Annotated in this window: 99 protein-coding genes, 2 pseudogenes and 1 riboswitch (1 of these 102 running past the window's edge); of the genes and pseudogenes, 45 read left to right on the top strand and 56 right to left on the bottom strand. The window is 59.3% G+C overall.

The window, feature by feature from the left end; all coding sequences use genetic code 11:
• Positions 1-136, bottom strand: the beginning of a protein-coding gene (locus J9788_RS18880) for a LacI family DNA-binding transcriptional regulator (RefSeq protein ID WP_046897747.1). Its footprint begins 935 nt before the window's first position; 136 of the gene's 1,071 nt are visible here — the first part of the coding sequence; the start codon lies at positions 134-136; its stop codon lies beyond the left edge, outside the window.
• A 359-nt stretch (positions 137-495) separates the two neighbouring features.
• On the opposite strand from J9788_RS18880, the gene J9788_RS18875 reads away from it, so the two are divergent.
• Positions 496-1,806 (top strand): MFS transporter, encoded by a 1,311-nt coding sequence (locus tag J9788_RS18875; protein ID WP_046897746.1) that lies wholly within the window; start codon positions 496-498, stop codon positions 1,804-1,806.
• 11 nt (positions 1,807-1,817) lie between these two features.
• Positions 1,818-4,184: a TIM-barrel domain-containing protein gene (locus tag J9788_RS18870; protein WP_046897745.1), complete on the top strand. Its 2,367-nt coding sequence runs from the start codon at positions 1,818-1,820 to the stop codon at positions 4,182-4,184.
• Between the two features lie 3 nt (positions 4,185-4,187).
• On the opposite strand, the gene xseA is transcribed toward J9788_RS18870, so the two are convergent.
• On the bottom strand, positions 4,188-5,564 hold the full coding sequence (xseA, locus tag J9788_RS18865; RefSeq protein ID WP_046897867.1) for an exodeoxyribonuclease VII large subunit: 1,377 nt from the start codon (positions 5,562-5,564) through the stop codon (positions 4,188-4,190).
• Positions 5,565-5,734: 170 nt separating this feature from the next.
• On the opposite strand from xseA, the gene guaB reads away from it, so the two are divergent.
• The 4 genes from guaB (at position 5,735) to J9788_RS18845 (ending at position 12,527) form a co-directional block, all read left to right on the top strand.
• Positions 5,735-7,198, top strand: a complete 1,464-nt coding sequence (gene guaB, locus J9788_RS18860) for an IMP dehydrogenase (protein ID WP_004941460.1) — start codon at positions 5,735-5,737, stop codon at positions 7,196-7,198.
• A gap of 103 nt (positions 7,199-7,301) precedes the next feature.
• Complete coding sequence (gene guaA, locus J9788_RS18855; protein WP_021504498.1) at positions 7,302-8,879, top strand: glutamine-hydrolyzing GMP synthase; 1,578 nt, start codon at positions 7,302-7,304, stop codon at positions 8,877-8,879.
• A 1,090-nt stretch (positions 8,880-9,969) separates the two neighbouring features.
• Positions 9,970-10,773 (top strand): helix-turn-helix domain-containing protein, encoded by an 804-nt coding sequence (locus J9788_RS18850; protein WP_033644341.1) that lies wholly within the window; start codon positions 9,970-9,972, stop codon positions 10,771-10,773.
• A 128-nt stretch (positions 10,774-10,901) separates the two neighbouring features.
• On the top strand, positions 10,902-12,527 hold the full coding sequence (locus tag J9788_RS18845) for a cholesterol oxidase substrate-binding domain-containing protein (protein WP_033644084.1): 1,626 nt from the start codon (positions 10,902-10,904) through the stop codon (positions 12,525-12,527).
• Between the two features lie 77 nt (positions 12,528-12,604).
• Here J9788_RS18845 and J9788_RS18840 read toward each other — a convergent pair whose 3' ends face one another.
• Positions 12,605-12,922, bottom strand: a complete 318-nt coding sequence (locus J9788_RS18840) for a hypothetical protein (RefSeq protein WP_079007635.1) — start codon at positions 12,920-12,922, stop codon at positions 12,605-12,607.
• Between the two features lie 320 nt (positions 12,923-13,242).
• Between J9788_RS18840 and J9788_RS18835 the strand changes: the two genes are divergently transcribed.
• The 5 genes from J9788_RS18835 to J9788_RS18815 all read left to right on the top strand — a co-directional run bounded on the left by J9788_RS18835 (position 13,243) and on the right by J9788_RS18815 (position 17,858).
• A complete protein-coding gene (locus J9788_RS18835) occupies positions 13,243-14,520 on the top strand; it encodes an HlyD family secretion protein (RefSeq protein WP_033644082.1) in 1,278 nt (425 codons plus the stop codon).
• A complete protein-coding gene (locus tag J9788_RS18830) occupies positions 14,513-16,627 on the top strand; it encodes a peptidase domain-containing ABC transporter (protein WP_342160202.1) in 2,115 nt (704 codons plus the stop codon). The genes J9788_RS18835 and J9788_RS18830 overlap by 8 nt, the downstream gene beginning before the upstream one ends.
• Positions 16,628-16,786: 159 nt before the next feature.
• Positions 16,787-16,981: a hypothetical protein gene (locus J9788_RS18825; protein WP_127897174.1), complete on the top strand. Its 195-nt coding sequence runs from the start codon at positions 16,787-16,789 to the stop codon at positions 16,979-16,981.
• Positions 16,982-17,266: 285 nt separating this feature from the next.
• On the top strand, positions 17,267-17,494 hold the full coding sequence (locus J9788_RS18820) for a type II toxin-antitoxin system Phd/YefM family antitoxin (protein ID WP_038872484.1): 228 nt from the start codon (positions 17,267-17,269) through the stop codon (positions 17,492-17,494).
• A 31-nt stretch (positions 17,495-17,525) separates the two neighbouring features.
• Complete coding sequence (locus tag J9788_RS18815; protein WP_182265528.1) at positions 17,526-17,858, top strand: type II toxin-antitoxin system RelE/ParE family toxin; 333 nt, start codon at positions 17,526-17,528, stop codon at positions 17,856-17,858.
• A gap of 16 nt (positions 17,859-17,874) precedes the next feature.
• Here J9788_RS18815 and J9788_RS18810 read toward each other — a convergent pair whose 3' ends face one another.
• Positions 17,875-19,656, bottom strand: a complete 1,782-nt coding sequence (locus J9788_RS18810; protein ID WP_046897741.1) for a hybrid sensor histidine kinase/response regulator — start codon at positions 19,654-19,656, stop codon at positions 17,875-17,877.
• Entirely contained in the window at positions 19,653-20,285 is a 633-nt protein-coding gene (locus J9788_RS18805) for a response regulator transcription factor (RefSeq protein ID WP_046897740.1), read from the bottom strand. The genes J9788_RS18810 and J9788_RS18805 overlap by 4 nt, the downstream gene beginning before the upstream one ends.
• Positions 20,286-20,460: 175 nt before the next feature.
• On the opposite strand from J9788_RS18805, the gene J9788_RS18800 reads away from it, so the two are divergent.
• Both J9788_RS18800 and J9788_RS18795 read left to right on the top strand, forming a co-directional pair.
• Complete coding sequence (locus J9788_RS18800) at positions 20,461-20,775, top strand: hypothetical protein (RefSeq protein WP_182265527.1); 315 nt, start codon at positions 20,461-20,463, stop codon at positions 20,773-20,775.
• Between the two features lie 195 nt (positions 20,776-20,970).
• Positions 20,971-24,003, top strand: coding sequence for an autotransporter domain-containing protein (locus tag J9788_RS18795; protein ID WP_182265526.1), 3,033 nt, complete (start codon positions 20,971-20,973; stop codon positions 24,001-24,003).
• A gap of 138 nt (positions 24,004-24,141) precedes the next feature.
• Here J9788_RS18795 and rluF read toward each other — a convergent pair whose 3' ends face one another.
• The 3 genes and pseudogenes from rluF to J9788_RS25280 all read right to left on the bottom strand — a co-directional run.
• On the bottom strand, positions 24,142-25,011 hold the full coding sequence (gene rluF / locus J9788_RS18790) for a 23S rRNA pseudouridine(2604) synthase RluF (protein ID WP_046897737.1): 870 nt from the start codon (positions 25,009-25,011) through the stop codon (positions 24,142-24,144).
• Between the two features lie 138 nt (positions 25,012-25,149).
• On the bottom strand, positions 25,150-25,995 hold the full coding sequence (locus J9788_RS18785) for an aminoglycoside adenylyltransferase family protein (protein WP_046897866.1): 846 nt from the start codon (positions 25,993-25,995) through the stop codon (positions 25,150-25,152).
• Positions 25,993-26,430: pseudogene (locus tag J9788_RS25280) on the bottom strand (winged helix-turn-helix transcriptional regulator); the annotation flags it as partial. The pseudogene J9788_RS25280 and the gene J9788_RS18785, both read right to left, overlap by 3 nt.
• Before the next feature lie 95 nt (positions 26,431-26,525).
• Between J9788_RS25280 and J9788_RS18780 the strand changes: the two are divergent.
• A complete protein-coding gene (locus tag J9788_RS18780; RefSeq protein WP_182265525.1) occupies positions 26,526-27,749 on the top strand; it encodes an MFS transporter in 1,224 nt (407 codons plus the stop codon).
• On the opposite strand, the gene J9788_RS18775 is transcribed toward J9788_RS18780, so the two are convergent.
• Complete coding sequence (locus J9788_RS18775; protein WP_182265524.1) at positions 27,746-28,171, bottom strand: GNAT family N-acetyltransferase; 426 nt, start codon at positions 28,169-28,171, stop codon at positions 27,746-27,748. The genes J9788_RS18780 and J9788_RS18775 overlap by 4 nt on opposite strands.
• Positions 28,172-28,313: 142 nt before the next feature.
• A riboswitch (TPP riboswitch) is annotated at positions 28,314-28,410 on the top strand.
• Between the two features lie 35 nt (positions 28,411-28,445).
• Between J9788_RS18775 and thiM the strand changes: the two genes are divergently transcribed.
• From thiM to J9788_RS18760, 3 genes are all read left to right on the top strand, one after another.
• Positions 28,446-29,237 carry a hydroxyethylthiazole kinase gene (gene thiM / locus J9788_RS18770; RefSeq protein WP_094141506.1) on the top strand — a complete coding sequence of 264 codons (792 nt, stop codon included), beginning with the start codon at positions 28,446-28,448 and terminating at the stop codon, positions 29,235-29,237.
• The gene (thiD, locus tag J9788_RS18765; protein WP_046897734.1) at positions 29,237-30,037 is read left to right on the top strand and encodes a bifunctional hydroxymethylpyrimidine kinase/phosphomethylpyrimidine kinase; all 801 of its coding nucleotides are present in this window, start codon (positions 29,237-29,239) and stop codon (positions 30,035-30,037) included. Before thiM ends, thiD begins: the two co-directional genes overlap by 1 nt.
• Positions 30,038-30,120: 83 nt before the next feature.
• Complete coding sequence (locus tag J9788_RS18760; protein ID WP_046897733.1) at positions 30,121-30,579, top strand: inhibitor of vertebrate lysozyme family protein; 459 nt, start codon at positions 30,121-30,123, stop codon at positions 30,577-30,579.
• A gap of 39 nt (positions 30,580-30,618) precedes the next feature.
• Here the strand turns inward: J9788_RS18760 and gutQ are convergent, their stop codons facing one another.
• The 3 genes from gutQ to yegS form a co-directional block, all read right to left on the bottom strand.
• Positions 30,619-31,590 carry an arabinose-5-phosphate isomerase GutQ gene (gene gutQ, locus J9788_RS18755; RefSeq protein WP_046897732.1) on the bottom strand — a complete coding sequence of 324 codons (972 nt, stop codon included), beginning with the start codon at positions 31,588-31,590 and terminating at the stop codon, positions 30,619-30,621.
• 180 nt (positions 31,591-31,770) lie between these two features.
• Positions 31,771-32,820 (bottom strand): class I fructose-bisphosphate aldolase, encoded by a 1,050-nt coding sequence (fbaB, locus tag J9788_RS18750; RefSeq protein WP_015378749.1) that lies wholly within the window; start codon positions 32,818-32,820, stop codon positions 31,771-31,773.
• A gap of 260 nt (positions 32,821-33,080) precedes the next feature.
• Positions 33,081-33,986 (bottom strand): lipid kinase YegS, encoded by a 906-nt coding sequence (yegS, locus tag J9788_RS18745; protein ID WP_046897731.1) that lies wholly within the window; start codon positions 33,984-33,986, stop codon positions 33,081-33,083.
• Positions 33,987-34,015: 29 nt separating this feature from the next.
• Here yegS and J9788_RS18740 point away from each other — a divergent pair, with 29 nt between their 5' ends.
• Entirely contained in the window at positions 34,016-34,237 is a 222-nt protein-coding gene (locus tag J9788_RS18740; protein WP_152665227.1) for a hypothetical protein, read from the top strand.
• Between the two features lie 216 nt (positions 34,238-34,453).
• Here J9788_RS18740 and yegQ read toward each other — a convergent pair whose 3' ends face one another.
• Together yegQ and J9788_RS18730 are read right to left on the bottom strand one after the other, a co-directional pair.
• The gene (gene yegQ, locus J9788_RS18735) at positions 34,454-35,806 is read right to left on the bottom strand and encodes a tRNA 5-hydroxyuridine modification protein YegQ (protein WP_046897730.1); all 1,353 of its coding nucleotides are present in this window, start codon (positions 35,804-35,806) and stop codon (positions 34,454-34,456) included.
• Between the two features lie 178 nt (positions 35,807-35,984).
• Complete coding sequence (locus J9788_RS18730) at positions 35,985-36,323, bottom strand: YegP family protein (protein WP_033644064.1); 339 nt, start codon at positions 36,321-36,323, stop codon at positions 35,985-35,987.
• A gap of 337 nt (positions 36,324-36,660) precedes the next feature.
• Here J9788_RS18730 and J9788_RS18725 point away from each other — a divergent pair, with 337 nt between their 5' ends.
• Together J9788_RS18725 and J9788_RS18720 are read left to right on the top strand one after the other, a co-directional pair.
• Positions 36,661-36,924, top strand: coding sequence for an antitoxin (locus J9788_RS18725; protein ID WP_019452401.1), 264 nt, complete (start codon positions 36,661-36,663; stop codon positions 36,922-36,924).
• A gap of 3 nt (positions 36,925-36,927) precedes the next feature.
• On the top strand, positions 36,928-37,317 hold the full coding sequence (locus J9788_RS18720; protein ID WP_046897729.1) for a type II toxin-antitoxin system VapC family toxin: 390 nt from the start codon (positions 36,928-36,930) through the stop codon (positions 37,315-37,317).
• A 7-nt stretch (positions 37,318-37,324) separates the two neighbouring features.
• Here J9788_RS18720 and baeR read toward each other — a convergent pair whose 3' ends face one another.
• Genes baeR through J9788_RS18690 form a run of 6 tightly spaced genes read right to left on the bottom strand, consistent with a single transcriptional unit; the run spans position 37,325 to position 48,309 of the window.
• Positions 37,325-38,041, bottom strand: coding sequence for a two-component system response regulator BaeR (baeR, locus tag J9788_RS18715; protein ID WP_046897728.1), 717 nt, complete (start codon positions 38,039-38,041; stop codon positions 37,325-37,327).
• The gene (gene baeS / locus J9788_RS18710) at positions 38,001-39,422 is read right to left on the bottom strand and encodes a two-component system sensor histidine kinase BaeS (protein WP_182265523.1); all 1,422 of its coding nucleotides are present in this window, start codon (positions 39,420-39,422) and stop codon (positions 38,001-38,003) included. Before baeS ends, baeR begins: the two co-directional genes overlap by 41 nt.
• On the bottom strand, positions 39,419-40,849 hold the full coding sequence (gene mdtD / locus J9788_RS18705; protein ID WP_182265522.1) for a multidrug transporter subunit MdtD: 1,431 nt from the start codon (positions 40,847-40,849) through the stop codon (positions 39,419-39,421). Before mdtD ends, baeS begins: the two co-directional genes overlap by 4 nt.
• Positions 40,850-40,859: 10 nt before the next feature.
• The gene (gene mdtC / locus J9788_RS18700; RefSeq protein ID WP_182265521.1) at positions 40,860-43,940 is read right to left on the bottom strand and encodes a multidrug efflux RND transporter permease subunit MdtC; all 3,081 of its coding nucleotides are present in this window, start codon (positions 43,938-43,940) and stop codon (positions 40,860-40,862) included.
• Positions 43,937-47,056 carry an MdtB/MuxB family multidrug efflux RND transporter permease subunit gene (locus J9788_RS18695; RefSeq protein WP_182265520.1) on the bottom strand — a complete coding sequence of 1,040 codons (3,120 nt, stop codon included), beginning with the start codon at positions 47,054-47,056 and terminating at the stop codon, positions 43,937-43,939. Before J9788_RS18695 ends, mdtC begins: the two co-directional genes overlap by 4 nt.
• Positions 47,056-48,309, bottom strand: coding sequence for an MdtA/MuxA family multidrug efflux RND transporter periplasmic adaptor subunit (locus J9788_RS18690; RefSeq protein WP_182265519.1), 1,254 nt, complete (start codon positions 48,307-48,309; stop codon positions 47,056-47,058). The genes J9788_RS18695 and J9788_RS18690 overlap by 1 nt, the downstream gene beginning before the upstream one ends.
• A 269-nt stretch (positions 48,310-48,578) precedes the next feature.
• Here J9788_RS18690 and J9788_RS18685 point away from each other — a divergent pair, with 269 nt between their 5' ends.
• Both J9788_RS18685 and J9788_RS18680 read left to right on the top strand, forming a co-directional pair.
• Complete coding sequence (locus tag J9788_RS18685; protein ID WP_182265518.1) at positions 48,579-49,532, top strand: aldo/keto reductase; 954 nt, start codon at positions 48,579-48,581, stop codon at positions 49,530-49,532.
• Positions 49,533-49,593: 61 nt separating this feature from the next.
• Positions 49,594-50,211 (top strand): pyridoxamine 5'-phosphate oxidase family protein, encoded by a 618-nt coding sequence (locus tag J9788_RS18680; protein ID WP_182265517.1) that lies wholly within the window; start codon positions 49,594-49,596, stop codon positions 50,209-50,211.
• Here the strand turns inward: J9788_RS18680 and J9788_RS18675 are convergent.
• Positions 50,208-50,774: a GNAT family N-acetyltransferase gene (locus J9788_RS18675; RefSeq protein WP_033651544.1), complete on the bottom strand. Its 567-nt coding sequence runs from the start codon at positions 50,772-50,774 to the stop codon at positions 50,208-50,210. The two genes, J9788_RS18680 and J9788_RS18675, sit on opposite strands and share 4 nt — an antisense overlap.
• Before the next feature lie 51 nt (positions 50,775-50,825).
• Entirely contained in the window at positions 50,826-52,178 is a 1,353-nt protein-coding gene (gene yegD, locus J9788_RS18670) for a molecular chaperone (RefSeq protein WP_182265516.1), read from the bottom strand.
• A gap of 164 nt (positions 52,179-52,342) precedes the next feature.
• Between yegD and alkA the strand changes: the two genes are divergently transcribed.
• Positions 52,343-53,833 carry a DNA-3-methyladenine glycosylase 2 gene (alkA, locus tag J9788_RS18665; protein ID WP_182265515.1) on the top strand — a complete coding sequence of 497 codons (1,491 nt, stop codon included), beginning with the start codon at positions 52,343-52,345 and terminating at the stop codon, positions 53,831-53,833.
• A gap of 11 nt (positions 53,834-53,844) precedes the next feature.
• On the opposite strand, the gene J9788_RS18660 is transcribed toward alkA, so the two are convergent.
• From J9788_RS18660 to ppk1, 6 genes are all read right to left on the bottom strand, one after another.
• Entirely contained in the window at positions 53,845-54,198 is a 354-nt protein-coding gene (locus tag J9788_RS18660) for a DNA-binding protein (protein ID WP_033644048.1), read from the bottom strand.
• A 194-nt stretch (positions 54,199-54,392) separates the two neighbouring features.
• A complete protein-coding gene (locus J9788_RS18655; RefSeq protein ID WP_046899193.1) occupies positions 54,393-57,722 on the bottom strand; it encodes a diguanylate cyclase in 3,330 nt (1,109 codons plus the stop codon).
• A gap of 185 nt (positions 57,723-57,907) precedes the next feature.
• Positions 57,908-59,341 carry a magnesium transporter gene (gene mgtE, locus J9788_RS18650; RefSeq protein ID WP_015378729.1) on the bottom strand — a complete coding sequence of 478 codons (1,434 nt, stop codon included), beginning with the start codon at positions 59,339-59,341 and terminating at the stop codon, positions 57,908-57,910.
• 103 nt (positions 59,342-59,444) lie between these two features.
• Positions 59,445-59,627 carry a YfgG family protein gene (locus tag J9788_RS18645; RefSeq protein ID WP_004941600.1) on the bottom strand — a complete coding sequence of 61 codons (183 nt, stop codon included), beginning with the start codon at positions 59,625-59,627 and terminating at the stop codon, positions 59,445-59,447.
• Between the two features lie 181 nt (positions 59,628-59,808).
• The gene (ppx, locus tag J9788_RS18640; protein WP_033632396.1) at positions 59,809-61,359 is read right to left on the bottom strand and encodes an exopolyphosphatase; all 1,551 of its coding nucleotides are present in this window, start codon (positions 61,357-61,359) and stop codon (positions 59,809-59,811) included.
• 10 nt (positions 61,360-61,369) lie between these two features.
• Positions 61,370-63,433: a polyphosphate kinase 1 gene (gene ppk1 / locus J9788_RS18635; RefSeq protein WP_033644044.1), complete on the bottom strand. Its 2,064-nt coding sequence runs from the start codon at positions 63,431-63,433 to the stop codon at positions 61,370-61,372.
• Between the two features lie 396 nt (positions 63,434-63,829).
• Between ppk1 and J9788_RS18630 the strand changes: the two genes are divergently transcribed.
• The 3 genes from J9788_RS18630 to pstB are packed head-to-tail and all read left to right on the top strand — an operon-like array spanning position 63,830 to position 68,488.
• Complete coding sequence (locus tag J9788_RS18630; RefSeq protein ID WP_182265514.1) at positions 63,830-66,001, top strand: ABC transporter permease subunit; 2,172 nt, start codon at positions 63,830-63,832, stop codon at positions 65,999-66,001.
• Positions 65,998-67,647 carry a phosphate ABC transporter permease PstA gene (pstA, locus tag J9788_RS18625; protein WP_182265513.1) on the top strand — a complete coding sequence of 550 codons (1,650 nt, stop codon included), beginning with the start codon at positions 65,998-66,000 and terminating at the stop codon, positions 67,645-67,647. The genes J9788_RS18630 and pstA overlap by 4 nt, the downstream gene beginning before the upstream one ends.
• A 28-nt stretch (positions 67,648-67,675) precedes the next feature.
• The gene (pstB, locus tag J9788_RS18620; protein ID WP_182265512.1) at positions 67,676-68,488 is read left to right on the top strand and encodes a phosphate ABC transporter ATP-binding protein PstB; all 813 of its coding nucleotides are present in this window, start codon (positions 67,676-67,678) and stop codon (positions 68,486-68,488) included.
• Between the two features lie 64 nt (positions 68,489-68,552).
• Here the strand turns inward: pstB and J9788_RS18615 are convergent, their stop codons facing one another.
• Both J9788_RS18615 and J9788_RS18610 read right to left on the bottom strand, forming a co-directional pair.
• Positions 68,553-69,044, bottom strand: a complete 492-nt coding sequence (locus tag J9788_RS18615; RefSeq protein WP_046899189.1) for a TIR domain-containing protein — start codon at positions 69,042-69,044, stop codon at positions 68,553-68,555.
• A complete protein-coding gene (locus tag J9788_RS18610; RefSeq protein ID WP_182265511.1) occupies positions 69,041-70,495 on the bottom strand; it encodes an SIR2 family protein in 1,455 nt (484 codons plus the stop codon). Before J9788_RS18610 ends, J9788_RS18615 begins: the two co-directional genes overlap by 4 nt.
• A gap of 369 nt (positions 70,496-70,864) precedes the next feature.
• Here J9788_RS18610 and J9788_RS18605 point away from each other — a divergent pair, with 369 nt between their 5' ends.
• The 3 genes from J9788_RS18605 (at position 70,865) to J9788_RS18595 (ending at position 78,883) form a co-directional block, all read left to right on the top strand.
• Entirely contained in the window at positions 70,865-72,532 is a 1,668-nt protein-coding gene (locus tag J9788_RS18605) for a ShlB/FhaC/HecB family hemolysin secretion/activation protein (RefSeq protein WP_046899187.1), read from the top strand.
• Between the two features lie 61 nt (positions 72,533-72,593).
• Positions 72,594-78,503 carry a DUF637 domain-containing protein gene (locus J9788_RS18600; protein WP_182265510.1) on the top strand — a complete coding sequence of 1,970 codons (5,910 nt, stop codon included), beginning with the start codon at positions 72,594-72,596 and terminating at the stop codon, positions 78,501-78,503.
• Complete coding sequence (locus tag J9788_RS18595; protein ID WP_049186689.1) at positions 78,500-78,883, top strand: hypothetical protein; 384 nt, start codon at positions 78,500-78,502, stop codon at positions 78,881-78,883. Before J9788_RS18600 ends, J9788_RS18595 begins: the two co-directional genes overlap by 4 nt.
• A gap of 57 nt (positions 78,884-78,940) precedes the next feature.
• Here J9788_RS18595 and J9788_RS18590 read toward each other — a convergent pair whose 3' ends face one another.
• The 4 genes from J9788_RS18590 to purM form a co-directional block, all read right to left on the bottom strand.
• A complete protein-coding gene (locus tag J9788_RS18590) occupies positions 78,941-79,156 on the bottom strand; it encodes a hypothetical protein (RefSeq protein ID WP_046897407.1) in 216 nt (71 codons plus the stop codon).
• Positions 79,157-79,351: 195 nt separating this feature from the next.
• Positions 79,352-79,903, bottom strand: coding sequence for a spermidine N1-acetyltransferase (speG, locus tag J9788_RS18585; RefSeq protein WP_004941631.1), 552 nt, complete (start codon positions 79,901-79,903; stop codon positions 79,352-79,354).
• A 114-nt stretch (positions 79,904-80,017) separates the two neighbouring features.
• Positions 80,018-80,656, bottom strand: a complete 639-nt coding sequence (purN, locus tag J9788_RS18580; protein WP_182265509.1) for a phosphoribosylglycinamide formyltransferase — start codon at positions 80,654-80,656, stop codon at positions 80,018-80,020.
• Positions 80,656-81,693, bottom strand: a complete 1,038-nt coding sequence (purM, locus tag J9788_RS18575; protein WP_033632401.1) for a phosphoribosylformylglycinamidine cyclo-ligase — start codon at positions 81,691-81,693, stop codon at positions 80,656-80,658. Before purM ends, purN begins: the two co-directional genes overlap by 1 nt.
• A gap of 255 nt (positions 81,694-81,948) precedes the next feature.
• Between purM and upp the strand changes: the two genes are divergently transcribed.
• Positions 81,949-82,575, top strand: coding sequence for a uracil phosphoribosyltransferase (gene upp, locus J9788_RS18570; RefSeq protein ID WP_004941642.1), 627 nt, complete (start codon positions 81,949-81,951; stop codon positions 82,573-82,575).
• 76 nt (positions 82,576-82,651) lie between these two features.
• Positions 82,652-83,941, top strand: a complete 1,290-nt coding sequence (uraA, locus tag J9788_RS18565) for a uracil permease (protein WP_033651534.1) — start codon at positions 82,652-82,654, stop codon at positions 83,939-83,941.
• A 47-nt stretch (positions 83,942-83,988) separates the two neighbouring features.
• Here the strand turns inward: uraA and J9788_RS18560 are convergent, their stop codons facing one another.
• Together J9788_RS18560 and J9788_RS18555 are read right to left on the bottom strand one after the other, a co-directional pair.
• Entirely contained in the window at positions 83,989-84,237 is a 249-nt protein-coding gene (locus J9788_RS18560; protein WP_016926728.1) for a GlsB/YeaQ/YmgE family stress response membrane protein, read from the bottom strand.
• Between the two features lie 33 nt (positions 84,238-84,270).
• Positions 84,271-84,786: a hypothetical protein gene (locus J9788_RS18555; RefSeq protein WP_016926729.1), complete on the bottom strand. Its 516-nt coding sequence runs from the start codon at positions 84,784-84,786 to the stop codon at positions 84,271-84,273.
• A gap of 272 nt (positions 84,787-85,058) precedes the next feature.
• On the opposite strand from J9788_RS18555, the gene hda reads away from it, so the two are divergent.
• Positions 85,059-85,760, top strand: coding sequence for a DnaA inactivator Hda (hda, locus tag J9788_RS18550; protein ID WP_025159568.1), 702 nt, complete (start codon positions 85,059-85,061; stop codon positions 85,758-85,760).
• Between the two features lie 13 nt (positions 85,761-85,773).
• Here the strand turns inward: hda and J9788_RS18545 are convergent, their stop codons facing one another.
• The 4 genes from J9788_RS18545 to J9788_RS18530 form a co-directional block, all read right to left on the bottom strand.
• Positions 85,774-86,313 (bottom strand): AlpA family transcriptional regulator, encoded by a 540-nt coding sequence (locus J9788_RS18545; protein ID WP_182265508.1) that lies wholly within the window; start codon positions 86,311-86,313, stop codon positions 85,774-85,776.
• Between the two features lie 13 nt (positions 86,314-86,326).
• Positions 86,327-86,557, bottom strand: a complete 231-nt coding sequence (locus J9788_RS18540; RefSeq protein WP_033644019.1) for a hypothetical protein — start codon at positions 86,555-86,557, stop codon at positions 86,327-86,329.
• 200 nt (positions 86,558-86,757) lie between these two features.
• Positions 86,758-87,111, bottom strand: a complete 354-nt coding sequence (gene arsC, locus J9788_RS18535; protein ID WP_033644018.1) for an arsenate reductase (glutaredoxin) — start codon at positions 87,109-87,111, stop codon at positions 86,758-86,760.
• Between the two features lie 20 nt (positions 87,112-87,131).
• A complete protein-coding gene (locus tag J9788_RS18530) occupies positions 87,132-88,601 on the bottom strand; it encodes a M48 family metallopeptidase (RefSeq protein WP_033651532.1) in 1,470 nt (489 codons plus the stop codon).
• A gap of 340 nt (positions 88,602-88,941) precedes the next feature.
• Here J9788_RS18530 and J9788_RS18525 point away from each other — a divergent pair, with 340 nt between their 5' ends.
• Both J9788_RS18525 and J9788_RS18520 read left to right on the top strand, forming a co-directional pair.
• Positions 88,942-89,481: an Rrf2 family transcriptional regulator gene (locus tag J9788_RS18525; protein ID WP_033644016.1), complete on the top strand. Its 540-nt coding sequence runs from the start codon at positions 88,942-88,944 to the stop codon at positions 89,479-89,481.
• A gap of 160 nt (positions 89,482-89,641) precedes the next feature.
• On the top strand, positions 89,642-90,850 hold the full coding sequence (locus J9788_RS18520) for an NAD(P)/FAD-dependent oxidoreductase (protein ID WP_182265507.1): 1,209 nt from the start codon (positions 89,642-89,644) through the stop codon (positions 90,848-90,850).
• A gap of 33 nt (positions 90,851-90,883) precedes the next feature.
• Here J9788_RS18520 and J9788_RS18515 read toward each other — a convergent pair whose 3' ends face one another.
• Positions 90,884-91,345 (bottom strand): Lrp/AsnC family transcriptional regulator, encoded by a 462-nt coding sequence (locus J9788_RS18515; RefSeq protein WP_004941672.1) that lies wholly within the window; start codon positions 91,343-91,345, stop codon positions 90,884-90,886.
• A gap of 194 nt (positions 91,346-91,539) precedes the next feature.
• On the opposite strand from J9788_RS18515, the gene J9788_RS18510 reads away from it, so the two are divergent.
• Positions 91,540-92,157 (top strand): LysE family translocator, encoded by a 618-nt coding sequence (locus J9788_RS18510; protein WP_033651530.1) that lies wholly within the window; start codon positions 91,540-91,542, stop codon positions 92,155-92,157.
• 2 nt (positions 92,158-92,159) lie between these two features.
• Here the strand turns inward: J9788_RS18510 and J9788_RS18505 are convergent, their stop codons facing one another.
• Positions 92,160-92,612 (bottom strand): GNAT family N-acetyltransferase, encoded by a 453-nt coding sequence (locus J9788_RS18505; protein ID WP_046897411.1) that lies wholly within the window; start codon positions 92,610-92,612, stop codon positions 92,160-92,162.
• Between the two features lie 30 nt (positions 92,613-92,642).
• Complete coding sequence (locus tag J9788_RS18500) at positions 92,643-92,855, bottom strand: hypothetical protein (protein WP_046897412.1); 213 nt, start codon at positions 92,853-92,855, stop codon at positions 92,643-92,645.
• Positions 92,856-93,712: 857 nt separating this feature from the next.
• Here J9788_RS18500 and J9788_RS18495 point away from each other — a divergent pair.
• Positions 93,713-94,789 carry an AI-2E family transporter gene (locus J9788_RS18495; protein ID WP_033644006.1) on the top strand — a complete coding sequence of 359 codons (1,077 nt, stop codon included), beginning with the start codon at positions 93,713-93,715 and terminating at the stop codon, positions 94,787-94,789.
• 43 nt (positions 94,790-94,832) lie between these two features.
• Here J9788_RS18495 and bcp read toward each other — a convergent pair whose 3' ends face one another.
• Both bcp and J9788_RS18485 read right to left on the bottom strand, forming a co-directional pair.
• Entirely contained in the window at positions 94,833-95,297 is a 465-nt protein-coding gene (bcp, locus tag J9788_RS18490) for a thioredoxin-dependent thiol peroxidase (RefSeq protein WP_033635500.1), read from the bottom strand.
• Positions 95,298-95,299: 2 nt separating this feature from the next.
• Positions 95,300-95,905, bottom strand: a complete 606-nt coding sequence (locus tag J9788_RS18485; RefSeq protein ID WP_369795937.1) for a glycine cleavage system transcriptional repressor — start codon at positions 95,903-95,905, stop codon at positions 95,300-95,302.
• Between the two features lie 110 nt (positions 95,906-96,015).
• Between J9788_RS18485 and dapA the strand changes: the two genes are divergently transcribed.
• The 6 genes from dapA to ypfH all read left to right on the top strand — a co-directional run bounded on the left by dapA (position 96,016) and on the right by ypfH (position 102,808).
• The gene (dapA, locus tag J9788_RS18480; protein WP_033644005.1) at positions 96,016-96,897 is read left to right on the top strand and encodes a 4-hydroxy-tetrahydrodipicolinate synthase; all 882 of its coding nucleotides are present in this window, start codon (positions 96,016-96,018) and stop codon (positions 96,895-96,897) included.
• A 16-nt stretch (positions 96,898-96,913) separates the two neighbouring features.
• Positions 96,914-97,966 (top strand): outer membrane protein assembly factor BamC, encoded by a 1,053-nt coding sequence (bamC, locus tag J9788_RS18475; RefSeq protein WP_094142295.1) that lies wholly within the window; start codon positions 96,914-96,916, stop codon positions 97,964-97,966.
• 170 nt (positions 97,967-98,136) lie between these two features.
• Positions 98,137-98,850, top strand: a complete 714-nt coding sequence (purC, locus tag J9788_RS18470; RefSeq protein ID WP_033644003.1) for a phosphoribosylaminoimidazolesuccinocarboxamide synthase — start codon at positions 98,137-98,139, stop codon at positions 98,848-98,850.
• A 209-nt stretch (positions 98,851-99,059) separates the two neighbouring features.
• Complete coding sequence (locus J9788_RS18465; protein WP_033644002.1) at positions 99,060-99,929, top strand: neutral zinc metallopeptidase; 870 nt, start codon at positions 99,060-99,062, stop codon at positions 99,927-99,929.
• Positions 99,930-99,985: 56 nt separating this feature from the next.
• Complete coding sequence (locus J9788_RS18460; RefSeq protein WP_182265506.1) at positions 99,986-101,998, top strand: tRNA(Met) cytidine acetyltransferase TmcA; 2,013 nt, start codon at positions 99,986-99,988, stop codon at positions 101,996-101,998.
• A 120-nt stretch (positions 101,999-102,118) separates the two neighbouring features.
• Positions 102,119-102,808: an esterase gene (ypfH, locus tag J9788_RS18455; RefSeq protein ID WP_042785172.1), complete on the top strand. Its 690-nt coding sequence runs from the start codon at positions 102,119-102,121 to the stop codon at positions 102,806-102,808.
• 30 nt (positions 102,809-102,838) lie between these two features.
• Here the strand turns inward: ypfH and J9788_RS18450 are convergent, their stop codons facing one another.
• From J9788_RS18450 to J9788_RS18420, 7 genes are all read right to left on the bottom strand, one after another.
• On the bottom strand, positions 102,839-103,024 hold the full coding sequence (locus J9788_RS18450) for a YpfN family protein (RefSeq protein WP_182265505.1): 186 nt from the start codon (positions 103,022-103,024) through the stop codon (positions 102,839-102,841).
• A gap of 2 nt (positions 103,025-103,026) precedes the next feature.
• Positions 103,027-103,701 (bottom strand): M15 family metallopeptidase, encoded by a 675-nt coding sequence (locus tag J9788_RS18445; RefSeq protein WP_046897416.1) that lies wholly within the window; start codon positions 103,699-103,701, stop codon positions 103,027-103,029.
• Positions 103,698-104,825, bottom strand: coding sequence for a succinyl-diaminopimelate desuccinylase (dapE, locus tag J9788_RS18440; protein ID WP_033651525.1), 1,128 nt, complete (start codon positions 104,823-104,825; stop codon positions 103,698-103,700). The genes J9788_RS18445 and dapE overlap by 4 nt, the downstream gene beginning before the upstream one ends.
• Entirely contained in the window at positions 104,822-105,208 is a 387-nt protein-coding gene (locus J9788_RS18435; RefSeq protein ID WP_033651524.1) for an ArsC family reductase, read from the bottom strand. Before J9788_RS18435 ends, dapE begins: the two co-directional genes overlap by 4 nt.
• Before the next feature lie 241 nt (positions 105,209-105,449).
• A complete protein-coding gene (locus tag J9788_RS18430; protein WP_046897417.1) occupies positions 105,450-106,001 on the bottom strand; it encodes a LuxR C-terminal-related transcriptional regulator in 552 nt (183 codons plus the stop codon).
• Between the two features lie 727 nt (positions 106,002-106,728).
• A complete protein-coding gene (locus tag J9788_RS18425; protein ID WP_147839004.1) occupies positions 106,729-107,160 on the bottom strand; it encodes a GNAT family N-acetyltransferase in 432 nt (143 codons plus the stop codon).
• 9 nt (positions 107,161-107,169) lie between these two features.
• Entirely contained in the window at positions 107,170-107,649 is a 480-nt protein-coding gene (locus tag J9788_RS18420; protein ID WP_046897419.1) for a tetratricopeptide repeat protein, read from the bottom strand.
• Positions 107,650-107,865: 216 nt separating this feature from the next.
• Here J9788_RS18420 and ypfM point away from each other — a divergent pair, with 216 nt between their 5' ends.
• Positions 107,866-107,925, top strand: a complete 60-nt coding sequence (gene ypfM, locus J9788_RS25185; protein ID WP_100396732.1) for a protein YpfM — start codon at positions 107,866-107,868, stop codon at positions 107,923-107,925.
• 124 nt (positions 107,926-108,049) lie between these two features.
• Here ypfM and acrD read toward each other — a convergent pair whose 3' ends face one another.
• Positions 108,050-111,184: a multidrug efflux RND transporter permease AcrD gene (gene acrD, locus J9788_RS18410; RefSeq protein WP_046687604.1), complete on the bottom strand. Its 3,135-nt coding sequence runs from the start codon at positions 111,182-111,184 to the stop codon at positions 108,050-108,052.
• Positions 111,185-111,476: 292 nt separating this feature from the next.
• Here acrD and J9788_RS18405 point away from each other — a divergent pair, with 292 nt between their 5' ends.
• Entirely contained in the window at positions 111,477-111,755 is a 279-nt protein-coding gene (locus J9788_RS18405; RefSeq protein ID WP_004941750.1) for a helix-turn-helix domain-containing protein, read from the top strand.
• A gap of 31 nt (positions 111,756-111,786) precedes the next feature.
• Here J9788_RS18405 and J9788_RS18400 read toward each other — a convergent pair whose 3' ends face one another.
• Together J9788_RS18400 and narQ are read right to left on the bottom strand one after the other, a co-directional pair.
• Positions 111,787-112,419 (bottom strand): response regulator, encoded by a 633-nt coding sequence (locus tag J9788_RS18400; RefSeq protein ID WP_182265504.1) that lies wholly within the window; start codon positions 112,417-112,419, stop codon positions 111,787-111,789.
• A 161-nt stretch (positions 112,420-112,580) separates the two neighbouring features.
• Positions 112,581-114,257 carry a nitrate/nitrite two-component system sensor histidine kinase NarQ gene (narQ, locus tag J9788_RS18395; RefSeq protein WP_046897421.1) on the bottom strand — a complete coding sequence of 559 codons (1,677 nt, stop codon included), beginning with the start codon at positions 114,255-114,257 and terminating at the stop codon, positions 112,581-112,583.
• A gap of 387 nt (positions 114,258-114,644) precedes the next feature.
• Between narQ and nudK the strand changes: the two genes are divergently transcribed.
• Positions 114,645-115,220, top strand: coding sequence for a GDP-mannose pyrophosphatase NudK (gene nudK, locus J9788_RS18390; RefSeq protein WP_033643990.1), 576 nt, complete (start codon positions 114,645-114,647; stop codon positions 115,218-115,220).
• Positions 115,221-115,270: 50 nt separating this feature from the next.
• Here nudK and J9788_RS25275 read toward each other — a convergent pair.
• A pseudogene (locus tag J9788_RS25275) lies at positions 115,271-115,343 on the bottom strand (transketolase); the annotation flags it as partial.

Here is a 115,343-nt window from a genome sequence, read left to right as displayed (position 1 = left end):
TTTGCTGCGCGCATTCCAGCACCTTGCGGCGCGCCTCGGCGCTGGTGTTGGCCTTGCCCGCCAGCACGCGGGAAACGGTGCTGATCGACAGCCCGGTTTGGCGGGCGATCTCCTGGATTTTCAGCTTTCCGTTCATTTTGTGATCTCCTTCAAATTCGTCCATGAGAAAATTTTCACTGCGGCTTTTCAGCGCTTTGACTGGATCCTGCGGCCATTATGACTATTTTTTCATCCACCCGTGAAAATCTTTGCAAAAAACCCCGTTTCGCTGTGCGTGATCGCTGAGTAGTCTGCATTGGTACACCAATTTTAACGACTTGTCAGTCCAATTTTAACGGTGTGCAAAGAAGAAAACAAAAAATAAATCATGGGGTTGTGATGGACTGCCGGTCTGTTATGCGAGCGTTGGCCCGTGTTCACCGTCCCCTTTTGATAGCGCAACGTACCTTACCAATGCGCGCGTCGCTGTCACAGGCGGCCGCGGGGAGATAACCGATGAGTGTGGAGATCAATCAGACGGTCGCGCAGAGCGGCCGGCGCAAGTTCAAATCGCTACGCTGGTGGATGCTGGCGCTGTTCTTGTTGGGCGTCACGGTCAACTACATTACCCGCAACTCGCTGGGCATTCTGGCGCCGGAACTGAAAACCAGCCTGAACATGAGCACCGAGCAATATGCCTGGGTGGTGGCGTCGTTCCAGTTGGCCTATACGGTATTTCAGCCGATCTGCGGCTGGCTGATCGACGTCATCGGCCTGAAGATGGGCTTTCTGATCTGCGCGGGCATTTGGGCGGTGGTGTGCATGCTGCACGCCGGCGCCGGCAGCTGGCTGCAACTGGCCATTTTGCGCTTCTTCATGGGGGGCGCGGAGGCGGCGGCCACCCCGGCCAACGCCAAGGCGATCTCCGACTGGTTCCCGAAGAAGGAGCGTCCGATCGCCGCCGGCTGGGCGGGCGTCGGTTTCTCCATCGGCGCCATGCTGGCGCCGCCGATCATCGTCATCGCCCACGTTTCCTTCGGCTGGCAGGGCGCATTCCTGTTCTCCGGCGGGCTGGCGCTGATCTGGGTCGTGCTGTGGTGGCTGTTCTACCACTCGCCCCAGCAGCACCCGAACCTCAGCCAGCAAGAGCTGGACCTGATCCGCGAAGACAACGAGCCGGTGCTGCCGAAGCTGCCGTTCTTCGCTTCGCTGGCCAGCCTGTGCAAGAACAAGAAATTCTATGGCATCGCCATCCCGGCTTTTCTCGCCGAGCCGGCCTGGGCGGTCTTCAGTTTCTGGGTGCCGCTGTACCTGGCCACCGAACGCGGCATGGATCTGAAGCAGATCGCGATGTTCGCCTGGCTGCCGTTCCTGGCGGCGGATATCGGCAGCGTCGCCAGCGGCTATCTCACCACTCTGTACCGCAAATGGTTCGGCTGCAGCCGCGTCAACTCGGTGGTCGCCAGCTCGGTGACCGGCGCTTTCCTGATGGTGTCGCTGGCGTTCGTGGCGATCACCAAAGATCCCTATGTGGCGATCGCGCTGATCTCGATCGGCGGGTTCGGCCATCAGGTGATCTCCTGCATGCTCAGCGCCCTGGTGGTGGAATCGTTCGATAAAAACCAAATGGCGACGGTCAACGGCATGCGCGGCTCCAGCGCCTGGATCGCCAGCTTCCTGTTCACGCTCCTGATCGGCGCGGTATCCGACACCATCGGCTTTAACCCGCTGTTCATCGCGATGGGCTTCTTCGATTTGATCGGCGCCCTGTTCCTGATCGCCCTGATTGCCGAGCGCGGCGGTAAGAAAACCCCTTCACACAGCTAAGTGGAATATGTATGAAAACGTTGAAAAATTGGACGCTGGCGGCGCAGCATGCCGACCACGTCGAGCTGCTGGTCGATGAACGTCACCGTTTCTGCCTGTACGTGCTGGAAGACGGTCTGTTCCGCGTGTTGATCAAACGTGAGGGCGAGCTGGCGCTGGATCGCACCTGGAGCATCGCGCCGCAGAACGATGTGCCTTGGGAGGGGCGCGATCGGCTCAGCGTCGCCGGTTTCAGCCTGCCGGGCTATCAGCTGCGCCGGGAGGGCGATCGGCTGGTGGTCAGCACGCCGCTGCTGCGCGTGACGGTGCATCAGCCGCTGTGGCTGGCGTGGGAGCATTGCACCGCCGACGGCGAGTGGCGGCCGCTGGCGTCGGATCGGCCGACCAGCGCCTACCTGCTCAATGCGCACGGCGACGGCGTGGCGCATTATCAGCGGCGTTTCGCCGATGAGCGCTATTACGGCCTGGGGGAGAAGACCGGCGATCTGGAACGCACCGGCCGCCGCTTCGAGATGCGCAATCTGGACGCGATGGGCTACAACGCCGCCAGCACCGATCCGCTGTACAAGCACATTCCGTTTACCATTACCCGTGGGCCGGAGGCGAGCTTCGGCCTGTTCTACGACAACCTGAGCAGCTGCTGGCTGGATCTGGGCAACGAGATCGACAACTACCATACGGCCTACCGCCGCTATCAGGCCGAGGCGGGCGATCTGGATTACTACCTGTTCCTCGGTCCCCGGGTGCTGGACGTCACCAAGGCGTTCGTGCGCCTGACCGGGCGCACCCACTTCGGGCCGAAGTGGAGCCTGGGCTACAGCGGTTCGACCATGCACTACACCGACGCGCCGGACGCCCAGCAGCAGCTGCAACAGTTCATTGCGCTGTGCCGCCAACACGCCATCCCCTGCGACTCTTTCCAGCTGTCGTCGGGCTACACCTCGATCAACAACAAACGCTACGTGTTTAACTGGAACTATGACAAGGTGCCGCAGCCCAAGCTGCTCAGCCAGGCGTTTCACGACGCCGGCCTCAAGCTGGCGGCCAACATCAAGCCGTGCCTGCTGCAGGATCATCCGCAGTATCAAGAGGTGGCGGCGCAGGGGCTGTTTATCCGCGATTCGCAAAGCGACGCGCCGGAACGCTCCAGCTTCTGGGACGACGAAGGATCGCACCTCGACTTCACCAATCCGGCGACGGTGCGCTGGTGGCAGGCGGGCGTCACGCAGCAGCTGCTGGAGATGGGCATCGATTCGACCTGGAACGACAACAACGAATACGAAGTGTGGGACGGCGAAGCGCGCTGCCATGGCTTCGGGCGGCCGATCGCCATCAAGCATATCCGCCCGGTGATGCCGCTGCTGATGATGCGCGCCTCGATGGAGGCCCAGCAGCGCTTCGCGCCGCAGAAACGCCCGTACCTGATCTCGCGCTCCGGCTGCGCCGGCATGCAGCGCTATGTGCAGACCTGGAGCGGCGACAACCGCACCAGCTGGCAGACGCTGCGCTACAACATTCGCATGGGGTTGGGCATGAGCCTGTCCGGCTTGTATAACCTCGGCCACGACGTCGGCGGCTTCTCCGGCGACAAACCGGACGCGGAGCTGCTGGTGCGCTGGGTGCAAAACGGCGTGATGCACCCGCGTTTCACCATCCACTCCTGGAACGACGACGCCACGGTCAACGAACCCTGGATGTACCCGGCCGCTACCCCGGCGGTGCGCGAGGCGATCAACCTGCGTTACCGGCTGCTGCCGTATTTCTACACTCTGCTGTGGCAGGCCTGCGCCGACGACGAGCCAATGCTGCGCCCGACTTTTCTCGATCACGAACAGGATGCGCGCACCTTTGGCGAAAACGACGATTTTCTGATCGGTCGCGATCTGCTGGTGGCCAGCGTGGTGGAGCCGGGGCAGCGTCGCCGATCGGTGTATCTGCCGGATAACGGCGAAGGCTGGTACTGCTTCTACAGCGGCCAGTGGTTCGGCGGCGGGCAGACGGTGACGCTGGCGGCGCCGTTGGAGCGTCTGCCGCTGCTGGTGCGCGCCGGGGCGGCGCTGCCGCTGTCGCAGCGGCTGGCGCATGTGGACGTGGCCGCCGACGATCGGCGCGAGTTGCGGCTGTTTCCGCTCAAGGGCGGTGGTGCAAGCAGTGGGCTGCTGTTTGAGGACGACGGTGAAAGCGACGGCTGGCGGCAGGGCGATGCGCTGTGGCTGCGCTGGGAAATGCGCTGCGACAATCAGCGCATCATGCTGGATATCACGACGGAAGGGCGTTTCCGCCCGGCCTGGCGCACGCTGACGCTCAGCCTGCCGGAAGGCGAAACGCGCGCACTGTGGGTGAACGGCGAACCGGGCGAGCGTTTTACGCTGGAGTAGGGCTTACTCGGCCGCGCGCTTCTTGCGCGGCTTTTTGGCGACGGTGATGGTTTTCACCTCGCTTTCCACCCAACCATCCTGCAGGCGGGTTTTCAGCAGTTCGCCGACCTGCGCCTGCTTGGTGGTTTTCAGCAGCTCGCCGCGCGGAGTTTGCGTCACGCTGTAGCCGCGCGCCAGCGTCGCCAGCGGGCTGACGGTCTCCAGCTGGCTGCAGGCCACGCCGAAACGCTGGCGGTAGGCGTTGAGCTGGCGCTCCATCGCCTGCTGCAGACGGTATTCCTGCTGCTGCACGCGCTGTTGATAGCGGTGAATGCGGCCCTGCGGCTGTACCTGCGCCAGCCGCTGCTGGACGCGTTCGCTGCGGCGGGCGGCCAGGCGCAGCTGCTGCTGCATGCCGTCTTCCATTCGGCGCTGCAGCTTGAACAGCAGCGTCTGCTGGCGCGCCAGGCGCAGATGCGGATGCTGCTGTTGTAAACGGTGATGAATGCGGGTGAACTGCTGCTGACGCTGCGCCAGGTAGTAATCCATCGCCATCTCCAGCCGTTGCTGCTGCGACTGCAGCTGGCGCAACAGCTCGAGCTGATTGCGGCTCACCAGTTCGGCGGCGGCGGAAGGGGTCGGCGCGCGCAGGTCGGCGACGAAGTCGGCGATGGTGACGTCGGTTTCGTGGCCGACGGCGCTGACGATCGGAATGCGGCTGGCGAAGATCGCTCGCGCCACGCGTTCGTCGTTGAAGCTCCACAGATCTTCCAGCGAACCGCCGCCGCGGCCGACGATCAGCACGTCGCATTCGTCGCGGCGGTTGGCGGTCTCGATGGCGCGCACGATCTGCATCGGCGCTTCCGCGCCCTGCACCGAGGTGGGGTAGATGACGATCGGCAGCGACGGATCGCGCCGCTGCAACACCTGCAGGATATCGTGCAGCGCCGCGCCGCTGGCGGAGGTGATTACCCCGACGCGTTTGGCCGGGGCGGGCAGCGGCTGCTTGAACTGCTGATCGAACAGCCCTTCGGCGCTCAGGCGCTGTTTCAACTGCTCGAACTGTTGCTGCAGCAGGCCGTCGCCGGCGGGCTGCATGCTCTCGGCGATCAGCTGGTAGTCGCCGCGCGGTTCATACAGCGTGATGCTGGCGCGCACCAAGACCTGCTGGCCGTTTTGCGGCCGGAAGGTGACGCGGCGGTTGCTGTTGCGGAACATCGCGCAGCGCACCTGGGCGCGGTCGTCTTTCAGCGTGAAATACCAGTGGCCGGAGGCGGGCTGGGAGAGGTTGGAGATCTCGGCGGAGAGCCAAATCTGCCCCATTTCCCTTTCCAGCAGTTGGCGAACCGTCTGATTCAGGCGGCTTACGGTAAAAATGGAAGGCGAAACAGGTAGCGACATGTGACCCAGATCAAATTTCAAAACAATCACTTAATTGGTCGATACTACATGGCTGAAAAAGGTAATCAAGACTTTTTGTAAGAAAGTGCTGGAGGCAACCGATTCCGCTCTGTATAATGCCGCGGCAATATTTTATCTTTTTCACAGCCCACCCTGGTGAGATATTGCCCATGCTACGTATCGCTAAAGAAGCTCTGACGTTTGACGACGTCCTCCTGGTTCCAGCCCACTCCACGGTTCTGCCTAACACCGCAGAGCTCGGCACTCAACTGACCAAAACCATCCGCCTGAACATCCCTATGCTGTCCGCAGCCATGGATACCGTTACCGAATCCGGCCTGGCCATCGCGCTGGCGCAGGAAGGCGGCCTGGGCTTCATCCACAAAAACATGTCCATCGAGCGCCAGGCTGAAGAAGTCAGCCGCGTGAAAAAACATGAAAGCGGCGTAGTCACCGACCCGCAGACCGTTACCCCGGCCACCACGCTGCAGGAAGTGAAAGAGCTGACCGCGCGCAACGGCTTCGCCGGTTATCCGGTCGTCACCGAAGACAACGAGCTGGTCGGCATCATCACCGGCCGCGACGTGCGCTTCGTGACCGATCTGACTCAGCCGGTCACCGCGGTGATGACGCCGAAAGATCGCCTGGTTACCGTGAAAGAAGGTGAAGCGCGCGACGTGGTGCTGCAGAAGATGCACGAAAAGCGCGTAGAAAAAGCGCTGGTGGTGGACGACAGCTTCCATCTGCTGGGCATGATCACCGTTAAAGACTTCCAAAAAGCGGAACGTAAGCCGAACGCCTGTAAAGACGAGCACGGCCGTCTGCGCGTGGGCGCGGCGGTCGGCGCCGGCGCCGGCAACGAAGAGCGCGTTGACGCGCTGGTGGCGGCGGGCGTTGACGTTTTGCTGATCGACTCCTCGCACGGCCACTCCGAAGGCGTGTTGCAGCGCATCCGCGAAACCCGCGCCAAATACCCTGATCTGCAGATCGTCGGCGGCAACGTCGCGACCGCGGCGGGCGCCAAAGCGCTGGCTGAAGCCGGCGTGAGCGCGGTGAAAGTGGGTATCGGCCCTGGCTCTATCTGTACTACCCGTATCGTGACCGGCGTGGGCGTACCGCAGATCACCGCCATCGCCGACGCGGTGGAAGCGCTGGAAGGCACCGGCATTCCGGTTATCGCCGACGGCGGCATTCGCTTCTCCGGCGATATCGCCAAAGCGATCGCCGCGGGCGCCTCTTGCGTGATGGTCGGCTCCATGCTGGCGGGCACCGAAGAATCTCCGGGCGAAATCGAGCTGTATCAGGGCCGTTCGTTCAAATCTTACCGCGGCATGGGCTCGCTGGGCGCGATGTCCAAAGGCTCTTCCGACCGTTACTTCCAGACCGATAACGCCGCCGACAAACTGGTGCCGGAAGGTATCGAAGGCCGCGTGGCCTATAAAGGCATGCTGAAAGCCATCGTGCACCAGCAGATGGGCGGCCTGCGCTCCTGCATGGGCCTGACCGGCTGCGCCACCATCGACGATCTGCGCACCAAGGCGGAGTTCGTGCGCATCAGCGGCGCCGGTATTCAGGAAAGCCACGTGCACGACGTGACCATCACCAAAGAGTCGCCGAACTACCGCATGGGCTGATGCCTTAACCTCTCCTGAGTGAGAGGCCGGGGTGGGGCGCTAAGCCCCATCCCGAAAACATACATTTTCGCTCTTTTTCTCTTGTTGCTGGAATTCGCCTCACATGACACAAAATATCCATAAGCATCGCATCCTCATACTGGACTTCGGTTCGCAATACACCCAACTGGTCGCCCGCCGCGTGCGCGAAATCGGCGTTTACTGCGAACTGTGGGCCTGGGACGTTAGCGAAGAGCAGATCCGCGAATTCAACCCAAGCGGCATCATCCTGTCCGGCGGCCCGGAAAGCACCACCGAAGCCGGCAGCCCGCGCGCCCCTGACTACGTGTTCAACGCCGGCGTGCCGGTGCTGGGCGTGTGTTACGGCATGCAGACCATGGCGATGCAGCTGGGTGGCCATGTGCAGGGCTCCAACGAACGCGAGTTCGGCTACGCGCAGGTGGAAATCGTCAACGAGAGCGCGCTGCTGCGCGACATCGAAGACGCCATCAGCCCGGCCGGCAAACCGCTGCTGGACGTGTGGATGAGCCACGGCGACAAAGTGACCGCGATCCCGTCCGACTTCGTGACCGTCGCCAGCACCGATACCTGCCCGTTCGCCATTATGGCCAACGAAGAAAAACGCTTCTACGGCGTGCAGTTCCACCCGGAAGTGACCCACACCCGTCAGGGCCAGCGCATGCTCGAGCGCTTCGTACTGGACATCTGCCAGTGTGAGGCCCTTTGGACGCCGGCCACCATCATCGAAGATGCGGTTGAGCGCATCCGCGAGCAGGTGGGTGAGGACCACGTGATCCTCGGTCTGTCCGGCGGCGTTGACTCCTCCGTCACCGCGATGCTGCTGCACCGCGCCATCGGCAAGCGTCTGACCTGCGTGTTCGTCGATAACGGCCTGCTGCGCCTGAACGAAGCCAAGCAGGTGATGGAAATGTTCGGCGACCACTTCGGCCTGAACATCGTGCACGTCGAGGCGGAAAACCGCTTCCTGACCGCGCTGGCGGGCGTCGACGAGCCGGAAGCCAAGCGTAAAATCATCGGCCGCGTGTTCGTTGAAGTGTTCGACGAAGAAGCCTGCAAGCAAGAGCAGGTGAAATGGCTGGCGCAGGGCACCATCTATCCGGACGTAATTGAATCCGCCGCTTCCGCCACCGGTAAAGCGCACGTGATCAAGTCGCACCACAACGTGGGCGGCCTGCCGAAAGAGATGAAGCTGGGCCTGGTCGAGCCGCTGAAAGAGCTGTTCAAAGATGAAGTGCGCAAGATTGGCCTGGAACTGGGCCTGCCGTACGACATGCTGTACCGTCACCCGTTCCCGGGCCCGGGTCTGGGCGTGCGCGTGCTGGGTGAAGTGAAGAAAGAGTACTGCGATCTGCTGCGCCGCGCCGACGCTATCTTCATCGAAGAGCTGCACAAAGCCGATCTGTACAACAAAGTCAGCCAGGCGTTCACCGTGTTCCTGCCGGTGCGCTCGGTCGGCGTGATGGGCGACGGCCGCAAATACGACTGGGTGGTCTCCCTGCGTGCGGTGGAAACCATCGACTTCATGACCGCGCACTGGGCGCATCTGCCGTATGACTTCCTCGGCCGCGTCTCCAACCGCATCATCAACGAAGTGGACGGCATCTCCCGCGTGGTGTACGACATCAGCGGCAAGCCGCCGGCGACGATCGAGTGGGAGTAATCCCGCGTCCGGCGTAGGCTGGCGTCAGTGAACCGCACATGAGAACCAAACCCGCTTAACGGCGGGTTTTTTTATGCCCGATGTTTGGCGCCCTATGCCGTAGACGGCTTCCGAGCCGAAAGGAGGCCGTGATTGAGAGAGGGGCGAACGGAGAGGACAGCCCCCTGCGCTTTGCTTACGGCTCATTTCCTGAGACGCGGCGTTTCCATCTCGGCTTTGCGCCAATCCGCAGAACGGTATTCTGCAACCACGCGCACGTTGCCGGCGCGATGATATCGTCGGATAACGGGGCTTTATTCACCGTATCCGCCGGGCCGCGGTATTAAAATGAATTGCCGTATTGAGGCGCGTCGACTCATCGGCATCGGGCGATGGCGTAGCTAATTAATTCTCTGCGAAAATTAAAGGACTCCGCGCGCCCTTTTATGGGATTTTTCTTAAAGACTTGGTCTGACGAATAAATATATCAGAAGGATGCGGTGAATTAGTCTATTTCTTATTTTATAAATCTTTCTTTCTGTTTTTATTGGGGAAATCAGCGGTTTCATTGTTTTTAATAACCCTTCTCAAGGGCGAGCCCTACGTTTTATCGGCATTCATTGCTTGGAATTGAAATTCTAATTATATGATTTTTATTATCTTTTAATTATTGTCGTAACATAAAGTGCGAACTGTGTAATTATCTGGCATTTGATATTTTCTAAGCTATCTACATAGGCTACTCTAAATGTAAGGGTATTAAAATGCACCGCCGAGAGGGAGGCAAACGATTTATCAACGGATGCCAGGATATGCTTTCTTTTGACTGCTTAGTTGCACAACGTCAGGGTGGATATTGGTCAAGATGAAAGAGACAGGAAAAGCCTTCACCAGGGAAAAGCTTTATAAGAATTATACCAATAACGTCACAAGGAGGGTGTCTACCCAAAAAGAGGAATCTCTTTGTCAATCAACTATGAAAGGTTCATCGTTTTTCACATTCTAATCCTAATTGCATGATTGCGGCAGCGCTTTGTTTTTCATTTTAATGGATAAAAGCCCAATGAGCAGGTTGTCTGAGGGTGGGTTTTGTTAGGGCATGGATGTCATTATGAGTTACCAGCATAGTATCGTGGTCGAGCTAGTTAATTTGATCGAGATGAATATACAGCATGATCTCTCGATAGAAAAGTTATCGGATTTGTCTGGTTATTCGAAATGGCACTTGCAAAGAATGTTTCAGCGTTATACGGGAATGAAAATAGCGACGTATATCAGAAATAGGCGTCTGAGCAAGTCTGCCGTCATGCTCAAACAGTCTGATTTAAAAGTATTGGAAGTGGCTACTGCTATCGGCTTTAGCTCCCAGCAGGCTTTTAGCCGCGCCTTTCAACGCTTTTTCGGCGAAAGCCCAAAGGACTTTAGAACGAGCCAGGAATGGGACTTTTCCAAACATCTCCCTCCCTTTTTAATACAAAATCCGTCAGCCTATCATTTTATCGAAATGCCCAAGAACATATACCTGCTTAAGGGATATAAGTTTTTTCTCTATCATTCGATGAATGCTTCCAGCTCTGGAGGAGAGGAACGACAGAAATATGGCAGCCGCACAGGGAAAAATACCGATACGTCAATGCGCACGGTAAAGTTGGCTTCATCCGGTTGGGAAGTAACGCTCAGCAAAGGGTACTACGAGACACGCAATCTGACGTTGATAAGAGGGCAGTACTTATTGTTCGAGTTTAATGGCAGATTGAACGAATACCTGGTTTTTTTTGACAGCATCTATGACGCCTATCTTCCTTTGCTTGGCGTGCGAATAAGAAACGGCTTTTTAATTGAGTTGCATAAAGAAAAGAATTTTCAATACGCGGAAATTAACGTCAAGGTGTTGATTTATATTGGCAAGTCTTGACGTTATTCGGGCAGTAAAAAAGAGGGATTATCCCAAGGAAAAGGAGGTGCTTATCAGGGTGATTAATTAGCGCTCGGGCTGTTGCCGTTTTTATCTCTATCGGTTTTAATTTTAAAAGGAAGTCAGTTATGACTAGTTCTAGTTTGAACACGTTCCCTGTGGGCTATGAGTATGTCAATTTTGTTAATTGGTCAAAAGAAATCTCCGGCAATCATATTCTGACCTGCTATCCACAAAATACGGATGAGCTCTTGGCCGTAATTAACTGGGCGCATGAGAATAAATATTGCGTGCGTCCGGTTGGCATCAAGCACAACTGGTCCCCGCTCGTTATTGCAAACGGGGAGGATAACAGCAATGTCGTGCTGATCGACCTCACCAGGAAATTCAAAAACATCTCAATCAATAAAGTGGGAGAGCATGGATACGTCACCGCGCAAACGGGGGTGACAATGCAGGCTTTGCTCACTGAATTAGAAAAAAAGAAACTCGGCTTTTACGCGACGCCGGCGCCTGGCGATCTGACCCTGGGCGGCGTGCTCGCCATCGGCGGTCATGGAACCTGCATCCCGGCAAAAGATGAGCCTCTGGCTGAGTTTGCCAGTTTTGGTTCCGTGAGCAATAGCGTGGTGTCGCTAAAAGCTGTCGTCTGGGATCAGGCGCGGTCGAAGTATGAATTAAAGGAGTTTACGCGTGATAATGCGGAGAGCTCGGCATTCCTGGTGCATGTCGGCCGGGCTTTTATCAGCGAAGTGACGCTGCAGGTGCCGCGCAACCGGCGTTTACGCTGTCAAAGTTATGTTAATGTCACCGCGGCGGATCTTTTTTCCACTGCGAGCACGACAAAAAATACCTTCAGCCATTTCTTGGATCTGTGCGGGCGCGTTGAAGTCATCTGGTTCCCGTTCACGGAAAAACCATGGCTGAAAGTGTGGAAGCAAGAAGACAGCTTCCCAAAAGTGTCAAAACCGGTTAATGGTCCGTTTAACTATCCGTTCTCGGATAATTTGCCGGTTAAAATTTCCGATATCATTAAAAAAATCAATAATGGCCATCCGGAGCTGACCCCGACACTCGGCAAGGCGCAGATGGAGTTGGTCAGTATTGGTTTAGGGGCCACCGTGTCGGCGGATCTGTGGGGGTGGAGCAAGGATCTGCTGTTGTATGTGAAGCCGACAACGCTGCGCGTGACGGCCAATGGTTACGCGATAATCACGAAGCGGAGCAATATTCAAAACGTATTGCACGATTTCACGAAAAAATATGAAGACATGGTGGCCGATTACCAGCGCAAGAATTCATTTCCGATGAATGGCCCGATTGAAATTCGCGTCACCGGATTGGACAGTGCAAAAGAGAGTGCGGTGGCTAATGCCATTGCTCCCGATCTTTCGGCTATTCGTCCCGTTGAATCCCATCCGGAATGGGATGTCGCGATCTGGTTGGATATTCTGACCATGCCCGATACGCCGGATGCCAATAAATTCTACAGTGAAATGGAAAAATGGATTTTTAGCCACTATGCGGGCGACTATGCGACGGTTCGCGTAGAGTGGAGTAAAGGCTGGGGTTATACGTCACAGGCCGCGTGGCAGGATAAAACCGTACTCGAAGAAAACATTCCGCGCAGCTTTAATGCCGGGGCAGGGAACAATGACAGTTGGAATCATGCCTGCAACGTGCTGAATAAGTACGATCCGCACAACGTGTTCTCTTCTCCATTGACCAAAGCGGTTTTCAAACAGAAGAGTTAGTGAGTGCGTAATTGAAATAACCACCTGATTGGGCAGGTGGTTAGCATCATTAACCTTTCAGAGGGAGCCGCTTGTTTTCAAGCACCCCATTCTTTCTCGTAATGATATTCGATACGGCTTGCATCCCCGCCCAGCAGGGAGCCTACGGCTGCAACGCTTTTAAATGCCGCATAGCCAAGCGAGTCCGCGACATTATGAACGGCGCCCAAGCCAAAACCGATCGCGTTGAACCCTTGGCCTACGGAAGAGATCAGTCGGGTATTAAGCGCATCATTGGCCAATTTTACGGTATCAATGATAACATCGCCGGCAAATCCTGATACAAAGCTTGCCGTATCGGAAATAATCCCTGCACCAGAAACGATTTCGATCTCTGCAGTATTTAGCTCTTTCATAGTAAATCCTTTCAACTTTATCCCTATACCTCAGGAACGAAACGTAAAGCGTTTCGCCGCTTAATTCTCGCAGCCTCTGTGAATGACGGCTTGATGAGAATACGCTTAGATTAAAGAGGTCGGCGTTGAAATATGCAACTCATAACGCCGTCGCTAATATTAGGGTCGCACTTTTTGTGATGTTTCAGCAGTTTTGTGATTTTTTAAGATTATTATTACTTGTGGGTTTTGCCAACAAAGATTAAATCTAAATAAGCGCCGTATTGGGCTATGGATAAGATAAAAATAAACGGTGTCGCTATATATGGAGAGGTCAGGATTTGTTTAGGGAAGAGGCCTTATCGCACAGTCGTTCTAAATGGGCAGGAAAAGCATTGTTAATTGCAGGGTTGCCGGCCTGGGTCATCGCGGGCATATCACTTTCATTCGTCTCTGTGCTGATCATTTTCGTGACCTATGGCGGTTATACCCGGCGTATCAGCGTGGGCGGAGAGGTCACGACGCTGCCAAGATCGGTCAACATATTTGCTACTCAGCAGGGATTCATTGCACAACGCTTTGTCAATGTGGGCGATCAGGTAAAAAAAGGGCAGCATCTTTATCAGATAGACGTCAGCAGGGTGACGGATTCCGGCACCGTCAGCGCAAGCACGCGGCAGGCGATAGAAAATCAACTGGCGCAGGTCGATAGCATCATCGCCAAATTGGAGGCGAACAAGAAAACGACCCTGGTCAATCTGCAAGCGCAGATTGACCAATATAAACTGGCGCACAGCCAGTCCAAACAGATGGTCGAGAATTCACGCAACGGCGTTAACTTCATGCGCGAAACCATGAAAAATTACGATGAGTATCGCAGTAAGGGACTCATTAATCGGGATCAGCTGAATAACCAGGTTTACCTCTACTATCAGCAGCAGAGCACGTTCCACAGTCTCTATAACCAAAGCATTCAAGAGTCTTTGCAGATAACTAACCTGAATAGCGATCTCGCGACAAGAGCGTCCGATTTCGATAATCAAATCTCGCAATATCAATTTCAGCGTAATGATCTCCTGCGGCAGCTGGCCGAAGCGGACGCCAGCGGCTCGTTGATTGTCAATGCGCCGGCGGACGGGCGCGTTGAATCGCTCAGCGTGACGCCTGGGCAAATGGTCAATACGGGGGACAGCCTGGCGCAATTAATCCCCAGTAATCATGCCATCTATTATTTGGTTTTATGGTTGCCCAACAGCAGCGTGCCTTACGTGAGCCGAGGTGATCACATCAACGTTCGCTATGACGCCTTCCCGTATGAAAAATTTGGTCAGTTTCCCGGCGTGATCGAAAGCATCGCTTATGTTCCCGCATCGATTCAGGAAATGTCCACTTACAGCAGTTCGCCAACTCGACAATCGGCTGAACTGGTTGAGTCGTACTACAAAGTGCTGGTGGCTATCGATAACACGCAGTTCGGCTATCAGGGAAAGAAGCTGAACCTTTCAAGCGGCATGAAGGCGCAAGCCACGCTTTTCCTGGAGAAAAGACCCATCTACCAATGGATGTTCGCGCCATTTTATGACATGAAAAACAGTGTGTCGGGGCCACTTCGTGAATAAAGTTTATGAGAATATCGTTGGCAAGCTGAACCTGTCGCTCAGAAGAAAAGTGCCGCAGGTCTTGCAAACGGAGGCCGCCGAATGCGGGCTGGCTAGTTTAGCGATGGTATGCGGCTATTACGGCATGCACATCGATATGCTGTCGATGCGCCAGAAGTTTGATATCTCGGCCCGCGGCGCCACCCTGAGCTCGCTGATCGCGATCGCCGAGAATCTCAATTTGAAAACGCGGGCTTTATCCTTGAACCTGGATGAGATTCGCCAGGTGAAAAGGCCCTGCATATTGCACTGGGATATGAATCACTTTGTGGTCCTGGTCAACATTCGCGGTGGGCGGATAATCCTGCACGATCCGGCATTTGGCCGTCGGGTTATCGGCCTGCAGGAGTTTTCCCTGCATTTTACCGGAATCGCTTTAGAGGTATGGCCAAGCAGTGAATTCACGCCTGTGGTGCAGAAAAATCGCCTGCACTTTAGAAAACTGCTCAGCAATGTCACCGGTCTTAAAAGCGCGCTGGTAAAAATTTTCGCTCTGTCGTTGGTCATTGAGGCCGTCAACCTGCTGATGCCCGTCGGGACTCAGTTGGTGATGGACCACGTCATCCAGGCCGGCGACCATAATTTATTGGTCATTATTTGCGTCGGTTTACTGTTTTTTATCTTGTTCCGCACCTGCGTTTCGATGTTTCGCTCGTGGATCTCCATCGTGATGGGCGCGCTGATCGATATACAGTGGAAATCAGGGCTGTTTGATCATCTGATGAAGCTCCCGCTTGCCTATTTTGAAAAGCGCAAGCTGGGTGATATTCAATCGCGCTTTGGCTCGTTGGACGCTATTCGCACCACGTTTACCACCAGTATCGTTTCCAGCATCATTGATGGCATCATGTCGGTCGGCGTATTTATCATGATGTTCATGTACGGCGGCTGGCTGGTGTGGGTAGCCTCCGGCTTTACGGTCTTATATGTTCTGCTGCGCCTTTCGACCTATCGCTACTATCGGCAAGCGTCCGAGGAGCAATTGGTGAAGTCGGCGAAAGCCAGCTCACATTTTATGGAGACGTTGTACAGCATCGCGACGCTGAAGTCGTTGGGGTTGGCGGGAACGCGTTCGCAGTTCTGGTTAAATTTAAATATCGATACGGCAAACGCCAATATTCGGGTGACGAAGCTCGATATGTTCTTTGGCGGCGTGAATGCATTTCTTGCGGCCTGCGATCAAATCGTTATCTTGTGGTTGGGCGCGTCTTTAGTGATCGACAGTCAAATGACATTAGGCATGTTTGTCGCTTTTAATGCCTATCGGGGGCAATTCTCCGATCGCGCGTCAAATCTTATCGATATGGTCATTCGGCTGCGAATGCTGAATTTGCATAATGAAAGGCTGGCGGACATCGTGCTTTCTACGACAGAGGAAGAAAAGCCCTATCGCAAGATATGCAATCCCAACGAGGCGGTGACTTTTGAAGTGCGCGATCTGCTTTATCAATATGACAGCCTTTCGCGCCCAGTGATCCCCGGGCTCAGCCTGCAGATCGCGGCGGGAGAAAGCGTGGCGATCGTCGGGCCTTCAGGCGTTGGCAAAACCACGTTGATGAAGCTGATGTGCGGGCTGTTGGAACCGACGGAAGGGCGTTTGTTTATCAACGGCATTAACATTCATGATATCGGCATTAATAATTACCGGGAGTGTATCGCATGTGTATTGCAAGAAGATAAACTGCTTGCCGGTTCAATTGCCGAGAACATATGCAGTTTTGATGCTCATCCCGATACGGAATTTATCGTTGAATGCGCCAAGCATTGCAATATTCACGACGATATTATGAAAATGCCGATGGGATATGAAACGTTGGTGGGCGAATTGGGGGGCAGCCTTTCCGGCGGGCAAAAACAGCGGGTTCTTATCGCCCGCGCGTTATATCGAAGGCCCAGCATTCTGTTTATGGACGAAGCCACCAGTCATTTGGATCTGGACAATGAAAAAAGGGTGAACGAAGCCATATCCTCGTTGAAAATGACCCGCGTTATCATTGCTCATCGGCCATCGACGATTGCATCGGCAGATCGGGTAATTACATTGCAACCTGTAAATGCAATAACGTAATTGCTTGATGAAATATAAAATTTTATATTTATTTCATCTTTAATTAAGATTTTCGTTATTGAGTTAATTTATTGAGCGTCTTATACCTAAAGCGTGAACCGACGGTTCATAAAAAGCAGTCTTTATTAATTGATTCTTTTTAGTGAATGGAGATGAAAAATGAGAGAATTAAATTCAACAGAAGTTCAGCAGGTGAACGGCGCAACGATTGGCCTGGGTCTGGCTATTATCGGCAAGGTTGTTAACAGCTGGGGAAACGCGTGGAATAATGCCTGGGGCGGTTGCACGCCAAAACCGCCGGTATGTAAACCTGAGCCGCCGGTTTGCAAACCAGAACCGCCTAAATGCGATTAATCGTATTTAGATAACGCCACGTAAAATGCGGCAGGCTTAATGTTTTATTCATTGAGCCTGCCTTATTGCCGGCGGATAACCTGCGCCATCTGCGTAGTTAACTTGCCCTCCACTGCGTCAACAGCGCATGCAGCCTGGCCGGTTCCAGCGGCTTGCGCAGCACCAGATAACCTTCCTGCTCGTTCTGCCTCGCTTCAATCATGAGGTTTGAAGCAGATTATTGTTTTTGGTCTAAATATAGACTACATTCAGACCTTAATATGATTGGTAGCGCCTGGGGGCACGATGAAAGTAGAGACCATCAGCTACGTTAAAAAAAACGCGGCCACGCTCGATCTCTCTGAACCTATCCTGGTCACGCAAAATGGGGTTCCCGCCTACGTGATAGAATCCTATGAGCAGCAGCAGGAACGAGAGAACGCCATTGCTCTGCTTAAATTGCTGACGCTGTCAGAGAAAGATAAAGCGGAAGGGCGCGTGTTCTCAAAGGAACAGCTGTTGGATGGGCTTTAAGCATTACAGTGCTCAACATTAAAGGATTGCAATGGAACAGGCGGTGACCTTTGAGTACACGCTTACGGTAAAGCACTGCATCGACACAATAGCGGGTTTCCTGCGCCGTGTTGATGTTGAGCCACGCCCGGTTATCGCAGACATTCTCACTCAGTTTGAGCGCATCGTTGGCCAGTTCCCGCAGGGATGCCAGATTTGCCCTGAGCTGCTGAAGATTGGCTGTGCAAAGTACCGGGAGTTTAACCACGTTGAAGGTTACCGGGTTTTGTATTCCGTAGAAGCAGCTACCGTGACTGCCCATGCTATCTTGTCCCATCGGCAGGATATCCAGCAGCTGCTGTTTAAGCGTTTGATCATGGCCTGATCGCCCTCAATATGCGCTAGCCGCTCCCCCACTGCGTCAACAGCGCATGCAGCCTGGCCGGTTCCAGCGGCTTGCGCAGCACCAGATAGCCTTCCTGCTCGGCCTCTTGCAGAACTTGCGAGTTGAACTCGCCGCTGACCATGGCGCCGCTCACGTCCGGCAGGCGTTCGAACAACGCTTTGAGGATGTCGAAACCGCTCTCGCCGGAGCGCAGACGTTGATCGCACAGCACGGCGAACGGCGTAAAGCCGTCGTCGACGATGGCGAAGGCTTCCTCGGCGGAGGCCGCGCAGCGCACGGTGATGCCCCAGGTGCTCATCAGGCTTTCCCAGGCGGAGGTCACCAAAGGATCGTCGTCCACCACCAGGCAGGATCCCCGCAGCGGCGCGTAGCGGGTGGGCGTGGCGGTGTTGTCGTACGTCGCCGCGATCTCCGGCGCTTTGTCTTCGCCGAGGTATTGCGCAAAGCGCATCCAGAAGCGCGAGCCTTTGCCTTCGACGGAGTGCATGCCGTACTTCACCTTCATCAGCTTGGCACAGCGCGCTACCACCGCCAACCCCAGCCCGTGCCCGGCGCTGTCTATCTTCCACGCCAGCTCGGGGCGGTAGTAAGGGGAGAAGATTTTGCTTTTCTCTTCGTCGGCGATGCCTACGCCGGTATCCCACACTTCCACCAGGCACTCGGCACCGCGCGGGCGGATGGCGATCAGTACGCCTCCCCGTTGCGTGTAGCGCAGGGCGTTTTGGATCAGATTGATCAGCGATTGCCGCACCAGCAGCGGATCGCCCATCACGCTGATGCGCCGCTTGGGTCGCCAGGTGCGCAGCGCCAGCGAGCGGCTGTTGGCCTCTTCGCGGAACAGAGTGATCACTGAGTCGAGCAGGGCGCCGATATCCACATGGGTGGCGGCGGTGCGCACGTTGCCGGATTCGATCTTGCTGAGATCAAGCAGCGAATTGAACATCAGATGCACCGAACGCACGCTCTGCTGCAGATCCAGCAGCTGCGGCGTCAGGCTGTCGTCCCGGTTTTTGTGGATGATGGCTTCGATCAGAAAACCCATGGCGTGCACCGGTTGGCGCAGATCGTGGCTGGCGGTGGTCAGGAACTGGTTCTTGTCCAACAGCGCCTGTTCCGCCTCTTCTTTGGCCTGGCGGAACTGCTCCGCCAGGCGCGAACTTTGTTCTTCGAGCAGCGCTTGCTGAATAAAGAACGCATGTGAGGTTAACGCGTGGCGATAAATGGCGAAGCCGTACAGCAAGTTCAGCATCAGCACGATGAACATCACGTCTTCCAGCCGCCAGATGATGCCGAGGTTCAGCAGCCCCCAGGAGGCGAAGAAAAAACGCGTAAAGGTGCTGATGACGGGCGTCAGATGCGTTGCGTTGGCGGCGACGATCGCAGCGATGCTGATATTGAGCAGCAGGAAAAAGTCAAAGTTATGGGTCTGCGGGGTAATTAAATAGAGTGAGGAGATCCCCAGCCCGTGAATAAAGGCCACCTTATTAATGCGCGGTAGCCAGCGGCGCAGCACGGTGTCTTCATCATTTTCTTTGGCCTCGCGCAGGTAGCGCCGATGCCATATTCTGATCGCCACGGCGCATAGCAGGTAAACCATGATCCAGGCGATGGTTGGGCCAAGCTCATCCCCCAGCAAATAAATCCAGATGGCGAAAGGGATGCCGACGAAAGGTACGGCGGTAAAGCTGAACACCAATCGCATGAAGGTGTTGTCCAGCAGGCGGATCTGCGCGCGTGGCGAGATGCCATCATTTTGTAAATTCTGGAAAAACCTCATTGCGACGGCTCCCGTTTGCCGTGCAACAGCGTAATGGCTTCCACCCGGCTGTTGACGCCGATTTTTTTCAAAATATTGCTGATGTGTTCTTTGACGGTGGGTTCGGAAATAGACAGCTGCGCGGCGATCCTTTTATTGGGCAGGCCGCGCATCATCATATTTAATACGTCAATTTGTCGCGGGGTTAAATTAAATTTTTTTAAATGCTCTTGGTTGCTTTTAACGGCGAATTCATTCCCCTCAGGAAACCATTCCTGATTATCGTTCAGTGCAAAGACCGCCTTGGCGAATAATTCAGGAGGTTCGTTTTTTAATACAAACCCATGCCCGCCGGCAGTGTGCACTTTCTGCCAGATATCGTTATTCTCGTCGCCGCTCACCACCAGTATTCGCACCTGGGGATAAAGCTGTTTGACTTCCTTGAGTAATTTCAACGCCGTACCGGAAGAGAGCCAAAAATCGATCACCAGTAAACGCGGCGGGCCGTTTTCCCTAATATGACGGTAGCAATTCTCTTCTGTAGTCACCACATGCGCCTGTTTGAATCGGCAATGCGTGCTGAGAAAATTAGCGATGCCGCTTGCTACCAATGGATGGTCATCAACAACCAACGCATAATCCTGCCCCAAAGGATTCTCCTTTCGCCTTCAAATATCAGATAGGTCTGATGAATTATTATCAACCCTCCCTACTTTAGGAGGGTTTTTTCGTTTAGGAAAGGGAAATATATTATTCGAGGATTTGGATAAGAGAAAACATAAAGCCAATCAATAAATTCAACTGATTGGTTATAAAGGATAATTTATGAAGAAACCACTTATCGCTTTAACCGTTACGATGATGCTAGCCGGTTGTTCCACCCTGAAAACCGATCAGGCCATTCCGCTGCTGCAGGCGGAAACCGCTAAAATGCTGGGCCTGGGCTCATCGGACGAAATTACCGTGACCAATGTCAATGGCGCACAGCCGGATGCGCTGGGCGGCCAAAAACTTTCTTATCGCGCCACCACGGAAAAAGGCCGAATTTTCGATTGTTCATCGCTGATGATGCCGGGAATTTTAGGCTCCGCGCCGTCGCTGAGCGCGCCGACTTGTACACCGGTAGTCACCCATAAATAATTCGCTGTGGAGGCGGTATTGCCGCTTCCTGGTTTTCCATCGTCGGAGCGCCAGCGCCGGGGGGCAATAAGCTTTTGCTTCGACGATCAATAAACCTGCGTGCGCGGAATAACGCCTCATACCTCCTCTAGCGCATTGAGTTTTCTTATAACAATACATTCCGCGACATCACGCTAACGAGTACGGAGATAGCCCGTGAATGACACGACATCGCATTCTTTAGCGGTTAAAACACCGCTTTCCAAACTTTACCTCGCTCTATTTTCCGCGCCGCTGTTGATGCTGGCGCCCGCCGATATCGCTCGCGCAGACGATGCCATTTTTGACGGCGACTCAAAAATTACCGAATCATTGGCCTACACCGGGGACGTTTACGTCGGCCGTAACCAAAGCGGCAACCTGCTGATCGAGAATGGCAAGATCAGCGCCTATAACATCAATATCGGCCGGATGTTCAACGGCCAAATTCATGACAGCGTAGTCACGGTCCGCGGGCCGAACGCCGAGCTGAACGCGGTGAACGATCAGTACGTGCTGCGCGGCGGCCTGAATCTGGGGCGGGGCACTTTGCGGGTTGAAGACGGTGCGCTGGCCAGCGCGAAAGAGATCGTGGTCGGCACCACCCGTGGCTATGACAGCCACCTGATCGCCACCGGCGCCGGTTCGCGCGTCACCAGCAATTTTCTCAGCGTTGGCACCGATCTGGGGGCCCGATCCACGCTGGCGATTGAAGACGGCGCGGTGCTGAACACCGCCTTTGACGCGCGCATCGGCAATGGCAGCGGCCCGGGTGAGACCGATACGCTGAGCCCGAAAGCCACGGTCACGGGGGCCAATTCCCAGTGGAACGTCGGCCGTGCGCTCACGCTCTACGGCGATCTGGACGTGCTGAACGGCGCTGCGGTTAACGTCGGTAATATTCAGGTGGCGGGCGTCTCGGGCGCGCGTAAAACCGCCGAGCTGACGATCGCCGGCAACGGCTCACGCTTTACCAGCGGCAGCAGCGTCAACGTCGGCGATTACGGCAACGGGGTGTTGGCGGTCATGGATGGCGGGACATTCTCCGCTGGCGGCAACGAAGTGGTGCTGGGCAAGACCGGTTCCGGCTCGAACCGCGGCGCGCTGATCATCGGTAGCCGCGGCAATATGGACACCGGCACCGGGTTGACCGAACCGACGCTCGGCGCGGCGGGCGCCGCTGGCGCCATCGATGCTCAGACGGCGATCGCCCTGCGGGGCGGATTGTTCCGCAGCTATGTGTACTTTAACCATACCGACGGCAATTACGTTTTCAGCAACAAGATGAGCGGCGAAGGGGAGGTGATCAACAGCGCCGGGCACACGACGCTGAACGGCGATCTCTCTGAGCTGCAGGCGAACGTCACCGCGCGCGGCGGCAAGCTCATCATCGCCAGCGACATCAATACCCAGAAAGAAGACGACATCTTCGAGATCCAAACCCTCGGCGCCGAGAACGGCGGCACGCTGATCCTTAACGCGACGGCGGGTACCGACGTCAATAACGGGCTGGGCTACAGCAGCGCCGCGTCGATCAAGGCCGGCGGCACGCTGGGCGGCAACGGTACGCTGGGCCAGACCGAGATCCAGTCCGGCGGCCATATCTCGCCCGGTGACGGCAATATCGGCACGCTGACGCTGAAACGCTACCTGAACTTTATCGGCGAATCCTTCTATGACGTCGATATCGCCGGCGACGGCCGCAGCGATCAACTGCTGGTGGCGGGCAAAACCACCATCAGCGATCGGGCCAAGGTGCAGGTGACGGCGCTGGATCCGCAAACCAGCTATAAAACCGGCCAAAGCTACCGCATTCTGACCTCGGACGGCGGCATTGACGGCCAATTCGCGTCGGCGGTCTCCAAGTCTGCCTTCCTCGATGTGGCGTTGAAGCACAGCGCCAACGCCGTGGATCTGACCATTGCGCAGAAAGACACGGGCGGAGAAAACCCAGGCGGCGAGAATCCGGGTGGGGAAAATCCGGGCGGAGAAAACCCAGGGGGTGAGAATCCAGGGGGCGAGAATCCGGGCGGAGAAAACCCAGGCGGGGAAAATCCGGGGGGCGAGAATCCAGGCAGCGGCAAGCCGGGCATTTTCCAAACGGTGGCCGAGAGCGGCAACCAATGGAATACCGCCGGCGCGCTCTCGACGCTGGCGCAGCGCGGCCCTTCGCTGGCGCTGTACAACTCGCTGCTGCTGCTGAGCGCGCCGGAAGCGCGCGAGGCGTTCAATCAGCTGTCCGGCGAAGTCTATCCGTCGATGCAGTCTAACCTGATCGCCGGCAGCACCCAGCTGTTCAACGTGCTGAACCAGCGCATGCTGCGCCTGTTCGACAACGACAGTCTGCCTATACCGCCGTTGGCGATGTCGCTGGTGCAACCGGCGCAGGCGCAAAACAGCGGCGTTTGGGGGCAAACCTTCAGCTCCTGGGGCAGAAACAGCGGCAACGGCAACGTGGGCAAGTTGGATGGCAACACCACCGGCTTCCTGTTGGGGGCGGATCGCAAGCTGGCGGACCATAACGTGCGCATCGGCGGCTACTTCGGCTACAGCCGCGGCGATTATGACGTCGACAGCCGCCGCTCCAAGGCCGATACCGACAACTACCACCTCGGCCTGTATGCGGCCGGGCAGCAGGATGCGTTCTCGCTGCGCGGCGCGCTGGGTTACACCTGGCACAAGATTGAAGGCAAGCGCAACGTCGATTTCAGCGGCTTCTCGGATCGGCTGAAGTCGGATTATGACGCGAACTCGCTGCTGGCGTTCACCGAAGCGGGTTACCGTTTCGGCCAGCCGGAGATGAACGTCGAACCGTTCATCAACCTGAGCTACATCCGCCTGCATACCGACAGCTTCCAGGAGTCGGGTGGCGCGGCGGCGCTGAGCGTGCGCAATGAAACGATGGACACCTTCTACTCCACGCTCGGGGTGCGCGGCGTGACCGAACTGCCGAAGAACGTCAGCCTTTACGGCTCGCTTGGCTGGCAACATGCCTACGGCGATAAGAACACCTCATCGCGCATGGCGTTTGCCGGCAGCGACGCGTTCGTCACTCAGGGCCAGGCCGTGGATGACAACGTGATGGTGGGCGATATCGGTGTGAGCGTGAAGCTGTCGCGCGCTGCGACGTTGGATGTCGGCTATCAGGGGCAATTCGGCGCCGATACCCGCGTCAATTCGGTCAACGCCAACCTGCGCTGGTCGTTCTGATTTTTCCTCCAGACTTCTCTGGTACTTGCAGGCCCGCTTGATGCGGGCCTTTTTTATGGTGAGAACTCAGTGGCGGCCTGTGGCTGACTTTCACGATAAAAAAGCCCGCGCAACGGCGGGCTGAGTGGGGAAGGACGTTTAACGCCCTTTTTTCTTGCGCCCCGGCTGGGTAAAGCGCTTGCGGCCGGCCGGCGCAACGGCTTTGTCGGCGCTTTTCGGGCCGCCGGCGCTCGGTTTTTTCGCTGGGGTAGATTTGGCCGGGGCTTTCTTCGTCGGTTTAGCCTCGGACGAAGAGCCTTCAATCAGCTTGAACAGTTCGATCAGCTCGTCATCGGTCAGATCGCGCCATTCGCCCAGCGGCAAGCCTTTCAGGCTGACGTTCATGATGCGCGTGCGTTCCAGCTTGGTGACCTCATAGCCGAAGTGTTCGCACATGCGGCGGATCTGGCGGTTCAGCCCCTGCACCAGCGTGATGCGGAACACGAACGGCGCCTCTTTCTTCACCTTGCACTTTTTGGTCACGGTGCCAAGCATCGGCACGCCGGCGCCCATGCCGCGAATAAACTCGTCGGTCACTGGCTTGTTGACCGTCACCAGATACTCTTTCTCGTGATTGTTGCCGGCTCGCAGGATCTTGTTGACCAGGTCACCGTGGTTGGTCAGAAAGATCAGCCCCTGCGAATCCTTGTCCAAACGGCCGATCGGGAAGATGCGCTTGCTGTGGTTGACGAAGTCGGTGATGTTGTCGCGCTCGCCGTCTTCGGTGGTGGTGACGATGCCGACCGGTTTGTTCAGCGCAATCAGCACCAGATCTTCTTCATTGCGCGGTTCGATCAGCTGACCGTTAACCTTCACCACATCGCCGGCAAATACCTGGGCGCCAACGGTGGCGCGTTTACCGTTGATGAAAACGTTGCCCTGTTCGATGTATCGATCGGCGTCGCGGCGTGAGCAGATACCGCTCTCGCTAATGTATTTGTTCAGACGAATGGATGAGTTGGTCAGCATGGGATCTCCGTAAAACGCGGACTATACATTACCCGGATGGCGCTGCGAAGCGAATCATGCAGGGGGCGGCGGCCATGAACAAAATTCGCCCCTGCATCAATAAGTGCAGACGATAAGTGGTGTCGACAGGCCTGCGTCTTATTGCGAGGCTGTTGTCGTCAATAGACTTGCGATCGTCGTTTTGGCATAGCCGATGAATGCCGCCAACGGCTGCTGATGCTGAGGCAGATCATCTATTGCTTGTCCGAGATAAACTCGCTGCGCGGTGCTGAGTATCGGCCGGTGTTCAGATGGCAAGCGTTCCAGCAGCCATTCGGCGGCCACCTCTTTGGGGGCGATCCGACCGGTCGCCGCGCTGAACCAGATGCGCGCCAGCGCCAGCACAATGTTGCATTCGTCGCCATGCCAGTCCTCAGGTTCGTTCCATTGGCTCAGGGTATCGGTGAGCGCGGTGATGAAATCGTTGCGAGGGACGCTGTCATACAGGAGTTCAAAGGAGGCGCCGAACAGATGTCGATGATGCTGCCGGGCTTTGGTAAGCAGAATCGCTACATCAGGATCCAAGGTGGCGGGGGAGACGATGTCCGCCTGCAACTCTTCGCGCAGCCACTCACCAAACTGTAACTCACGTCGTGGCGGATAGCGCCAGGGTTTGATGTCGGTCTGTACCAGCACGGTGACTTCCAGCGGACGATAAATGCCGTCAGCACCTGGCGGAGCCGACACGGTCAGCAAAGCTTTCATGAGGGCGGCCCGAGTGGTTGACATCAACGGCTTACTGACGGCGACCAATAGGTCGATATCGCTGTTGGGTTTAAGACCGCCATCGACAGCGGATCCATACAGATGGATGCCCAAGAGTGTCTCGCCGAGTTGCTCTGTCAGCACGTTGCATGCGGCGTCGATCTGTGCGGCGATTTCGCATGGAGACGTTTTTTCAGCGAATTGGGGGCTGTTAAACGACGGTTCAAACCGTTCCCCCACCTTCACCACCCGGGTGTTCAGCGGGGTGAGCGTCTGCCCGGCGCTGCCGATCGGCGTCAGGCGCGGGACGGGGCGGCCGCTGTCGCTTTCCACCAGCGTTGAGTGCGCCTCTCCCTCGGCGAACAGATGATCTTCCCCCCATTGGCGCAGGCCGACGATCACCGGAAACAGCGCGCGGCCTTTCTCGGTCAGCACATATTCCAGATAGGCGCTGCCGTCCGCGGCGGGCACGATCTCCAGCACGCCGTGCGACACCAGGGCGCGCAGCCGGGTGGCAAGAATGTTCTTCGCCATCCCCAGCCCTTTTTGAAATTCGCTGAAACGGGTGACGCCGTCGAAGGCGTCGCGCACGATCAGCAGCGACCACCAGTCGCCAATCACATCCAGCGTGCGCGCCACCGGGCAGGGCGCGTCTTCCAGGCTCTTACGTTTCACGGCGGTTATCTCCAGCTGCACATTCTGGTTGCATTATAAAACCTCTGCACCTAAAGTTCATTGGGTTTAATAATGAAACCATATTGAGGTGTGCGATGAGCGACAAACTGCTGGATCCTCCCTGTGCGGCATTGGGGCGCCTGCCGGCCGCCCTGGTGCTGCTGTTGGCCGCCGCCAGCGCCTTTAGCGTGGCCAACGTTTACTATGCGCAGCCGCTGTTAGACGCCATCGCCCGTGATTTTTCCATCAGCCTGGCGGCGGTCGGCATGGTGATCGCCGTGACTCAGTTGGGCTGCGCGCTGGCGCTGCTGTTGGTGGTGCCGTTGGGGGATCGGCTGAACCGGCATCGATTGCTGGCGGGGCAACAGCTAGGGCTGATCGCCGCGCTGCTGCTGGTGGGCTGGGCGCCCAGCGCGCCCTGGCTGCTGGCGGGGATGTTGCTGGTGGGGCTACTTGGCACCGCCATGACGCAGGGCCTGATCGCGTTCGCCGCCGCCCTGGCGGCGCCGCAGGAGCGCGGGCGGGTAGTCGGCGCGGCGCAGGGCGGGGTGGTGCTGGGGTTGCTGCTGGCGCGCACCTTGTCCGGCGCGCTGGCGGACGTCGGCGGCTGGCGCACGGTATATTTCTTCTCCGCCGGAGTGACGCTGGTATTGCTGCCGATCCTGTCGCGCCTGCTGCCTGCGCCGCGCACCACGCCCAGCACGCTGAGTTATCCCGCGCTGCTGGGTTCAATGTTGAACCTGTTGCTGCATGACCGCACGCTGCAAATTCGCGGCATGCTGGCGCTGCTGATGTTCGGCGCTTTCAGCCTCTTTTGGAGTTCGCTGGTGTTGCCGCTGAGCCGGCCGCCGTTCAACTTCACCCATGCCGCGGTGGGAGCGTTCGGCCTGGTGGGCGCGGTGGGCGCGCTGGCGGCGGTGCACGCCGGGCATCTGGCGGATCGCGGGCTGGGGCAGACGGCCAGCGGCGCGTGTCTGCTGCTGTTGACGCTGGCCTGGCTGCCGCTCGGTTTGCTCGGCAGCGGCCTGGTTTGGCTGGTGGCGGGCATCGTGCTGCTGGATCTGGCGGGCCAGGCTATCCATGTACTGAACCAGAACATGATTTTCAGCGCGCACCCGCAGTCGCACAGCCGGCTGGTGGCCTGCTACATGCTGTTTTACGCCGTCGGCAGCGGGCTGGGCGCCTTTGCCGGCACCCATATGTACGCCTGGGCGGGCTGGAGCGGCGTCTGCTGGCTGGGGGCGGGCGTCAGTCTGAGCGCGTTGCTGTTTTGGCGGCTGACGCTGCGCGGGATGCCGGATGCGGCGGGTAAGGACTAGCGGGCCGGTGAGTGCATCAGGTAATAATCTTCTTCGCCGTCGTTGCCGGTGGAGATGATGCGCCAGCCGTGCTTGCGGTAAAACGCCAGCGCTTTTTCATTTTTCACCAGGCATTTCAGCGAACCGGTGGCGGTGAAGGTGGCTTGCGCCGCCTGCAACAGCGCACTGCCGACGCCGCGCGGCGGCTGATGGGGATCGACATACAGGTTATGAATGAAGTTATCTTCGCGGTAGACGGAGACAAATCCCAGCAGCACGCCGCCGTCTTCCGCCACCCAAATCGCTTCGCCCAGCGTCGCGCCGTCGAAATCTTCCAACTGATAGTTTGAGGTATCGCGCCAGCCGAACGCCGCCTTGCGCGACGCCAGGTACAGCGTGCGCAGGAAGGGGCGATCGGTCTCTTGGTAGGGTCTTATCTGCATGGCATCTCCCGGTGGTTTGTGCTCACTATAGCGCATTGCGCGGCGTATGCCCGCTGGGCCAATTTAATCGCTTGTTTGTCCGCGCCGCCGCTGGCATGATCCCCTGCAGGGATTAACGCAACGTTGATCACAACCTATTGATTTTCATGACTCGGGGTGCCCTTCCGCGTGAAGGCTGAGAAATACCCGTATTACCTGATCTGGATAATGCCAGCGTAGGGAAGTCACGGCCGCTCAACCGGCGCCGCCTTCTTGAACGCCGGTTGGGAGGAATATGATCGCTCGACCTGATGCACTACCCGGCGCCCGCGCCGCGGCCTGCCTGACCCAATTCCAACAGCGGCCTCCGCTGATCCACTGCCTGACCAACGAAGTGGTGCAGTCGCTGACCGCCAACGTGCTATTGGCGCTCGGCGCCTCCCCGGCGATGGTGGTGGAGCCGCAAGAGGCGGCGCAGTTCAGCGCGCTGGCCGACGGCCTGCTGATCAATGTCGGTACCCTCAACGCGCTGCGCGCCGAATCGATGCGGGCGGCGGTGGCCGCCGCCAATCGGGCCGGCAAGCCCTGGACGCTGGATCCGGTGGCGGTCGGCGCGCTCTCCTACCGCACCGCCTTCGCCAAACAGCTGCTGGACGAGCAACCGGCGGCGATACGCGGCAACGCCTCGGAAATCATGGCGCTCAGCGGGTTGCTGGCCAGCGGCCGCGGCGTGGACAGCGGCGACGACTCGCTGGCGGCATTGCCCGCCGCGCGTGAGTTGGCGCGGCGCAGCGGCGCGGTGGTGGCGGTCACCGGCGCGGTGGATTACGTCACCGACGGCCAACGCGATTGGGCGATTGAAGGCGGCTCCCCGCTGATGACGCGGGTGGTGGGCACCGGCTGCGCGCTGTCGGCGGTGGTGGCGGCGTTTTGCGCCCTGCCGGGCGATCGCCTGGACAACGTGGCGACCGCCTGCCGGGTGATGTCCCACTGCGGCGGTCTGGCGGCCAGGCAGGCCGCCGGGCCGGGCAGCTTTACGCCGGCGTTCCTCGATGCGCTGTATCAACTGCGCGGGGAGGATCTGTGATGAAACGCATTAACGCCCTGACCATCGCCGGCACCGATCCCAGCGGCGGCGCCGGCATTCAGGCCGATTTGAAGGCTTTCTCGGCGCTTGGCGCCTACGGCACCTCGGTGATCACCGCGCTGGTGGCGCAAAATACCCGCGGCGTGCAGTCGGTGTATTACATCGATCCGGCGTTCGTCGCCGCGCAGCTGGACTCGGTGTTCAGCGACGTGCGCATCGACAGCGTCAAGATCGGCATGCTGGCCAACGCCGACATCGTGCAGGCGGTGGCCGAACGGCTGCGCCATTACCGGCCGGAGTTCGTGGTGCTGGACACCGTGATGCTGGCGAAAAGCGGCGATCCGCTGTTGGCGCCGGAGGCGGTAGAGTCTATCCGGCGCGAGCTGTTGCCGCTGGTGTCGATCATTACGCCGAACCTGCCGGAAGCGGCGGCGCTGCTGGCGTGCGCGCCGGCGGAAGATGAAGCGCAGATGCGCGAGCAGGGGCGGACGCTGCTGGCGATGGGCTGCCGGGCGGTGCTGATGAAGGGCGGCCACCTGAGCGAAAGCGAGAGCCCGGACTGGCTGTTTACCGCCGAAGGCGAGCAGCGCTTTACCGCGCCGCGCGTCGCAACCCGCCACACCCACGGCACCGGCTGCACGCTCTCGGCCGCGCTGGCGGCGCTGCGCCCGCGCCATGCCGACTGGGCGGCCACGGTGGCCGCCGCCAAGGACTACCTGCAACACGCTTTGCAACAGGCGGACACGCTGGAAGTGGGGCACGGCATTGGGCCGGTGCATCATTTTCACGCCTGGTGGTGAGTCAACTTTTTGCCGCCACCGTGGTCTGACTAGTTCAGGCCCGGTTTACGGGCGAAATCTGATTTAACCTAGGGAGAAGGACTATGACGGGACACCAGGCGCTGCGTTGCGCCCTCTTCGGCGCACTGCTCAGCTTCAGCGCGGGCAGCTTCGCTCAGCAGATCGTCACCACATCGGATTTGATTCAGCAGCCGGGGTATCAGGCCAGCTGGCAAAACATGGTTAAAGGCCAGGCGCGGATGCCGGGCTGGGCGCGCAAGGGCGTTGGCACCTCTACACCGGCGCAAAACCTGAGCTGGAAGGGCAAAGAGTATCTGGTCGGCAATCTGTGCAAACCGCACGACTGCGGCAACAACTTTTTGATCGTGGCGTTCAGCGCGGATAAATCCCAGGCCTGGGGCGTGCGGGTGGAAGTGGAAGATCGGCCGGAAGCCGTCGATCATCCGAAGAAGTATGCCAGGTACCAGTGGCTCGGCAAGCCGGATGACGACATGAAGGCACTGCTTAAGCAGCAGTTCGAGAACAATCCCGACTGGAAATGATCTGACCGGGGGCGCTGACGATGCCGCCCCCGGCGTTGATCAGCCGATGCCGGCCTGATGCAGATCGTGCAGATTGAGCGCCCCCACCAGCACGCCGTCCATGTTGACCACCGGGGCCGCGCTGATGTGCTGTTCGTGCAGCGCTTCCAGCGCTTCGCCGGCACGCCACTGCTCCGGCAGCCGATAGCCGGGGCGGGTGATCGCCGGGCTGAGCGGATCCTGCAGGCTGTTGCCCTTCACCAGCCAGCGGCGCAGGTCGCCGTCGGTAAATACGCCCACTACCCGCTGCTGCGCGTCGCACACCGCCACTAACCCCAGCCCGGTGCGGCTCAGCTCCAGCATCGCTTCCATCACGTTGGCGCTTTCGCTCACGCGCGGCAGGCGATCGCCGGTGCGCATCAGGTGATGCACGCGGTTCAGCAGGCGCGCCCCCAGGCTGCCGCCCGGGTGCGAACGGGCGAAGTCTTCCGCGTTGAAACCGCGCTGGCGCATCAGCGCCATCGCCAGAGCGTCGCCCATCATCAGGGTGTTGACCGCGCTGGAGGTGGGCGCCAGCCCCATCGGGCAGGCTTCGCGCTCGACGCCGATATCCAGCACGCAGGCCGCGCCCTGCGCCAGCGGCGATTCTTTGCCGCCGGTGATGGCGATCACCGGAATGCCGTTCTCCGCCAGCAGCGGCAGGATCAGGTCCAGCTCTTTGGCGCGGCCGGAGTAGGAGATGAACACCACCACGTCGTCGGCGCCGATCATGCCGAGATCGCCGTGCAGCGCCTCCGCCGGATGAACGAAGAACGACGGTGTGCCGGTGCTGGCCAGCGACGCGGCGATTTTTTTGCCGATATGGCCGGACTTGCCGATGCCGGAAATCACCGCTTTGCCGCGGCAGTTCAGCAGCAGCTCGCAGGCGCAGACGAAATTGTCATCCAGGCGCGCCAGCAGGCGCTGCGCTTCGGTCAACTCGATCTCCAGCGTTTCGCGGGCGAAGGCGAGCAGGGCGTTGGCGTTACTCATCGGGGTCTCCGGTCAGATTAGTGATACATAAAGGCGATGTTTTGTCTGGTGAAAGTATCATGCATTAGAGGGAGGCACTAAACGCGGCGCCGTTTGTTGCGTTAAATCCCTGAGAGCGGTCACGTTTGAAGGCACAAAAAAGCCCGGCGAACCGGGCTTTGGGACAGGCGGTCCGTCACATCAGGCGATGGTGACCTTCTTGTCCAGATAGGCGTCTTGCACGGCGTTGATCAGCGCTACGCCGTCTTTCATCGATTTCTTGAACGCCTTGCGCCCCAGGATCAGGCCCATGCCGCCGGCGCGTTTGTTGATCACCGCGGTGCGCACCGATTCTTGCAGATCGTTCTCACCGGCGGCGCCGCCGGAGTTGATCAGCCCGGCGCGGCCCATGTAGCAGTTGGCCAGCTGGTAGCGCACCAGATCGATCGGGTGATCGGTGGTCAGCTTGGTGTAGACGCGATCGTCGGTATAGCCGAATTTCACCGCGCGGTAACCGCCGTTGTTTTCGGCCATTTTCTGTTTGACGATGTCGGCGCCGATGGTGGCGGCGATGTGGTTGGCCTGGCCGGTCAGATCGGCGCTGGAGTGGTAGTCCACGCCGTCCTTGTTGAACGCCGGGTTGCGCAGATAGGCCCACAGCACCGTGACCATGCCCAGCTCATGCGCGCGCTCGAAGGCGATCGAGATCTCTTCGATCTGGCGGCGCGACTGCTCGGAGCCGAAGTAAATGGTGGCGCCGACCGCCACCGCGCCCATGTTGAACGCCTGCTCGACGCTGGCGTACAGAGTCTGGTCGTACTGGGTCGGGTAGCTCAGCGTTTCGTTGTGGTTGAGTTTGACCAGGAACGGAATTTTATGCGCGTAGCGGCGCGATACCGACGCCAGCACGCCGTAGGTGGAGGCGACGCAGTTACAGCCGGCTTCAATCGCCAGCTCGACGATGTTCTTCGGATCGAAATACAGCGGGTTGGCGGCGAACGAGGCGGCGGCGGAGTGCTCGATACCCTGATCGACCGGCAGGATCGACAGGTAACCGGTGCCGCCCAGGCGGCCGTGGTTGAACAGGGTTTGCATCGAACGCAGCACGCTGTTGGGGCGGTTGTTATCGATCATTACGCGGTCGACGAAATCGGCGCCCGGCAGGTAGAGATTCTCGGCGGGGATAGTGGTACAGCGGTGTTGCAGCAGATCTTCCGCTTCCTTTCCTAGCAACTGCACAATATCAGTCATGATTCACTCCCGATTAAGCTTCTTCATACACCGGCAATGCAGGGTTTTTGACCACCGGCGCAGTAAAAAAGCGGTGATTGAAGCTGTAAAGCGATGCTACCGAACTTGATCCGGCAAGGACAAACAATAGATGCGATTGAGAGGAAATGCCATTGGCGTGGCCAAATACGCGGGGACGATCGCCCCCGGCGCATTAAGTGATTGATTGTTCGATCTCGCCAGCCTTGGCGTTCCGAGCGGCGAGCGGGCGCAGAACCGGATTAGCCCAGCAGGGCGCAGTTCGGCGGCAGGCGGCATTCGATGGCCTGCGGCACCACTTCGATGCGGAAATGGCGGCCTTTGAGCGGCTCGCCGTCGAGGTTGAAGGTCATCTCATGCGGCGCGTCGATCTCCAGCCACGGCAGCGCGGCGCTGAGGATGCTGTTGCTCTCTTCGTCGTTGAACAGGGCGGCCACCAGCGCCGGCAGCAGTTCATCGGCGATCAGCAGGCGCAGCTGCAACTGCCCGTCGTTAATCAGCGCGTTGGGGCACAGTTCCTGGCCGCCGCCGGCCTGTTTGCCGTTGCCGATGCCGATCACCAGCGCTTCGCCGGCCCAGTGGAAGTCCGGCCCGCGGATTTCACAGCGGTCGGCCTGCAGCGTATCCATGCGCAACAAGCCGTGAACGAAGTAGGACACGCCGCCCAACGCCGCCTTTAGCTTCTCCGGCGTTTCAGTGGTGATACGGGTGCCGAAGCCGCCGGTGGCCATGTTGATGAAGTAGCGCTCGCCGTTGACCTTGGCCAGATCGATAGGCACCGAGCGGCCCTTGATCGCCAGCTGCAGCGCCTGCTCGGGCGAGAGGGGAATGTTGCAGGCCATGGCGAAGTCGTTGGCGGTGCCGAGCGGCAAAATGCCCAGCGCCGGCCGACCTTGCGCCGGCAGTTGCGCCAGCGCGGCGGCCACTTCGTTGATGGTGCCGTCACCGCCGCCGGCGACGACGGTGCCGACACCGAGCCGAGCGGCTTCGGCGACGTAGCGCGCGGCGTCACCGTGTTCCCAGGTGACGCGCACGTGCAGCGTTATCTGCTCTTCGCGCAGCCGGTTGACGGCCTGGCGCAGCTCTTCGTTGCCGGCGCCCTTGCCGTTGATGATAAGCAGTGCTGGTGCATGTGAGTGTTGAGGCATTGCCGAGCTCCTCCGGCGGAAAACCAATAATGCCCCAAGATAAACCAGCCAGGGTCGCCAAGCCATCAGAATATTCAGCTAATTCCGGTTATTTCCCATTGCGCCGTGAATATGAAGACGATGCGAATTTATCTGAATTTAACCTGACAATAAGCGAAATTTTAATGGCGGCAGGATTAATCGCTATAGCGTTATTTATATATCGATGTGGCGTTATTATTTTTATTAAAATGGATAACGGGAAAACGTAATGAAAAATAGGCGCGCCGGCGGCAATGGCGGGTCCATAAAGAAAAAGCCAGCCCAAGGGAGATTGGGCCGGCTAAGGAGGTGGTTCCTAGTATTGCTATGCAAATATTTTCGTTGTTCGTTTTTAGCAGCGTGATAGTAACCAAGCTGCGCGCTCATTGATGTGATCCAATTCTAATATTTGCTAAAAATCGCCGCCGAATGACGGCGATTCATTGTTAGGCTCCGGCGCTATTTTCTTCCGCCAAATTGCGGATCAGCAAAGCATAATTGAGATCGATATCCTGCGGGATCGGCAAATAAACGATATGGCCGTTGCCCGGCGCGACCTCAATCGGCTCGCCTTTCTTATTTTGCATGCTTTCGAGAGTGAACAGCACGTTGCCGCCCGGCGTCATCATCTCGACGCTGTCGCCGAGTGAAAATTTATTCTTCACGTCGACTTCCGCCCAGCCTTCGCGGCGCACGCCGGTGAACTCGCCGACGAACTGCTGGCGCTCGGAGAGCGAAGAGCCGTATTCGTAGTTCTGCTGCGCTTCGTGCACGTGGCGGCGCAGGAAGCCTTCGGTATAGCCGCGGTGCGCCAGGCCTTCCAGCGTGGTGAGCAGGGTAGGATCGAACGGTTTGCCGGCAACGGCGTCATCGATGGCGCGGCGGTAGACCTGGGCGGTGCGCGCGCAGTAGTAGAAGGACTTGGTGCGCCCTTCGATCTTCAACGAATGCACGCCGAGCTGCGTCAGACGCTCTACGTGCTGGATGGCGCGCAGATCCTTGGAGTTCATGATGTAGGTGCCGTGTTCATCCTCGAAGGCGCTCATATATTCGCCTGGCTTTTGCGCCTCAGACAGCATGAACACCTTGTCGGTCGGCGCGCCGATGCCCAGCGTCGGCTCGACGGTCTGCACCGGGATCGGCTCGTGCAGGTGCACGATATTGCCGGTGTCGTCCTCTTTGCCTTCTTCCGCCTTGTACTGCCAACGGCAGGCGTTGGTGCAGGTGCCCTGGTTGGGATCGCGCTTGTTGATGTAGCCGGACAGCAGGCAGCGGCCGGAGTAGGCCATGCACAGCGCGCCGTGGACGAAGATCTCCAGCTCCATGTCCGGCACTTCGGCGCGGATCTCGGCGATCTCTTCCAGCGACAGTTCGCGCGACAGGATCACGCGGGTCAGGCCCATTTGTTTCCAGAACTTCACCGTCGCCCAGTTAACGGCGTTGGCCTGCACCGACAGGTGGATGTCCATCTGCGGGAAGGCTTCGCGCACCATCATTATCAGGCCAGGATCGGACATGATCAGCGCATCCGGGCCCATATCGACCACCGGTTTCAGATCGCGCAGGAAGGTTTTCAGCTTGGCGTTGTGCGGGGCGATGTTGACCACCACGTAGAATTTTTTGCCCAGCGCGTGCGCTTCGTTGATGCCCTGCGCCAGATTCTCGTGGTTGAACTCGTTGTTGCGCACCCGCAGGCTGTAGCGCGGCTGGCCGGCGTAAACCGCATCGGCGCCGTAGGCGAAGGCGTAACGCATGTTTTTCAGCGTGCCGGCCGGGGAGAGAAGTTCTGGTGTAAACATAGTGTGTCTCGGTCTGATTTCAGGTCAGCACCACGCCACCTGATGGCGCAGTAAAAGCGGGGGATTGTAGCCGCGGCGCGGCAAAAAATCAGCAGTTAACCGGATTTATTCAAGGGAGATTGATCCCGGTCAAACGGAAAACGCGCGATGGCGGCCACCGCGCGGGCGAAACGGGGGATCAGGCGCTCAAATCGCGAATATCGGTGGTCGGGCCGTTTTTAATCACCGACTGGATACCGTTTTTGGCTGCGCTTTCGGAGCTGTACATTTCGCTGACGCCGATCACCTGATGGTTCTTGGCCTTCAGCACAAAGTAGGGCTGGTTGCTGGTGCTGTGCTTCAGTTCAAACTGCGCTTCATGCGGCGAATTGGTCTGCACCGAGGCGATGCCGTTCTCCGCCGACGCTTTGCTGGCGTACATCTCGCTGGCCAGAATGATCTCGCCGTTACTGGCTTTCAGGTTGAAGTGGTACTGTCCGTTCTTTGCTTTTTTCAGCTCGTAATGACCGATTGCCATGGTTCTTCTCCTGTAGGTTCCGATTCGTGATGTAAGTGTAGCCAATCGCTTGAAAATCGGTGGCTAAACCTCACAGCAGCTTAGTCGAAAAAATGCGCAATTTTTTTGCGCCGGCGCGGAGTTTTTATTCGGTGAGCCCGGCGTCGCACGGGAAGCTAAGAGAGGGGCGGTGATTGCGCAGTGCACCGCATAATGAGGGGAGCAGGGTTTCAACCCGTGAGACTGTGCGTTACTGTTTGGCCGTTTCGTCAATGTGGATGAAAAATGAGCGATATATCTTGGCATCGACACGCTACAGGCATATGCTTTGGCCTATGCCAGCTGTGGGGGTGTCGAGATGGAAAGAATCGCAAAGCTGTTTAAAAACGGCAGAAATCAGGCGGTGAGGTTACCGGTGGAATTTGAATTTGATACGGATCGTGTCTATATCCGTCGCGATAGGGAGGGCAACGTGATTTTATCCAAATATCCAGCAAAGCCGGACAGCTGGGCACCGCTGCTGAGCATTATCGCCCAAACGCCGGTGCCGCAAGAGTTTCTTGGCGCGGAAGATCGTCAGCAAGGGGTTGCAGACCGCGATCCATTCTCAGAGGACGAATAGGCGATGTACATGTTTGATACCAACACCGTCAGCCACTTGTTTCGGCAGCATCCGCAGGTGCTTAACGTCATGGAAAAGCTCCCGCCTTCTGCCGTATGTATTTCCAGCGTCACGGAGGCGGAACTGCTTTACGGTGTCGCTAAACGGCGGAACAAGGCGTTGCAAAGCATGGTCGAGGCCTTTCTTGCCGCGGTGACAGTCTATGCATGGGATAGCGAAGCTGCCCGCTGTTACGGTGAAATGCGGGCAAACATGGAGAGAAAGGGGAAAATCATGGGCGCGATGGATCAACTGATCGCCGCTCATGCGCAGAGCCGTGGCGCGACGCTGGTGACCAACGATCGCGCATTCGCCATGGTGCCCGGATTGGCGGTTGAGGACTGGACGCACTGATTTCCCCCTAAACCCCATTCACCAGCCGGCAGGGCTCGGCTTCCCAGCGGTAACCGACGCCGTATACCGAGCGGATAAAGGATTTTTGCCCGTCGATCAGCTCCAGCTTGCGCCGCAGGTTTTTGATGTGGCTGTCGATGGTGCGGTCGGTGACCACCCGATAGTCGTCATACAGGTTGTTCAGCAGCTGCTCGCGCGAAAACACGTTGCCCGGCTGGCTGGCCAACGTCTTCAGCAGGCGGAACTCCGCCGGCGTCAGATCCAGCAGCTGCCCCTGATAACTGGCCTGGAAACGCGGTTCATCGATGTGCAGCAGGTCATCTTCCCGCGCATTATCCTGCGGCCGATAGCTGCGGCGCAGGATGGTTTTCACCCGCGCCACCACCTCGCGCGGGCTGTAGGGTTTGCAGATGTAATCGTCGGCGCCGATCTCCAGCCCCAACAGGCGGTCAATCTCTTCGATTTTCGCCGTCACCATCACGATAGGCACGTCGCTGAAGCGGCGCAGCTCGCGGCACACCGTCAGCCCATCGGCGCCCGGCAGCATCAGATCGAGCAAGATCAGCGCTGGCGGATGCTGGTGCACGGTCGGCACCACTTCATTGCCGTTGGTCAGCCAACGGGTGGCGTAGCCCGCCGCCTGCAGATAATCCACCAGCAGCTGGCCCAGCTTGGGCTCATCTTCAACAATCATGATCTGCACGGGGTGATTCTGAATGTCCATCAGGGCGCCTTATTTTTATCGGGGTTGCAAATTCTACTGTAATGCGCACGCCGCCTAAAGGCGAATGCTCGGCGCGGATTTTCCCGTCGTGCGCTTCCACGATGTTGTGGCAGATCGCCAGCCCCAATCCGGAACCGCCGCTGGCGCGGTTACGCGAGCCTTCCGCCCGGTAGAAACGTTCGAAAATGCGCGTCAGTTGCTGATCGCTGATGCCTGGCGCGCTGTCCTGCCAGCAGAGGGACAGCCGCCCCGGCTGCAGCTCGGCGCTGATTTCCAGCCGGCCGCCGGCATCGGTGTAGCGCAGGCTGTTTTCCAACAGGTTATTGAACAGCTGATTCAGGCGATCGGGATCGCCGAACAGCGGCGCATGGGGCGGCAGATGGGTGACGATCTCCAGCCCCTTGGCGCGAAAGCGCTCGCGGAAGGCGGCGACGGCGATCTGCAGCAGATGCACGCAGTCCACCGACGATTTGCGATAGGCCAGCGCGCCGAGATCGGAGAGCGAAAGCTGGTGCAGGTCGTCGACCAGTTTGGTCAGGGTGGACACCTCGGCCTGCAGCGAGCTGAGCGACGCGGGCGTCGGCTGGCGCACGCCGTCCTGCAGCGCCTCCAGCTCGCCGCGCAGCACCGCCAGCGGCGTGCGCAGTTCGTGCGACACGTCGGCCATAAAGGCGCGGCGCATCTGTTCATTTTTCTCCAGCGAGGTGGCCAACTGGTTGAAGTCGTGCGCCAGCCTGCCCAGTTCATCCTGGCTACTGACCGTCACGCGGGTGGTGAAGTCGCCCGCCGCCAGGCGATGGGTGCCCGCCACCAGGCGTTTGACCGGCGCCAGCATGCCGCGCGACAGCAGCCAGGTCACCGCCGCCGCCAGCAGGGTGGAGAGCGCGACGATAATCCAGCTGGTGCGCCGCTGCTGGCGATCGAAGTTGATATCGGTGTTGCGCGTCAGGCGTTCGACCGGGGTAGTGATCACCCAGCCGACGATCTCGTTGTTATAGCGGATTGGGTGGCGCGGCCCTTCTTTCGGCACCGGCCCGGAGTGGCCCACTAGCCGGTTGAACTGGCTGTCCACCACCCAAAACTGGGTGCGCCAGCCCTTGGGCGGCAGGTTGTGGCTGCTGTCGCTGTTCTGTTCGAACGAACGCATGATTTGGTAGATAACCTGATCGTTGTTGCGCAGGAATATCCAGTTGCTGTGGCGACTGTACTGCTCCTCCAGCGCTTCGCTCAGCATGTTGATGCGCTGCTCGTTGCTGTGCTTGATGTAATCGATAAAGCCGCGTTCAAAGCTGACGCGCACCCCCCAATGCATGGTGATCAACACCAGCATGCAGGTAGCGAAAATGGCCAGGAACAGTTTCCCGGTAATGCCTATCTTCATTGCAACCTCGTTGAGCCGGTGCCCGGCTCTTTGGCCAGCGTGCGGTTAGGCGCGCTATCCGCCGGCACGCGCGCGAAGGCCAGCGCGGGCAGGGCGATAATCAACGCCATACAGCAGTAGCTGTAAATAAATGCGCTGTGGATGGCCGGGCTGTCGGCCACCGCCTGGTGATGGGCGAAGCTGCCGATCAAGATGCCGGCGACGCTGACGCCGAGGCTCATCGACAGCTGCATGACCATCGACAACAGGCTGTTGCCGCTGCTGGCCAGCCGGTCCGGCAGGTCTTTCAGCGTCAGGGTATTCATCGCCGAGAAGCGCAATGCGTTGACCATCCCCTGGAAGAACAGTATCACCGGCAGCAGCCACAGCCAGCCGAGCATCGCCGCCAGCAGGAAACTCAGGCTGACCAGCGCCAGCAGCAGCGTGGCTGCCACCAGCACGTTGCGATAGCCGAAGCGGTTGACCACCTGCACTACGATGCGCTTCATGCCCATGCTGCCGATGATCATCGGGATCATCATCAGCCCGGCGTGGAACGGCGTGAAGCCCATGCCCACCTGCAGAAACAGCGGCGTCATGAACGGCAGCATGCCGCTGCCGATGCGCCCCAGCAGACTGGCCAGCAGCCCGATCTTGTAGGTCGGGGTGCGCAGCAGCCGCAGTGAGAACAGGGCGTGGCTATTGCCGTAGGCATGCCAAACATACCCCAACAACGCCGCCGCGCCCAGCGCCACCAGGCCGGCGATGGCGCCGCCGGTCATACCCATGCCTTTATGGCCGTCGAGCGCCAGCGTCAGCGACGCCATGCCGATCGCCAGCAGGAAAAAGCCGCTGAGGTCGAAACGGCGGGTCTGCATTTGGTAGTTGGGCATCAGCAGCAGCGTGGCGATGGCGCCCACGATGCCCACCGGAATATTGATCAGGAAAATCCAGTGCCAGCTGGCGTATTGCACCAGGAAGCCACCCAGCGCCGGCCCCAGCAGCGGGCCGATCTGGCCCGGCAGCGTCACGAAGGTCATCGCCGCCATGTACTGCTCGCGCGGTACGATCTTCATCACCGTCAGGCGGCCGACCGGCACCATCATCGCGCCGCCGACGCCCTGAAGCACGCGCGAGGCGATCAGCTCGTTCAGGGTTGCCGAGCGGGCGCAGAGGAGGGAGCCGAGGGTAAACAGCACGATGGCGCTGAAAAACACCCGCTGTACGCCGACCTTGTCCGCCAGCCAGCCGCTGGCCGGCAGCGTCACCGCCACCGTCAGCACATAGGCGACGATCACCGACTGCATGCGCAGCGGGTTCTCCCCCAGGCTGGCGGCCATTGAGGGCAGGGCGGTATTGACGATAGTGGTATCCAGCGTCTGCATAAAAAAGCCGAACGCCACTATCCAGAGTTGCCAACGTACCGTGGCGGTGTGTTTCATCAGCATCGGTCGGCCATTAGTGCGGCAGCGGGGCCAGCTGCTTGTTGCGGCGAAACTTCGCCTGCAGCCGGTCGAAGTAAAGATAGACCACCGGCGTGGTGTACAGCGTCAGCAGCTGGCTCATCACCAGACCGCCGGCGATGGTGATACCGAGCGGCTGGCGCAGCTCCGCGCCGTCGCCGCTGGTCAGCACCAGCGGCAGCGCGCCGAACAGCGCCGCCAGCGTGGTCATCAGGATCGGCCGGAAGCGCAGCAGGCTGGCCTGGAAAATCGCCTCGCGGGCGCTGATGCCGCCGTTGCGCTGCGCCTCGAGCGCGAAGTCGACCATCATGATGGCGTTTTTCTTCACGATGCCAATCAACAGCATGATGCCGATCAGCGCGATCAGGCTGAACGGCGCGCCGAACAGCTCGAGCGCCAACAGCGCCCCCACGCCCGCGGAAGGCAGAGTGGAGAGGATGGTCAGCGGATGGATATAGCTCTCGTACAGCACGCCGAGCACGATATACACCGTGGCGATCGCCGCCAGGATCAGGATCAGCTGCGACTTCAGGGTGTCCTGGAACACCTGGGCGGTGCCGGCGAAGGCGCCGCGCACCGTGGACGGCACGCTGAGCTGAGTCATGGTGCGCTCGACAGCGGCGGTGGCGTCCGACAGGCTGCCGCCGTCCGGCAGGTTAAAGGAGATGGTCGAGGCGGCGGACAGCCCCTGATGGTTGACCGACAGCGGCGCGTTGGCCGGTCGCCAACTGGCGAAGTAGGAGAGCGGTATCGCCTTGCCTCCGTTGTTGATGATGAACATCTTGTCCAGCGAGCTGACGTCCTGAGTGTAAGGCGGCGCCACTTCCATCACCACCTTGTATTGGTTGAGCGGTTGATAGATGGTCGAAATCTGTCGCTGGCCGAAGGCGTTGTTCAACAGGTTGTTGGCGTCGGACACCGAAATGCCGAGGCGCGCCATGGTCTCGCGATCGTAGACCAGATCCATCTCCGAGCCTTTATCCTGCTGATCCGAGTTGACGTCCGCCAGCTCAGGCAATGCCGCCAGCGCGGCGCGGATCTTCGGTTCCCATTCGCGCAGCGCGGCGAGGTCATCCGCCAGCAGCGTATATTGGTAGCTGGCGTTGGCCTGGCGGCCGCCGACGCGGATATCCTGCACCGCCATCAAGAACAGGCTGGCGCCCGGTTCTTTGGCCAGGCGAGCGCGCAGGCGGGCGATCACTTTCTGCGCATCGTCGCTGCGCACCGACAGCGGTTTCAGTGAGATGAACATCGAGCCGCTGTTGGTGCGCGAGCCGCCGGTAAAGCCGGTGACGTTTTCCACGTCCGGATCTTCGCGCACGATTTTCATGAAATCTTCCAGTTTGCCGCGCATCGCCTGGAACGAGATGCTCTGATCGGCCTGGATAAAGCCCATCAGGCGGCCGGTATCCTGTTCGGGGAAGAAGGTTTTCGGGATGCTGATATACAGCCAGACGTTGAGCGCAATGGTGGCGAGGAACACCGCCAGCACCCAGCGCGAGTGGCCAAGCACCCAGTTCAGCGAGCGTCCGTAACCCTGCTGCAGCGCCAGCAGCATTTTGCCGAAGCCGCGCGCGCGCCGCTGCGAACGCGCCGGCTGGTGGCGCAGCAGATAGGCGCACATCATCGGCGTGAGCGTCAGCGAGACGATCAGCGACAGCCCGATCGACACCGACAGGGTGACGGCGAATTCGCGGAACAGCCGGCCCGGCAGGCCCGCCATCAGCAGCAGCGGGATAAACACCGCCACCAGCGACACGCTCATCGACAGCACGGTGAAACCGACCTCCCGCGCGCCCAGCAGCGCGGCGTTGATCGGTTTCATGCCGGCCTCGACGTGGCGGGAAATGTTTTCCAGCACCACGATGGCGTCGTCCACCACAAAGCCGGTGGCGATGGTCAGCGCCATCAGCGACAGGTTGTTGAGGCTGAAGCCGCACAGGTACATGGCGGCGAACGAGCCTACCAGCGACACCGGCACGGCGACCGCCGGGATCAGCGTGGCGCGGCCGGAGCGCAGGAAGATGAACACCACCAGGATCACCAGCCCGATGGCGATCGCCAGCGACTGTTCGACCTCGGCCAGCGAAGCGCGAATGGTCGGCGAGCGATCCTGCGCGACGTTGAGTTGAATCGAGGCCGGGATATTCTCCTGCAAGGCGGGCAGCTCGGCGCGAATGCGATCGACGGTTTCGATGATGTTGGCGTCCGGCGCGCGGCTGATGGCCAGAACGATCGCCGGCTTGGCGTCGGTCATCCCGGCGTTGCGCACGTCCTGCACCGAATCTTTGACCTCGGCCACGTCGCCGAGCCGCACCGCCGAACCGTTGTTGTAATGAACGATCAGCGGGCGGTAGGCGTCGGCGGTTTTCAGCGCGTCGTTGGCCTGGATTTGCCAACGTTGCTGCGGGTTTTCGACGGCGCCCTGCGGGCGGCGCACGTTGGCGTTGGCGATGGCCTGCCGCACGGCATCCAGCGAAACGCCCTGATTGAACAGCGCCGAAGGGTTCAACTCCACCCGCACTGCCGGCAGCGAGCTGCCGCCCACGGAAACGTCGCCGACGCCTTCGGTCTGGCTGATCTTCTGCGCCAGCTGGGTGGACGCGAAGTCGTAAAGTTGCCCCTGGCTGTAGGTGTCCGACGTCAGCGTCAGGATCATGATCGGCGCGTCGGAAGGGTTGACCTTGCGATAGCTGGGGCGGCTCGGCATGCCGGTCGGCAACAGGCTTTGCGCGGCGTTAATCGCCGCCTGCACGTCGCGCGCGGCGCCGTTGATGTCGCGGCTGAGATCGAACTGCAAAATCACCCGGGTGCTGCCGAGCGAACTCATCGAGGTCATTTCGTTGACTCCGGCGATGCGGCCCAGCGCGCGCTCCAGCGGCGTCGCCACCGAGGAGGCCATGGTTTCCGGCGAGGCGCCCGGCAGCGACGCACTGATCGAAATCACCGGAAAATCCACCTGCGGCAGCGGCGACACCGGCAGCAGGCGAAAACCGATCGTGCCGCTGATGGCGATGGCCAGCGTCAGCAGGGTGGTGGCCACTGGCCGGTGAATGAACAGGGCGAAGAATTTCACGGCAGCTCCTGCGTATCCGGCTGGCGATGCGTGTTGCGCGCCAGTTTGTCAAACAGCAGGTAGATCACCGGCGTGGTGAACAGCGTCAGGATCTGGCTCATGATCAGGCCGCCGACCATACAGACGCCGAGCGGATGCCGCAGCTCCGCGCCGACGCCGGTGCTGAGCATCAGCGGCAGCGCGCCGAGCAAGGCCGCCAGCGTGGTCATCAGGATCGGCCGGAAACGCAGCAGGCAGGCCTGATAAATGGCGTCGCGCGGCGATAAGCCCTGTTCGCGTTCCGCCGCCAGCGCGAAGTCGATCATCATGATGGCGTTCTTCTTCACGATGCCGATCAGCAGGATGATGCCGATGATGGCGATCACGTCCAGTTCGCTGCCGGCCAGCATCAGCGCCAGCAGCGCGCCGACCCCGGCGGTCGGCAGGGTGGAGAGGATGGTCACCGGATGAATGAAGCTTTCATACAGCACGCCCAGCACGATATACATCGCCACCACCGCCGCCAAAATCAGCCACAGCGTGCTGCCGAGCGCCGCCTGGAAGGCCAGCGTCGCGCCCTGGAATTGGGTGGTGATGTCTTTCGGCATGGCGAGATTTTTTTCCGCCTGGGTGACCGCGTCCACCGCTTCGCCGAGCGAGTAGCCGGCGGCGACGTTGAACGAGACGGTGGCCGACGGGAATTGGTCGAGGTGGTTGACCGACAGCGGGCCGAAACGTTCTTCGATTTTGGCGATGGCGCTCAACGGCACCACGGCGCCGTCCTTGCCGCTCAGACGGATCTCATTGAGCGCCGCCAGCCCTGGCGTCGCGCTGACGTCGTGCTCCAGCACTACGCGGTATTGATTGGCCTGGGTGTAGATGGTGGAGATCAGACGTTGGCCGAAGGCGTTGTACAGCGCATTGTCCACGTCGCTCATGGTGACGCCGAGGCGCGAGGCCGAATCGCGATCGACGTTGACGTAGGCGACCAGCCCCTGATCCTGCCAATCGCTGGTGACGTCCGCCAGCTGCGGGGTGCGCTTCAGCTCATCCATCAGCTGCGGCACCCACAGGCTCAGATCGTCCAGCGACATCGCCTGCAGGGTGAACTGGTACTGGGTGCGGCTGACCTGGGTATCGATGGTCAGATCCTGCACCGGCTGCAGGTACAGCTTCACGCCGGGGAACTGCGCCGTTTGCTGCTGCAACCGGCTGATGACCGCCGGAATGCGGTCGCTGCGTTCGCTCAGCGGTTTCAGGTTGATCTGCAGCCGGCCGCTGTTGAGCGTGGCGTTGCTGCCGTCGACGCCGACGAACGAGGTCAGGCTTTCCACCGCTGGATCTTTGAGGATCTGCGCCGCGACCTGCTGCTGGCGCTCGGCCATGTTGCTGAACGAAACGCTCTGCGGCGCCTCCAGCGTGCCCTGAATGATGCCGTTGTCCTGCACCGGGAAGAAGCCTTTCGGGATCAGCAGGTACAGCAACACCGTCAGCGCCAGGGTGCCCACGGCCACGCCGAGCGTCAGCCAGGGGTGGTTCAGCACCGTTTTCAGCCACTGGCCGTATCGCGCGATCACGCGCTCGAAAAAGCGCTCGGAGGCGGCGGAGAAGCGGTTCTGCTTGCGCAGCGATTCGTGGCTGAGCATGCGGGCGCACATCATCGGCGTCAGCGTCAGCGATACCACGGCGGAGATCAAAATCGCCACCGCCAGCGTGACGGCGAACTCGCGGAACAGGCGGCCGACGATGTCGCCCATGAACAGCAGCGGGATCAGCACCGCCACCAGCGAGAAGGTCAGCGAGATGATGGTGAAGCCGATCTCGCCGGCCCCTTTCAGCGCGGCGTCGAGCGGTTTTTCCCCTTTCTCGATGTAGCGCGAGATGTTCTCGATCACCACGATGGCGTCATCCACCACGAAACCGGTGGCGATGGTTAATGCCATCAGCGTCAGGTTGTTGATGGAGAAGCCGAGGAAATACATGGCGGCGAAGGTGCCGACCAGCGACAGCGGCACCGCCACGCTGGGGATAATGGTCGCCGGCACGTTGCGCAGGAACACGTAGATCACCATCACCACCAGCGCGACTGCGAGCAGCAGCTCGAACTGCACGTCGCTGACCGAGGCGCGGATGGTGGTGGTGCGATCGGTCAACACCTTGACGTCGACCGACTTGGGCAGGCTTTTAATCAGCGTCGGCAGCATTTCGCGGATGCTGTCGGCGGTGGTGATGACGTTGACGCCGGGCTGGCGCTGAATGTTCAGCACGATCGCCTGCTGCTGGTTGGCCCAGGCCGCCAGTCGGGTATTTTCCGCCCCTTGTTCGATGGTGGCGATATCCTGCAGGCGGATCGCCGCGCCGTTCTGATAGGCGACGATCAGCTGGCGATAGTCGTCGGCGGATTTCATTTGGTCGTTGGCGGACAGGGTGACCGAGCGGGTCGGGCCGTCCAGGCTGCCTTTCGCCGAGTTGACGTTGGCGTTGCTGATGGCGGTGCGGATGGTTTCGCTGTTCAGGCCATAGGCGGCGACCGCCGCGGCGTTCAATTTTACACGCACCGCCGGGCGTTGGCCGCCGGCCAGGGTCACCAGGCCGACGCCGGTCACCTGAGAGATTTTCTGCGCCACTCGCGTCTCCACCATGTCTTCCACCTGCGTCATCGGCATGGCGGTGGAGGTGACGGCCAGCGTCAGGATCGGCGGATCGGCCGGGTTAACCTTGCTGTAAATCGGCGGGTAGGGCAGATCGTTCGGCAATAGGTTGGTGGCGGCGTTGATCGCCGCCTGCACTTCCTGCTCCGCGACGTCGAGCGGCAGCGCCAGCTGGAATTGCAGCGTCACCACCGAGGCGCCGCCGGAGCTTTGCGACGCCATTTGCTTCAGGCCGGACATCTGGCCGAACTGGCGTTCCAGCGGCGCGGTAATGGCGGAGGTGACCACGTCCGGGCTGGCGCCGGGGTACAGCGTCACCACCTGGATGGTCGGGTAGTCCACTTCCGGCAACGCGGAAACCGGCAGCGCGCGATAGCCGATGATCCCCGCCAGCAGTATCGCCACCATCAGCAGGGTGGTGGCGACCGGGCGCAGGATAAACAGGCGGGAAGGGCCGCCGCCGCGGGTCGGTGGCATCACCTGCATCAGGACTTCCTCTGAACGTCAGGTTCGCGCTTGGCTTTTGACGCCGCAGGCGCGTCGCTCGGCGCCAGCACTTCCACCTGCATGCCTTCGGTCAGGCGATCGATGCCGTCGGTCACCACCCGATCGCCGGCGTTGAGGCCGGCGCTGATCACCACCTGCCGGCTGTCCTGCACGCCGGCGGTGACCCGGTGTTTGCTGACCTTGTTGTCTTCGCTGAGCGTCCAGACGAAGTTGCCTTCGTTGCCCATCTGCAGCGCGGCGGTCGGGATCACCACCGCATCGTGCAGGGTATCCACCTGCAGCCGCGCGTTGACGAACTGGTTGGGGAACAGCGCGTCGTCTTCGTTGGCGAAGCGCGCTTTCAGCTTGATGGTGCCGGTGGCGGTATCAATTTGGTTGTCCAGGCTCAGCAGCGAACCGGTCGTGAGCTTGTTCTGGTTGGTGCGATCCCAGGCTTCGACGCTCACCGGCCCGGCTTTTTGCGCCTTGAGCAGATCGGCGATGTTGCCTTCGGGCAGCGTGAACACCACGTCGATCGGGTGCGTCTGCGTGATCACCACCAAACCGGTGGTGCTGCCGCTGGTGACGTAATTGCCGACGTCGACCAGTTTCAACCCGACGCGGCCGTCGATTGGCGCAGTGATGCGGCTGTAAGTGATCTGCAGTTTGGCGCTGTCGACCGCGCCCTGATCGGCCTTGATCGCGCCTTCGGTTTGCTGCACCAGCGAGGCCTGCGTATCCAGCTCTTGACGGGAAACCAGATTGGTTTTCACCAATTGCTGGTAGCGCGCCAGATCGCGCCGGGCGTTGGCCAGCGTGGCCTGATCTTTCGCCAACTGCCCCTGCGCCTGGGTCAGTTGCACTTGGAATGGCCGGGGATCGATTTCTGCCAGCAGATCGCCGGCTTTGACCTGCTGGCCTTCGGTAAAGTGGATCGCCATCAGTTGGCCGTCGACCCGGCTGGTGACGGTGACGGTATTGGCGGCGGTGGCGGTGCCCAAGCCGGAAAGATAACGCGGCACCGTCTGTTGCGTGGCCGTCGCGGCCTGCACCGGCGACATCGGCGCGGCGCGCCGCCCGCCCGCCGCGCGACCGGCCCCCGCTGTGCCGCCGGCCTGCTGCGCGCCCGGGGCCGTGCCGGCCGGCGGTTGAGCGGCGTTAAAATAACGCCAGGCGAAGACGGCGGCGATGACCAGGATGGCCGCAACCAGCAGGCGCGGCATCAGGGAACGGCGTTGGGGTTTTGCATTCATGGCGGCGAAAATTCTCTCCAAAAGGCAGGGGTGCGGGCACTCATTGCCACAAAAATGACACTCCTTACAGGATACTAGTTTAGCCAGCGGGGACGGCATAAAAATGAAGGAAATATGGAGGAACCGTCAGCATTGTCCTAATAAGTGGGTGATTTGAGCGTGCTATGTTTATAAGTGATTGGTTTCAGCTTATAGCCAATCCGTTTTAGCGTTCTATCCTGGTTGGCGCTAATAATTAACCCGCGAATCTTTTCCCACAGGAGCAGATGATGAGCAACAGAGAATTGGGCCGCTCAGGCATTCAGGTGCCGGCGTTGACCTTTGGCGGCAATGTGTTCGGTTGGACGGCGGATCGAGCGACCTCGTTCAGCCTGCTGGATGCGCTGGTGGACAATCAGCTCAACTTTATCGATACCGCCGACGTTTATTCCAGCTGGGCGCCGGGCAACCGGGGCGGCGAATCGGAAACCGTCATCGGCGAATGGCTGAAGAAGAGCGGCAAGCGCGACCAGGTGATCATCGCCACCAAGGTGGGCAAACCGATGGGCGAAGGCAAACAGGGGCTGTCGCCGCGCTATATTCAGCAGGCGGTGGAAGATTCGCTGCGCCGTCTGCAAACCGATTATATCGATCTCTACCAGTCGCACGACGATGACCGCGATACGCCGCTGGAAGAGACGTTGGCGGCGTTCGATGCGCTGATCAAGGCCGGCAAGGTGCGGGCGATCGGCGCCTCCAACTATCAGGCGGATCGCCTGGAAGAAGCGCTGCGGGTGAGCGAGAGCAACGGATTGGCGCGCTACGAAACCCTGCAGCCGGAATACAATCTGTATGCGCGCGAAGGGTATGAAGCCGAGCTGGAGGGGGTGGCGCAGCGCCATGGCCTCGGGGTGATCAACTTCTTCGCGCTGGCCAGCGGCTTTCTGACCGGCAAATACCGCAGCAAAGCGGATGAGGGCAAAAGTCAGCGCGGCGATCGCATCGTCGAACGCTACCTGAACCCGCGCGGTTTCCGCATCCTGGCAGCGCTGGATCAGGTGGCGGGCAAACACGGCGTCTCTGCGGCGCAGGTCTCGCTGGCCTGGCTGATCGCGCGTCCGAGCATCACCGCGCCGATCGTCAGCGCCACCTCGTTGTCGCAACTGGATGAGTTGGTCAGCGCCACGCGTCTGACGCTGGATGCGGACGACATTCAGACGCTGAACCACGCCAGCGCCGAGTAAGAGCCGCCGGCGATTTTGCTCTATGCTGAAGGGGTCAATATGACTCATTCAGGAAACTGCAATGTCTGGCGATATCATCAACGACCTGGCGGCGCTGGAACAGCTGTACGGCAAGCCCGCCGCGCCCTCGGTTTTTAAAGAAGTCAGCTACATCCACCCGGCTTACCGTCCGTTTATCGAGGCGGCGCCGTTCGCTGCCCTCTCGACGGTCGGGCCGGACGGCATGGACGTCTCGCCGCGCGGCGATCCGGCCGGTTTCATTCATATCGAAGACGAGAAAACCCTGCTGTTGCCGGATCGGCGCGGCAATAACCGCATCGACAGTCTGCGCAATATCCTGCACGACAACCGGGTGGCGCTGCTGCTGCTGATCCCCGGCATCGGCGAAACGCTGCGGATTAACGGGCGGGCGGAGATCGTGGTGGCGCCGGCGGTGTTGCAGCGCTTCGCCCACCGCAACCAGCTGCCGCGTTCGGTGCTGCGCATTCGGGTGGAGGCGGTGTTCTTTCAGTGCAGCCGGGCGATCTTGCGTTCGGGGTTATGGGAAGAGGCCAGCCGCCTCGCGCGTTCGGCGCTGCCCAGCCCCGGCCATATTTTGGCCGCGGTGAGCCAAACGCACTTCGACGGTGAGGAGTACGACAGCGTGCTGCCGCAGCGGCTGAAGGATACGCTGTATTAATCGCCGTGGCGTTCGCGCCACGTTTGTCGATTCAGCCGGTACAAGACGTGCTTTTGCAGCGGATGGCCCGCCGGCAGACGCGGGTGCAGGAAGGTTTCGCCGTCGAAGCGCATACCGATGCGCGTCATCACCCGGCGCGACGGCTGGTTATCTTCGGCGGTGAAGGACACCACTTCCGGCAAATGCAGCGTGTCGAAGGCGCACGCCAGCGCGGCGCGCGCCGCCTCAGCGGCGTAGCCGTTGCCCCAGTGGGCCGCCGCCAGCCGCCAGCCAATCTCCACGCAGGGGGAGCAAGGCAGGTCGTCGCCCGGCCGCGCCAGCCCGACAAAACCGATAAAAGGCGCGCCGCTTTTCACTTCCACCGCCCACAGCCCCCAGCCGTGCTGTTGCAGGAAGGCGCGGATGCGTTCGGCCTGCGCGCGGCTTTCCTCGGCCGTCATCGTCGCCGGGAAATAGCGCATGACCTGCGGATCGGCGTTGAGCGCGGCGAAGGCCGGCAGGTCGTCGTCGCGCCAGGGGCGCAGCCGCAGCCTGGCGCTGTCGAGGGTAAGGATGGTCGACATGATGCATAGTCTCCAATGAACAAGGGCGCGGCGAGCCGCGCCCGTGGGCGGTCAACGGAACAGCGTTTGCGCCCAGCGCGCCAGCCCGGCGGTGACCGAGCCGAAGTCGTTGCCGCCGACGATCGGAATGCCCGGCAGTTGCTGTTGCAACGCGGCGCGCAGCAGCGGCGAACGCGCGCTGCCGCCGGTCAGGTAGATCACCTGCGGCGCGGTCTGGCTGCTGGCCAGCGCGGCGCTGACCTGCTCCTGAATGCGCATCAACGGCTGCGAGATGGCGTCGGCGAGCTGATCCTGGCTGATGTTCTCCGCCAGATCGGCCTGCACGAAATTGAGCGGCGCGCTGATGGCCGTTTGGCCGGACAGGGCGATCTTACTCTCTTCGGCCGCCCGCACCAATCGGTAGCTCAGGCGCTGCTGGTACACTTTCAGCAGGCGCTTGACCTTTTCCGGCTCCGCCGCGTCGAGGATCAGATCGCGCAGCACGCGGCCGTTGGCGGCGCTGTAGAAATCGTTTTGCGCCGGCACGTCGTTGGTCGCCACCGCGTTCCAGTAAGGCAGCGCCGGCAGGGCGATGCCTTTCGCGGTTTCGCCGCCCAGGCCGAACAGCGGCATCAGCTGTTTGAAGGCCAGCATGATGTCCAGATCGTTACCGCCGACCCGGCAGCCGCTGTGGCCCAGCAGGCTCTGCTGGCGATCGGCGCGGTTGCGCCACTGCGGCCCCATCAGCAGCACCGAGCAGTCGGTGGTGCCGCCGCCGATGTCCACCACCAGCACGGTTTGCTCTTCGCTCAGCGTCGCTTCGAAGTCCAGCCCCGCCGCCACCGGCTCGAACTGGAACTCAATGTCCTTGAAACCGGCGCGTTCGGCGGCGCGCTGCAGAATGCCCTGCGCCTGCCGGTTGGCTTCGTCGCCGCCGATGCCCTGGAAGTTGATCGGCCGGCCGATCACCGCCTGATCGATGCCGGTTTGCAGCACATTTTCCGCCTGGCGTTTGATGTGGAACATCATGGCGCACACCAGGTCTTCGAACAGCGCGATCTGCTGTGGTTTCAGGCCGTTGGCGCCGAGGAAGGACTTCGGCGAGCGCACGAAGTACACCTCTTCGGGATCTTCCATATAGTGCGCCAGCGCCTGCAGGCCGAACAGCACGCTGTTGCCGTTGACCGGAATGTCTTCTTCGCGGTTGTAACTGATGGCGCGGCGCAGCAGCTGCTGGTTTTCTTCGCTGCCGGTCGGGATCTGCCAATGGCGGTGCAGGCATTCGCTCACCGCTTCGCGGGTCGGCGCGCACAGCATCGAAGGCAGATAGGGCGCGTTGTTTTCCAGCGTCAACAGCTCGGGGCCGTGGTCGCGCATCACTGCAACGGAACAGTTGGCGGTCCCGTAATCGAATCCAATAAACATCTCTTTTTTGTCCCCATGCCAATGAAGGGGGGCGACTTTACCCGAGACGGGGCCGGCGGGCAATGCGCCAATGCGCGAGTGTCGAAAAATTTAGCGGGCGCGGCGGCGGCGTGCTTAACTTAATGTCCGAATTCCGCACGTCAGCGCGCTAGCCGAGTCCCATAATGCAGAAAAAACCGAACCCGAGCGTTGCCATGAATACTCAACAGCAAGCGTTGTACGACGCGCTGCGCGCGCGTGACCGCAAATTCGACGGCCGTTTTTTCGTCGGCGTCTCTTCCACCGGCATCTATTGTCGCCCGGTGTGCAGCGCCCGCACGCCGAAGCTGGAAAATTGCACCTTTTATCCGAGCGCGGCGGCGGCTGAACTGGCAGGGTTTCGCCCCTGCCTCAAATGCCGACCGGAACTGGCGCCCGGCCTGGCGCTGATCGACCTGGGCAACCGCTATGCCCAGGTGGCGGTGCAGCTCATCGAGCAGGGGTATCTGTCCGAACACAGCTGCGAAGCGCTGGCGGCGCGGCTGGGCATTTCCGATCGCCATCTGCGGCGCATCTTCGCCGAACAGTTTGGCGCCTCGCCGATCGATTACGCGCAGTCGCACCGGTTGCTGCAGGCCAAGCGCCTGCTGGCGGACACCGATCTGCCGCTCAGCGAGGTGGCGTTCGCCGCCGGTTTCGGCAGCCTGCGGCGTTTCAACGAGCTGTTCAAGACGCGTTACCGCCTGATCCCGTCGGCGCTGCGCAGCGGCGGTGCGCGCGGTGAACGGGCCGCCGCCAGCGGGTTGGTGTTTCACCTGGGCTATCGGCCGCCCTATGACTGGGAACGCATGCTGAATTTCTTGCAGGCGCGCGCCGTGCAGGGCGTGGAGCGGGTCGAGGGGCGCCGCTACCTGCGCTCGATCGCCGTCAGCCAGGGCGGCACGGAACACCGCGGCTGGCTCAGCGTGCAGCCGGAAGAGGCGCGCAATCGGGTTCGGGTCGAGATTGCGCCGACGCTCAGTTTGGTGACGACGGAGGTGTTGCGCCGGGTGCGCCTGCTGTTTGATCTGGACGCCGCGCCGGATCGCATTAATGAGGCGCTGGGCTCGCTGGCGGCCGATGCGCCGGGGCTGCGCCTGCCGGGCTGCGTGAACAGTTTCGAGCAGGCGGCGCGTGCGGTGCTGGGGCAGTTGGTCAGCGTGAAAATGGCGGCGACCTTCGCCGGGCGGATGGCCGAACGCTGGGGCGAAGCGCTGGCGACGCCGCATGAGGGCATCACCCACGTTTTCCCCACAGCAGAACGGGTGGCGCAGCTGCAGCCTGAAGCACTGCGCCCGCTCGGGGTGCAAGTGAAGCGCGCGGCGGCGCTGATCGAGATCGCCCGCGCGCTGGGGGAAGGGCGGCTGCAGCTCGACAACGTGCTGGATATCGAACAGGGCATCAAGGCGCTGACCGCGCTGCCGGGTATCGGTAGCTGGACCGCCAGCTATATCGCGATGCGCGCCTGGTCGTGGCCGGACGTGTTCCTGGCCGGCGACTACCTGATCAAACAGCGTTTCCCCGGCATGACGCCGCGCCAGATTGAACGCTACGCCGAGCGCTGGCGTCCGTGGCGCTCTTACGCCACGCTGCATCTATGGCACAACGGCGGCTGGGCGCCGGAAGCGGAGAGTTGAACGCGGCTCGGCTAGCGGGGAGACTCGATCAGCTGCAGCAGGCGGCTCATGCCTTCACGCATCAGGAACGCCAGCAGCTTTTCCCGTTCGGCCGGCGTCAGGTGATAGTAATACTCGATCCAGACCCGTACCGGATCCTGACGTTTGACGTCGTAATCCGGATGGTCGGTTTCGCGCAACGCCGACAGGCTGCGCGCGCCGAACGGCAGACTGTCGATATGGTATTCCAGCGCTTTGCCCTGTACGCCGCTGCGGCGGCGACTGACCCAGCCTTCGCGCCGGGCCATCAAATTGACCCCTTGCGGGGTTGAGGGCAACCCCGCCTTACCCATCAGTTCCCTGGCGGAAAACCATTTCTTTTCCATAGTCCCTTGTCTCTGAGCCATCACCTGTCGAGGAAAATCAACGGATACGTCGATGTTCGCATGGGTATTTCATCTTACTTAATCGTTTAAGCTTCAGGGGTTATTTATATCACTAATCTTGTCTTGGTTAATATCATGTAACGAACGAGATGCGAAGCGCCGCCCGGGAGACGGCGCCTGAGAGGGGGAGAGGGTTAACGGATGCCGAAATAGCCGTCGCTGAGCAACACCGCCAGCGGCTGCTCCAGCGCCACCTGGTCGCCGTCCGCCAGATCGACGCCGATGTCGCGCAGCGCCTGCAGCGTCACCGGCTGGTGAGCCGGCCCGGCGAAGGTCTGCGCTTTAATGCGATGCGCCGCGCCGTTGAGCATCGAGACCATCAGCTCGTCCATCTGGTTGCAGTGCACGTTGGTGATAAAGCGTTCATCGATGCGAATGATGTCGATCCTCTGGTCGCTGAGCTCATCGAACGCATTGATGTTATGCCCGAAGCCGTTGACGATCAGCCGGCAGCCCTGCTGCTGCAGTTCGCGGAGAAATACCCGACACTGCGCGGCGTGCTCCAGTATCGCGGCCTCATCGACGCTGAACAGCAGCGCCTGCGGCGGCAGCGAGGAAGCGCGCACCGTTTCCGTCAGGTCGCGCTGGAAGTCGGCGCTCAGCAGGCTGTCGATGGCCAGCGGCAGCGCGAGCGACAGCCCTTTGCGTTTGATGTCGTCGGCATATTTCACCAGCAGTTGCGCCGCCGTCCAGCGGTCGATGTCCGGCATCAGGCCGTACAGCTGCGCGGCGGCGATGAACGCCTCGTGCGACAGCGGGCGCTCGTCCGGCGCCATCACCTGCAGCTTCACCTGGTGAAACGCGGCCGACAGCGGCGTCGCCGGCGGCGCGACCGCATGAGTCAGCAGCCGCAGTTGCCCCTCGCTGATGATCGTCTGCACTTCTTGCAGGCTCAGCACCTCGTGCTGCCGCTCCAGCAGCTGTTTCTGCCGCGTTTCGTACAGATAAACCTGGCCGCGCCCCTGGTGCTTGGCGGTGTAGCAGGCGATATCGGCCTGCGCCAGCAGTTCGCTGCTTTTGGCGTCGGCGCTGATGCGCGTGATGCCGGCGCTGGCGCCGACGCGGTAAATCTTCCCTTCCCAGTAGAACGGGTGCTGGCTGATTTGATTAACCACTTGCTGCACCAGCGATTTGGCCTGTTCCAGCCGGCAGTCGTACAGGATCAGACCGAACTCGTCGCCGCCCAGCCGGGCCAGGCAGTCGCTATGGCGCAGCTGATGCCGCATCAGCTGGGCGATGTCCCGCAGCAGGGCATCGCCCGCCGCATGGCCGGCGGTGTCGTTCACCGCCTTGAACCGATCCAGATCGAGGAACACCAGCGAATGCGGCGACGACGGTTCCCCGCCGGCGACGATCGCCGCTTTCAGCTGTTTCTCGAAGCGGGTGCGGTTCGGCAATCCGGTCAGCGCATCGTGCGAGGCGCTGTAGCTGAGTTTTTTCATCAGTTCGCGCGAGGCGGTGACGTCCTGCAGCACCATCACCGCACCCATGGTTTCCCCGTCGAGGGTTTTCAGCGGTGAGACCGACTGCTGTACGTCGAAATAACGCCCGTCGCGGCTGTGCAGCACCAGCGCATAATCCGCCGGCCATTGCCGTGGGTATTGCGTGAGGTTTTCGATTTCCGGGCCGTCTTTGCCGTTGGTCAGGCGCACCACGCCGGCGACGGGCATACCGATCGCCAATTCGAGCGGCCAGCCGCACATCTGTTCCGCCACCGGATTCATAAAGGTGATGCGCAGGTGGCTGTCGGTGGAGATCACCCCTTCGCCGATGGCGTCGAGGGTGATGTGCAGGCGCTCTTTCTCTTCGTGCAGCGCCTCGGCGAGGCTCTTGAGCTCGGTCATGTCGATATTGGTGCCGATCAGGCGCAGCGGCCGGCCCTGATCGTCGAGGATCACGTTGCCCTGGCCGCGGATATGGCGCACTTTGCCGCTGCGCGTAGTGATGCGAAACTCCATGATGAATGGCCGTGGCTGCGCCAGGATCTCGGCCAGCTCGCGATCGGTGCGCTCGCGATCTTCCGGCACCAGCAGGGTGCGCCACAACGCCAGCGTCGGCGTTTGGTCGGGGGTGAGATCGTAGAGTTCGAACATGCGCTGATCCCAGGTGAAGTTTTCCTGGCTCATCACCCATTCCCAGATGCCGACGCCGCCCACCTGGTTGGCCAGCGTGATGCGCTCCACCAACCGATTGTTCTCCGCCTCGCTGCGCTTAAGGTCGCTGATGTCCTCCACCTGAGAGATGAAGTACAACGGCCGGCCTTCGCCGTCGCGCACCAGCGAGACCGCCAGCAGCGCCCAGACCGTCTGGCCGTCGCTGCGGATATAGCGTTTCTCCATGGTGTAGCTGCTGATATGACCGTCGAGCAGTTCGTGCAGTTGGGTCAGGTCGGCGTTCAGATCGTCCGGGTGGGTGATCTCTTGAAAGGTCAGGCGATAAAGTCTTTCGGGCGGATAGCCGAGCAGCTTGCACAGCGCCTGGTTAACCTGCAGCCATTTGCCTTCCGGCGACACCAGCGCCATGCCGATGGCGGAATACTCCAGCGCGCTGCGAAAGCGGCTTTCGCTCTCGACGATATGTTGTTTTTCCACCCGGAAGGTGTGCATCACCATCGCCATGGCGTGCGCCGGGATCAGGATCAGCAACATCGGCAGATAGAGGCCGAGTTCGCCCAGGAAAGTGTGCTGGGAAGACTGAAGGCGCAGCAGGCCCAGCGACAGCAGGACGGTGATCAGCAGGAGAGTGCAGAAACAGACGGTGAAGGTTTCGAAGCGTGACAGCGCGATAGCCGCCCACAGCAGCGGCAGGATGACGAAGGTAAAGGGGAAGGGCAGATGCGTCAGCGCCAGATAGCTGAAGGCCAGCGAGCCCATCAGGGTCAACAGCAGCGGATACGGATTCAGCCCGGCCAACAGGCGGCGGTGATAGGTGAGCCCGAGCGGCGCCAGCGACAGCACCCCTATCGCCTCAGAGATGAACCAGGTGCCGAACGATTGCCAAAACGTCAGGTCCGGCGTGGGGGTCAGTCCGGCGGCCAGCAGCGCGCTGAACAGCGGGGTGAAGATCACCGCACAGACCACGAAGCGCAGCCAACAGCCCAGATCGCTCAGCGGATCGATCGCCGGCAGCGTGCGGCGCAGCAGCAGAGCGCACACTGCCGCTTCCAGCAGGTTGATGGCGGCCAGCTTGACCGGAATGGCGCTGAGGCCGAACAGCAGGAAGCTGGCGAGTACGATGCCTGTGCCGCTGGCCAGCAGCGGCAAACCCCAATGACGCGGAGGATGGCGATACAACACGGCGATCGCGGCGGCGGTAGGGAACCACAGCGGCGTGAAGTGATGAGCCTCACTGGATAACGACAGGCTCAGCAAGGCGAGCAAAAATGTCGCCAGCGCCACGAACAGGGAATGTGTCAGCATAACGCCTTTGTGTGTGCCGAACGCGTTCGGCGCGCTGATATCCATAGACATCCTTACCGATGACCTCTGCCTGTGATTGGATTCATGACGTGGATGAATCAAGATGATTTATTGAAAAAGGGTAGTACAGCGCGGGAGGAAAACCTACCGGGAGGGCCGACTTTACTGCGTTAGCGCAAATCCGGCGACAGAATGACGAAAAAGCCGGCGCGGGGCCGGCTTTGAGCGTCTTACAGCAGGAACAGGGTGGCGAGGCCGAGGAAGATGAAGAAGCCGCCGGTATCGGTCAGCGCGGTGATGAGCACACTCGAGCCGACCGCCGGATCGCGGCCCAGTTTGAGCATGGTCATCGGGATCACCACGCCCATCAGCGCCGCCAGCAGCAGGTTGAGCAGCATCGCCAGCGTCATCACGCCGCCCATCGCCGCGTCGCCGTACAGCAGCCAGGTGATCACGCCCATGATGCCGCCCCACACCACGCCGTTGATGATGGCGACGCCCAGCTCTCTGAGCATCAGGCGCGAGATGTTGCCGACTTCAATCTGGTGCAGCGCCAGCGCGCGCACGATCATGGTGATGGTCTGGTTGCCGGTGTTGCCGCCGATGCCGGCGACGATCGGCATCAGCGCCGCCAGCGCTACCAGCTGGGAAATGGTGTGCTCGAACAGGCCGATCACCCGCGAGGCGACGAACGCGGTGCAAAGGTTGATCGCCAGCCAGGCCCAGCGGGTTTTGACCGCTTTGCTGACCGGGGCGAACACGTCTTCTTCCGGGCTTAAACCACCCATGCGGCGCAGGTTGGTGTCGCTCTCTTCGTTGACGGCGTCGACGATCTCTTCGATGGTCAGACGGCCCATCAGTTTACCTTTGGCGTCAACCACCGGGGCGCTGATCAGGTCATAACGTTCGAACGCGCCGGCCGCTTCATCGGCCTTGTCCTCAGGCTGAAAGGTGGCGGGGTCGCTGTCCATCACTTCGCGTACCGGGATTTCCGGGTCGTTCAGCAGCACCGCGGTGAGCGGCAGTTCGCCCAGCAGGGTGTTTTTGCGATCGGTGACGAACAGTTTATCGGTCGCGTCGGGAATGGTTTTGCGCATGCGCAAAAAACGGTGCACCGCGCCGAGCGTGACGTCCGGCCGCACCGTCACCAGTTCGAAATCCATCATCCAACCGACGCTGTCTTTGGCGTACTGACTCATCTCGCGCACCTGAGCGCGCTGCTCCGGCTCCAGCGAGGTCAGCAACCGGCCCATCAGGTTACGCGGCAGGTATTGCGCCAGATAGGCCTGTTCGTCCACGTCCAGCGTTTTGATCGCTTTGAGCAGGTCTTTATCGCTCATTTCTTCGATCAGGCTGTCCCACACCGGTTCGGCGACTTCCACCAGCGTCTGGCCGCGCTTGCTGTTGCCCACCAGCCGCCACAGCGCCATGCGTTCGTCCTGCGGCAGCGCTTCCAGCAGGTCCGCCAGGTCGGCGGCGTGCATGTCGTCAAGCAGGCCGGTAATTTCCGCCGTTTGGTTCAGCAGTTCGCTTTGGCTGAGGGCGTGTTCATCCCCTGGCCGGCCGAGAATGCCGTCGACCAATTCCTTATTGTTCAACAACAGAGTGAGAATGCGCTGGCGGTGTTCAGCGACTTTTTTGACGTTATGGGTTGCGGCTGACATGGTGTTCCTTAACGGGCGCTCGGCGTTCCTGACGCAGGCTCATTAAAAGATAGAGCATAGCGAGTGCCGGAGTCATTTTTATGAAACGGACGGGGCGCGGCGGTTATTCAGAGGAGGCGTCCTGTTGCGGCGCGCTGACTTCGGCGGCGTTTTGCGCAGCGGCCTGCTTTTTTTCCTGATGATGAGGCACCGCCACCACGGCGGCGTACAGCAGTCGGCCGACTAAAATGATAAAGCTGATAAACAACACTATCTTCGTCATCTGTCCGGTGGTTTTCTTGCGCATATATCACCCGGTATGCCGGTGTCCTGTGTTATTCGCTCGAGAATTTGTAACCGGATTTTAGGCGCTGATGACAAAAGTTGTCCATTTTTTTCCGGCGAGCGGCGCGCCGTATTAGGGTTTCGTTTACGTTGGCGGAGCGAGGGCGGAAAGAAAAACCCCCTGGCTGGCAGGGGGCGGGGGATCAGGCGGAGCGCTGTTCGTCTTGCGAGCCTTCTTCGTCGATCAGCAGCTTCCAGCCGACGACGTCATTCCAGTAGGCCTGCTCGCGCTCGAAGTCCAACTGCACCAGGTTGTTTTGCGCCAGGTAGCCGGCCGGGAAGCGCAGCGTCCAGTGGTTGTCGTCGGTGGTCAGGCGCAGCGTTTCCGGCGTGGTGGTCGACTGGCGCTGGTTATTGAGCAGGGTGCTCAGACGCAGCAGCTGGATCAGCGGCAGGTAGTGTTTCTTTTTGAACAGGTTGAGGCGCGGCAGCTCTTCCAGCTTGATCGCCTTGCGGTGGAAACGCACCAACGCCGCCAACAGCAGCTGCTGTTCCTGGTTAAAGCCAGGCAGGTTGGAGTTTTGCAGAATGTAGGCCGAATGGCGATGCATGCCGCTGTGGTTGATGCTCAGCCCCACTTCGTGCAGCATGGCGGCCCATTTAAGCAGGGCTTCCAATTGCGGATGCACCAGCTTGGTGTTTTGCGCCATCCACTGCGAATAGAGCAGTTCGGTGGTTTCCAGCACCCGCTTGGCCTGTTCGCGGTCGATGTTGTAGTGATCGGCCAGGCTTTTGGCGGTGCGGCTGCGGATGTCCTGGTGGCGGAAGCGGCCTTCCATTTCATACAGCACGCCTTCGCGCAGCGCGCCGTCAGACAGGCGCAGATCGCGGATCGCCAGCGCATCGAACACGCCGCACAGGATAGCCAGCCCCGGCACGAACACCGATTGGCGATCTTCCGACAGCCCCGGCAGGCTCAGTGAGCTGAAGCTTTTGAACTGCAGCACCTGTTCGGCGAGCATTTCCAGGCGTTCGAGGGTGATCAGACCGTCTTTTTCGCCCATTGCCACCAGCACTTCGTGGGCGGCCTTGATGGTGCCCGAGGCGCCCAGCGCGTACTGCCAGCCCTGAATGCGGTACTGCCAGGCCAGCGTTTCCAGCTTCTGCGCCGCCGCCAGCCGCGCGCGGCGGAAGTTGTTTTTGCTGATCTCGCCGCCGGGGAAGAACAGCTGGGCGAAGCTGACGCAGCCCATGCGGCGGCTTTCCGCCAGCAGCGGCTCGAAGTCTTCGCCGATCACCAGCTCGGTCGAGCCGCCGCCGATGTCGATCACCAGCTTGCGGCCTTTCTCCGGTTGAGTGTGCTCCACGCCCATGAAGATCAGGCGCGCTTCTTCCTGGCCGGCGATGATTTCGATCGGGTAGGGGATCACTTTGGCGGCGCGCTTGAGGAACACTTCGGCGTTCACCGCCTGGCGCAGGGTGTGGGTCCCGACAATGGTGACGTTATCCGCCGGGAAGCCCTGCAGCCGTTCGGCAAACAGCGCCAGGCAGGCCAGGCCGCGTTCTATCGCCTCTTCACTGAGTACGTTGTTGCTGTCCAATCCGTCGGCGAGGTGCACCCGCTGTTTTAAACGGCCCAATACCTGTAAGGCGCCGTTGACGACGCGGGCGATCACCATGTGGAAACTGTTCGACCCGAGGTCGATGGCGGCGATTTCCTGCGGTTTGTTCGTTGCAGTGTTTTTTAGCGGCATAGTTGCTGGCCTACTGTCCTGGTTGTTCCAGAGCTTTTAAATACTCGTAAATAGCCACCTGGGCGCGCACTTTGCGGCGGTTGCCGCGCGGCACGTACTGGTTGCTCAGTTCTTTATCCACATAACGGGCCTTGACCGTATCGCTGAACAGGATCTCCAGAATGTCCAGAACGCGCTGTTTCAGCGCCGGATCCAGCAGCGATACCGCCACTTCGATACGGTAATCTATGTTGCGGGTCATCCAGTCGGCGGAGGACAGATACACCCGTTTGTCACCTTTGTTGTCGAAAACGTAAACCCGATCGTGTTCCAAAAAGCGATCGACGATGCTGATCACCTGAATATTGTCGCTGATCCCCGGCAGGTTGGGAATCAGGGAACACATGCCCCGCACCAGCAGGCGGATCTTCACGCCGGCGCCGGACGCGGTATATAACCGATCTACCAGCCCTTTATCCACCAGATTATTTATTTTCAACATAATGCCGGCCTGTTCCCCGGCCTGGGCGTTGGCGATTTCGTTGTCGATCAGCTCATACAGCTTCAGGCGCGAGTTCTGCGGCGACACCATCAGGTTGTCGAAGGTGACCGGCCGGTAGGGGTTCTCGATAAAGTTGAACACCCGGCGCACTTCGTTGGTGATACGCGAGTCGGCGGTCAGCAGCGAATAGTCGGTATAGATGCGCGCGGTTTTTTCGTTAAAGTTGCCGGTGCCGATATGAGCATAGCGCACAATTTCATCGCCTTCACGGCGCGAGATCAGGAACAGTTTGGCGTGGATTTTCAGCCCCGGCGCCGAGAAGATCACGTGTACGCCGGCCTCGGTCAGGCGCTTCGCCCAGTGAATGTTGGCCTCTTCGTCGAAGCGCGCCTGCAGCTCGACCACCACCGTGACCTTTTTGCCGTTGTGTGCGGCATGGATCATCGATTCGATGATGCGCGAGTCTTTCGCCACGCGGTAGATGTTGATTTTGATCGCCAGCACGCTTGGATCGAACGACGCCTGGCGCAGCAGCTCCAGCACGTGCTCGAAGGTGTGGTACGGGTAGTAGAGCAGCACGTCTTTTTCGCGAATGGCGTCGAAGCCGTTGCGGAAACCGTCGAACCAGATGTGGCGCAGACGCGGCAGCGGCTTGTTGACCAGATTGGCCTTGCCGACGTTCGGGAAGCTGATGAAATCTTTAAAGTTGTGATAGCGGCCGCCGGCGATCACCGAATCGTAGTTGGAGATGCCCAGCTTGCCGCGCAGCAGCTCCACCATTTCGTTCGGCATGTCGCGCTGATAAACGAAGCGCACCGGTTCGGCGGTGAGGCGCTGTTTCAGGCTGGAGGACATCAGTTCCAGCAGGCTGGATTCCATTTCGGTCACCAGATCGTACTCGGCGTCGCGGGTCATCTTCATCGAATAGGCGTTGAGCGCGTCGTAGTCGAAGAAGCCTTTGAAAATCTCATCCAGGCAGTAACGCAGAATGTTGTCCAGCAGGATCATCGGCTTGCGGCGGCGCGGCGCTTCCGGCGGCAGATTGACGAAGCGCGGCACTTTGTCCGACGGGATTTCCAGCAGCGCATAGTCGGTGCGCGCGCCGCGGATAATTTCCACCGCCAGATAGGTGTAATCGTCTTTCAGGAACTGCACCAGATTGGTGTCGTGGTTGATCAGGATCGGCGTGATGTGCTGGCGCAGATGCTGTTTGAAATACTGGCGTAGCCAGATTTGCTGGTTTTCGGACACCTGGCGTTCGTTGATCAGGAAGATCTGGTTGCGCGCCATTTCCAGCAGCAGATCGTTGTACAGGCCGTCGAATTCCTGATCGGTTTTCAGCACCTTGGCCTGGATCTTTTTCAGCAGGTGGCGCGAGGCACCGGCGGAGCCCTGCTCTTCGCTGATCAGGATGCGGCGTTTGAGATCGGCGAAGCGGACTTTATAGAACTCGTCGAGGTTGTTGGAGTAAATGCCCAGAAAACGCATTCGTTCAATCAGGGGATTGCTCTTATCTGCGGCTTCCTGCAACACGCGTTCATTAAAGGATAACCAGCTTAGTTCTTTTTCGATGTAGAGCTTTTCCTGACCCATTGCCACTCCAGTTCAATTTTAGAATAGGATCCGGGACGCAGCGCCCGGATGCCGCTCTAGTGTCCTTCATCATTATTGCGAGAGATTGACAGGAAAGTCCAACATATCCATTGCGTTGGCGCGCGGCGTTTTTCGCCGGCAAGAAATTTTCCCCACGGTGGGATGCCCGGCAGTGAAACGATCAGCATGAAATGACGGTTAGCAGGCTTATTTTTGGCGTTATAAAGCGTGTTTATGGTCATTTTTCAGCAATATATCAAATTCATATTGTCTTTTTGCAGTGTAAAAAACCTGGGTTGATTCGGGTAACTTTGTCATGCAAACGTCATAAAACTGACATAAGATGCCCGGTTATCTTACGGCGTAAGCCCGATTACATCAGCGACAGCGAGACACATGACACAGACGACGGCAAATCAACATCCCCGAGATCGCCTGCGCGGGCGCATCGACCGCGGCGTGCAGGCGGCAGTGACCGCCTGCGGGCTGATGGTGCTGATGACGTTGATGCTGATCTTCGTTTATCTGCTGTTTGCGGTGCTGCCGCTGTTCAAACCGGCCTCGGTTGGGCAGGCTCAGCCACTGCCGATTGCGGCGTCTTCCCCGGCGCTGGCGTTGGGCATGGACGTGCAGCAGCACGTCGGTTATCGCATCGATGCGCAGGGCGCGGGGCAATTTTATCGTCTGTCGCCGGCGCCGAGCGGCCAGGCTCAGACACCGCTGGCGCAGCAAACGCTGCTGGCCAAACCGGTGCTGCTCGCGCAGGCCGCCGGCGAGCGCGATCTGTTTGCGCTGGCGCAGGCCGACGGCCGGTTGGTGGTGGCGCGCGCGGATTTCGCCACGGCGGAAAACGGCCGGCCGCAGTGGCTGTTCCCGCTCGGGCAACCGCCGCTGGCGCTGGATCCGCAGCGCAAGCCGCTGAAGCTGTTGTCGCTGGCGGATGCGCATCGCGGGCAGTACCTGCTGGCCGGGGTGACCGACGATCGGCGGCTGGTGTTCGGCCGTTTCAGCCCGGATCGGCCGCCGCAGTTCAGCGAACGTACGCTGGAACACGACGCCGAGCAGTTGGTGCTGACGCCGGATGGCCGCCAGCTTTACCTGCTGGCGGGCAACCGGCTGGCGCGTTACCAGATCGACGGCGCGCAGCTGCAGCTGCGTGAAACGCGCACCTTGGGCGAACACGCCCCGTACCAGATGACGGCGCTGCCCGGCGGCAGCGCGCTGCTGATCAAGGGCGCCGACGGCAACCTGCGCGAGTGGTTCGAGGTGGAAAAAGAGCAGCGCTGGCGCCTGACGCCGGTACAGCATTTCGACCACGGCGCCGACGGGCAGGAGCTGACGGTGGCTGAACCTTATCGCCGGGTGTTCGCCACCCTGCGGCCTGATGGCGGCTTCTCGCTATTCTCTACCATTCAACCGCAGCCGCTGCTGAATACCCGTTTGGGCGCCGAGGTGCGGCAAATGGCGTTCGCGCCGCGCGGCGATGGCCTGCTGCTGGAGAGCGCGCAGGGCTGGCAGCGCTATGCGCTCGACAACCCGTATCCGGACGTCACCTGGCGTTCGCTGTGGGGCAAGGTGTGGTACGAGAACTACCCGCAGCCGGCCTATGTCTGGCAGTCCACTTCCGGCGAAGACAGCTACCAACCTAAATTCAGCCTGATGCCGGTGATCTTCGGCACCTTCAAGGCGGCGGCTTACGCGATGCTGTTCGCCATCCCGCTGGCCTTGGCCGGCGCCATCTATACCGCTTACTTTATGACGCCGGGGCTGCGGCGAGTGATCAAACCGGCTATCGAAGTGATGGGCGCGTTGCCGACGGTGGTGATCGGGCTGGTGGCCGGCATCTGGCTGGCGCCGATCATCGAGCAGTATCTGTTGGCGGTGCTGGCGTTGCCGCTGCTGCTGGCGGCGGCGGTGCTGCTGTGCGGCGCGTTGACCCATCGCTTTATGCCGCGCTGCCGGCCGGGCGTCGATCTGCTGTTGCTGTTGCCGCTGCTGGCGTTGACGGTGTGGCTGGCGTTCAGCCTGGGGCCGTGGCTGGAGGTGGCGCTGTTCGGTGAGCCGCTGCATTTCTGGCTGGGGGATAATTATGACCAGCGCAATGCGCTGGTGGTGGGCGTGGCGATGGGGTTCGCGCTGGTGCCGATCATCTTCTCGCTGGCGGAGGATGCGCTGTTCAGCGTACCGGCCACCCTGAGCCAGGGCTCTTTGGCGCTGGGCGCCACCCAATGGCAGACGGTGATCAAGGTGGTGCTGCCATCCGCCAGCGCCGGCATTTTCTCCGCGCTGATGATCGGCTTTGGCCGCGCGGTGGGAGAAACCATGATCGTGCTGATGGCCACCGGCAACACGCCGATTATTGACGGCAGCCTGTTCCAGGGGCTGCGCGCGCTGGCGGCCAATATCGCCATCGAAATGCCGGAGGCGGTATCCGGCAGCAGCCATTACCGCGTGCTGTTCCTGACTGCGCTGGTGCTGTTTGTCTTCACCTTCGTGTTCAACACGCTGGCGGAGGCGGTGCGCCTGCGGCTGCGCAAGCGCTACACGCCGAATCAGGAGGCGCCATGAAGAACTGGGTGAAGAGCGGGTCGCCGTGGATATGGCTGACCGCCGGTTCGGTGGCCGTCAGCCTGCTGGCGCTGATCGGCATTCTGTTGCTGCTGGCCGGGCAGGGGATGCGCTATTTCTGGCCGAGCCCGGTTTATCAGTTCGAACTCAATCAGAACGGCGCCGGACCGGTGACGGTGATCGGCGAGTTGTATCAGCAGCAAAGTATTTCCCGGCGCCAGCTGGCCGAGGCGGGCGTCACGCCGCCGGGCGAGGCGCAGAACGTCGAACGTTATCTGATTAAGGTCGGCAACCGCGAGCGCGAGGGGCAGGATTTCCGCACCTTGCTGGCCAGCGATGTCCACAGCCAAAGCACGCCGCGCAGCCTGCTGGTGCTGGAACGCGACAGCCACGGCACCGCCTACGGTTATCTGGCGGGGCTGCTGGAAGATGGGCAACCGCTGACTGGCCGCAATCTGGGGCAGGCGTTGCAGCAGCGCCTGCCGCAAATCGCCGCGCTCTCGCGCCAGGCGCACGACATTCAATTCCGCGACATGGCGCGCATCAATCAGCAGTTTGACGCGCTGCGGCTGCGGGAAAAGCGCCTGCAGCGCGACGATAAGCTGGACGCCCGCGCACAGGACGCCATCAAGGCCGAACGGCTGGAGCTGCAGCGGCAGTATCAGCTGTTGTCCGAACGTCTGGCGGGGCTGAACCGCGATCGCCAGCGCGACGCGTTGCTGCTGCGCGACATGCACGGGCAGACGTTGACCATTCCGCTCAGCCAGGTGCGCGATGCCTGGTACCCGAACGCCATGAGCACCTCCGAGAAGCTGGCGCACTGGGGCGAGCAGGTGAAGAAGTTCCTCACCGACAGCCCGCGCGAAGCGAATACCGAAGGCGGGGTGTTCCCGGCCATTTTCGGCACGGTGTTGATGGTGATCCTGATGTCGATCGTGGTGATGCCGTTTGGCGTAATTGCGGCGGTATATCTGCACGAATATGCCGGCAACAATCTGCTGACGCGGGTGATCCGCATCGCGGTGGTCAACCTGGCCGGCGTGCCCTCGATCGTCTATGGCGTATTCGGCCTCGGCTTCTTCGTTTATATGATTGGCGGCACGCTCGATCAGCTGTTCTATCCTGAGTCCCTGCCCAACCCGACCTTCGGTACGCCCGGCGTGCTGTGGGCGGCGCTGACGCTGGCGCTGCTGACGCTGCCGGTAGTGATCGTCGCCACCGAGGAAGGGCTGTCGCGCATTCCCGCCTCGCTGCGGCAGGGCTCGATGGCGCTGGGCGCCAGCCGGGCCGAGACGCTGTGGCGCATCGTGCTGCCGATGGCGGCGCCGGCGATGATGACCGGCCTGATCCTGGCGGTGGCGCGCGCCGCCGGGGAGACCGCGCCGCTGATGCTGGTGGGGGTCGTGAAATCGGTGCCGGTGCTGCCGGTAGACGAGATTTTCCCGTATCTGCACCTGGAGCGGAAGTTCATGCATTTGAGCTTCCAGATCTACGATATGGCATTCCAGAGCCCGAGCGTAGAGGCGGCGCGGCCGCTGGTGTTCGCCACCGCCTTCCTGCTGGTGACGATCGTGGTGAGTTTGAATCTGGCGGCGATGGGTATCCGCCATTCGTTGAGGGAGCGGTACCGAGCATGGTCGCAGTAACAATGACGCTATTTTTGGGGAGTGCGTAATGGGTTTGATGACGCCAGGCAGTTTGCCCCGGCTGGATGTCCAGCATCTCGACGATGAACAGACCGCGCTGGCGGTCAACGGCCTGAACCTGTTTTATGGCGACAAACAGGTGCTGCACGATATTTCGCTGCGTATCCCGAAGCACCGGGTGACGGCTTTGATCGGCCCCTCGGGCTGCGGCAAATCGACGCTGCTGCGCTGTTTCAACCGCATGAACGATCTGGTGGACAACAGCCGCATCGAGGGCGAACTGCAGCTGAACGGCGCGGCGATCTCCGGCGCGCAGATCGACGTGGCGGCGCTGCGGCGGCGGGTGGGCATGGTGTTCCAGCGGCCGAACCCGTTCCCGAAATCGATTTATGAAAATGTGGTGTACGGCCTGCGGCTGCAGGGCGTGCGCGACCGGCGTTTGCTGGATGAGGCGGTGGAGCGTTCGCTGCGCGCCGCCGCGCTGTGGCATGAGGTGAAGGACCGGCTGCGCGAAAACGCGTTCCGCTTGTCCAGCGGCCAGCAGCAGCGCCTGGTGATCGCGCGCGCCATCGCCATCGAGCCGGAAGTGTTGCTGCTCGACGAGCCGACCTCGGCGTTGGATCCGATCTCCACGCTGACCATCGAAGAGCTGATTTCCGCACTCAAGCAGCGCTATAGCGTGGTGCTGGTGACGCACAACATGCAGCAGGCGGCGCGCGTCTCCGACTACACCGCCTTTATTCATCAGGGGCGGCTGGTGGAATACAACGATACCGACGCGATTTTTACCTCGCCGCGCCAGCGCCGCACCGAGGATTATATTACCGGGCGGTATGGGTGAGGCGTTTGGACTATGAACAAACGAAAGGCTGCACAACTGTGCAGCCTTTTGTCTATCAGGGGCATCAGTAATTTGCGCGGATGCGGATCGCTTCTTCTACCCACTCAGCCAGATTTTCTTTGATGTGGTTATAGACATTGGTGCTGGTCAGGTAAGGCGGATCATAGGCTTTGGCGATCGCGGAGAGCTTTGTGTCACCCAGCTTGATGTGATCCAACGGGTTTTTACCTTTCTCTGTTTGGTCGCCGGCGCTGTCTTTCAGGTTATGGATATACACCACCAGCACGCCCATGCCTTTTTTCCAGGCCTCGCAGATTTCGAAATTAATCCATTTGCGATTAGCGGTATCTTTACCGGCGAGAATCACGGCGCAACTGCGGTTGTCCAACTGGCTTTTGATCCAATCGGCAATGGCTTTATCGCCGCCTTTTTTCACCTCCTCCCAATCATTATCCGTGGCCGGCCGGTTACCTTCCAGCGTGCCCATTTCACGTATCTGAGAAGCGCGCCAGTTGTCCGGCTCATAATGGAAACTGTAAAAACATTTTCTGGTCATCGGGGGTTATCCTTAGTAATGATATCGATAAGAGCCAACAGGCATTTTTTCTTCTCCGCCAGGCTGCCCGGTTCGTTAAGCTGATCCAGCAGATTCATGGCGGCGGGGTGGCGGTGGTAGAGGGTTTCTTTCATCTCCTCCTTGATTTTTCGGTAGATCTCGGCGGATGCGCTGCCGGTACAACCGATAGGTATGCAGACGCAGCCTTGTTCCGTGGCGATCTGGAACTCTTGCAGTAAACCGTCGGCCAGCACGTATTCGTCCTCGGCGTTACGTTTGTTGCCGAACAAAAAGATTGCGATGCCGCTGAGCGAAATCATGTTCTGACGGTATTCGTGCCAAAGTGCCGGTAGGGTAATGCCGCCGCTGGCGAATTGGGGGAAAGGACGCAGCACCAGCTGGCTTTCGCTGATTTTTCCCTGGCTGTCGTAAATGGCTTCCAAGGCGCCGTTGATCACCGCCGTGCCTACGCCCCAGCCGAAGCCGTTGACGATGCGGTACTGTTTGCGGATAAGCAGGCGCGCCAGACGATGTATGAACTGGATGGATTCTTCACGGGCATAAGGATGGTAGTTGTCGGCGCTGCCGGAGATAAACACCGTGCTTTTCTTAAACTGCGTTTCGATGGCATACAGCAGGTCGGTGATTTGCCGATAGTCATCCACCAGCAGCGTTTGAATGCCGTAACGGCGCAGATCGTTGATCATCAAGCTTTGTTTACGGCTGTTGTAGTCACAGGACGCCTGATCTTCACTGCCGCTGTCGCCGAGCTGAACGCGCCGCATAATGCAATAGTGATTTCTTTTCCCTTCGGCATACTGTGCATAGAGGCGGCTCAACACATACTGCAGATTGGGATCTTCGAAGCTGAAACCGATAAACAGAAACGTTTTAGCGGTCAGTTCCGCCATCAGCATGTTGATAAAGGGAAGGTGTGTGCGGGAGTAAGTCTCGTATTGTTCGCGGGTGATAATCGCCTGGTTGGGATTTTTATAGTCACCATGCATTTTATATAAAACAACATCACGTTTGTGAATGTTATTGGTCAGGCTTTCTGGTGTGGTTTTAACGTCGCATACGCGATTATAACGGGCATAGGTTTTTTCAATCAGGTCGTCGTAGTTAGTGGTCCAAAGTGACGCTATCGGTAATCTGGCGATAATTCGGTGGTTTTCTGTTTCTTCTGCTTGCTCAGCGAATTCTGTAATTATTTTTTGATTTATCTTATGTCTGTTGCCTTTTTCATTGAGGTGATACTGCGCCAGGGAAATAAGATCGCTCTCTTTTTCGATATCCAGCCCCAGTTCATAAGCGATATCGCCGATAAGCTCTTTCCAGCTAACGAAACCGGCGGGGATAGACAGCCCGGCGCCGGCGAACAGTGCGGCGCTGCCAGCTTTAATATCATTAACGTAATCACGAATAAACAGTTCTATATCACGGTTAAACATGAGGCTATCCCCGATATTGTTTTTCTTTATTGGTTAACTAATAACTATGTTTTTTATGTATTAATTATTAAAGCATAACTACCAAGATAAAAGGGTGAATTAACTTTGTAAACTCTGCTTGTTTGTTTTTGTCGATATTGAGCGTGTTATTTTTATATTGAATTTATTTGTTTTTATTATTCGGTTTTTTAATTTTAATATTAATTAAATGCGCTCTGGGTAATAAGCTGCAGTAGCTGTGGCATATGCGCATTTTTTCCGCGTTGTGATTTAGATCAAACAAAAATAATTCTCATTATCATTGATTGGCGACATAAAATGTATATACTTCGCTAAGGTATGTAAGTTAACGTAAATGGATGTATTTAAATGTGTGCATGGAAGCCGAGGGTTTGGCCTGTGCTTTTGGCGTTTTGCAGCTCGGCGTGGTGCGCGGAAATCACCAGCCCTGCCGATCGCGACAGCATTACCCAACAGCAGAAAACGTTGCTGGAACAGGCCCAGCAACAGCGTGAGGCGCTGCAGAACAACGTTGAATTGCAGGCGTTACCGCTGCCTGTACCGGCCGCCGCAGGAGCGGTTTGCCAGCCGGTGCGGCAGATTGTTTTTGAGGGCGCCGAGCATCTTTCCTGGTCGGTAAAAGAAAGCCTGGCGCGCCCGTATCAGGGGCGCTGCCTGACGCTGGAGCACATCAACCGTCTGGTGCGCGAAACCACCAACGCTTATCTGCAACGCGGCTATGTCACCTCACAGGCCTGGCTGCAGGAGCAGGATATCTCCCGCGGCGTGTTGATCGTCAGCGCCAGCGAGGGGCGAATCGAGTCCATCACGCAAAACGGCGAGCAGACGCCGGCGTTGAAGATGGCGTTCCCCGGTCTGGTTGGTGGCGTATTGAATCTGCGCGATATTGAGCAGGGCATGGAGCAGCTCAACCGCCTGCCCTCGCAACAGGTGACTATCGATATCCAACCTGGCGAGCAACCCGGCTTTTCCAACGTGGTTTTGCTGCGTGGCGCCACGCGCGCGCCGGTTTCTTTTTCTTTCGGCGCGGATAACAGCGGCCAGAAAAGCACCGGCACCGGACAGATGAACGCCGCCTTCTCGCTGGATAATCCGCTGCGTCTTGCGGATCAATGGTCGCTTTCCGCAGCGCGCAATAACGATTTCAGCCCGCATCATCGCAGCCGCAGCCTGAACGGCAGCGTCACCTTCCCCTATGGCTATTGGCTGTTCAGCTATCAGTACGCCTGGAACGATTTTTTCCAGCAGGTGCCGTTCAACGGTGCCGCTTACCGTTATCAGGGCAACAACCAGACCCAGCGTTTGGGCGCGAACCGCACGTTGCTGCGGGATGGCAAACGTAAGCTGGCCATCGATATCGGGCTGGCGCGGCGCACCACGGAAAATAAGCTGGCGGGGGAACGGTTGAGCGTCAGCAGCCCGACGCTCAGCATCGCCAGCCTGGGCCTCAATTACAGTGCGGTCGCGGGCGGCGGTTATATGACGCTGAACCCAACGATAAGCCGTGGGCTGCGCATGCTGGGCGCCACCGCCGACGATCCGCAGCGAAACGGGGCGCCGCGCAGCGAGTTCCGTAAGCTTGGCCTCAGCGCCAGTTATTTCTATCCGCTCGCCCCCTCTCTTTACTACCTGACCTCGGCCTACGGGCAAACCAGCGCAGACAACCTGTATGCCGGCGAGCGCATTTCCATCGGCGGGCAATACTCGGTGCGCGGCTTTAAAGAGCAGTACCTGACCGGTAATCGCGGCGCCTACTGGCGTAATGAACTCAACTGGCAATGGCAGACCTTGCCGGGACTGGGGGAGCTCTCTTTGACCGGCGCGTTAGACGCCGGCTGGCTGCAGGGGCGCGCCGGGCAGATAGACGGCGGCAGCGTCGTCGGTGCGGCGCTGGGCGCCACGCTAAGCGGCCGTTGGTTTAATCAGGCGGTCACCGTCGGTAAACCGCTGACGCACCCAGACAGCCTGCAACCGGATCGTTGGGTGGCCTACTGGCAAGCCACCATCACGTTATAACGCCAGCACACAGCAGGAACGCCCTCGGCGTTCAAAACAACATCCTTTCGAAGGAATGAATATGGATAAGCTCAACCCTCCGTTGGCGCGGGGCGCCAGCTATTTGCTGATCTACCTGACGGCTTTCCAGCCGTTGCACCCGGCGTTCGCCGCCGGTATCACCGCCGCCAACGGCAATACGCAGGTGGTTATCAAGCCGGGCGACGTACCGGTGGTGAATATCGCCACGCCGAACGGTGCGGGCATCTCGCACAACACCTATAAAGATTTCAACGTTGGGCCACAGGGCGCCGTGTTGAATAACGCCACGCACGGCGGCAAAACGCAGCTGGGCGTGGAGATCTACAGCGCGCAGGGCAACACCTACCTGAAGGGAAAACCGGCGGAGTTGATCATCAATGAGGTGATCGGCGGCAGTCGTTCCGAGCTGCAGGGCAAGCTCGAGGTATTCGGCAACAAGGCCAACGTGATGATCGCCAACCCGAATGGCATCACCTGCGACGGCTGCGGCTTTATCAATGCCCCGGGCGTGACGTTGACCACCGGCAAACCGCAGTTCGACAAGCAGGGCGCGCTGGAAGCGCTGGAGGTGAAAAAAGGCGGTGTCACCATCGGCGGTAAAGGGCTGGACGGCAGCGGCGCAGACTACGTCGATATCATCAGCCGCGCCACCGAGCTGAACGGCAAAATCAATGCGCAAAATCTGTCGCTGACCCAGGGCGCCAACCGCATCAGCTTCAAGGACGGCAGCATCAAACCGATCGCCGGTGAAGGCGCTAAGCCTCAACTGGCCGTGGATACCAAGGCGCTGGGCGGCATGTACGCCAACAAAATCCGCCTGGTGGCCAATGAGGATGGGGTGGGGGTGAACCTGAAAGACCTCACCAGCAAACAGCGGGATATTACGCTGAGCGTTAACGGTAACCTTGTGCTTAACGGCACCACGCACAGCAAGGGGGACTTCAATGTCAGCGCTAAGGGATTGCACATTACGCCGGGCGCTATCGTACAGGCGGACGGCAACGCCACGTTGGCGACAACGACGCTGGTGAATGACGGGCAAACCAGCACCAGCGGCGATATGCGCATATTCGGCGACCACATCCGTAATGCGGGGGAAAACGCCAAGCTGCACGCCAATAAAAATATGTGGATCCAAAAGGATGCGCAGGGCAACAAGGCTAAATCCGTCGAGAACCGTTCGGCGAAAATCCTGACCAACAGCGGCGACTTGGTGATACGCACGGAGAGTTTGAACAATGTTCGCCAGCAGTTCGCCATTTCCTCCACCAATACGCCGAAGGACAACAAGGATATCGATCGTTGGTTGGCTGATGGTGTGTACGAGGGGCAATTCGATTACCAATTTTTTGATTATTTGGCGGACTTTGAAGATAAAAATTTCACCTGGTTGGGACATGTTGATTTCAAAAAAACGCCTTGGGTCAACAGTGAGCGCGTGCGTTTTACCGTAGTGGCCGACAGCCGTCCCGCAGAAATCATTTCAGGGAAGAATGCCTACATTAATGCGTCGGAATTTTGGAACCACGTCAGCACAATAAAAGCGACTAACGACCTGATTTTAACCGGCAATAATCTGGGCGTGCGCAGTGAAATGACGGGGGACATGAACGACTATGCACTGTTCGAACCGAAGGTGCCGAATCCTAAAGTTGTTTTGGGACATAAATGGCAGGATCAGAAATCGTCGATCCCGGAATATGTCATTTATGTCAAAAAAGGTGGGCAAAAGAGCTGGTCGGCTTCTGGCTATCCTTCCTCAGCCATGTTGGCCGGCGGCAGTTTGGTCGCGGATTTTAAAAACCAGATAGAAATTAAAACTTCGACGCCGGCGGGAAATCAGCTTAGTGAAGTGGTGGCTTCGGGGCGGCCTGACTCGCTGGCAGCTCACAATATTGTGCTGCATGCGGGACGCGTCATCAGTACCGATAAAATAAACGCGCGTAACGACCTGACTGTGGTTGCCGACGATCTGTTTTACACCGACGCAGCTGAGCTGACTGCGGGCAAGAATCTGAACGTTGCAGCAGTGAATGAGTTGGATGCCCGTCAAAGCTATCTGAAAGGACATAATGTCACTTTGACCAGCCGCAACGGCAACGTCAAAGTGCACACTGTACCTAGCCCGCGCTATTTCGGCGTCGATGGTGCCCGCTGGCTGAGCCAATTGAATGCTGCCGGGGACTTAACCTTAAATGCCGGGCAAGGCATTTATCTACGTAACACGCACTTCGCGCCGCAAAGCCAAAATATAGCCATGACGGCGAACGGCACTGTTTCGATTGTCAGAAATGATGAGGCGTTGAATAACGATCGTTTAGCGCAGAATTTATCTCCTGAACAACGACAAACGCAGTTCAACCAACTGCTAAATGCCGGACAGCTGAACGCCAGTGGTTCAGTGCTGCTCAACAGCGGCGGTTATCTGGCGCTGCGCGGGACGCACATTAAAGCAGGCAAAGATGTCACGCTGTTGGCCGGCCATAATGCCGATCTGAACTATCGCGAATTGGGGGGACAATTTAGTCGCCTGTTTCCCTCTTCTCGCACGCCAGAACTGGGCAGCCGGGTACACGCCGGCGGCAACCTGCTGATTAATTCGGCCCGCGACATCGGCACCCAGGGCGGCGCGCTCTCCGCCAACGGTAATATCACGCTGCTGGCCGGGCAGAATCTATGGTTATCGAATGTCGCCTATTCCGCCATTGATGCTGCCAACGACAACAACAAAGACGATCGCCATGTGGTCACTACCCTCAGCGCCGGGAAAAACCTGACCGCGGCGGCGAACAACCAACTGCTGACTTACGGTGCCAGGTTGACTTCCGGCGCTAACATGACGCTAACCTCCGGCGGCGATATGCGCTTCGAGCCGGTGCAAAACCACACTTACCGAGAAGGTGGCAACGAATTTACCGAAACTCGCACCCAGCAAGGGACCGAGCTGAATGCCGGTGGCCTGATGACGGTGATTTCCGGCGGCAGCATTCTGTTCCAGGCGACCAAACTGGTAGTGAAAGGGTTGGGGGCAAACTGGAAACCGCCGGTAGCGGTGACTGATTGGGGCAGCCGCATCGCCGTTGCCGAGCAGCAACTTCAAAATGCGCAGCAGCGCATTAATCAGGCGCAGCAGGATAAGAGTCGCGCTGAACAAGCGAAGCACGGTAAAAGCAATGAGTTAACTACGCTGCAGCGTGACATTAACTCGCTAAAACAAAGACAAGCGGAGGTAATCAAGAAATCTCAAGAGTTTACAGCCAAGCACGGCAAGCTAATGGAAATAAACGACTGGGGTTTATGGCAACAAAGTGCTGCCATCGCAGCCGAAGGTATCGGCATTACCCATGATTTATTGGAAAAGGAGAAGCGAGCGAATGCGCTCCCCAATGAAATCAATGCCGAACAATCCGCCCTCAATGATGCACAACAGCGCCTCTCTCAGGCCACCCAAGACCGCGATGGCGCACAATCACGTCTGACTACCGCACGCAATGAAGCTAAAAGCAAAGGGGCAGACGAGGCTAAGCAAAAAGCTCAGGTCGACGCTCACAACCAGGCTGAAGCCATGCGCGCCGGGAATATGGATATCGCCGCCAAGGGCGGCTATCTCTACGCCCAGGCGATGGAAGAGTCCAGCCATTACGAAAAAAAGGAAACCAAGCGCAAATGGTGGGGCAAGAAAACCGAGGTTAAGCAGACCCGCCACGACGTGACCAACAAGGTCACCGAGTTTACCGCCGCCGGCAATATCACGCTGATGAGCCGCGACGACAGTACCTATGAAGCCAGCAAAATCGCCGCCGGGCAAAACGCGCGCCTGACCAGTACTCATGGTCAGGTTAACTTCAGGGCAGTGAAGAACACTAGCTTCGAACAGACCGTCAGCAATTCGAAAGGCTTCTTTATCAAGCAGGCCAATAAAGGCTACGAAGACAATAAGTGGGTGTTGCCGAGCATTCATACCGGTGGTGCCTTGACCGTAGAGGCCGCCAAGGGCGTCAACGCCGATGTGAAGGTGAAAAACGGCCAGGCGCTGCAAAGCGCCATCGACGCGCTGGGCAATACGCCGGGCACCACCTGGGTCAAAGATCTGAATAAGCGCAACGACGTGCAGTGGAGCAAGGTCAAGGACGCCTACGACAGCTGGGATTACAAGAGCCAGCACCTGAACCCAGCGGTGGCGGCGGTGATCGCCATCGCGGCCGCAGCGGTGACCGCAGGCAGTTCACTGGCGGCCACGGCGGCCTCCAGCGTTTCCGGCGCCGTGGGCGGCGGGGCGGTAACCAGCGGCGCGGTCACCGCCGGGATGTCTTCGCTGGCCTCCCAGGCGGCGGTGGCGCTGGTGGAGAATCAAGGCAACCTGTCGAAAACCCTGCAGGCGCTGGGCAGCAATGAAAACGTCAAGGCGACCGCCACGGCGATGGCGATCGGCGGCGCGCTCAACGGCTTCGACAGCGCGATGGGCTGGAGCAAGGACGCGGCGGGCAAACCGCTCAATCCAAACAACGTCAAACTGCCGCAGCTGAGCAACGGCGACTGGAGCAAGGTGGCGCAGCGGGTGGCCGGGCAATCGGTCATCAGCTCCAGCCTGAATACCGCCATCAATGGCGGCAGCTTCAAGGACAACCTGACCAATGCGCTTCTGGCGAACATCGGTAGCCAGGTTCAGGCCGAGGGCGCCAATCTGATCGGGGATAACGGTCAGGTTCTCGATATACCGGGCCGGGCCGTAAGCCATGCCGTTCTGGCGGGCGTGGCCGCAGAAATCGGCAAGGGCAATGCCAAAGGCGCGGCGGCAGGGGCGCTGGCGGCGGAGCTGGCCGGGGTGATCATCAATGATAATTTGGTCAGAAGTGAAGGTTGGCAGGAGCGTCAGGCTCAAATCAGCCGCGTAGCGGGCGCCTTTGCAGGGGCCATCGTAACCGCCAAAGCCGCAGGCGCCACCAGCGGTGCAAATGCGGGGGAATTTGTCGAACGCTTCAATCGACAGCTGCACCAGGAAGAACTCAACGCGATTAAAGAGTTGGCTAAGGGCGACAAGGAAAAAGAAGCGCGTCTGATGGCGGCTTCATGCCGAAAAGTAGCTTGCACCACGCAAGAGGCGTTGAACTCAGACGAACGCAAGCAGTTTGAAGCCCTGATGAATAAGTACCCGTCAACGCGGGATGAAGACGGCCTCATTGCCAACTACTGGGTACAAAAAGAGCGCCAGCGATTCGGCAACTATCCGGCGTTTGCCGGCTATGACAGCGAAAAGTTATTCACGTATGATTTGGGCGACCAGATAACCGACGGCCAGCTGTTTGCACGCAACCAGCAGATAGAACAAATCAGCAAGTTGACCGGTTGGTCGCCGGACTGGGTGAATGCCTCGGTGATGGCGGTCTCTATTGCCAGCACATTTGCCGGTATGGGCAAAGCGAGCGTCGGCAACCAGTACCTGTCATCCAAACTGGTAGGGCCAACCAGCGCCTGGAAAGGGTATCTGGTCAATGAGAAGACCGTTCAGCAGGCTGCTACATTAAGACAGCAAGTATTGGATGCTAGGGCACCGTTTCCGCAAAACATTCGAAAAAGTGGGAATGCCGCAGTTGCACAAATCGATATCCCAGGCATGCCGAAAACTCTTGCGGCACATAGCCGTGTAGACAAGGCTGAAAAAAGTTTTGTTGGGAAAGGTGGTGGAAACTTCACATATGAAACGATCAAGAATAGTGATGGTAACCCAATCCCCAGAAACCTAGATTCTGAATATAAAATTTTGGATAATCTGGCTGATAAATTGGGGGGGAACATTGCCGCTAAGGGAAAGGTTACCATTTTTACTGAGCGCGTAGCTTGCGACAGTTGCCTTGGTGTCGTGGAACAGTTTCAGAAAAAATATCCAGGAATCAAGGTGGAAGTGCTCGATAACAATAATATACTTCTGATACCGCGGAGGTTGAAATGATAGATGACGAACGTATGAGTTATAAGGACATACGAACTGATTTTTTAGACTGTTTCTACGGCTGTTGCCGAAATATTTTAGATATGAGTAATAAGTCAGGCGAGAAGCCTTTGTATGACGGTATAGAAATAGGATATGCATCATATCAATATGAGCATGTACCTTTTATACCCATAGAAAATTTAATGTTAAATGTGTTTAAGCTTGTTTTAATGGCTGGTAGAGGGCCAGAGGAGGTAGAAATTAATGTCAGAAATAACATATCGGACATATTAAAGGATAGATCTCTAGAAGAGTTACTGCTGGACGCTAGCGAAGAAGAAAAAAACGACTTGCTTTATGACATGGAGCTACTTGGGTTACTGGAACAGTGTAAGTAATATTGTAATTCGGTAATATTTTTTCCTTGAACGGCTCTTCGGAGCCGTTTCTGTTTTTTATCGTCCCCGCCCCGAAACTCGCAACACTACCCCTACCAACAACAACGCAGCGCCCGAGGCATAGATCGGGAACCAGCGCGTCCACCAGAGCGGGGAAAACAGCGGGGTGCTATTGGGATCTGCAGGCGCGTAGCCGCTATAGGTATTCAGGCCGGCGGCGATGGCGAGCATCGCCAGGCCGATAAAAAGCAGCAGGTTTGAGACGGTCGTCATGGCATTTTTCCTTTGTAGAGGTAGAGGGTAATTCTTACTATTAATTATTTTCCGATTAATTATCTTGAGGAATATTATTTACTTTCGTATTCATCAGGCTATTTCCTGACGATAAAATAGCATGCCTTGATACTAGTCGCTTATTTGCCAATAAAAAACCCGCCTGGGCGGGTTTTCTCTTTTTCTCGCTAAGCGTCACTTCACCAGCGGCTTATCATTGGGCGTTTTGAACTTCGCCAGATATTGCGGCTGGAAGATGCACATGCGCAGCACGGTGCGGTATTCGCCGTTGACGAAGAACTCGTCGATCAGCTCGCCTTCCACGTTAAAGCCCAGCTTGCTGTAGATGTGGATCGCCTTCGGGTTCTCCTTGTCGACGATCAGGTACAGCTTGTACAGGTTCAGCACCGAGAAGCCGTAGTCCATCGCCAGGCGGGCGGCGGTGCTGGCGTAGCCTTTGCCCTGGTGGGCGGGATCGATGATGATCTGGAATTCTGCGCGGCGGTGGATGTGATCGATCTCCACCAGTTCCACCAGGCCGACCTTGGCGCCTTCGTGCTCGATGATAAAGCGGCGCTCGCTCTGATCGTGGATGTGTTTGTCGTAGAGATCGGAAAGTTCGACAAAGGCTTCGTAGGGTTCTTCAAACCAATAGCGCATAACGCTGGCGTTGTTGTCCATCTGGTGGACGAACGACAGATCGTCCCGTTCCAATGGGCGTAACCTGACGCTGGCAGTGCTGGACATGTGGGCTCCTCTGTGCCGTGAAATTGTGCAAAGTATAACTTCACAGAATGGATGAAGGCGAAAAAAAACGGCGCCGCGTGGGCGCCGTTTAGGCAAGGTTCAGACTGCGTCGCATCAGTCGGCAGCGTGGCCCTGCGCCGGCAGGCGTTCGCCGTCCAGCCAGGCGGCGCCGTCGCGCATCGCCAGGCGGCCGTCGACGAACCAGCTCACCACCAGTGGATAGATCGTGTGTTCCTGGGTTTGCACCCGTTCAACCACGTCATCCTCTTCATCGTCAGCGAAAATCGGCACCTTGGCCTGTAAAATCACCGGGCCGCCGTCGAGCTGTTCGGTCACGAAGTGCACCGAGGTGCCGTGTTCGCTGTCGCCGTTGTCGATGGCCTGACGATGCGTATGCAGCCCCGGGTATTTCGGCAGCAGGGAAGGGTGGATGTTCAGCATGCGGCCGGCATAGCGCTGCACGAACTGCGGGCTGAGGATACGCATGTAGCCGGCCAGCACCACCAGATCGGGCTGGTACTGGTCGATGGCGTCCGCCAGCGCGGCGTCGAACGCCGTGCGATCGGCGTAAGCCTTGGCATCCAGCGCCTGGGCGGCGATGCCCGCCGCTTCGGCGCGTAGCAGGCCGTAAGCCTGCGCCTTGTTGCTGAATACCGCCACGATCTCGGCGGCGATGCGGCCCTGCTGGCAGGCGTCAATCAGCGCCTGGAGATTGCTCCCCTGGCCGGAGACCAACACCACGATCTTTTTCATCAGTTGATGACCACTTGTTGTTCGTCGGAAGAGGCGGTCAGTTTACCGATTTTCCACGCTTTTTCACCTGCCGCGGTCAGCAGCGCGATGGCCGTTTCCACTTCGGCTTCCGGCAGGGCGATGACCATGCCTACGCCGCAGTTGAAGGTGCGGTACATTTCATGACGGCTGACGTTGCCGGCCTGCTGCAGCCAGGTGAACACCGCCGGCCACTGCCAGCTGGCTTCGTCGATCACCGCCTGCATGCCTTCCGGCAGCACGCGTGGAATATTTTCCCAGAAGCCGCCGCCGGTGAGGTGAGCGATGGCGTGTACGTCAGCCTTCTCGATCAGCTCCAGCACGGACTTCACGTAAATCTTGGTCGGCGCCAGCAGGTGGTCGGCCAGCGGTTTGCCTTCCAGCTGAGTGGCGGTCGGATCGGTGTTGCTCACTTCCAGGATTTTGCGCACCAGCGAGTAGCCGTTGGAGTGCGGGCCAGAAGCGCCCAGGGCGATCAGCGCATCGCCGGACTGCACTTTGCTGCCGTCGATGATCTCGGATTTTTCGACCACGCCGACGCAGAAACCGGCCACGTCGTAGTCTTCGCCGTGGTACATGCCCGGCATTTCAGCGGTTTCGCCGCCCACCAGCGCACAGCCGGACTGTTTGCAGCCCTCGGCGATGCCGGTGATCACGCTGGCCGCAGTGTCTACGTCCAGCTTGCCGGTGGCGTAGTAGTCGAGGAAGAACAGCGGCTCGGCGCCCTGAACCACCAGATCGTTGACGCACATCGCCACCAGATCGATGCCGATGGTGTCGTGGCGTTTCAGATCCATCGCCAGACGCAGCTTGGTGCCCACGCCGTCGGTACCGGAAACCAGCACCGGCTCGCGGTATTTCTGCGGCAACGCACACAGGGCACCAAACCCGCCCAGACCGCCCATCACTTCCGGGCGACGGGTCTGTTTAACTACACCTTTGATGCGATCTACCAATGCGTTGCCTGCATCGATATCGACACCTGCGTCTTTATAGCTGAGAGAGGTTTTGTCGGTCACTGCGCGATTCCCCACGACGATTTGCGGTTTGAAAACTGTGCTTCCGATGTTGATTCCGGAATAAGGCGCGGCAATTCTAACAGCGCAGGCAAACGTTTGCGAGCGGCTTGTGAACCGGCTCCGCTTTTTCGTCATCTATACTGATATTCAAACTTTTGTTGATCCCGATCGGGCTATTGTGGGTGGCGCGGCGAAAAAAAGGAGGTATAATCCCGCGATTTTTTTGGCCGCAACCACCTTAATAGGAGAAAAATGATGAAGATCGTTGAGGTGAAACACCCGCTGGTAAAACACAAGCTTGGCCTGATGCGCGAAAATGACATCAGCACCAAACGCTTCCGTGAGCTGGCCTCAGAAGTGGGTAGTTTACTGACCTATGAAGCGACCGCCGATCTGGAGACGGAAAAAGTCACCATCGAAGGCTGGTGCGGGCCAGTTGAAGTGGATCAGATCAAAGGGAAAAAGATTACCGTCGTGCCAATCCTGCGCGCAGGTCTGGGCATGATGGAAGGGGTGCTGGAGCACGTGCCGAGCGCGCGCATCAGCGTGGTGGGCGTATACCGCGACGAAGAAACCCTGGAGCCGGTGCCGTACTTCCAGAAACTTGTTTCCAACATCGAAGAGCGCATGGCGCTGGTCGTCGACCCGATGCTGGCCACCGGCGGTTCGATGATCGCCACTATCGATCTGCTGAAGAAAGCCGGCTGCCACAGCATCAAGGTGCTGGTTCTGGTCGCGGCGCCGGAAGGCATCGCCGCGCTGGAGAAAGCGCATCCGGACGTTGAGCTGTACACTGCCTCCATCGATCAGTGTCTGAACGACAAGGGCTATATCGTGCCTGGCTTGGGCGATGCGGGCGACAAGATATTTGGTACCAAGTAAACATTTGAGCCGACTTAACGAGTCGGCTTTTTTTTGACTAAAACCTATAAAACCAATAAACCGAGGAAAAGCACACATGACCCGTCGCGCCATCGGCGTCAGCGAGCGCCCGCCGCTGCTCCAGACCATTCCGCTCAGCTTCCAGCACCTGTTCGCCATGTTCGGCGCCACCGTGCTGGTGCCTATCCTGTTCAAGATCAACCCGGCGACCGTACTGTTGTTCAACGGCATCGGCACGCTGCTGTATCTGTTCATCTGTAAAGGCAAGATCCCGGCCTACCTCGGTTCCAGCTTCGCGTTTATCTCGCCGGTGCTGCTGCTGTTGCCGCTCGGTTATGAAGTGGCGTTGGGCGGTTTCATCATGTGCGGCGTGCTGTTCTGCCTGGTGGCGCTGATCGTGAAAAAGGCCGGCACCGGCTGGCTGGACGTGATGTTCCCACCGGCGGCGATGGGGGCGATCGTCGCCGTTATCGGCCTGGAGTTGGCGGGCGTGGCGGCCAATATGGCGGGGCTGCTGCCGGCGGAAGGCGCCAGCGCCGACTCGACCACCATCACCATTTCGCTGGTGACGCTGGCGGTCACGGTGCTCGGTTCAGTACTGTTCCGCGGCTTCCTGGCGATTATCCCGATCCTGATCGGCGTGCTGGTGGGCTATGCGCTGTCGTTCTTCATGGGCGTGGTGGATTTGACCCCGATCCGCGAGGCGCACTGGTTCGCGCTGCCGACCTTCTACACCCCGCGCTTTGAGTGGTTCGCCATCTTCACCATTCTGCCGGCGGCGCTGGTGGTGATCGCCGAGCACGTCGGCCACCTGGTGGTGACCGCCAACATCGTGAAAAAAGACCTGATCCGCGATCCTGGCCTGCACCGCTCGATGTTCGCCAACGGCATCTCGACGGTATTCTCCGGCTTCTTCGGCTCCACGCCGAACACCACCTACGGCGAGAACATTGGCGTGATGGCCATTACCAAGGTCTACAGCACCTGGGTGATCGGCGGCGCGGCGGTGCTGGCGATCCTGTTGTCCTGCATCGGTAAGCTGGCGGCGGCGATCCAGGCGGTGCCGGTGCCGGTGATGGGCGGCGTTTCGCTGCTGCTGTACGGTGTGATCGGCGCTTCGGGCATTCGCGTGCTGATCGAATCCAAAGTGGATTACAACAAAGCGCAGAACCTGATTTTGACCTCGGTGATCCTGATCATCGGCGTGAGCGGCGCCAAGGTGCACATCGGCGCGGCGGAGCTGAAAGGCATGGCGCTGGCGACCATCGTCGGCATTGGCCTGAGCCTGCTGTTCAAGGTCATCAGCCTGTTCCGCAAGGAAGAAGAGGTGCTTGACGCGCCGGACGAATCGGCGGAGCAGAAGTAACGAAAAGGGCAGTCCAGGGGCTGCCCTTTTGACTTATGGCATTCGCCTTAGCTGCGAATTTTGCGGTACACGAACAGCACCACGATGGCGCCGATAACCGCTACCACGAAGCTGCCGAAGTTGAAGCCGTCAACCTTGCCGTAGCCGAAGAAGGTGCTGATATAGCCGCCGACCACGGCGCCGATGATCCCCAGCACGACGGTCAGAATAAAGCCGCCGCCGTCTTTGCCGGGCATGATCCACTTAGCCAAAATACCGGCGATCAGGCCGAAGATAATCCAGGAAATAATCCCCATTTACTGCTCCTTTCTTTGGTGGCTGAGAATAGCTTACTGCTGGGTGGCCGGCTGAGTATTGCCGTTCACCGCCGCATCGGTCTCTTGTTTCAACTCTTGCGCTTTGTTTTCGGCGCTGTTCTTGATGGCTTCGGTCTTCGCCTTGGCCTGCTCGGTCAGATCGTTGGCGCCGTTGATGGCGTCGTTTTTGATGGCCTTGGCCTGATCCACCAACTGCTGGCTCTGTTTGCCTGCGTCGTCTTTGATCGCGGCGGCTTTGGCCTTGGCGTCGTTGGTGATGGCGTCCGCCTGCTTGGCGGCGTCTTCTTTAATCGCCGAAGCTTTGTCTTTCAGCTGATCCGCCTGAGTGGCGGCCTCTTTTTTGATTTCATCCGCCGTCGCTTTCGCTTTGTCCGTCAGATCGTCCGCTTTTTTCTGGGCGGCGTCTTTCATCTGCTCGGCGCTGTCTTTGGCTTTATCCAGGTTGGCGTCAACCTTGGAGGAGTCATCACAGCCGGCAACCAACAACCCGATAAAGGAGGCCAACAGCACTTTATTCCATACTTTCATCGTCTATATCCTTGCAGAAACCTTGTTGATGGTGATTGCATTTAGCTTACCTATACTAGGTCAGATTTTACTTAAATTACAAATTTAACCTGCGCAGGCATGGAGTTAGGGAATGATATCGGATAATTCTTGCCTCGGCGGGCGCCGCCGCCAATCAAGCGGCGCTTAGGCATTGTTCACTATTGCGGCATAAGATCCTGCCGGTTCAACAGCGCCCGTTTTCTGTGTTAAACTGCCCACGTTTTTCTGCCAGTTTTGGTTGAGGTGCTTCTCTGAATACGCCGGCACAGCTTTCACTGCCACTTTATCTTCCCGATGATGAAACTTTCGCCAGTTTTTATCCGGGCGAGAACCCATCCCTATTAGCCGCGATCCAATCCGCCGTCCGTCAGGAACATGGCAGCTATATCTATTTCTGGTCGCGTGAAGGCGGCGGGCGCAGCCATCTGCTGCATGCGGCCTGCGCCGAGCTTTCGCAGAAAGGTGAAGCGGTGGGCTATGTGCCGCTCGACAAGCGCGCCTACTTCGTGCCTGAAGTGTTGGACGGCATGGAGCAGCTGGCGCTGGTCTGCATCGACAATATCGAATGCATCGCCGGCGACGAAGAGTGGGAGATGGCGATCTTCAACCTCTACAACCGCATCCTGGAAACCGGCCGCACCCGTTTGTTCATCACCGGGGATCGTCCGCCGCGTCAGCTGAACCTGCGTTTACCGGATCTGGCTTCGCGCCTGGACTGGGGGCAGATCTACAAGTTGCAGCCGCTGTCGGACGAAGAGAAATTGCTGGCGCTGCAGCTGCGCGGCAAACTGCGCGGCTTCGAGCTGCCGGAAGACGTGGGCCGCTTCCTGTTGAAACGGCTGGATCGCGAGATGCGCACGCTGTTTATGACCCTCGATCAACTCGATCGCGCCTCGATCACCGCCCAACGCAAGCTCACCATCCCGTTCGTTAAAGAGATCCTGGGGCTGTAACGGGCTAATCTGCCTATTTTTCCGCGTGTTCCAGCAGGGAGCAGTAGTGCTCAACCTGCTGGCGTTGCCGATCGCTTCGCAGTTGCAAAGCGAGATTGATATGTTCCAGACACTGCGCATTGTCTGCAAGCCGTGGGTCGATTTTCCCCTGCTGTGCCAACCAGGCCGCCACGTCAGCCCAGCGCCACAGCGGTGAGGCGCCGCCGAGCCGTTGAATGGGGGAAGGGAAGCCGCCGGGGCCGCGAGTCCCGTCTTTTAGCATGGTGATTGCCTGACGCGACAGTTCAGTGAGCTCGGCAATATCGCTTAATCCCACCAGACTGGAGTCCACCGATATCACCTTGGCGCCAATATTTGCGGATTCAATATCGCTGATGGCGCTGCAAATCGCGTGCGCAAAGTTATCGCTTTCTCGATCAAACTCGAGATAGACGGCTTTACCGTAGAAACAGATCAGCGCGTCATCGCATCCCGCTGCATACAATGCATCCTCCAGCCCGGTGGTATCGGCGGTGACCCCATCCAGCGTCAATGAGAAATGATAGAGCGTCATGGTGATTCTCCGGTTATTTTTTCTGCGACAGCGCCAGGCAGTGATCGACTTTGCGCCGAATCTGTTTGGCATGTACCTCTGGGTTTTTTGGCGTGCTCCAGATGCTCATCATATGTTCTTGATGCCCGGCAAAGGCGCAATGTAGTCGGCCAAATGCGTGCCCCTTGCTGGGCCGAAAATGCCAACCCTGAGAAAGGGCGTAAGCTAATGCCGCCTGAATGTGCTTGTCTGGGTGTTTTTTCATCGCTCGTCCAGTGATGCGATCAGGGTAGGTGGGGTGTTGACGATTGTCAACGGCTGTTTCACCGAGAGATTTGGCGTTTGCGCAGCATAGCAGCGGAAGAAGACTGTGATGATGAAAAGTATTTATATAACAACTAATTAAAAATAGCCCTGTTCAGGGCTATTGGTATTTTGCGATTCAATAAGAGATTTGCCGGACGATTACAAAATCTCCAGCACCTGCTCCGGCGGCCGGCCGATGCGCGCCTTGCTGCCTTTCACCACGATCGGGCGTTCGATCAGTTTCGGGTTCGCCGTCATCGCCGCCAGCAGCTGCTCTTCGCTCAGGCTTTCGTCCGCCAGCTTCAATTCCTTGTACAGATCTTCTTTTTTGCGCATCAGCTCGCGCGCGGATGTGAAGCCCAGTTCCTTCAACAGCTTTTTCAGCTCATCGACCGTAGGGGGCGTTTCGAGGTACAGCACCACCTTGGGATCGACGCCGTGCTGTTCCAGCAGCGCCAGGGTTTCACGGCTCTTGGAGCAGCGCGGGTTGTGGTAAATCGTGACGTTTTTCATGGCGTTCATTCCTTGTTGAATCAGCTGCGCTGGTATTGGCGGAAGCGCTGTTGCAGTTGGCGCAGCTGGTCGATGCGCGCATCGTAGCGCGCCTGTTTCAGGCTGCCGAGTTTTTGCAGCGAGCTGGCATTGCTGAGCAGGCCGATAGCCTGATCGAGCCGGCCGTTCAGCGCCAGGCTTTCGGCGCGGGCCGACAGCTCTTCATCGCGCAGCCCCTGAGCGGCGCTGGCCTGCGCCAGCAGATCCCAGCCGTTCGGATCGTCCGGATGGGCAAAGGTGTAGCGGTTCAGGATCTTCGACGCCTGCGCCGGCTGGTTGCCTTCGACATAGGCATTGGCCAGGTTGAGTTGCAGCACTGGGTTGTTGTTCTGGGCGGCGTTGGCCGCCTGCAGGCGGGCGATGGCCTGCGGCGCGCGTTTCTGGCCGAGATCGATATCGGTCATCAGGTCAATCAGCCAGACGTTTTTCGCATCCTGCGCCAGCATCGGTTGAATGATATTGCGCGCGTCGTCGTATTTTTTCGCTTCATAGAACAGGATGGCGCGGCCGTATTTGGCGGCCGCCTGTTCGCGTACGTTCCCCTTGCTGAGCGAGCCGAGCAGCTCTTCATTCAGGCCATAGCCTTCCGAGCTGTACATGCCCAGTGCGCGCACCTTGGCCATCAGGTAATCCTGCGAAGACTGCACGATGTGTTTCTGCATCTGGTTGGCGCGGTTGCGCGCGTCGGAGAGACGGCTGTCCGGCAGCGGGTGCGTCAGCAGCATTTCCGGCGGCTTGGAGGCGTAACGCGACTGATCCGAGAGTTTCTGCAGGAAGTCGGGCATCGCTTCCGGATCGAAACCGGCGCGCTGCAGCACCTGAATGCCGATGCGATCGGCTTCCTGTTCGTTCGATTGGGTAAAGCTGATCATGCCCTGCTGGGTACCGGCCATGGTGCCGCTCAGCGCCGCCATGCCCATGGTCGGGTTGGCCATCGCCAGCAGGATGGAACCAAGCGCGCCCACCCAGGTCAACGGGGCGTTGCGTTGCTGATCTTCCATTGCGCGCGCCAGGTGGCGCTGGGTGACGTGCGAGATTTCGTGCGCCAGCACCGAGGCCAGCTGGCTTTCGTTGTCGCTGACGCGGAACAGGGCGGAATGCAGCACCACGTTGCCGCCGAAGAAGGCGAAGGCGTTGATTTCGTCGTTGCGCACCAGATAGAAATGGAACGGCGTGCGCACCGAATAGGCGCTGGCCACCAGCCGGTTGCCCAGTTGGTTGATGTATTGACTCAGCAGCGGATCGTTGATCAGCGGGGCGCTGGCGCGCAGTTGGCGCACGTAGAAGTCGCCCATCGCCAGCTCTTGTCCGATGCTCAGGGTGCCGCCGGCGGAGGTGCCCATATCCGGCAACTGGTCCTGGCTTTCCGCCTGTGCTGGCGCCAGGGCGGTGGCGTTCAACGTGCCGAGCAACAGCACCGCTAATGCGGTTTTGGTCAACCGGTTGGTCATAGTCAGGCGTTTCCCTTAAATAATCATTTCTAAGACGTCAGCAGCAGACAAGAGTTCTTTATTCCCACGGCGCGATCCGCGTGAAAGTGCGGCGGATCACAAACCGCCGCGACGGCAATCATCACATCATAGTCAGCGGCAGGCGACAAGGAAACGTTAGCCGGGGGCGAATCGGGCAAAAAAGTTTTATTTTTCATTTCGTAGGGCGTTTTCTCCGTCTGGAGCGAGACGGAACTTCAATAAAACACGGATAAAGTTAGTCTGTGTTTTATTGACAAGATAAACGCAGACTCATATAGTCTGCGTTATTGAAGGTTTACTGACGGTCAAAAACGGACATATGGCGTACATCACAACCAGCGTTGAATATGGCATCCACTGCCTGCTGTGGCTGGTCGGCGATAACCAGCGCGCGCTCAGCAGCCGCGAACTCGCCGAACTGCAAGGGATCTCCCCCAGCTTTCTGGCCAAGATTTTCCCTAAGCTGGAAAAGGCGGGCATCGTCGCCGCCAGTGAAGGGGTGCGCGGCGGTTACCGGCTGGCCCGTCCGGCGAAAGAGATCAGCTTTCTGGAGATTATCGACGCCATCGAGGGGCACAAGCCGCTGTTCGATTGCCAGGAGGTGCGCGGGCGCTGTGCGGTGTTCGATGATTCCCCGCCGGAATGGGCGGTCTCCGGCAAATGCGCTATCCATGCGGTGATGCTGCAGGCGGAGAAGGCGATGCGCGATGCGCTGGCGGCGCAGACCCTCGGCGACGTCGCTGCCCGTTTTGGCCGCAAGGCGCCACAGGGCTTCTTCGGCGAGGTCAATATCTGGCTCGACGAGCGCATGACGGAACGCACCGCGCGCAGCGGCAAAACGGCTCGCGCCAAGACCTAGATTCCGCCTTTCCTTAAAACAAAACACATTTTTTCCCGCCTCTTCGGAAGGGGCGGGCGGTCCTTCTGCACCCTGCGACGGGAGCGGAACGGCGCCGTTCATCCGAAAAAACTGCGGGCAGCCTCGTCGCCCGGTCAACCCTGTATGAAGGAGTCATCCCATGACGCAGAAAATAGTGATTGCCGGTTCCGGTTTTGCCGGTTTTTGGGCCGCCGTGTCCGCCATGCGCGCCATTACCCTTGCCGGTAAGCATGACGATATCGAGGTGCTGATGATTTCGCCGACGCCAACGGTCACCATCCGGCCACGCCTGTATGAAGCGGTGCTGGAAAACATGAACCCCGACATTTCCGCGCAGCTCACCGCCGTCGGTGCGCGGCACCTGGCCGGGACGGTGGAACGTATCGACGCCGCCGCCAAAACGCTCAGGGTGGCGCCGGCGGTGGGGGAACCCCTTGAGTTGGTCTACGATCGTTTGGTGTGGGCCACCGGCAGTCGGCTTTCCGTGCCTGCGGTGCCGGGCTTTGCCGAATACGGTTTCAACGTCGATACGCTGGAAAGCGCACAGCGCTTGGGCGCTCATATCAAAGCGCTGGCGGCCAAACCGTCAACGCCGGCGCGCAACACCGCCGTGGTGGTGGGAGCGGGGCTGACCGGGCTGGAGAGCGCCGCGGAGATGCCGCAGCGGCTGCGCGATGCGCTGGGGCAAAACGAGAATGTGCGCGTGGTGATCGTCGATAGCGCCCCGGAAGTGGGTGCAGGAATGGGCGCGGAGCCGGGGACGGTGATTCGCCAGGCGCTGGCGGAGTGCGGCGTGGAAGCGCGAGCCGGCCTGCGCGTTTCGGCTATCGATGCCGAGGGGGTGATGCTGTCGAACGGTGAGCGTATCGCCGCCAACACGGTGATCCTGGCGGCAGGCGTGCGTGCGCATCCGCTGACCGAGCAAATCCCCGGCGAACGTGACGCTAATGGCCGAGTGATCGGCGACGCCTTCCTGCGCGCGCCGGCGGCGGCGGGCATTTTCGTGACCGGCGATACGGTGAAAGCGGCGACCGACGATCTCGGTAACCACAATCTGATGACCTGCCAGCATGCGATGAGCCTCGGCCGCGTCGCCGGTCACAATGCGGCGGCGGAGTTGGTGGGGTTGCCGACGCACACGTATAGCCAGCCGAAGTATGTGACCTGTCTGGATCTTGGCCCCTGGGGCGCGCTGTATACCGAAGGCTGGCAGCGCCAGGTGCGCTTTACCCGTCAGGAAGGCAAAAAGATTAAACAGGAGATTAACACGCAGTGGATTTACCCACCGGCGGCGGACCGCGAGGCGTTGTTCGCCGTCGCCAATCCGGATTTCGTGATTGTGCCTTAAAAGATAAAAACGGGAGCGGCAACGCTCCCGTCGTCATTTCCCCAGCGGCAGGAACGAGCGTTCCGGCACCACGGTTTTCATCACCAGCGTGGAGCTCAGGCGCTGCACGCCCGGCAGGGCGGAGAGCTTCTCGTCGTAAAGCTGCTGAAAGGCGGGCAGATCGCGGGCGATAACGTGCAGCAGATAGTCGGGATCGCCAAACAACCGCTGCGCTTGCACCACTTGCGGAATGTCCACCATGGCGTTTTCAAAGGTTTCGACGGCGCGGCGATCGCCTTCGCGCATGGTGACGAACACCAGTGCAGAGAAGTTGTAGCCCAGGCTGCCGGGATCGAGCTGGGCGCGGTAACCCCTGATCACTCCAGACTCCTCTAATGCCCGCACCCGGCGGTGGCAGGGGGATACGCTCAAACCGATCCGCTCGGCCAACTCGGTCACCGACAAACGGCCGTCAGCCTGCAGTTCAGCAAGAATCTTGCGATCAATCTTGTCCATTTGGAAAAATTTCCCCGTTTATGCCGATTTCAGGCAAGTAATTGAAAGCACATTTTAACGCCTTGAGGATATTCTTGCCATCTGTTGAACGGTTTTGACGGCCGCCGCGGCAGGCGGGGGCCGTACTTATTCTACGAGGAAAACGCGATGGTTCTCTGTTCGGTGCGGCGCTGTGCGTTTAAGAGGGCGCCGGCATGACGCTCGCTCTGTTCGCCGCTTTTTGGGCGGTGTCGATTCTGTTGGTGATCACGCCGGGGATGGATTGGGCTTACGTGATCTCGGCGGGCATTCGCGGCCGGGTGGTGGTGCCCGCCGTCGCCGGTTTGTTGTTCGGCCACCTGCTGATGATTGCGATCGTGGTGGCGGGCGTCGGCGCGTTGCTGGTCGGCAATCCGCTGGCGCTGACGGCGCTCACCTTGCTGGGGGCGGCTTACCTGCTGTGGATCGGTTTCAATATGCTGCTGCATCCGCCGGTGCCGGGCGCCGGTGAGGATCAGCGTTCCGATTCCTGGCTGCGCTGGGCCGGCAAGGGCGTGTGCGTCAGCGGCCTGAACCCCAAGGTGTTTCTGCTGTTTCTGGCGCTGTTGCCGCAGTTTACCGACGCCCGGGCCGAGTGGTCGGTGCCGATGCAGATGCTGGCGTTGGGCGCCGTGCATTTGATCAGCTGCGGCCTGGTGTATCTGCTGGTGGGATTCGGTTCACAGTCCGTGCTGCGCACGCGCCCGCAGGCAGCGAAGGGGGTGGGGCGCATCTCCGGTGCGGCGATGATCGTCATCGCGCTCGGGCTGCTGGCCGAGCAGGCGCTGAAATAGCCTTACCGTCGGTAGATGTCCGGCCGGGCGATCTGCCAGACAAAGTCGGGGTGGTTGATGGCCGAATAGCCCACTTTCTCATAGAGCCAGGGGGCGGTGCTGGTGACCAGCATGACTCGCCTCAGCTTCGCCATCAGCGGATGGGCCTGGCAGCATTCCGCCAGCCACAGACCCAGCCCGCTTTTTTGATGCGTCTCCAGCACGTACACGTCGCACAGATAGCCGAAAGTGGCGTAATCGGTGACCAGCCGGGCGAAACCGATCTGCCTGGCCTCGTGATATAAACCGAAGCACAGGCTGTGGGTGAGGGACTGGCGGACGGTTTCTTTATCGATTCCCTCGGCCCATGAGGAACGGGTCAGAAAAGCGTGGATGGCATCGAGATCCAGCAGGGCGGGATCGGTGCTGACGAGATAGTCCGCACGCCGCCAGACAAGTGGGGAAGGTATGGTCATGCTATTCCTTTTCTTTTCGTTAACGCATCGCTACTGGCGGTGGACCAAACCGGTGATTAAATCCAGCGCGTCGTCCGCCGCCGCGACTTCACTTTCGCTGAGCGCCTGCCGCTCGATGAAGCTCTCGATAGCTTCCAGCAGAGAGAAGACGCTGATTTCATCCCCTATTTTCACGACTTCGCATACGCCGCGCCCAATTGCCTGGCAGATCGCCTCATCAAATTCAAATGGCTTGTTGTTCATCTCTCCCCCGACGGCATTTGGGATTATGACGACCATGTTACCGGTTTTTACACGGCGGCGGTCTGACGAAAATCCCATTTCTTTTCGTTGCTGCAGAATGGCTCACGATCGCGTGCGTTGGCGAAATTCTGATTTCCTTACGGCGGTCAGATTTCCCTTGAGACCGCCTGAGCGGCGCGGTATTGTCGCCAAATGACGACAATACCGCCTCATTGTCCGCATAAAAAATTTATGACGTTATCATCCCTTCATCCCGCTGCCGTGCGGGATTTTTTTATGAGGTTTTTCTCAAAGTGCGGAGAACCTCGACGCGATCGCTTGCCATGCTCTGAGAATAATCCTAGCTTGAAATAGTCATTTAGGGTTAGCAATCCCTCATGACCTCCTTGTAATACTTGATGCACCAGAACGTTTTCTCCCCCCGCTTAGGCGGGGGTTTTTAATGGGGTGCATCGGCAGAGGCCTTCAACGTAAAGAACCGACAGAGTTCGTGGCGATAATCGGTTTACGCATCAAGGGACAGGACAATGAAAAATGATCTGGCGGCGGCGATCGCCATCGGCTGTGTGTTGTTGTTCGCATTGGCGGTCGGTTCGCCGCTCTCCATCAGTGCCTCGCTGTAATCTTCTGCGGCCCCGCCCGGGGCCGTTCACCGACTCTGACGCGGCGTCTGCGGATTTTTGCGCCGATCGCCTGCCCGCGCGATAAATTCAGCCAAATCGCTGTTGATGTATGGCGAACTTTGAGTACTCTGAGTGCTTTGCACACCCCCACGTGCGCCGTTCTATCTATGCTTTAATCAGGCCCATCACAGGAATCGCCATGCCCGCCCGTCAAATCTCGAGGAGCCCGCTCTGATGCTGGAGATGCTATTACAGTGGTACCGCCGCCGTTTCACCGATCCACAGGCTATCGCGTTGCTGGTGATCCTGGTCGCCGGCTTCCTCATTCTCTATTTTCTGCACGGCATTCTGACCCCGCTGCTGGTCGCCATCGTGCTGGCGTATCTGCTGGAGTGGCCGACCGCGCGCCTGCAGCGCATCGGCTGTTCGCGCACCTGGGCGGCGAGCATCATGCTGCTGGTGTTCGCGGGCGTCGCCATGCTGCTGGTGTTCGTCGTCGCGCCGACCGCCTGGCAGCAGGGCATCAATCTGATGAGCGATCTGCCGGGCATGCTCAACCAGTTCTATAACTTTGCCGCGACGCTGCCGAAGCGTTATCCGGCGCTGGTGGATGCCGGCATCATCGACATGATGGCGGAAAATCTGCGCAGCCGGCTGTCCGGCATGGGCGAATCGGTGGTGAAATTCTCGCTGGCGTCGCTGGTCGGCCTGTTGACGCTGGCTATCTACCTGATCCTGGTGCCGATGATGATGTTCTTCCTGTTGAAAGACAAAGAGCAGCTGCTGAACGCGGTGCGCCGCGTGTTGCCGCGCAATCGCGGTCTGGCGGGGCAGGTCTGGAACGAGATGAATCAGCAGATCACCAACTATATTCGCGGCAAGGTGCTGGAGATGGTGATTGTCGGCGTGGCGACCTACCTGGTGTTCGCCGTGCTGGACATGCGCTACTCGCTGCTGCTGGCGGTGCTGGTGGGTTTTTCGGTGCTGATCCCCTATATCGGCGCGGTGCTGGTCACCATACCGGTGGTGGTGGTGGCGCTGTTCCAGTGGGGCGTCGGCGCCGATTTCTGGACGCTGATCGTCGCCTATCTGGTGGTGCAGGGGCTGGACGGCAACCTGTTGGTGCCGATCCTGTTCTCCGAGGCGGTCAACCTGCATCCGCTGGTGATTATCCTGTCGGTGATTGTGTTCGGCGGCATGTGGGGCTTCTGGGGCGTGTTTTTCGCCATACCGCTGGCGACGCTGGTGAAGGCGGTGATTCACGCCTGGCCGGATGAGCTGCGGGTCGAGGTGGAGGACAAGGCCGGCTGACGGAAGGAGACGAAGCGCAGCAGGCCGCTGCGCTTCGTGAGAATTACTGCTGCAGGTAGTTCAGAACGATGTCGTGGTGATTGGTGGTTTTGAAATCATCAAACACTTTTTCAATCTTGCCTTTGGCGTCGATCAGGAAGCTGATGCGGTGAATGCCGTCATAGGTCTTGCCCATGAAGGTTTTCTCGCCCCACACGCCAAACTGTTGCGATACCTGATGGTCTTCATCAGACAACAGCGTGAAGTTGAGCAGCTCCTTTTCGGCGAAGCGCGACAGTTTTTCCGGTTTGTCGGTGCTGATGCCCAGCACTTCGACGCCGGCCTTTTTCAATTCGTCCATGTTGTCCCGCAGGCCGCAGGCTTGCACGGTGCAGCCCGGCGTCATCGCCTTCGGATAGAAATAAACCAATACTCGCTGTCCCTGGAAGTCGGCCAAATTAATTTCCTCACCGTCCTGGTCAGGCAAACTAAATTTCGGCGCTGTGTCACCGGCTTTCAATGGGCTCATCACTACTCTCCATCTTTCTCATCATGCTGTGGATAGTTCACCACGCTAATACTGCCTTGCGCGTTCAATTCTGTACATAGGCGATGGAAGGCTTGCTCAATATTTGAGGCGTCCCGATCGCCGGAACTGTGGGCGGTGATTTGAATATACAGCTGCGGCGGCAGGTCGCCGTCCGCCGGCTGCGTGCGTGAGACCAGCTCGGCGATATTCATCTGGCTGGAGTCGAACAGATCGGTAAAACGTTCGATGATGTGCGGCGAGTCCTTCACCTCGACCTGAACCCACACGGTGGCCGGCATCGGCGGCCTTTCATGCGAGTTTGTGCGCTTCATCACGATCAGCAGCTCCAGCTCCGCGCCTTTTTGCGGCAGGGTGGATTCGATCAGGGTGATGGCGTTCCAGCTGCCGGACAGCAGCATGATGAACGTGAACTCCTCTCCCAGCATGGCCAGACGGCTATCTTCGATATTGCATCCGCAACTGCTGACGTGGCGGGTGATGGTATTGACGATTCCGGGGCGGTCGGCGCCGAGCGCGGTAATCACGAGATAGTGTTCGTCTGACTGAGGCAAAATGGCGCTTCCTGTCGTGCTTAATGGGGTTACCATGGTAAACATAAAAAAAACCGCCTGCCAAGCGCTTACAACGCGGTTGTGCGCTTGCTTTTGGATAGGCAGCAAAAGTACCATGAGTGACTTGTTTGTGGAGGGGACGGCCAATGTTTACGGGAAGTATTGTTGCACTGGTTACGCCGATGGACGACAAAGGTGCTGTCGATCGCGCGAGCCTGAAAAAATTGATCGATTATCATGTAGCCAGTGGCACCGCGGCGATCGTTTCCGTAGGGACCACCGGCGAGTCCGCAACGCTTGCCCATGACGAGCACGTTGACGTGGTGCTGCAGACGCTGGAGCTGGCCGACGGCCGCATCCCGGTGATCGCCGGCACCGGCGCCAACGCTACCGCCGAAGCCATCGCGCTCACCACCCGCTTCGCCAACACCGGCGTGGTGGGGTGTTTGACGGTGACGCCGTACTACAATAAGCCGACGCAGGAAGGGCTGTATCAGCACTTCAAGGCGATCGCCGAGAGCACCGAGCTGCCGCAGATCCTGTATAACGTGCCTTCGCGCACCGGCTGCGACATGCTGCCGCCGACCATCGCTCGGCTGGCGAAAATCAAGAATATTGTTGCTGTAAAAGAAGCGACGGGGAACTTAAGTCGCGTTAGTCAGATCCAAGTGCTGGTTGACGATGAAGACTTCATTTTGCTGAGCGGCGACGACGCCAGCGGGTTGGACTTCATGCAACTGGGCGGCAAAGGGGTGATTTCCGTGACGGCCAACGTGGCTGCGCGCGAGATGGCGGAACTTTGTGCGCTGGCGGCGCAGGGCAAATTCGCCGAAGCGCGCCGCTTAAATCAGCGCTTGATGCCGTTGCATCAGGATCTATTTGTAGAAGCAAACCCAATTCCGGTGAAGTGGGCCTGTAAGGCGTTGGGATTGATGGCAACCGATACGCTGCGTCTGCCGATGACGCCGTTGAGCGAAACCGCCCGCCCGGTGGTGGAGCGCGCGCTGAAAAGCGTCGGTTTGCTGTAACTCTAAAGGAAATTTGATGGCTTATTCATTGCAAAAGTCGACGGTAGCAAAAGTAGTGGGCATCTCTTTGGTGATGATGCTGGCGGCCTGCAGCAGCGATCAGCGCTACAAGCGCCAGGTCAGCGGCGACGAGGCTTACCTCGACGCGGCTCCGCTCAAGGCGCTGAACGCGCCGTCCGGCATGATCCTGCCGGTGCAGAGCGGCAACTATGACGTGCCCGCCGCGACGCTGCAAGGCAACGTCGGCAAGCAACTGGACATTCGTCCGCCGGTGCAGCCGTTGGCGCTGCTGAGCGGTTCTCGCGCGCAATACGCCGGCGACAGCGGCACGCTGCTGCTGGAAAACAGCCCGCAGAACCAAAACCTGTGGTCGCGCGTCGTCAGCCTGCTGCAGGCGAAGAACATCGCGATCGCTTCCCGCCAGGACGCCGGTCAGACCCTGACCACCGACTGGGTGAAGTGGAACCGTCTGGACGAAGACAACCAGTACGAAGGCCGTTATCAGATCAGCGTGCAGCAACAAGGCTACCAGCAGGCGCTGGTGGTGAAAAGCGTTGGCCTGCAGCAGCAGGGCAAGACCGAACAGGTCACCGATCAGTCTGAGATCCAGCGTTACAACGGCATGATGATCAACACCCTGATCGAAGGTCTGGACAAGCAGGACAACCTGGCGAGCAGCCAGACCGCCAGCCGCTTCGGCGCGCTGGACGTGCAGAGCGGCGCCGATGATACCGGCCTGCCGATGCTGGTCGTGCGCGGCCCGTATACCGTGGTGTGGGATCGCCTGCCGCCGGCGCTCGAAAAACTGGGGATGAAAGTGGGTGACCGCAGCCGTCCGCAGGGCACCGTTGCCGTGACCTACAAGTCCCTGAGCAGCAGCGATTGGGATGCGTTGGGCGTCAAGGATCCTGAGCTGGCGGAAGGGGATTACAAGCTGCAGGTCGGCGATCTCAACAACCGCACCAGCCTGCAATTCATCGATCCGAAAGGCAAACCGCTCACCCAGTCGAAAAACGACGCACTGGTGGCGGCATTCCAGTCTGCCTTCAGTAAAACCAGCGTTAAATAACCAAAAAGGGGCTTCGGCCCCTTTTTGTTTTGTCTATACGGTATCGTTTGCGTCGCAGGTTTGGCACAATAGTGCCCGGCACGCCAAAGAATTCATTAGGTCAATTCTATACCCCCTAATTTCGGGCCGCGCTCGGGAGACAACGGGGATACATCACTGGAGTAAGTAAGATGCAAAAGCTAGCTGAGCTGTATCGCGGAAAGGCAAAAACCGTTTACACCACCGAGAATCCCGATCTGTTGGTGTTGGAGTTCCGCAACGATACGTCAGCACTGGATGGTCAGCGCATTGAGCAGTTCGATCGCAAAGGCATGGTGAACAACAAGTTCAACCATTTCATCATGAGCAAACTGGAAGAAGCCGGCATCCCGACCCAGATGGAGCGTCTGCTGTCCGACAACGAAGTGCTGGTGAAGAAGCTGGACATGGTGCCGGTGGAATGCGTGATCCGCAACCGCGCCGCCGGTTCGCTGGTGAAGCGCCTGGGCATCGAAGAAGGTCTGGTGCTGAACCCGCCGCTGTTCGATCTGTTCCTGAAAAACGACGCCATGCACGATCCGATGGTCAACGAATCCTACTGCGAAACCTTCGGCTGGGTGAGCAAAGAGCATCTGGCGCGCATGCGTGAGCTGAGCTACCGCGCCAACGAAGTATTGACCAAGCTGTTCGACGACGCCGGCCTGATCCTGGTCGATTTCAAGCTGGAATTCGGCCTGTTCAACGGCGAAGTGGTGCTGGGCGATGAATTCTCGCCGGACGGCAGCCGTCTGTGGGACAAAAACACCCTGGACAAGATGGACAAAGACCGCTTCCGTCAAAGCCTGGGCGGCCTGATCGAAGCCTACGAAGAAGTGGCGCGCCGCATCGGCGTGAAGCTCGACTAAGCGTTGGCACCGCCATTCGGGGCGATCCGGCCGGATCGTCCCGCTGTTCTGCATTTTTCCAGAAAATTTCTACATTTCCTCCGCGGCAGACCATTTATAATGATGGATGCGAGATGACTAAAACCTATCCCACTCAGGCTTGAAGCTGCCTTTGCGCTTACCAACGCGCGGCATCTTCAACGAGCAGGGGAAATATCTGGAGTGTATTTATGCGTTGGCAAGGGCGTCGGGAAAGTGACAATGTTGAGGATCGTCGCGGGCAGTCTTCAGGTTTGGGCGGCGGTGGCGGCGGTTTCCGCGTGCCGGTGCGCGGCAAGGGCGGCATCGTCATTCTGGTGGTGGTGCTGGTGGCCGGCTATTACGGCATCGATCTGTCGCCGCTGTTGAACGGCGGAAATGTCGCTCCTCAGGGTCAACAACAGAGCGCCAGCATCAGTCCGAAAGACGATGAGCTGGCCAAATTCACTTCGGTGGTGCTGGCCTCGACCGAAGATAACTGGAAAGAGATTTTCCAGCGCATGGGCAAAACCTACCAACCGCCGAAGCTGGTGATGTATCGCGGCGTGACGCGCACCAGCTGCGGCACCGGTCAGGCGGCGATGGGGCCGTTCTACTGCCCGGGCGACAGAACGGTGTATATCGATCTGTCTTTCTATCAGGACATGAAGACCAAGCTGGGCGCTGGCGGTGATTTCGCTCAGGCTTATGTGGTGGCGCACGAAGTCGGCCACCATGTGCAGAACCTGCTGGGCATCGAGCCGAAGGTCCGCCAGATGCAGCAGGGCGCCAGCCAGGCGGAAGTGAACCGCCTGTCGGTGAAAATGGAGCTGCAGGCGGACTGCTTTGCCGGCGTATGGGGCAAATACGCCGAGAAGCAGCAGATGCTGGAAGAGGGCGACCTGCAGGCGGCGCTGAATGCCGCACAGGCGATTGGCGACGATCGGTTGCAGCAACAGAGCCAGGGCCGCGTCGTGCCGGACAGCTTTACCCACGGCACTTCGCAGCAGCGCTACACCTGGTTTAAACAGGGCTTCGACAGCGGCGATCCCAATACCTGCAACACCTTCGCATCCCGTTAACACCTCACGTGCCGGAGCCTGACTCCGGCATTTTTTTCGAATTGAGATACAGCTTTATGCTACAGGCAGCGCAACAACTCATGCGGCGGCAGGGCATCCGGCGCCTGCTGGTGCTCAGCGGCGAACCCGAGTGGTGCCGCGAACAGGCGCAGCGGCTGGCGGCGACGTTGCCCGGCGACTGGCCTTGGGTCGGGGAGAATCCGCCGCCCGGTCAGGCGGCGTTGGCGAGCGGCGCGGTGCGTCAATTGCTGGGGCAGGAGCGGCTGCACGCAGTGTTCGATGCCGGTCATTCGCTGGACGTAGAGGCGTTGGCGGCGCTGTGCGGCGCCCTGCGCGCCGGCAGCTGGCTGCTGCTGTTGACGCCGCCCTGGCGGCAATGGGCTCAGCAGCCGGACGGCGACAGCCTGCGCTGGAGCGATTGCCCGCAGCCGATCACCACCCCGCATTTCATCCGCCATCTGCAGCAGCATCTGACCGACGACAGCGAAGTGACTGTCTGGCGGCAGGATGAGCCCCTGACGCTGGCCGCGCTGCCGGCGCGTGAAGGGTGGCAGCCGCCCGATGGCCGGCCGACCGAGGAACAACAGGCGATCTTGACGGCGCTGCTGCAGGCCGAGTCCGGCGTGTGGGTGCTGACCGCCGCCCGCGGCCGCGGCAAATCGACGCTGGCGGGCATGCTGGTGGCGCAGTCGCCGCTGATCTGCTGGATCACCGGGCCGAGCCGCGCCGCCACGGCGGTGGCCGGAGAATGGGCGCAGGGGCGCGCGCAGTTTTGGGCGCCCGATGCCTTGTTGGCGCAGTGCCGGGAAGGTGACGTCAGCGCCGTGGGGTGGCTGCTGGTGGATGAGGCGGCGGCGATCCCCGCGCCGCTGTTGCAGCAGTTGATCGGCTATTTCCCGCGCGTGTTGCTGACCACCACGGTGCAGGGCTATGAAGGCACCGGCCGCGGTTTTCTGCTGAAGTTTTGCGCCGGGCTGCCGGCCTATCAGGCGCTGAGCCTGCAGCAGCCGATGCGTTGGGCGCAGGGGGATGCGCTGGAACGGATAACGGACAATGCGCTGTTGTTCAACGAGCTGCCCGCCTGGCCGGCGGATGGCCAGGCGATCGATTACAGCCAGGCGGAACAACGCGAGCTGTGCGCCGATCCGCAGCGGCTGGCGCGTTTCTACGCCCTGCTGAGCAGCGCGCATTACCGCACCTCACCGCTGGATTTACGCCGGCTGATGGATGCGCCCGGCATGCATTTCGGGCTGGCGCAGGCCGGTTTGGAGGTGGTCGGCGCCGTGTGGCTGGTGGAAGAGGGCGGATTGAGCGCCGAGTTGGCGCACGACGTGTGGGCCGGCCGCCGTCGGCCACGCGGCAATCTGGTGGCGCAGTCGTTGGCGGCGCATGGTGGCCAATGGTGGGCGCCGACGCTGCGGTCTCGGCGCATTACCCGCATTGCAACGCTGCCGGCATTGCGGCGGCGGGGTATCGCGCGCCAGTTGATCGAGCGGCAACGCCGCCAGGCGCAGGGGCTGGACTTCCTGTCGGTCAGCTTCGGCTATACCGAGCCGCTGTGGCGCTTTTGGCAATCCTGCGGTTTCGAGCTGGTGCGCATCGGCAGCAAACCGGAGGCCAGCAGCGGCTGCTATACCGCGATGGCGATCTTGCCCCTGAGCGAGCAAGGAGAGGCGCTGCGGCACGCGGCGCACAAGCATCTGGCGCGCGACTGGCCCTGGCTGCGGCAGCGTATCGCGCTTACGCTGGCGATCCCGGGCGACGATGGCGATACGTCGCTCGGCGAAGAGGACTGGCGCGAGCTGGCCGGGTTCGCTTTCGCGCATCGGCCGCTGGAGGCCAGTCTGGGGGCGTTGCAGCGGTTGCTGTTGGCCAGCAGTCTGCCGCTGCCCGCACTGCGCGGCCATCTGCAGCGGCGGCACTCTCCCGCGGAGTGCGCAGAGCGGGCGGGCGTCAGCGGTCAGAAAGCCTTGCTGCGCCACTGGCGGCACGAAACGGCGCAGGCGCTGGAACAGCTGAATGCGCAGCACTGCCGCTACTGGCGCGACTGGGCGCAGTCATTGCAATAAATTGAAGAACTTGCTCAATAAAACCCGATTTTCCCGATTTCTCAGCGGCGTATAGTGGCTGTCAGCGGTGCGGCGACAACTGTCGCTGCGTCAGGTTTGGTTACTATTAAGGAGTCATCGATGAAACATGAGCATTTCGTTGTCCAAAGCCCGGCGACCCCGGCGGCGCAGCTGATCTTGCTGTTTCACGGTGTCGGCGACAACCCGGTGGCGATGGGGGAGATCGGCAGTTACTTCGCCAAAGAGTTTCCCCAGGCGCAGGTGGTCAGCATCGGTGGCCCCGCAGCGTTTGGCAACGGCGCCGGCCGCCAGTGGTTTTCGGTGCAGGACGTGACCGAAGAGAACCGCGTGGCCCGCATCGCAGACGTAATGCCGCAGTTTGTGGCCGTGGTGCGCCATTGGCAGCAGCTGAGCGGCGTTGGCTATGCCGGCACAGCCCTGGTGGGGTTCTCGCAGGGAGCGATCATGGCGCTGGAGGCGTTGAAGGCGGAAACCCGCCTCGCCGGGCGGGTGGTGGCGTTCAGCGGGCGTTTCGCCCAGTTGCCTGAGCAGGCGTTCGGCGACAGCGTGGTGCATTTGATCCACGGCGAAGAGGACGCGGTGATCGCGGTGCAGCACGCTCACGCGGCGGCGGAGGCGTTGCGGACCAACGGCGCCGATTTCACGCTGGACGTGGAACAGGACGTTGGGCATGCGATCAACCAGGGCATGATGAACGCCGCGCTGGAAAGGTTGCATTACTATGTGCCGCAGCGCTACTGGGACGAAGCCTTGTCCGGCAAGCGCGGCGAGCTGATCGCCTTCCGTTAAAAACTCAGGGCGCCGATGAGCGCCCTGATATCACTTTTTCTTCGGCCAGTCGTCTTCGGCATCCCACTGGGCGTTGTTGTCGCGATGCGGCGGTATCTCCGGCTTGTTGGCCAGATAGCTTTTGACGTCAACGCGGCGCAGTTCCTTGATGCCGCTGACGACCATACCCACCAGAACCAGCAGGATAATCCACCAGTAATCAGCTAACCATTGCATAGCTACTCCTTTCCTTTACTGCGTATAAAACGCGAAAAAATCGATGGCAGATGGCGTTCGAGCCATTCGGCACCGGCGACCTCCTTGTCTTGCCAGGCCGCCAGCAACAGCGCCGGCGTCAGCAAGTGTTCGGCTTCTTGCGCCAGCGGCCGGTAGCTCAGATGCCACGGCTCCACCGCCACGCCGCCGCAGTCTTCGGTGAAGGGGCGGTAGAAACCGAATTCGGCCATATGCGCCGTCAGCCACTGGTTAAGGGGCGCAAAGTAGCCGCCTTCCTCATATTCCCACGGTTCCAGCTGCAGCTTTTGCCCTTCCGGCAACAGCGACGGATCGTACACGTCCAGATCGCTGCCCCAGTGGTGGCGGCTGGCGCCCGGCAGAGCCGACCAGCGCAGGATCGCCTCACAGCGCTCGGCGGCGGACAGCGGCGAGACGTCGATCGGTTGACTGTCCTTATCTAATACTGGCCGCTGGCCGCAGAATTTGCCATTCCAGATAGCCAACTGCCGGTCAAAATCGCGGAAGGTGCTGGCGGGCTGGAGATCGAATCCCGCCGCACGCGCCGCCTGCTGCATCGCCAGGAACGCGTTGACGGCTTCCGGCTGCAGCCGATGGTTGCCGCTCAGCGGCGCCAGGTGCTCGGTCGAGCGGCCGGTGAGCATTTCTGCGTTGATCATGCGATCAATTGCTCCATGATGCGTTGATACATGCGGCTCAGCAGCTGCAGATCCGCGGCGTTGACGCATTCATTGACCTTGTGGATGGTGGCGTTGACCGGCCCCAGCTCCACCACCTGCGCGCCCATCTGCGCGATGAAGCGGCCGTCGGAGGTGCCGCCGGTGGTCAACAGCTGCGGCGTCAATTCAGAATAGTGCTCGACGGCGTTGACCACCGCATCCACCAACGCGCCGCGTGAAGTGAGGAACGGCTGGCCGGACAGACGCCACTCGATGCTGTAATTCAGCTGATGGCGTTCCAGCAGCTCTTCCACGCGCTGCTTGATCATCGCGTCGGTCAGTTCGGTGCTGAAACGGAAGTTGAACTGCACGTAGAAATCGCCTGGGATCACGTTATTGCTGCCGGTGCCGGCCTGCACGTTGGCGATCTGCATGCTGGTCGGCGGGAAGAACTCGTTGCCGCGATCCCATTCGATCGCCACCAGTTCATTCAGCGCCGGCATGGCGCGGTGCACCGGATTGTCCGCCAGATGCGGGTAGGCGACGTGCCCTTGTACGCCATGGATATGCAGGTTGGCGGTGATCGAGCCGCGACGGCCATTTTTCACCACGTCGCCGACGCGCTCGGTGCTGGACGGCTCGCCGACCAGGCAGTAATCCAGCCGTTCGTTGCGCGCCATCAGCGCTTCAACCACTTTAACCGTGCCGTGAGTGGCGCTGGCCTCTTCATCTGAAGTGATCAGAAAAGCGAGGCGGCCCCGGTGATTCGGGTTGGCGGCGACAAAGCGTTCCGCCGCCACCACCATCGCGGCCAATGACCCTTTCATGTCCGCCGCGCCGCGGCCGTACAGCATGCCGTCGCGGATCGCCGGTTCAAACGGCGGGTTGTCCCAGCGTTTTTCATCGCCGGTCGGCACCACGTCGGTGTGCCCGGCAAACGCCAGGGTTTGCCCTTCGCCGCGCCAGGCCCAGAAGTTTTGAGTGTCTTCGAAGTCCATTGCTTCGACGGTGAAACCGATCGCCTGCAGGCGATCGATCATCAGCTGCTGGCAGCCTTCATCATTTGGGCTGAGGGAAGGGCGTTTGATCAGCTGCTGAGCCAGTTCGATAACCGGGCAAGTCATACGGCGACCTCGGCGATAAATTGCTGGTAAGCGTCGGCGTTGAAACCGAGCAGGGCGCGCCCGTTGCCGGCGTCCAGCAACGGGCGTTTGATGATCGCCGGCTGCGCCAGCATCAGCGCGATGGCGGCGTCGGCGTTATCACAGGCGTTGCGCTGCGCTTCATCCAGCTTGCGCCAGGTGGTGCCGCGGGTATTGAGCAGCGGCTCCCATCCCAGTTGCGCGACGAAACCGCGCAGCCGTTGTTCGTCCAGGCCGTCGGCGCGATAGTCGTGAAAATGATAGGCCACGCCCTGATCTTCCAGCCAGCGGCGGGCTTTTTTGATGGTGTCGCAGTTTTTGATGCCGTACATCGTCAGCGTTGTCTGTTGTGGTTTGTTTGCCATGGCGTAAAGCTACCTGTCTCGTCGAGTCGATACTGAGCGGCGGGGGCGGCCAGCGGCCCGCTCGCCGCCCGGCGATAGCAGAGATAATGCCAGTAAAGCGGCGACGAGATCCAGCAACGATGCGCCCGTAGTGCGATTGATGAGGCCGGCGACGTGGTTACACGGCTGCCTTCGCCGACGACGCTATTGAAAGGCGCCGGCGAAAGGCTCTGCCGTATGGACGGATCTGAGGGTGAGAGGGCTACTCTTTATTGATCCTTATGTTTAAACGATCGGTCAAACACCGTACGCGGGTAATATGCAAGAGCGGTTTTATCCGGCTGGCGCCGAGTTTTTTCATTATTCGCGACTTGTAATGATTGGCGGTTTTATTTCTGATATTCATGGCATTGCTGATGTCGGCCAGCGATTTTCCCGTCGACCATTCCGAGAGAAAATGCGATTCGCGCTGAGAGAGTTGCGGCGGCTCGGTATAGTGGCTGTAGCGCTTATATAAGTCGCCGATCAGGTGGCTGAAGCGGCTCAATGATATAAGGTTTGATAATATAATTGTCTTGCTGTCGACAATCACCATGTCATGCAGGCAGTCGGTGATAATGACTATTTTGTAGGTATTGGGGTTGGCATATTCATCGCGGTAGCGCGCTTCAAAATTGGCGATCGTGACATCGATAAAGCAGACCCTTTTGCGGCTAAAGCCGGCCGGCGCGCGTTTCTCCGCCCAGATTTGATTGATGAGCTGCCGGATGCCGATAGTGGTATAGGCACACTCGCTGAAAATATCGATTTTCATTTTATTATAATCCCTTAATTTCTATTTCCCGGTGAGGATTGATATCTTAAAACATAAAAAAAGAAACAATCTAAATAATTTCACATTGAACTTATTGGGCGCCGCAGGGTAAGAACGCTATCCTGCGGTGGACAAGCAGGAAAGCCCCATATACTAGCATGATTTATAAAGAGTAAATTTGGTTTTTAATCGAGCTGCCCAGTGAAGAAAGAGGGATAGAATAGAAATCCTCTATTAATACTCCGGTTATTAAAAGGAATTAACATAGAATGTGGCTATCAAAATAAAATATTCGATCGTTAATACCGATCATTTCTTGTGGGAGAGCGGATGTTAATAAATTAATAATTAAGATTTTTCTTGTTTTTTAGCGAGGGGCGTCGCTTATTTTTAATGCAGTTCAAAGAGTGTGCTGGGACAATCTCATGGCGCGCGCCAAATTAATGGCAAAGATAAATCTTAATCAAAAAAATGCGATGTTTTAAGCTGCGAGCGTTGTGCAAGTGGGGATGATTTATACGGGGGAATGGCATGAAAGAAGGCCGGATCGAAATTTTCGATAAGGTCACCTCGGAAATAGCGTCTTGTCTTGCAGACGGATTGGATCGCGTTAACGATGAATATGTCGGCTACGGCAATCGTCGGCCGTGGTGAAAGATCCTGACAGCGGCAGCAATTCTGCGGGGAATTTGCCGCCGTATTTTTATCAGCCGAACGTTGTGCGCGATTAACGCACGTAGCCCCCCTGTTGCAAACGCCGCAGAGCATCCCCCTCTGCGAACACCATGCCGGTGGTCAAATCATGAAAACCGTACTTTTTATAGAAAGCCAGTTTTTCCGGCACCGAATAGATGAAAATCTTGCCGAGCGGCGCCAGATCTTGCATTACTCGGTCCATCAATCGGCGCCCCAATCCCTGCCCCTGAAAGCGCGGATCGATCGCCACGTCGGCCAGGTAAGCGACCGAGGTCAAATCACTGATGGCATGCGCGGTGGCGATCAGCTCATCGCCGATAAACCCCCAATAGCAAAACTGGCTGTGTTGGTAAACGCGTTGCAGCGTATGCGGATCGCGTTCGCCAAGCCCGGCGGCCTGCAGCAATTCACACAGCCGCCGCCAGTCGATGGCGCGGCGGTTCATATCGGTGATGATTTCCATCGTTTTCCTCTAATCAATATGATTGAGATCGGCGGCATAGTGCCGAATGGCGCGCTGATAGCCGCGGATGTCGGGGTCTGACGAGGTTTCCGCCAGCAACAACAACAGATCGGCCACGGCCCGTTTACCTTCACCCAGGTTGTACAGCGTCATGGCGCGAAACAGCATCAGCTCGTTGGCCTGCGGGAACTCAGCCAGGCCATCGTCGAAAGCGCGCAGCGAAGCCGGGTATTTCCCGAGGGCGCGGTAAGTGCTGCCGAGGCCCAGCCAGGCTTCACGGCGCTGGGCGGGCGGCAAATCGCGGCCCAACGCCGCGAGGTAGCAGGGAATCGCCTGTCGCTCCAAACCCTGAACGTCGTACAGGCAGGCCAGCTGAAAATGCAGCATCGCCGCTTCCGGCTCTGCCGCCAGTTGCCGTAACGCCAGCGCAGTGGCTTCCTGATAATGACCTTGCGCTTTCAACTGTGAGACGGACAAAGAGGTGGACATGATCGGCGCTCCATTGGCTTATTGTTATACCTTTTACACGCTATCGTGGAGAAATTGATATCACAAGGGAATAGCCGCACTGAACATTGATCAGATAAATACGAAAATGTGCGCTAACCCCGGTTTCCGGGCCCGGCATCGTTCCCGTTTCCCTTCACATGGTCAAAAAACAGGCGTAGAATCCGCTTCGTCAAATAATTGAGGTTGTAAAGTATTATGGTTGATCGTGAATTAGGAAACTGGAAAGACTTCATTGATGAGATGTTGGGCAACTGACACAGCGATGAAGCCGATGGCAAGGTTGAGTCATTGGAAAATCACTGAAACACCGTGGGAACGAAATATTCGTTCGAAAAAGCAGCATCGGTCATCCGACGCTGCTTTTTTTATGCGTCGCCGATCACTCTTCGGCGGGCGGTGTGGCGGCAGGATGCGCTTTACCGGGGAAGCGGCGGCGAACCAGCACGAAGAACAGCGGCACGAAGAAGATCGCCAGCAGGGTGGCGGAGATCATGCCGCCCATCACCCCGGTGCCGACCGCATGCTGGCTGCCGGAACCGGCGCCGCTGCTGGTGGCCATCGGCAGCACGCCGAAGATGAACGCCAGCGAGGTCATCAGGATCGGCCGCAGGCGCATGCGCGACGCGTCGAGCGTCGCCGACATCAGATCCTGCCCTTTCTGGTTCAGCTCATTGGCGAACTCGACGATCAGAATGGCGTTTTTCGCCGACAGCCCAATGATGGTCAGCAGGCCGACCTGGAAATAAACGTCGTTCTCCAGGCCGCGCAGCCAGGTGGCGGCGACCGCACCGATCACCCCCAGCGGCACCACCAGCATCACCGAGAACGGAATTGACCAGCTCTCGTACAACGCCGCCAGACACAGGAACACCACCAGCAGCGAGATGGCGTACAGCGCCGGCGCCTGCGAGCCGGACAGCCGTTCCTGATAGGACATCGCCGTCCATTCCAGACCGAAGCCGGCCGGCAGCTGGCTGACCAGTTTCTCCATTTCCGCCATGGCGGTGCCGGTGCTGACACCGTTGGCCGCTTCGCCGACGATCTCCAGCGCCGAGCTGCCGTTATAGCGTTCCAGCCGTGGCGAACCATACTCCCAGTGCGAACTGGCGAAGGCCGAGAACGGCACCATGCCGCCTGTGCTGTTGCGCACATACCATTTGTTGATGTCATCCGGCAGCATGCGGAACGGCGCCGCAGCCTGCACGTAGACTTTTTTCACCCGGCCGCGATCGACGAAGTCATTGACGTAGGTCGAGCCCCAGGCGGTAGAGAGCGTGCTGTTGATGTCGTCGATCGACACGCCCAGCGCCTGAGCCTTGCGTTGATCGATATCGATTTGCAACTGCGGGCTGTCGTCCAGGCCGTTGTGGCGCACGCGCGACAGCAGCGGATTTTGCCCGGCGAGCTGCAGCAATTGATCGCGCGCCGCCATCAGCTTGGCGTGGCCGAGGCCGGCGTGGTCTTCCAATTCCATATCGAAGCCGGAGGAGTTGCCGAGGCCGGTGATCGCCGGCGGACTGCTGGCGATCACCCGGGCTTCGTTAATCTTGCTAAATGCCTGAGTCGCGCGATCGATGATGTCGAATGAGCTGTTGGCGCCCGAGGCGCGCAGGTCCCAGTCTTTCAGCCGGACAAACAGGCGCGCCACGTTTTGGCCGTTGCCCCCCGGCCCGGAGCCGATGATGGCGAACACCGACAACACGTCCTGTTTCTCTTCGGTGAGGAAGTACTGCTCGACCTTCTCCACCACTTTGGACGTTTGCTGCAGGGTCGATCCCGCCGGCAGCTGCACCTGTACGGTGAAGATGCCGCGGTCTTCCTGCGGCAGGAACGAGGTCGGCAGCTTGATGAACAGCAGCGCCATGCCGCCAAGCAGCAGCAGATAAATCACCATATAGCGGCCGCTGGCGTGCAGGATGCGCCCCACGCCGCGCTCATAGCGATCGGCATTGCGGTTGAACATGCGGTTGAACCAGCCGAAGAAGCCGCGCTTGCCATGATGATGCCCCTTGGCGATCGGTTTAAGCAGCGTCGCGCACAGGGCCGGGGTCAGGATCATCGCCACCAGCACCGACAGCACCATGGCGGAGACGATGGTGATGGAGAACTGGCGATAGATGGCGCCGGTGGTGCCGCCGAAGAACGCCATCGGCACGAACACCGCCGACAGCACAAGAGCGATGCCGACCAGCGCGCTCTGGATCTGCCCCATGGATTTGCGCGTGGCCTCTCGCGGCGGCAAGCCTTCCTCGCTCATCACGCGCTCGACGTTCTCCACCACCACGATAGCGTCGTCCACCAGCAGGCCGATCGCCAGCACCATGGCGAACATGGTGAGGGTGTTGATGCTGAAGCCGCAGGCGGAGAGGATGGCGAAAGTGCCCATCAGCACCACCGGCACGGCGATGGTGGGGATCAGGGTAGCGCGGAAGTTCTGCAGGAACAGGTACATGACCAGGAACACCAGCAGGATGGCTTCCAGCAGCGTTTTCACCACGTCCTTGATCGAGGCTTTGACGAACGGGGTGGTTTCATAGGCCACTTTGGCTTCCAGTCCGTGCGGGAAGTATTGCGACAGCTCGGCGATTTTGTCCTTCACCAACTGGTCGGTCTGCAGTTCGTTGGCGCCGGAAGCCAGCTTGATGTTCATGCCGGCGGCCTGCATGCCGTTGTAGCGGCTGAGGTAGTTGTAGTTCTCGCCGCCCAACTCAACGGTGGCGACGTTGCCCAGCGTCACCAGCGAACCGTCCTGATTGACCCGCAGGGTGATCTGGCGGAACTGTTCCGGCGTCTGGAGCTGCGACTGGGCGTTGATGGTGGCGTTCAGCGCCTGTTTATCGACCGACGGCGTGCCGCCCAACTGGCCGACCGCCACCTGGGCGTTCTGCGACTGAATGGCTTTGACCACGTCCTGGGTCGTGAGCTGATAGCTGTTGAGCTTGTTGGGATCGAGCCAGATGCGCATGGCGTACTGCGAGCCGTAGACGTCCATGCTGCCGACGCCGTTGATGCGGCTGAGCGGATCCTGCAGGTTGGAGACGATGTAATCGGCGATGTCCTGCTTGTCCATGCTGTTGTCGGTGGAGACGAACGCCACCATCATCAGCGTGGTATCGCCGGATTTCGAGACCGTGACCCCCTGATTCTGCACCGCCTGCGGCAGACGTTTGATCGCCGCCTGCAGCTGGTTTTGCACCTGCTGCATCGCTTCGTTGGGGTCGGTGCCGGCTTCGAACGTCAGCGTGACGGTCGCCTGACCGGTATTGGTGCTCTGCGACGACATATACATCATGTTGTCGAGGCCGGTCATATTCTGTTCAATGATCTGCGTGACGGTGTTTTCCAGCGTTTGCGCCGAAGCGCCTGGATAAGTTGCGCTGATGCGCACGTTCGGCGGCGCCAAATTCGGGTATTGTTCTACCGGTAAAGAAAAAATCGCCAACGCTCCGGTCAGGCAAAGAATTATTGCCAGCACCCAGGCGAAAATCGGGCGATCAATAAAAAAATTGGCCATGCAGCGCGAACCTCGTTATGACTTGTTCTATCTTTAAAACGCATCAGAATTATGCATTTCAGCGGCAGGGAGGGATCCCGGCGCTATTGCACTGTACTCGGGAAAGCCGAGGAAAGCGTGGAGAAAAAAAGGAGATAGTGTAAATAACGGTAGCGTAAAACGGCGTTGGCGCTTGTTTGCCGACAACGAGACGCGATTAAGACATTTTTATGACTGTCGAAGGCCTTGCGCGCCTTTTTCGCGCGCACGGAACCGGAAATAAACAGGACTCACCTTACAGCAGGAGCTTGGCATGGGAATTAACCCGGTATTTGCCCGTCGGCTTTATTTGTGCTGGCTGATCAGCCACAGTGAGCGGCCCAATGTGCCGCGGTTGATGGCGCTGACCGGTTGGCCGCGCCGCACGTTGCAGGATGTGCTGAAGGCGCTGCCCGGCATGGGCGTCGAGCTGCAGTTCGTGCAGCAGGGCGTGCGCAACAACGACGGTTTCTATCAGCTGGAAAGCTGGGGGCCGTTCAACAAGAGCTGGGTGCACCAGCACCATCAGGCGCTGCTCAGCGCCATCGAGTAAGCTGCCCCGGCGCAGCGGCCGGGGCTGACGTTCATTGGCTTTTATGCTCCAGGTACATCACCGTCGCCGCCACGCGAGAACGCACGTCCAATTTGCGCAGTATGTTGCGGATGTGCACCTTCACGGTTTCTTCAGAGATATGCAGCTGCGCCGCTACCTGTTTGTTGGACAGGCCGCGCGCCACCTCTTGCAAGACATCCAGCTCACGTTCGGTCAAGGCGGCAAAGGGATCGCGCTGCTCGCCGCGCGCCAGCAAATAGTCGGCTATGGCGTCGCTGATCACGTTCTGCCCCTCGGCGGCGGCGCCGATATGCTCCAGCAGCAGTTCCGGCTCGCTGTCTTTCAGCAGGTAGCCGTCGGCGCCGGCGTCGATCAGCGCATACAGATCGCTGCGCGCGTCGGAGACCGTCAGCACGATGATGCGCGCGTCCACGCCTTCGTCGCGCAGGGCCCGCAGCGTGTCCAGCCCGGACATGCCCTTCATGTTCAGATCCAACAAGATCACGTCCGGGGCGTGCTGCAGCGCCAGCGCAACCGCCTCGCTGCCGTTGCCGGCCTCCGCCACCACGCTAAATCGCGCATCCAGTCCCAGCAGTTGTTTGATGCCGCGCCGCATCAACGGATGATCGTCAACGATCATGACTCGGTATTGCTTCATCACCATGAAATATGCTCCCTGTAGCAAGTAAAGCCACTCAAACGCGCCCTGCGGCGTGCTTCACAGTGGGACTGTCTCTTCAAAAATAGCGGCAATCAGCGCCGTAAACCTCCCCGGACGGCCTTCCGCCCGGCGGCAACCGTAACGCAGAATGAACAGCCGCAAGGTCAGGGCGAGAATGTCAGGCAAACCGCCGTGCCGCCGCCGCTTCTGCGCTGAATGTGCAGCGTTCCTCCCAATCGCGCCGCGCGTTCGCTCATGATGGTCAAACCATAATGCCCTTCCGGTTCCTCCAGACTGGCGATGCCGCAACCGTCGTCGGTAATGCTGAAAACGTTGTCGCCTGCGGCGTTGACCTCGCAACACACCGTAATCTCGTCTGCCCCGGCGTGCTTGACGGCATTGAGCACCGCCTCGCGCACGATCTGCAGTGCGTGCACCTGCTGCTGGGCGTTGAGCGCCTGCGAAGACAGCCGACAGTGTAACTGAATCCGCGCGGGGGTTAGCGCTTTTAATGGCTGCAACAGCTGCTCCAGCGCGGCGTTCAGATCCGCCTCCTGAATGTTGAGACGGAAGGTGGCCAGCAGCTCTCTCAACTGGCGATAGGCATCGGCCAGCGTGCGATCGAAATCGTCGATAATGGTCTGCGCCGCCGGATCGGCGGCGCTGCGTCGCAGCAGCGTCAGTTGGATGCGCAGGAACGACAGCGTCTGCGCCAGCGAATCGTGCAGCTCGCGGGCGATGGTCGCACGCTCTTCCATCAACAGCAGATATTGGTGCTGCTTTTGCGCCCGGTTGAAGTAGACGCCGCGGCCCAACATATTGGCCAGGCTCTGCATCAGGTGAGGATGCGGCGGGTGTGCCTCGGGCTGCCAGCGCAACTCGCCCAGCGGCTTGTCGCCCTGGGTGATCGGCAGTGCGTTCCAGGCCTGCGTCGGCGCCGCTTCCCCTTCGCTCAGCCGCCACTGGCCCTGGCCGTCCGCTACGTTCAGCTGGATGCAGCGCAGCCGTTCGCTTTGGCGCACGATGCGCAGCACATTTTCGAACGCCTGCTGATCGAGCTGGCGCACGCTCAGCGCCTGCGAGCAGCGATACAGCACCTCAAGCGTTTCATTGGCCTGCTGCAGACGTTGGGTTTTTTCCTGTACCTTCAGCTCCAGCGACTGATAGAGCCGGGCCAGTTCGTCCGACATGGCGCTGAAGGTTTGCGATAGCACGCCGAGCTCGTTCGGCAACGTCACGTCCAACTGCGGGTGGCGAAAATCCCCTTGTTGCACGCGCTGGCTGGCGTCGACCAGATGCTGCAGCGGGGTGACCACCTGGCGACGCATAAAACGAATGCAAAACAGCACCAGACCGATGATGGCGGCGTAACCCAGCACGCTGACGGCGGCCACCAGGGTCAGTTTCAATTCGGAATAGCGCTGCAGGGCGGACACGAAATGGTCAACGCGATTGACGTGGCCGGCGACCTCCGCCCGATAGGCGATCGCTTGCCCGTTGCGGATCTGCCGCTCCATCGTTTGCCACGCCTGTTGCAGCGCCAGGTAATGGTTGCGCACCTCGGCCGGTACGTAGAAGCGCGCCAGTTTTTGCAGCGCCGGCGCCTGCAATGACTGCCGGTATTGCTGCAGGTGCAGCTCCAGTTCTGGGCTCTGCTGGTCGAGATCGAAGGCCAACCGGTAGCTTTGCATGCGCAGCGAACCGGCGATATTGATCGCTTCGGCATCGCTCTGGCTGCCGGCGACGGTGGTCAACGCCAACCCGGTGGCGAGCACCGACAGTATCACGATGCCGAACAGCGCTTTGGCCAGGCTGCCGGTCACGGAACGTTTAACAAGCAATCAAGGATCCTTCTCTCAGGTAGGGCGCGTCGCCAGTTTCATTCGAAAGCAAAACTATAACTTTTGCAACTAAAATGCACCGCGATTTGTATCAAGTTGTCAACAAAACGGGAACAATTGTGGTTGTGTAATCAAATGAATAGCGAAACGCCCGTCGATTTTCAGCGGCGGGCCGGTTTCCTCTGACGATTTGTCTTTGGGGGGCGAATCGCACTGGGTTTTATGCAATCTTATGCGCCTGAGCGCGACTTATTTTTCATTATTTTAAGCAATGCTAAGTCCCGGCTTGTCCGACGGGGCGCGGTGTGATTTTTGTTGCAAATCGTCTGCCGCGGCGCGGCCTAATCGCGGTATGATCTTCACGTTGTCACGCAAGGGAAAAGGGTTATGTCGTCGAAAATTGAGAATGTGAAGAAAGAGCTGCTGTCGGACAACTGGTATGTGCTGCACAAGTACACGTTCGATCTGAAACGCAAAAACGGCGGTTCGGTGCAACAGGTGCGCGAGGTCTACGATCGCGGCAACGGCGCCACCATTTTGCTGTATAACCGCGCCAAGGGCACGGTGGTGCTGACCAACCAGTTCCGCATGCCGACCTACGTCAATGGCAACGAGAGCGGCATGCTGCTCGAGGCCTGCGCCGGCTTGCTGGACGCCGACTCTCCGGAGCAGTGCGCGCGCCGCGAAGCGGTGGAGGAGACCGGTTTTCAGGTCAGCGAGGTGAAGAAAATCTTCGAAGCCTACATGTCGCCGGGTGGCGTGACCGAAATCGTGCACTTCTTTATCGCCGAATACCATGACGATGAGCGGCGCGCGGCCGGCGGCGGCATTGAAGATGAAGATATTGAGGTGATCGAACTGCCGTTTCGCGACGCGGTGGCGATGATCGCCGATGGCCGGATTAAAGACGGCAAAACCATCATGCTACTGCAGTATTTGCAGATTCATCGGGTGATGGAATAAAAAAAGCCGGTCATGATGACCGGCTTTTTTATCGGCTTGCGCCCGGCGGCTTACTTCAGCAGCGCCTGCGCCTTGGCCACCACGTTGTCCACGGTGAAGCCGAACTCGGCGAACAGCTGCTCC

This window comes from Serratia sp. X10, assembly GCF_017811775.1.
Taxonomy (GTDB): Bacteria; Pseudomonadota; Gammaproteobacteria; order Enterobacterales; family Enterobacteriaceae; genus Serratia; species Serratia ureilytica.
This window is presented reverse-complemented; position numbering and strand designations above follow the sequence as displayed.

Coding starts and splice junctions, on each gene's coding strand:
- J9788_RS18875 (WP_046897746.1), top strand. CDS start 496: ATGAGTGTGGAGATCAATCAGACGGTCGCGCAGAGCGGCCGGCGCAAG.
- J9788_RS18870 (WP_046897745.1), top strand. CDS start 1,818: ATGAAAACGTTGAAAAATTGGACGCTGGCGGCGCAGCATGCCGACCAC.
- xseA (WP_046897867.1), bottom strand. CDS start 5,564: ATGTCGCTACCTGTTTCGCCTTCCATTTTTACCGTAAGCCGCCTGAAT.
- guaB (WP_004941460.1), top strand. CDS start 5,735: ATGCTACGTATCGCTAAAGAAGCTCTGACGTTTGACGACGTCCTCCTG.
- guaA (WP_021504498.1), top strand. CDS start 7,302: ATGACACAAAATATCCATAAGCATCGCATCCTCATACTGGACTTCGGT.
- J9788_RS18850 (WP_033644341.1), top strand. CDS start 9,970: ATGAGTTACCAGCATAGTATCGTGGTCGAGCTAGTTAATTTGATCGAG.
- J9788_RS18845 (WP_033644084.1), top strand. CDS start 10,902: ATGACTAGTTCTAGTTTGAACACGTTCCCTGTGGGCTATGAGTATGTC.
- J9788_RS18840 (WP_079007635.1), bottom strand. CDS start 12,922: ATGAAAGAGCTAAATACTGCAGAGATCGAAATCGTTTCTGGTGCAGGG.
- J9788_RS18825 (WP_127897174.1), top strand. CDS start 16,787: ATGAGAGAATTAAATTCAACAGAAGTTCAGCAGGTGAACGGCGCAACG.
- J9788_RS18820 (WP_038872484.1), top strand. CDS start 17,267: ATGAAAGTAGAGACCATCAGCTACGTTAAAAAAAACGCGGCCACGCTC.
- J9788_RS18815 (WP_182265528.1), top strand. CDS start 17,526: ATGGAACAGGCGGTGACCTTTGAGTACACGCTTACGGTAAAGCACTGC.
- J9788_RS18810 (WP_046897741.1), bottom strand. CDS start 19,656: ATGAGGTTTTTCCAGAATTTACAAAATGATGGCATCTCGCCACGCGCG.
- J9788_RS18800 (WP_182265527.1), top strand. CDS start 20,461: ATGAAGAAACCACTTATCGCTTTAACCGTTACGATGATGCTAGCCGGT.
- rluF (WP_046897737.1), bottom strand. CDS start 25,011: ATGCTGACCAACTCATCCATTCGTCTGAACAAATACATTAGCGAGAGC.
- J9788_RS18780 (WP_182265525.1), top strand. CDS start 26,526: ATGAGCGACAAACTGCTGGATCCTCCCTGTGCGGCATTGGGGCGCCTG.
- J9788_RS18775 (WP_182265524.1), bottom strand. CDS start 28,171: ATGCAGATAAGACCCTACCAAGAGACCGATCGCCCCTTCCTGCGCACG.
- thiM (WP_094141506.1), top strand. CDS start 28,446: ATGATCGCTCGACCTGATGCACTACCCGGCGCCCGCGCCGCGGCCTGC.
- thiD (WP_046897734.1), top strand. CDS start 29,237: ATGAAACGCATTAACGCCCTGACCATCGCCGGCACCGATCCCAGCGGC.
- J9788_RS18760 (WP_046897733.1), top strand. CDS start 30,121: ATGACGGGACACCAGGCGCTGCGTTGCGCCCTCTTCGGCGCACTGCTC.
- gutQ (WP_046897732.1), bottom strand. CDS start 31,590: ATGAGTAACGCCAACGCCCTGCTCGCCTTCGCCCGCGAAACGCTGGAG.
- fbaB (WP_015378749.1), bottom strand. CDS start 32,820: ATGACTGATATTGTGCAGTTGCTAGGAAAGGAAGCGGAAGATCTGCTG.
- yegS (WP_046897731.1), bottom strand. CDS start 33,986: ATGCCTCAACACTCACATGCACCAGCACTGCTTATCATCAACGGCAAG.
- J9788_RS18740 (WP_152665227.1), top strand. CDS start 34,016: ATGCCCCAAGATAAACCAGCCAGGGTCGCCAAGCCATCAGAATATTCA.
- yegQ (WP_046897730.1), bottom strand. CDS start 35,806: ATGTTTACACCAGAACTTCTCTCCCCGGCCGGCACGCTGAAAAACATG.
- J9788_RS18730 (WP_033644064.1), bottom strand. CDS start 36,323: ATGGCAATCGGTCATTACGAGCTGAAAAAAGCAAAGAACGGACAGTAC.
- J9788_RS18725 (WP_019452401.1), top strand. CDS start 36,661: ATGGAAAGAATCGCAAAGCTGTTTAAAAACGGCAGAAATCAGGCGGTG.
- J9788_RS18720 (WP_046897729.1), top strand. CDS start 36,928: ATGTACATGTTTGATACCAACACCGTCAGCCACTTGTTTCGGCAGCAT.
- baeR (WP_046897728.1), bottom strand. CDS start 38,041: ATGGACATTCAGAATCACCCCGTGCAGATCATGATTGTTGAAGATGAG.
- baeS (WP_182265523.1), bottom strand. CDS start 39,422: ATGAAGATAGGCATTACCGGGAAACTGTTCCTGGCCATTTTCGCTACC.
- mdtD (WP_182265522.1), bottom strand. CDS start 40,849: ATGCTGATGAAACACACCGCCACGGTACGTTGGCAACTCTGGATAGTG.
- J9788_RS18695 (WP_182265520.1), bottom strand. CDS start 47,056: ATGCAGGTGATGCCACCGACCCGCGGCGGCGGCCCTTCCCGCCTGTTT.
- J9788_RS18690 (WP_182265519.1), bottom strand. CDS start 48,309: ATGAATGCAAAACCCCAACGCCGTTCCCTGATGCCGCGCCTGCTGGTT.
- J9788_RS18685 (WP_182265518.1), top strand. CDS start 48,579: ATGAGCAACAGAGAATTGGGCCGCTCAGGCATTCAGGTGCCGGCGTTG.
- J9788_RS18680 (WP_182265517.1), top strand. CDS start 49,594: ATGTCTGGCGATATCATCAACGACCTGGCGGCGCTGGAACAGCTGTAC.
- J9788_RS18675 (WP_033651544.1), bottom strand. CDS start 50,774: ATGTCGACCATCCTTACCCTCGACAGCGCCAGGCTGCGGCTGCGCCCC.
- yegD (WP_182265516.1), bottom strand. CDS start 52,178: ATGTTTATTGGATTCGATTACGGGACCGCCAACTGTTCCGTTGCAGTG.
- alkA (WP_182265515.1), top strand. CDS start 52,343: ATGCAGAAAAAACCGAACCCGAGCGTTGCCATGAATACTCAACAGCAA.
- J9788_RS18660 (WP_033644048.1), bottom strand. CDS start 54,198: ATGGAAAAGAAATGGTTTTCCGCCAGGGAACTGATGGGTAAGGCGGGG.
- J9788_RS18655 (WP_046899193.1), bottom strand. CDS start 57,722: ATGGATATCAGCGCGCCGAACGCGTTCGGCACACACAAAGGCGTTATG.
- mgtE (WP_015378729.1), bottom strand. CDS start 59,341: ATGTCAGCCGCAACCCATAACGTCAAAAAAGTCGCTGAACACCGCCAG.
- J9788_RS18645 (WP_004941600.1), bottom strand. CDS start 59,627: ATGCGCAAGAAAACCACCGGACAGATGACGAAGATAGTGTTGTTTATC.
- ppx (WP_033632396.1), bottom strand. CDS start 61,359: ATGCCGCTAAAAAACACTGCAACGAACAAACCGCAGGAAATCGCCGCC.
- ppk1 (WP_033644044.1), bottom strand. CDS start 63,433: ATGGGTCAGGAAAAGCTCTACATCGAAAAAGAACTAAGCTGGTTATCC.
- J9788_RS18630 (WP_182265514.1), top strand. CDS start 63,830: ATGACACAGACGACGGCAAATCAACATCCCCGAGATCGCCTGCGCGGG.
- pstA (WP_182265513.1), top strand. CDS start 65,998: ATGAAGAACTGGGTGAAGAGCGGGTCGCCGTGGATATGGCTGACCGCC.
- pstB (WP_182265512.1), top strand. CDS start 67,676: ATGGGTTTGATGACGCCAGGCAGTTTGCCCCGGCTGGATGTCCAGCAT.
- J9788_RS18615 (WP_046899189.1), bottom strand. CDS start 69,044: ATGACCAGAAAATGTTTTTACAGTTTCCATTATGAGCCGGACAACTGG.
- J9788_RS18610 (WP_182265511.1), bottom strand. CDS start 70,495: ATGTTTAACCGTGATATAGAACTGTTTATTCGTGATTACGTTAATGAT.
- J9788_RS18605 (WP_046899187.1), top strand. CDS start 70,865: ATGTGTGCATGGAAGCCGAGGGTTTGGCCTGTGCTTTTGGCGTTTTGC.
- J9788_RS18600 (WP_182265510.1), top strand. CDS start 72,594: ATGGATAAGCTCAACCCTCCGTTGGCGCGGGGCGCCAGCTATTTGCTG.
- J9788_RS18595 (WP_049186689.1), top strand. CDS start 78,500: ATGATAGATGACGAACGTATGAGTTATAAGGACATACGAACTGATTTT.
- J9788_RS18590 (WP_046897407.1), bottom strand. CDS start 79,156: ATGACGACCGTCTCAAACCTGCTGCTTTTTATCGGCCTGGCGATGCTC.
- speG (WP_004941631.1), bottom strand. CDS start 79,903: ATGTCCAGCACTGCCAGCGTCAGGTTACGCCCATTGGAACGGGACGAT.
- purN (WP_182265509.1), bottom strand. CDS start 80,656: ATGAAAAAGATCGTGGTGTTGGTCTCCGGCCAGGGGAGCAATCTCCAG.
- upp (WP_004941642.1), top strand. CDS start 81,949: ATGAAGATCGTTGAGGTGAAACACCCGCTGGTAAAACACAAGCTTGGC.
- uraA (WP_033651534.1), top strand. CDS start 82,652: ATGACCCGTCGCGCCATCGGCGTCAGCGAGCGCCCGCCGCTGCTCCAG.
- J9788_RS18560 (WP_016926728.1), bottom strand. CDS start 84,237: ATGGGGATTATTTCCTGGATTATCTTCGGCCTGATCGCCGGTATTTTG.
- J9788_RS18555 (WP_016926729.1), bottom strand. CDS start 84,786: ATGAAAGTATGGAATAAAGTGCTGTTGGCCTCCTTTATCGGGTTGTTG.
- J9788_RS18545 (WP_182265508.1), bottom strand. CDS start 86,313: ATGACGCTCTATCATTTCTCATTGACGCTGGATGGGGTCACCGCCGAT.
- J9788_RS18540 (WP_033644019.1), bottom strand. CDS start 86,557: ATGAAAAAACACCCAGACAAGCACATTCAGGCGGCATTAGCTTACGCC.
- arsC (WP_033644018.1), bottom strand. CDS start 87,111: ATGAAAAACGTCACGATTTACCACAACCCGCGCTGCTCCAAGAGCCGT.
- J9788_RS18530 (WP_033651532.1), bottom strand. CDS start 88,601: ATGACCAACCGGTTGACCAAAACCGCATTAGCGGTGCTGTTGCTCGGC.
- J9788_RS18525 (WP_033644016.1), top strand. CDS start 88,942: ATGGCGTACATCACAACCAGCGTTGAATATGGCATCCACTGCCTGCTG.
- J9788_RS18520 (WP_182265507.1), top strand. CDS start 89,642: ATGACGCAGAAAATAGTGATTGCCGGTTCCGGTTTTGCCGGTTTTTGG.
- J9788_RS18515 (WP_004941672.1), bottom strand. CDS start 91,345: ATGGACAAGATTGATCGCAAGATTCTTGCTGAACTGCAGGCTGACGGC.
- J9788_RS18510 (WP_033651530.1), top strand. CDS start 91,540: ATGACGCTCGCTCTGTTCGCCGCTTTTTGGGCGGTGTCGATTCTGTTG.
- J9788_RS18505 (WP_046897411.1), bottom strand. CDS start 92,612: ATGACCATACCTTCCCCACTTGTCTGGCGGCGTGCGGACTATCTCGTC.
- J9788_RS18500 (WP_046897412.1), bottom strand. CDS start 92,855: ATGAACAACAAGCCATTTGAATTTGATGAGGCGATCTGCCAGGCAATT.
- J9788_RS18495 (WP_033644006.1), top strand. CDS start 93,713: ATGCTGGAGATGCTATTACAGTGGTACCGCCGCCGTTTCACCGATCCA.
- bcp (WP_033635500.1), bottom strand. CDS start 95,297: ATGAGCCCATTGAAAGCCGGTGACACAGCGCCGAAATTTAGTTTGCCT.
- J9788_RS18485 (WP_369795937.1), bottom strand. CDS start 95,905: ATGGTAACCCCATTAAGCACGACAGGAAGCGCCATTTTGCCTCAGTCA.
- dapA (WP_033644005.1), top strand. CDS start 96,016: ATGTTTACGGGAAGTATTGTTGCACTGGTTACGCCGATGGACGACAAA.
- bamC (WP_094142295.1), top strand. CDS start 96,914: ATGGCTTATTCATTGCAAAAGTCGACGGTAGCAAAAGTAGTGGGCATC.
- purC (WP_033644003.1), top strand. CDS start 98,137: ATGCAAAAGCTAGCTGAGCTGTATCGCGGAAAGGCAAAAACCGTTTAC.
- J9788_RS18465 (WP_033644002.1), top strand. CDS start 99,060: ATGCGTTGGCAAGGGCGTCGGGAAAGTGACAATGTTGAGGATCGTCGC.
- J9788_RS18460 (WP_182265506.1), top strand. CDS start 99,986: ATGCTACAGGCAGCGCAACAACTCATGCGGCGGCAGGGCATCCGGCGC.
- ypfH (WP_042785172.1), top strand. CDS start 102,119: ATGAAACATGAGCATTTCGTTGTCCAAAGCCCGGCGACCCCGGCGGCG.
- J9788_RS18450 (WP_182265505.1), bottom strand. CDS start 103,024: ATGCAATGGTTAGCTGATTACTGGTGGATTATCCTGCTGGTTCTGGTG.
- J9788_RS18445 (WP_046897416.1), bottom strand. CDS start 103,701: ATGATCAACGCAGAAATGCTCACCGGCCGCTCGACCGAGCACCTGGCG.
- dapE (WP_033651525.1), bottom strand. CDS start 104,825: ATGACTTGCCCGGTTATCGAACTGGCTCAGCAGCTGATCAAACGCCCT.
- J9788_RS18435 (WP_033651524.1), bottom strand. CDS start 105,208: ATGGCAAACAAACCACAACAGACAACGCTGACGATGTACGGCATCAAA.
- J9788_RS18430 (WP_046897417.1), bottom strand. CDS start 106,001: ATGAAAATCGATATTTTCAGCGAGTGTGCCTATACCACTATCGGCATC.
- J9788_RS18425 (WP_147839004.1), bottom strand. CDS start 107,160: ATGGAAATCATCACCGATATGAACCGCCGCGCCATCGACTGGCGGCGG.
- J9788_RS18420 (WP_046897419.1), bottom strand. CDS start 107,649: ATGTCCACCTCTTTGTCCGTCTCACAGTTGAAAGCGCAAGGTCATTAT.
- acrD (WP_046687604.1), bottom strand. CDS start 111,184: ATGGCCAATTTTTTTATTGATCGCCCGATTTTCGCCTGGGTGCTGGCA.
- J9788_RS18405 (WP_004941750.1), top strand. CDS start 111,477: ATGGGAATTAACCCGGTATTTGCCCGTCGGCTTTATTTGTGCTGGCTG.
- J9788_RS18400 (WP_182265504.1), bottom strand. CDS start 112,419: ATGGTGATGAAGCAATACCGAGTCATGATCGTTGACGATCATCCGTTG.
- nudK (WP_033643990.1), top strand. CDS start 114,645: ATGTCGTCGAAAATTGAGAATGTGAAGAAAGAGCTGCTGTCGGACAAC.